Origin of the sequence: Sporomusa sphaeroides DSM 2875 (genome assembly GCF_001941975.2) — a bacterium.
Classification (GTDB): Bacteria; Bacillota; Negativicutes; order Sporomusales; family Sporomusaceae; genus Sporomusa; species Sporomusa sphaeroides.
Genome location: NZ_CP146991.1, coordinates 4803530 through 4915239, shown reverse-complemented (window position 1 = coordinate 4915239; position 111710 = coordinate 4803530). Strand labels below are relative to the sequence as shown.

Annotated in this window: 134 protein-coding genes, 6 tRNA genes, 1 pseudogene and 1 riboswitch (2 of these 142 running past the window's edge); of the genes and pseudogenes, 124 read left to right on the top strand and 17 right to left on the bottom strand. The window is 45.9% G+C overall.

The window, feature by feature from the left end; all coding sequences use genetic code 11:
* From SPSPH_RS22880 to dnaB, 20 genes are all read left to right on the top strand, one after another.
* Positions 1-112 carry the 3' portion of an ABC transporter ATP-binding protein gene (locus tag SPSPH_RS22880; RefSeq protein WP_075756470.1) on the top strand. The gene continues 653 nt to the left of window position 1, outside the view, so the window shows 112 of its 765 coding nt (coding positions 654-765); its start codon lies beyond the left edge, outside the window; it ends in the stop codon at positions 110-112.
* 9 nt (positions 113-121) lie between these two features.
* Complete coding sequence (locus tag SPSPH_RS22875; protein ID WP_075756562.1) at positions 122-826, top strand: ABC transporter ATP-binding protein; 705 nt, start codon at positions 122-124, stop codon at positions 824-826.
* A 52-nt stretch (positions 827-878) separates the two neighbouring features.
* A complete protein-coding gene (locus SPSPH_RS22870; protein ID WP_075756469.1) occupies positions 879-1523 on the top strand; it encodes a CBS and ACT domain-containing protein in 645 nt (214 codons plus the stop codon).
* Positions 1524-1576: 53 nt separating this feature from the next.
* Positions 1577-1654, top strand: a riboswitch (NiCo riboswitch).
* A gap of 46 nt (positions 1655-1700) precedes the next feature.
* Positions 1701-2627, top strand: a complete 927-nt coding sequence (locus tag SPSPH_RS22865) for a cation diffusion facilitator family transporter (protein ID WP_075756468.1) — start codon at positions 1701-1703, stop codon at positions 2625-2627.
* Positions 2628-2759: 132 nt separating this feature from the next.
* A complete protein-coding gene (gene selD / locus SPSPH_RS22860; RefSeq protein ID WP_269147944.1) occupies positions 2760-3791 on the top strand; it encodes a selenide, water dikinase SelD in 1032 nt (343 codons plus the stop codon).
* On the top strand, positions 3781-4380 hold the full coding sequence (gene yedF / locus SPSPH_RS22855) for a sulfurtransferase-like selenium metabolism protein YedF (protein ID WP_075756466.1): 600 nt from the start codon (positions 3781-3783) through the stop codon (positions 4378-4380). Before selD ends, yedF begins: the two co-directional genes overlap by 11 nt.
* A gap of 36 nt (positions 4381-4416) precedes the next feature.
* A complete protein-coding gene (locus tag SPSPH_RS22850) occupies positions 4417-4674 on the top strand; it encodes a DUF3343 domain-containing protein (protein ID WP_075756465.1) in 258 nt (85 codons plus the stop codon).
* A 1-nt stretch (position 4675) separates the two neighbouring features.
* Positions 4676-5488: a mechanosensitive ion channel family protein gene (locus SPSPH_RS22845; protein ID WP_233139048.1), complete on the top strand. Its 813-nt coding sequence runs from the start codon at positions 4676-4678 to the stop codon at positions 5486-5488.
* A gap of 26 nt (positions 5489-5514) precedes the next feature.
* Entirely contained in the window at positions 5515-5718 is a 204-nt protein-coding gene (locus SPSPH_RS22840) for a DUF951 domain-containing protein (RefSeq protein ID WP_075756463.1), read from the top strand.
* A 109-nt stretch (positions 5719-5827) separates the two neighbouring features.
* Positions 5828-6937, top strand: a complete 1110-nt coding sequence (gene ychF, locus SPSPH_RS22835; RefSeq protein ID WP_075756462.1) for a redox-regulated ATPase YchF — start codon at positions 5828-5830, stop codon at positions 6935-6937.
* Positions 6938-6999: 62 nt separating this feature from the next.
* The gene (locus SPSPH_RS22830) at positions 7000-8214 is read left to right on the top strand and encodes an MFS transporter (protein WP_075756461.1); all 1215 of its coding nucleotides are present in this window, start codon (positions 7000-7002) and stop codon (positions 8212-8214) included.
* Positions 8215-8500: 286 nt separating this feature from the next.
* Entirely contained in the window at positions 8501-8785 is a 285-nt protein-coding gene (gene rpsF, locus SPSPH_RS22825; RefSeq protein ID WP_075756460.1) for a 30S ribosomal protein S6, read from the top strand.
* Positions 8786-8811: 26 nt separating this feature from the next.
* Positions 8812-9201, top strand: coding sequence for a single-stranded DNA-binding protein (locus tag SPSPH_RS22820; RefSeq protein WP_075756459.1), 390 nt, complete (start codon positions 8812-8814; stop codon positions 9199-9201).
* A gap of 15 nt (positions 9202-9216) precedes the next feature.
* Positions 9217-9453, top strand: a complete 237-nt coding sequence (rpsR, locus tag SPSPH_RS22815) for a 30S ribosomal protein S18 (RefSeq protein ID WP_075756458.1) — start codon at positions 9217-9219, stop codon at positions 9451-9453.
* Between the two features lie 345 nt (positions 9454-9798).
* Positions 9799-10107 carry a MazG-like family protein gene (locus tag SPSPH_RS22810; RefSeq protein WP_075756457.1) on the top strand — a complete coding sequence of 103 codons (309 nt, stop codon included), beginning with the start codon at positions 9799-9801 and terminating at the stop codon, positions 10105-10107.
* A gap of 3 nt (positions 10108-10110) precedes the next feature.
* Positions 10111-11070, top strand: coding sequence for a YybS family protein (locus SPSPH_RS22805; protein WP_075756456.1), 960 nt, complete (start codon positions 10111-10113; stop codon positions 11068-11070).
* 14 nt (positions 11071-11084) lie between these two features.
* Positions 11085-13088, top strand: a complete 2004-nt coding sequence (locus tag SPSPH_RS22800; protein ID WP_075756455.1) for a DHH family phosphoesterase — start codon at positions 11085-11087, stop codon at positions 13086-13088.
* Complete coding sequence (gene rplI / locus SPSPH_RS22795) at positions 13048-13494, top strand: 50S ribosomal protein L9 (protein ID WP_075756454.1); 447 nt, start codon at positions 13048-13050, stop codon at positions 13492-13494. Before SPSPH_RS22800 ends, rplI begins: the two co-directional genes overlap by 41 nt.
* A 150-nt stretch (positions 13495-13644) precedes the next feature.
* A complete protein-coding gene (gene lonC, locus SPSPH_RS22790; protein ID WP_075756453.1) occupies positions 13645-15600 on the top strand; it encodes a Lon family ATP-dependent protease in 1956 nt (651 codons plus the stop codon).
* A 79-nt stretch (positions 15601-15679) separates the two neighbouring features.
* On the top strand, positions 15680-17014 hold the full coding sequence (gene dnaB, locus SPSPH_RS22785) for a replicative DNA helicase (protein ID WP_075756452.1): 1335 nt from the start codon (positions 15680-15682) through the stop codon (positions 17012-17014).
* Between the two features lie 183 nt (positions 17015-17197).
* On the opposite strand, the gene SPSPH_RS22780 is transcribed toward dnaB, so the two are convergent.
* Both SPSPH_RS22780 and SPSPH_RS22775 read right to left on the bottom strand, forming a co-directional pair.
* Complete coding sequence (locus SPSPH_RS22780) at positions 17198-18358, bottom strand: YibE/F family protein (RefSeq protein ID WP_075756450.1); 1161 nt, start codon at positions 18356-18358, stop codon at positions 17198-17200.
* A gap of 74 nt (positions 18359-18432) precedes the next feature.
* The gene (locus SPSPH_RS22775; RefSeq protein WP_075756449.1) at positions 18433-20031 is read right to left on the bottom strand and encodes an alkaline phosphatase; all 1599 of its coding nucleotides are present in this window, start codon (positions 20029-20031) and stop codon (positions 18433-18435) included.
* A 526-nt stretch (positions 20032-20557) separates the two neighbouring features.
* Here SPSPH_RS22775 and SPSPH_RS22770 point away from each other — a divergent pair.
* The 13 genes from SPSPH_RS22770 (at position 20558) to SPSPH_RS22710 (ending at position 33005) form a co-directional block, all read left to right on the top strand.
* On the top strand, positions 20558-21271 hold the full coding sequence (locus SPSPH_RS22770) for a sigma-70 family RNA polymerase sigma factor (RefSeq protein ID WP_158027092.1): 714 nt from the start codon (positions 20558-20560) through the stop codon (positions 21269-21271).
* A 159-nt stretch (positions 21272-21430) separates the two neighbouring features.
* Entirely contained in the window at positions 21431-23542 is a 2112-nt protein-coding gene (locus SPSPH_RS22765) for a sigma 54-interacting transcriptional regulator (protein ID WP_075756447.1), read from the top strand.
* 185 nt (positions 23543-23727) lie between these two features.
* The gene (dhaK, locus tag SPSPH_RS22760; RefSeq protein WP_075756446.1) at positions 23728-24726 is read left to right on the top strand and encodes a dihydroxyacetone kinase subunit DhaK; all 999 of its coding nucleotides are present in this window, start codon (positions 23728-23730) and stop codon (positions 24724-24726) included.
* 20 nt (positions 24727-24746) lie between these two features.
* Entirely contained in the window at positions 24747-25382 is a 636-nt protein-coding gene (dhaL, locus tag SPSPH_RS22755) for a dihydroxyacetone kinase subunit DhaL (RefSeq protein ID WP_075756445.1), read from the top strand.
* Positions 25383-25386: 4 nt separating this feature from the next.
* Positions 25387-25779: a dihydroxyacetone kinase phosphoryl donor subunit DhaM gene (gene dhaM, locus SPSPH_RS22750; protein WP_075756444.1), complete on the top strand. Its 393-nt coding sequence runs from the start codon at positions 25387-25389 to the stop codon at positions 25777-25779.
* Positions 25780-25841: 62 nt separating this feature from the next.
* Positions 25842-26108 (top strand): HPr family phosphocarrier protein, encoded by a 267-nt coding sequence (locus tag SPSPH_RS22745; RefSeq protein ID WP_075756443.1) that lies wholly within the window; start codon positions 25842-25844, stop codon positions 26106-26108.
* Positions 26109-26111: 3 nt separating this feature from the next.
* Positions 26112-27830: a phosphoenolpyruvate--protein phosphotransferase gene (ptsP, locus tag SPSPH_RS22740; RefSeq protein WP_075756442.1), complete on the top strand. Its 1719-nt coding sequence runs from the start codon at positions 26112-26114 to the stop codon at positions 27828-27830.
* A gap of 233 nt (positions 27831-28063) precedes the next feature.
* The gene (gene purB, locus SPSPH_RS22735) at positions 28064-29356 is read left to right on the top strand and encodes an adenylosuccinate lyase (RefSeq protein ID WP_075756441.1); all 1293 of its coding nucleotides are present in this window, start codon (positions 28064-28066) and stop codon (positions 29354-29356) included.
* Positions 29357-29416: 60 nt separating this feature from the next.
* Entirely contained in the window at positions 29417-30700 is a 1284-nt protein-coding gene (locus tag SPSPH_RS22730; protein ID WP_075756440.1) for an adenylosuccinate synthase, read from the top strand.
* 120 nt (positions 30701-30820) lie between these two features.
* A tRNA-Lys gene (locus tag SPSPH_RS22725) sits at positions 30821-30896 on the top strand.
* A 109-nt stretch (positions 30897-31005) separates the two neighbouring features.
* Positions 31006-31080: transfer RNA gene (locus SPSPH_RS22720), tRNA-Glu, on the top strand.
* 153 nt (positions 31081-31233) lie between these two features.
* Positions 31234-31309: transfer RNA gene (locus SPSPH_RS22715), tRNA-Val, on the top strand.
* A 358-nt stretch (positions 31310-31667) separates the two neighbouring features.
* Positions 31668-33005: an L-lactate MFS transporter gene (locus SPSPH_RS22710; RefSeq protein WP_075756439.1), complete on the top strand. Its 1338-nt coding sequence runs from the start codon at positions 31668-31670 to the stop codon at positions 33003-33005.
* Positions 33006-33040: 35 nt separating this feature from the next.
* Here SPSPH_RS22710 and SPSPH_RS22705 read toward each other — a convergent pair whose 3' ends face one another.
* From SPSPH_RS22705 to SPSPH_RS22695, 3 genes are read right to left on the bottom strand one after another with little or no spacing between them, the layout of a single operon-like run.
* Positions 33041-33733 carry a cache domain-containing protein gene (locus tag SPSPH_RS22705; RefSeq protein ID WP_075756438.1) on the bottom strand — a complete coding sequence of 231 codons (693 nt, stop codon included), beginning with the start codon at positions 33731-33733 and terminating at the stop codon, positions 33041-33043.
* 22 nt (positions 33734-33755) lie between these two features.
* Positions 33756-34484 (bottom strand): LytR/AlgR family response regulator transcription factor, encoded by a 729-nt coding sequence (locus tag SPSPH_RS22700; RefSeq protein WP_075756437.1) that lies wholly within the window; start codon positions 34482-34484, stop codon positions 33756-33758.
* Positions 34459-36186: a histidine kinase gene (locus SPSPH_RS22695; RefSeq protein ID WP_075756436.1), complete on the bottom strand. Its 1728-nt coding sequence runs from the start codon at positions 36184-36186 to the stop codon at positions 34459-34461. The genes SPSPH_RS22700 and SPSPH_RS22695 overlap by 26 nt, the downstream gene beginning before the upstream one ends.
* Before the next feature lie 185 nt (positions 36187-36371).
* Between SPSPH_RS22695 and SPSPH_RS22690 the strand changes: the two genes are divergently transcribed.
* The 5 genes from SPSPH_RS22690 (at position 36372) to SPSPH_RS22670 (ending at position 38733) form a co-directional block, all read left to right on the top strand.
* Positions 36372-36447 (top strand) — tRNA-Asp (locus SPSPH_RS22690).
* A gap of 11 nt (positions 36448-36458) precedes the next feature.
* Positions 36459-36534: transfer RNA gene (locus SPSPH_RS22685), tRNA-Phe, on the top strand.
* A gap of 173 nt (positions 36535-36707) precedes the next feature.
* On the top strand, positions 36708-37358 hold the full coding sequence (locus SPSPH_RS22680; RefSeq protein WP_075756435.1) for a phosphoribosyltransferase: 651 nt from the start codon (positions 36708-36710) through the stop codon (positions 37356-37358).
* Positions 37359-37711: 353 nt separating this feature from the next.
* On the top strand, positions 37712-38338 hold the full coding sequence (locus SPSPH_RS22675) for a CBO0543 family protein (protein WP_075756434.1): 627 nt from the start codon (positions 37712-37714) through the stop codon (positions 38336-38338).
* A 320-nt stretch (positions 38339-38658) separates the two neighbouring features.
* A tRNA-Gly gene (locus tag SPSPH_RS22670) sits at positions 38659-38733 on the top strand.
* A gap of 129 nt (positions 38734-38862) precedes the next feature.
* Here SPSPH_RS22670 and SPSPH_RS22665 read toward each other — a convergent pair.
* Genes SPSPH_RS22665 through SPSPH_RS22655 form a run of 3 tightly spaced genes read right to left on the bottom strand, consistent with a single transcriptional unit; the run spans position 38863 to position 41653 of the window.
* Positions 38863-40182: a tyrosine-type recombinase/integrase gene (locus tag SPSPH_RS22665; RefSeq protein WP_075756433.1), complete on the bottom strand. Its 1320-nt coding sequence runs from the start codon at positions 40180-40182 to the stop codon at positions 38863-38865.
* Between the two features lie 25 nt (positions 40183-40207).
* On the bottom strand, positions 40208-41281 hold the full coding sequence (locus SPSPH_RS22660) for an ImmA/IrrE family metallo-endopeptidase (RefSeq protein WP_075756432.1): 1074 nt from the start codon (positions 41279-41281) through the stop codon (positions 40208-40210).
* A gap of 6 nt (positions 41282-41287) precedes the next feature.
* Positions 41288-41653 (bottom strand): helix-turn-helix domain-containing protein, encoded by a 366-nt coding sequence (locus tag SPSPH_RS22655; protein WP_075756431.1) that lies wholly within the window; start codon positions 41651-41653, stop codon positions 41288-41290.
* A gap of 207 nt (positions 41654-41860) precedes the next feature.
* On the opposite strand from SPSPH_RS22655, the gene SPSPH_RS22650 reads away from it, so the two are divergent.
* From SPSPH_RS22650 to SPSPH_RS22425, 46 genes are all read left to right on the top strand, one after another.
* Positions 41861-42067, top strand: a complete 207-nt coding sequence (locus SPSPH_RS22650) for a hypothetical protein (protein WP_075756430.1) — start codon at positions 41861-41863, stop codon at positions 42065-42067.
* Between the two features lie 15 nt (positions 42068-42082).
* Complete coding sequence (locus tag SPSPH_RS22645; RefSeq protein WP_075756429.1) at positions 42083-42385, top strand: helix-turn-helix domain-containing protein; 303 nt, start codon at positions 42083-42085, stop codon at positions 42383-42385.
* Between the two features lie 21 nt (positions 42386-42406).
* Positions 42407-43393: a ParB/RepB/Spo0J family partition protein gene (locus SPSPH_RS22640; RefSeq protein ID WP_075756428.1), complete on the top strand. Its 987-nt coding sequence runs from the start codon at positions 42407-42409 to the stop codon at positions 43391-43393.
* Positions 43394-43789 (top strand): hypothetical protein, encoded by a 396-nt coding sequence (locus SPSPH_RS22635; protein ID WP_075756427.1) that lies wholly within the window; start codon positions 43394-43396, stop codon positions 43787-43789.
* Between the two features lie 86 nt (positions 43790-43875).
* Entirely contained in the window at positions 43876-44028 is a 153-nt protein-coding gene (locus SPSPH_RS22630) for a hypothetical protein (protein ID WP_158027091.1), read from the top strand.
* Between the two features lie 348 nt (positions 44029-44376).
* A complete protein-coding gene (locus tag SPSPH_RS22625; RefSeq protein ID WP_146196575.1) occupies positions 44377-44556 on the top strand; it encodes a hypothetical protein in 180 nt (59 codons plus the stop codon).
* Positions 44553-44837: a LysM peptidoglycan-binding domain-containing protein gene (locus tag SPSPH_RS22620; protein ID WP_075756425.1), complete on the top strand. Its 285-nt coding sequence runs from the start codon at positions 44553-44555 to the stop codon at positions 44835-44837. Before SPSPH_RS22625 ends, SPSPH_RS22620 begins: the two co-directional genes overlap by 4 nt.
* Positions 44838-44841: 4 nt before the next feature.
* Positions 44842-45045, top strand: a complete 204-nt coding sequence (locus SPSPH_RS22615; protein WP_075756424.1) for a hypothetical protein — start codon at positions 44842-44844, stop codon at positions 45043-45045.
* 88 nt (positions 45046-45133) lie between these two features.
* Complete coding sequence (locus SPSPH_RS22610; protein ID WP_075756423.1) at positions 45134-45388, top strand: AbrB/MazE/SpoVT family DNA-binding domain-containing protein; 255 nt, start codon at positions 45134-45136, stop codon at positions 45386-45388.
* Positions 45385-45774 carry a hypothetical protein gene (locus SPSPH_RS22605; RefSeq protein WP_075756422.1) on the top strand — a complete coding sequence of 130 codons (390 nt, stop codon included), beginning with the start codon at positions 45385-45387 and terminating at the stop codon, positions 45772-45774. The genes SPSPH_RS22610 and SPSPH_RS22605 overlap by 4 nt, the downstream gene beginning before the upstream one ends.
* Before the next feature lie 475 nt (positions 45775-46249).
* Entirely contained in the window at positions 46250-46483 is a 234-nt protein-coding gene (acpP, locus tag SPSPH_RS22600; RefSeq protein ID WP_075756419.1) for an acyl carrier protein, read from the top strand.
* Positions 46484-46560: 77 nt separating this feature from the next.
* Entirely contained in the window at positions 46561-47901 is a 1341-nt protein-coding gene (locus tag SPSPH_RS22595) for an AAA family ATPase (protein ID WP_075756418.1), read from the top strand.
* Entirely contained in the window at positions 47901-48164 is a 264-nt protein-coding gene (locus SPSPH_RS22590) for a hypothetical protein (RefSeq protein WP_075756417.1), read from the top strand. Before SPSPH_RS22595 ends, SPSPH_RS22590 begins: the two co-directional genes overlap by 1 nt.
* Positions 48151-48279 carry a hypothetical protein gene (locus tag SPSPH_RS22585; RefSeq protein ID WP_269147942.1) on the top strand — a complete coding sequence of 43 codons (129 nt, stop codon included), beginning with the start codon at positions 48151-48153 and terminating at the stop codon, positions 48277-48279. The genes SPSPH_RS22590 and SPSPH_RS22585 overlap by 14 nt, the downstream gene beginning before the upstream one ends.
* Positions 48272-48946 (top strand): hypothetical protein, encoded by a 675-nt coding sequence (locus SPSPH_RS22580; RefSeq protein ID WP_083945588.1) that lies wholly within the window; start codon positions 48272-48274, stop codon positions 48944-48946. The genes SPSPH_RS22585 and SPSPH_RS22580 overlap by 8 nt, the downstream gene beginning before the upstream one ends.
* Positions 48943-49512 carry an HD domain-containing protein gene (locus SPSPH_RS22575; protein ID WP_075756416.1) on the top strand — a complete coding sequence of 190 codons (570 nt, stop codon included), beginning with the start codon at positions 48943-48945 and terminating at the stop codon, positions 49510-49512. The genes SPSPH_RS22580 and SPSPH_RS22575 overlap by 4 nt, the downstream gene beginning before the upstream one ends.
* Positions 49513-49521: 9 nt before the next feature.
* Positions 49522-49689, top strand: a complete 168-nt coding sequence (locus tag SPSPH_RS22570) for a hypothetical protein (protein WP_158027090.1) — start codon at positions 49522-49524, stop codon at positions 49687-49689.
* A complete protein-coding gene (locus tag SPSPH_RS22565; RefSeq protein ID WP_075756415.1) occupies positions 49680-50489 on the top strand; it encodes a PD-(D/E)XK nuclease-like domain-containing protein in 810 nt (269 codons plus the stop codon). The genes SPSPH_RS22570 and SPSPH_RS22565 overlap by 10 nt, the downstream gene beginning before the upstream one ends.
* On the top strand, positions 50486-51115 hold the full coding sequence (locus SPSPH_RS22560) for a DUF669 domain-containing protein (RefSeq protein ID WP_083945587.1): 630 nt from the start codon (positions 50486-50488) through the stop codon (positions 51113-51115). The genes SPSPH_RS22565 and SPSPH_RS22560 overlap by 4 nt, the downstream gene beginning before the upstream one ends.
* 79 nt (positions 51116-51194) lie before the next feature.
* A complete protein-coding gene (locus SPSPH_RS22555; protein ID WP_083945586.1) occupies positions 51195-52565 on the top strand; it encodes a DEAD/DEAH box helicase in 1371 nt (456 codons plus the stop codon).
* A gap of 4 nt (positions 52566-52569) precedes the next feature.
* A complete protein-coding gene (locus SPSPH_RS22550; RefSeq protein ID WP_075756412.1) occupies positions 52570-52974 on the top strand; it encodes a VRR-NUC domain-containing protein in 405 nt (134 codons plus the stop codon).
* Positions 52974-53549 (top strand): putative metallopeptidase, encoded by a 576-nt coding sequence (locus SPSPH_RS22545; protein ID WP_075756411.1) that lies wholly within the window; start codon positions 52974-52976, stop codon positions 53547-53549. The genes SPSPH_RS22550 and SPSPH_RS22545 overlap by 1 nt, the downstream gene beginning before the upstream one ends.
* Before the next feature lie 54 nt (positions 53550-53603).
* Positions 53604-55370 carry a DNA cytosine methyltransferase gene (locus tag SPSPH_RS22540; protein WP_075756410.1) on the top strand — a complete coding sequence of 589 codons (1767 nt, stop codon included), beginning with the start codon at positions 53604-53606 and terminating at the stop codon, positions 55368-55370.
* Between the two features lie 146 nt (positions 55371-55516).
* Entirely contained in the window at positions 55517-58393 is a 2877-nt protein-coding gene (locus tag SPSPH_RS22535; protein WP_083945585.1) for a DUF927 domain-containing protein, read from the top strand.
* Positions 58394-58736: 343 nt separating this feature from the next.
* Positions 58737-59108, top strand: coding sequence for a hypothetical protein (locus tag SPSPH_RS22530; protein WP_075756408.1), 372 nt, complete (start codon positions 58737-58739; stop codon positions 59106-59108).
* A 103-nt stretch (positions 59109-59211) separates the two neighbouring features.
* Positions 59212-59412, top strand: a complete 201-nt coding sequence (locus SPSPH_RS22525) for a hypothetical protein (protein ID WP_075756407.1) — start codon at positions 59212-59214, stop codon at positions 59410-59412.
* Positions 59405-59971 carry an MmcB family DNA repair protein gene (locus tag SPSPH_RS22520; RefSeq protein ID WP_075756406.1) on the top strand — a complete coding sequence of 189 codons (567 nt, stop codon included), beginning with the start codon at positions 59405-59407 and terminating at the stop codon, positions 59969-59971. The genes SPSPH_RS22525 and SPSPH_RS22520 overlap by 8 nt, the downstream gene beginning before the upstream one ends.
* Complete coding sequence (locus SPSPH_RS22515; RefSeq protein ID WP_075756405.1) at positions 59961-60227, top strand: hypothetical protein; 267 nt, start codon at positions 59961-59963, stop codon at positions 60225-60227. Before SPSPH_RS22520 ends, SPSPH_RS22515 begins: the two co-directional genes overlap by 11 nt.
* 134 nt (positions 60228-60361) lie before the next feature.
* Positions 60362-60640: a Lar family restriction alleviation protein gene (locus tag SPSPH_RS23645; RefSeq protein WP_109298151.1), complete on the top strand. Its 279-nt coding sequence runs from the start codon at positions 60362-60364 to the stop codon at positions 60638-60640.
* Positions 60637-61254: a hypothetical protein gene (locus SPSPH_RS22505; protein ID WP_075756402.1), complete on the top strand. Its 618-nt coding sequence runs from the start codon at positions 60637-60639 to the stop codon at positions 61252-61254. The genes SPSPH_RS23645 and SPSPH_RS22505 overlap by 4 nt, the downstream gene beginning before the upstream one ends.
* Positions 61247-61510 carry a hypothetical protein gene (locus tag SPSPH_RS22500; RefSeq protein WP_075756401.1) on the top strand — a complete coding sequence of 88 codons (264 nt, stop codon included), beginning with the start codon at positions 61247-61249 and terminating at the stop codon, positions 61508-61510. The genes SPSPH_RS22505 and SPSPH_RS22500 overlap by 8 nt, the downstream gene beginning before the upstream one ends.
* A 203-nt stretch (positions 61511-61713) precedes the next feature.
* Positions 61714-62022 (top strand): DUF4406 domain-containing protein, encoded by a 309-nt coding sequence (locus tag SPSPH_RS22495; protein WP_075756400.1) that lies wholly within the window; start codon positions 61714-61716, stop codon positions 62020-62022.
* A gap of 165 nt (positions 62023-62187) precedes the next feature.
* Complete coding sequence (locus SPSPH_RS22490; RefSeq protein WP_233139047.1) at positions 62188-62910, top strand: hypothetical protein; 723 nt, start codon at positions 62188-62190, stop codon at positions 62908-62910.
* Positions 62911-63062: 152 nt separating this feature from the next.
* Entirely contained in the window at positions 63063-63740 is a 678-nt protein-coding gene (locus SPSPH_RS22485; RefSeq protein WP_075756399.1) for a hypothetical protein, read from the top strand.
* Between the two features lie 539 nt (positions 63741-64279).
* Positions 64280-64813 carry a hypothetical protein gene (locus tag SPSPH_RS22480; RefSeq protein ID WP_075756398.1) on the top strand — a complete coding sequence of 178 codons (534 nt, stop codon included), beginning with the start codon at positions 64280-64282 and terminating at the stop codon, positions 64811-64813.
* An 85-nt stretch (positions 64814-64898) separates the two neighbouring features.
* Positions 64899-66605, top strand: coding sequence for a terminase gpA endonuclease subunit (locus tag SPSPH_RS22475; RefSeq protein ID WP_158027089.1), 1707 nt, complete (start codon positions 64899-64901; stop codon positions 66603-66605).
* A gap of 8 nt (positions 66606-66613) precedes the next feature.
* On the top strand, positions 66614-66820 hold the full coding sequence (locus SPSPH_RS22470) for a hypothetical protein (RefSeq protein WP_075756558.1): 207 nt from the start codon (positions 66614-66616) through the stop codon (positions 66818-66820).
* Positions 66821-66830: 10 nt separating this feature from the next.
* On the top strand, positions 66831-68339 hold the full coding sequence (locus SPSPH_RS22465) for a phage portal protein (RefSeq protein ID WP_075756397.1): 1509 nt from the start codon (positions 66831-66833) through the stop codon (positions 68337-68339).
* The gene (locus tag SPSPH_RS22460; protein WP_075756396.1) at positions 68290-70326 is read left to right on the top strand and encodes a prohead protease/major capsid protein fusion protein; all 2037 of its coding nucleotides are present in this window, start codon (positions 68290-68292) and stop codon (positions 70324-70326) included. Before SPSPH_RS22465 ends, SPSPH_RS22460 begins: the two co-directional genes overlap by 50 nt.
* Before the next feature lie 38 nt (positions 70327-70364).
* Complete coding sequence (locus SPSPH_RS22455; RefSeq protein WP_075756395.1) at positions 70365-70709, top strand: DUF2190 family protein; 345 nt, start codon at positions 70365-70367, stop codon at positions 70707-70709.
* Between the two features lies 1 nt (position 70710).
* Entirely contained in the window at positions 70711-71034 is a 324-nt protein-coding gene (locus SPSPH_RS22450; protein WP_075756394.1) for a hypothetical protein, read from the top strand.
* The gene (locus SPSPH_RS22445; RefSeq protein ID WP_075756393.1) at positions 71031-71594 is read left to right on the top strand and encodes a phage tail protein; all 564 of its coding nucleotides are present in this window, start codon (positions 71031-71033) and stop codon (positions 71592-71594) included. Before SPSPH_RS22450 ends, SPSPH_RS22445 begins: the two co-directional genes overlap by 4 nt.
* The gene (locus SPSPH_RS22440; protein ID WP_075756392.1) at positions 71591-72082 is read left to right on the top strand and encodes a hypothetical protein; all 492 of its coding nucleotides are present in this window, start codon (positions 71591-71593) and stop codon (positions 72080-72082) included. Before SPSPH_RS22445 ends, SPSPH_RS22440 begins: the two co-directional genes overlap by 4 nt.
* Entirely contained in the window at positions 72075-72362 is a 288-nt protein-coding gene (locus SPSPH_RS22435) for a hypothetical protein (RefSeq protein ID WP_075756391.1), read from the top strand. Before SPSPH_RS22440 ends, SPSPH_RS22435 begins: the two co-directional genes overlap by 8 nt.
* A complete protein-coding gene (locus tag SPSPH_RS22430) occupies positions 72352-73812 on the top strand; it encodes a phage tail sheath family protein (RefSeq protein WP_075756390.1) in 1461 nt (486 codons plus the stop codon). The genes SPSPH_RS22435 and SPSPH_RS22430 overlap by 11 nt, the downstream gene beginning before the upstream one ends.
* 20 nt (positions 73813-73832) lie before the next feature.
* Positions 73833-74351 carry a phage major tail tube protein gene (locus tag SPSPH_RS22425; RefSeq protein WP_075756389.1) on the top strand — a complete coding sequence of 173 codons (519 nt, stop codon included), beginning with the start codon at positions 73833-73835 and terminating at the stop codon, positions 74349-74351.
* 43 nt (positions 74352-74394) lie between these two features.
* Here the strand turns inward: SPSPH_RS22425 and SPSPH_RS22420 are convergent, their stop codons facing one another.
* On the bottom strand, positions 74395-74610 hold the full coding sequence (locus tag SPSPH_RS22420; protein WP_075756388.1) for a hypothetical protein: 216 nt from the start codon (positions 74608-74610) through the stop codon (positions 74395-74397).
* 60 nt (positions 74611-74670) lie between these two features.
* On the opposite strand from SPSPH_RS22420, the gene SPSPH_RS22415 reads away from it, so the two are divergent.
* The 16 genes from SPSPH_RS22415 (at position 74671) to SPSPH_RS22340 (ending at position 87157) form a co-directional block, all read left to right on the top strand.
* Positions 74671-75000 (top strand): phage tail assembly protein, encoded by a 330-nt coding sequence (locus SPSPH_RS22415; RefSeq protein WP_083945582.1) that lies wholly within the window; start codon positions 74671-74673, stop codon positions 74998-75000.
* A 154-nt stretch (positions 75001-75154) separates the two neighbouring features.
* Positions 75155-77446, top strand: coding sequence for a phage tail tape measure protein (locus SPSPH_RS22410; protein WP_075756387.1), 2292 nt, complete (start codon positions 75155-75157; stop codon positions 77444-77446).
* Positions 77439-77639, top strand: a complete 201-nt coding sequence (locus SPSPH_RS22405; RefSeq protein WP_075756386.1) for a tail protein X — start codon at positions 77439-77441, stop codon at positions 77637-77639. Before SPSPH_RS22410 ends, SPSPH_RS22405 begins: the two co-directional genes overlap by 8 nt.
* A gap of 4 nt (positions 77640-77643) precedes the next feature.
* On the top strand, positions 77644-78657 hold the full coding sequence (locus SPSPH_RS22400) for a phage late control D family protein (RefSeq protein WP_075756385.1): 1014 nt from the start codon (positions 77644-77646) through the stop codon (positions 78655-78657).
* The gene (locus SPSPH_RS22395) at positions 78657-79136 is read left to right on the top strand and encodes a phage baseplate assembly protein V (protein WP_075756384.1); all 480 of its coding nucleotides are present in this window, start codon (positions 78657-78659) and stop codon (positions 79134-79136) included. The genes SPSPH_RS22400 and SPSPH_RS22395 overlap by 1 nt, the downstream gene beginning before the upstream one ends.
* A 12-nt stretch (positions 79137-79148) precedes the next feature.
* Positions 79149-79463 (top strand): GPW/gp25 family protein, encoded by a 315-nt coding sequence (locus tag SPSPH_RS22390; RefSeq protein WP_075756383.1) that lies wholly within the window; start codon positions 79149-79151, stop codon positions 79461-79463.
* A 5-nt stretch (positions 79464-79468) separates the two neighbouring features.
* Positions 79469-80302 carry a phage tail protein gene (locus tag SPSPH_RS22385; protein ID WP_075756382.1) on the top strand — a complete coding sequence of 278 codons (834 nt, stop codon included), beginning with the start codon at positions 79469-79471 and terminating at the stop codon, positions 80300-80302.
* Between the two features lie 2 nt (positions 80303-80304).
* Positions 80305-81420, top strand: a complete 1116-nt coding sequence (locus SPSPH_RS22380) for a baseplate assembly protein (RefSeq protein ID WP_233139045.1) — start codon at positions 80305-80307, stop codon at positions 81418-81420.
* Positions 81413-82060: a phage tail protein I gene (locus tag SPSPH_RS22375; protein WP_075756381.1), complete on the top strand. Its 648-nt coding sequence runs from the start codon at positions 81413-81415 to the stop codon at positions 82058-82060. Before SPSPH_RS22380 ends, SPSPH_RS22375 begins: the two co-directional genes overlap by 8 nt.
* A complete protein-coding gene (locus tag SPSPH_RS22370; protein ID WP_075756380.1) occupies positions 82053-83831 on the top strand; it encodes a phage tail protein in 1779 nt (592 codons plus the stop codon). The genes SPSPH_RS22375 and SPSPH_RS22370 overlap by 8 nt, the downstream gene beginning before the upstream one ends.
* Before the next feature lie 12 nt (positions 83832-83843).
* Complete coding sequence (locus tag SPSPH_RS22365; RefSeq protein ID WP_075756379.1) at positions 83844-84101, top strand: hypothetical protein; 258 nt, start codon at positions 83844-83846, stop codon at positions 84099-84101.
* 1 nt (position 84102) lies between these two features.
* Entirely contained in the window at positions 84103-84225 is a 123-nt protein-coding gene (locus SPSPH_RS22360) for a CD1375 family protein (protein ID WP_269147941.1), read from the top strand.
* Positions 84226-84262: 37 nt separating this feature from the next.
* Positions 84263-84709, top strand: a complete 447-nt coding sequence (locus tag SPSPH_RS22355) for a phage holin family protein (RefSeq protein ID WP_158027088.1) — start codon at positions 84263-84265, stop codon at positions 84707-84709.
* Positions 84709-85287, top strand: coding sequence for an N-acetylmuramoyl-L-alanine amidase family protein (locus tag SPSPH_RS22350; protein WP_075756378.1), 579 nt, complete (start codon positions 84709-84711; stop codon positions 85285-85287). Before SPSPH_RS22355 ends, SPSPH_RS22350 begins: the two co-directional genes overlap by 1 nt.
* A gap of 83 nt (positions 85288-85370) precedes the next feature.
* Positions 85371-85799 (top strand): hypothetical protein, encoded by a 429-nt coding sequence (locus SPSPH_RS22345; protein ID WP_233139042.1) that lies wholly within the window; start codon positions 85371-85373, stop codon positions 85797-85799.
* Between the two features lie 329 nt (positions 85800-86128).
* Positions 86129-87157, top strand: coding sequence for a S8 family peptidase (locus tag SPSPH_RS22340; RefSeq protein WP_075756377.1), 1029 nt, complete (start codon positions 86129-86131; stop codon positions 87155-87157).
* A 323-nt stretch (positions 87158-87480) separates the two neighbouring features.
* On the opposite strand, the gene SPSPH_RS22335 is transcribed toward SPSPH_RS22340, so the two are convergent.
* From SPSPH_RS22335 to SPSPH_RS22320, 4 genes are all read right to left on the bottom strand, one after another.
* Positions 87481-87675 (bottom strand): hypothetical protein, encoded by a 195-nt coding sequence (locus SPSPH_RS22335; RefSeq protein ID WP_075756376.1) that lies wholly within the window; start codon positions 87673-87675, stop codon positions 87481-87483.
* 75 nt (positions 87676-87750) lie between these two features.
* On the bottom strand, positions 87751-87888 hold the full coding sequence (locus SPSPH_RS22330) for a hypothetical protein (RefSeq protein ID WP_158027087.1): 138 nt from the start codon (positions 87886-87888) through the stop codon (positions 87751-87753).
* A gap of 172 nt (positions 87889-88060) precedes the next feature.
* Positions 88061-88249, bottom strand: a complete 189-nt coding sequence (locus SPSPH_RS22325; RefSeq protein WP_075756375.1) for a hypothetical protein — start codon at positions 88247-88249, stop codon at positions 88061-88063.
* A 31-nt stretch (positions 88250-88280) separates the two neighbouring features.
* Positions 88281-88481: a hypothetical protein gene (locus SPSPH_RS22320; RefSeq protein ID WP_075756374.1), complete on the bottom strand. Its 201-nt coding sequence runs from the start codon at positions 88479-88481 to the stop codon at positions 88281-88283.
* Between the two features lie 139 nt (positions 88482-88620).
* On the opposite strand from SPSPH_RS22320, the gene SPSPH_RS22315 reads away from it, so the two are divergent.
* Together SPSPH_RS22315 and SPSPH_RS22310 are read left to right on the top strand one after the other, a co-directional pair.
* Positions 88621-88875: a hypothetical protein gene (locus SPSPH_RS22315; RefSeq protein ID WP_075756373.1), complete on the top strand. Its 255-nt coding sequence runs from the start codon at positions 88621-88623 to the stop codon at positions 88873-88875.
* Positions 88876-88899: 24 nt separating this feature from the next.
* Positions 88900-89199, top strand: coding sequence for a hypothetical protein (locus SPSPH_RS22310; RefSeq protein ID WP_075756372.1), 300 nt, complete (start codon positions 88900-88902; stop codon positions 89197-89199).
* Here SPSPH_RS22310 and SPSPH_RS22305 read toward each other — a convergent pair.
* On the bottom strand, positions 89192-89452 hold the full coding sequence (locus SPSPH_RS22305) for a hypothetical protein (RefSeq protein WP_075756371.1): 261 nt from the start codon (positions 89450-89452) through the stop codon (positions 89192-89194). The genes SPSPH_RS22310 and SPSPH_RS22305 overlap by 8 nt on opposite strands.
* A gap of 308 nt (positions 89453-89760) precedes the next feature.
* Here SPSPH_RS22305 and SPSPH_RS22300 point away from each other — a divergent pair, with 308 nt between their 5' ends.
* From SPSPH_RS22300 to SPSPH_RS22285, 4 genes are all read left to right on the top strand, one after another.
* A complete protein-coding gene (locus SPSPH_RS22300; RefSeq protein ID WP_075756370.1) occupies positions 89761-90219 on the top strand; it encodes a hypothetical protein in 459 nt (152 codons plus the stop codon).
* Positions 90220-90221: 2 nt separating this feature from the next.
* The gene (locus SPSPH_RS22295; RefSeq protein WP_075756369.1) at positions 90222-90587 is read left to right on the top strand and encodes a hypothetical protein; all 366 of its coding nucleotides are present in this window, start codon (positions 90222-90224) and stop codon (positions 90585-90587) included.
* 93 nt (positions 90588-90680) lie between these two features.
* Positions 90681-90911 (top strand): hypothetical protein, encoded by a 231-nt coding sequence (locus tag SPSPH_RS22290; protein WP_075756368.1) that lies wholly within the window; start codon positions 90681-90683, stop codon positions 90909-90911.
* A gap of 97 nt (positions 90912-91008) precedes the next feature.
* Positions 91009-91809, top strand: coding sequence for a Ku protein (locus SPSPH_RS22285; protein ID WP_075756367.1), 801 nt, complete (start codon positions 91009-91011; stop codon positions 91807-91809).
* A gap of 221 nt (positions 91810-92030) precedes the next feature.
* Here the strand turns inward: SPSPH_RS22285 and SPSPH_RS22280 are convergent, their stop codons facing one another.
* Positions 92031-92591 (bottom strand): hypothetical protein, encoded by a 561-nt coding sequence (locus SPSPH_RS22280; protein WP_075756365.1) that lies wholly within the window; start codon positions 92589-92591, stop codon positions 92031-92033.
* 80 nt (positions 92592-92671) lie between these two features.
* On the opposite strand from SPSPH_RS22280, the gene SPSPH_RS23640 reads away from it, so the two are divergent.
* From SPSPH_RS23640 to SPSPH_RS22265, 4 genes are all read left to right on the top strand, one after another.
* Positions 92672-92878: a helix-turn-helix transcriptional regulator gene (locus SPSPH_RS23640; RefSeq protein ID WP_075756364.1), complete on the top strand. Its 207-nt coding sequence runs from the start codon at positions 92672-92674 to the stop codon at positions 92876-92878.
* 97 nt (positions 92879-92975) lie between these two features.
* Positions 92976-94199 carry an FtsK/SpoIIIE domain-containing protein gene (locus SPSPH_RS22275; protein WP_075756363.1) on the top strand — a complete coding sequence of 408 codons (1224 nt, stop codon included), beginning with the start codon at positions 92976-92978 and terminating at the stop codon, positions 94197-94199.
* Positions 94200-94472: 273 nt separating this feature from the next.
* A complete protein-coding gene (locus tag SPSPH_RS22270; RefSeq protein WP_075756362.1) occupies positions 94473-94766 on the top strand; it encodes a hypothetical protein in 294 nt (97 codons plus the stop codon).
* Between the two features lie 314 nt (positions 94767-95080).
* Positions 95081-95284, top strand: a complete 204-nt coding sequence (locus SPSPH_RS22265) for a helix-turn-helix transcriptional regulator (protein ID WP_075756361.1) — start codon at positions 95081-95083, stop codon at positions 95282-95284.
* 5 nt (positions 95285-95289) lie between these two features.
* Here SPSPH_RS22265 and SPSPH_RS22260 read toward each other — a convergent pair whose 3' ends face one another.
* Complete coding sequence (locus SPSPH_RS22260; RefSeq protein ID WP_075756360.1) at positions 95290-95559, bottom strand: helix-turn-helix domain-containing protein; 270 nt, start codon at positions 95557-95559, stop codon at positions 95290-95292.
* A 267-nt stretch (positions 95560-95826) separates the two neighbouring features.
* Here SPSPH_RS22260 and SPSPH_RS22255 point away from each other — a divergent pair, with 267 nt between their 5' ends.
* The 3 genes from SPSPH_RS22255 to SPSPH_RS22245 all read left to right on the top strand — a co-directional run bounded on the left by SPSPH_RS22255 (position 95827) and on the right by SPSPH_RS22245 (position 101499).
* Positions 95827-96048, top strand: coding sequence for a hypothetical protein (locus SPSPH_RS22255; RefSeq protein ID WP_075756359.1), 222 nt, complete (start codon positions 95827-95829; stop codon positions 96046-96048).
* Between the two features lie 455 nt (positions 96049-96503).
* The gene (locus SPSPH_RS22250) at positions 96504-98018 is read left to right on the top strand and encodes a hypothetical protein (RefSeq protein WP_075756358.1); all 1515 of its coding nucleotides are present in this window, start codon (positions 96504-96506) and stop codon (positions 98016-98018) included.
* Between the two features lie 352 nt (positions 98019-98370).
* A complete protein-coding gene (locus SPSPH_RS22245) occupies positions 98371-101499 on the top strand; it encodes a metallophosphoesterase (RefSeq protein ID WP_083945577.1) in 3129 nt (1042 codons plus the stop codon).
* A gap of 213 nt (positions 101500-101712) precedes the next feature.
* On the opposite strand, the gene SPSPH_RS22240 is transcribed toward SPSPH_RS22245, so the two are convergent.
* Entirely contained in the window at positions 101713-102039 is a 327-nt protein-coding gene (locus SPSPH_RS22240; protein ID WP_075756356.1) for a helix-turn-helix domain-containing protein, read from the bottom strand.
* 181 nt (positions 102040-102220) lie between these two features.
* Here SPSPH_RS22240 and SPSPH_RS22235 point away from each other — a divergent pair, with 181 nt between their 5' ends.
* From SPSPH_RS22235 to radC, 11 genes and pseudogenes are all read left to right on the top strand, one after another.
* Positions 102221-102742 (top strand): hypothetical protein, encoded by a 522-nt coding sequence (locus tag SPSPH_RS22235; RefSeq protein WP_075756355.1) that lies wholly within the window; start codon positions 102221-102223, stop codon positions 102740-102742.
* 272 nt (positions 102743-103014) lie between these two features.
* Positions 103015-104046, top strand: a complete 1032-nt coding sequence (locus tag SPSPH_RS22230; RefSeq protein WP_075756354.1) for an ankyrin repeat domain-containing protein — start codon at positions 103015-103017, stop codon at positions 104044-104046.
* A 31-nt stretch (positions 104047-104077) separates the two neighbouring features.
* The gene (locus tag SPSPH_RS22225) at positions 104078-104815 is read left to right on the top strand and encodes a zinc ribbon domain-containing protein (protein WP_075756353.1); all 738 of its coding nucleotides are present in this window, start codon (positions 104078-104080) and stop codon (positions 104813-104815) included.
* A gap of 208 nt (positions 104816-105023) precedes the next feature.
* Positions 105024-105167, top strand: a pseudogene (locus SPSPH_RS23635) (WG repeat-containing protein); the annotation flags it as partial.
* A gap of 259 nt (positions 105168-105426) precedes the next feature.
* On the top strand, positions 105427-106428 hold the full coding sequence (locus SPSPH_RS22220) for an ATP-binding protein (protein WP_075756352.1): 1002 nt from the start codon (positions 105427-105429) through the stop codon (positions 106426-106428).
* A complete protein-coding gene (locus tag SPSPH_RS22215) occupies positions 106425-107510 on the top strand; it encodes a PD-(D/E)XK nuclease family protein (protein WP_075756351.1) in 1086 nt (361 codons plus the stop codon). The genes SPSPH_RS22220 and SPSPH_RS22215 overlap by 4 nt, the downstream gene beginning before the upstream one ends.
* A gap of 58 nt (positions 107511-107568) precedes the next feature.
* Positions 107569-108702 carry an AAA family ATPase gene (locus SPSPH_RS22210; RefSeq protein ID WP_075756350.1) on the top strand — a complete coding sequence of 378 codons (1134 nt, stop codon included), beginning with the start codon at positions 107569-107571 and terminating at the stop codon, positions 108700-108702.
* A gap of 12 nt (positions 108703-108714) precedes the next feature.
* Positions 108715-110151 carry a VWA domain-containing protein gene (locus SPSPH_RS22205; protein ID WP_075756349.1) on the top strand — a complete coding sequence of 479 codons (1437 nt, stop codon included), beginning with the start codon at positions 108715-108717 and terminating at the stop codon, positions 110149-110151.
* A gap of 14 nt (positions 110152-110165) precedes the next feature.
* On the top strand, positions 110166-111158 hold the full coding sequence (locus SPSPH_RS22200; RefSeq protein ID WP_075756348.1) for a DUF6744 family protein: 993 nt from the start codon (positions 110166-110168) through the stop codon (positions 111156-111158).
* Positions 111155-111385 carry a hypothetical protein gene (locus tag SPSPH_RS22195; RefSeq protein WP_075756347.1) on the top strand — a complete coding sequence of 77 codons (231 nt, stop codon included), beginning with the start codon at positions 111155-111157 and terminating at the stop codon, positions 111383-111385. Before SPSPH_RS22200 ends, SPSPH_RS22195 begins: the two co-directional genes overlap by 4 nt.
* Before the next feature lie 108 nt (positions 111386-111493).
* Positions 111494-111710, top strand: partial view of a RadC family protein gene (gene radC / locus SPSPH_RS22190; protein ID WP_075756346.1) — the start only. 383 nt of this gene lie beyond the right edge of the window; the window shows 217 of its 600 coding nt (coding positions 1-217); the start codon lies at positions 111494-111496; its stop codon lies off the right edge, out of view.

The following is a 111710-nucleotide window of genomic DNA, read 5'->3' as shown; positions in this document are numbered from 1 at the left end:
ATGTGAGCGCATTTACGTGCTTGATTATGGCAGTATTATCGCTTCGGGAACGCCGGAGGAAATCAAAAATAATCCGCGGGTTATCGAGGCTTACCTCGGCGAGGAGGTATAGACCATGACAATGTTAAAAATTGATAATATAAATGTATACTATGGCGCTATTCACGCCTTAAAGGGCATTAGTGTTGATGTTAACCAAGGGGAAATCGTAACCTTAATCGGCGCTAATGGCGCCGGTAAGAGCACGACACTGCGTACCATTTCCGGTCTGCTGAAGCCTAAAATCGGTCAGATCATTTTTGAGGGCCAGGACATTGCCGGTATGGCGGCTCAAAATATCGTTAAACTGGGAATTTCACAGGTTCCGGAAGGCCGCCGGGTATTTGCCCATATGTCGGTGCTGGAGAATCTGGAACTGGGCGCCTATCTTCGTTCTGATACCAAAGAAATTAAAGCCGATATGGATATCGTATTCGGACGTTTTCCCCGACTGGCAGAACGGCGCAGTCAGTTGGCCGGGACGCTTTCCGGCGGTGAGCAGCAAATGCTGGCCATGGGCCGGGCGCTGATGAGCCGTCCCCGGATTTTACTCCTGGACGAACCCTCGATGGGTTTGGCACCGCTCCTGATAAAAGAGATATTCTCCATCATTAAAGATATTAATGAAACAGGTACTACCATCCTGTTGGTGGAGCAAAACGCCAATATGGCATTGTCTATTGCGCATAAGGCTTATGTACTGGAAACCGGCCGGATAATTCTGTCAGGCAGTGGCCAGGAATTGGCGGAAAGCGAAGAAATACGTAAAGCTTATTTGGGCGGCTAACAGCCGCCCAAATACCCATAGCTAAAATACATATGCAGGGAAGTGTTATGTTATGATCGTATCCAAACGAATGACACCCAATCCCACTACCATAACGTCTGCCATGACTATTGTGGATGCGCTGCAAATCATGCGCAGCAACAAGTTCCGCCGTTTACCGGTGGTGGATAACGGCAAGCTGGTGGGTATTGTCACCGATAGGGACCTTAGGGAAGTATCGGCTTCACCGGCCACCTCGCTGTCTGTATTTGAACTAAACTATCTTTTGTCTAAAATGCAGGTTAAAGACATTATGGCCAAAAAGGTGCTGACCGTGAGTGCGGAAGCTACTGTGGAAGAAGCCGCGCTGATTATGTATAATCATAAGATCGGCGGCCTGGTTGTTATGGATCAGAACCAGCAAGTTGTCGGAATCTTAACCGAAACCGACATTTTTAAAACCTTTGTGGACATCATGGGATTACCGCAGGGGAAAACCCGCTTAAGTATTGTAGTGCCTGACCGGTTAGGCGTTGTTCATGATATTTCCGGCGTGTTCAAAGAGTTCGGGATCAGCATCGGCAGCTTTGCCAGCTACCCAACCGACGAGGGGCAGTATGAAGTGGTTATCCGGGCCGATATTAAAGATGTGAAAGCTTTTACCGAACGCCTGGCGGCAGTGGGCTACCCGGTGCAGCATGTTGTGCAGATCGGTTAGCAAATAACAGTTTCCTCACAAAATTTTACACATTTTGTTTGCTGTGTTAATATAATATAAAGTAGGAACAGGCGGCCTTTACCATAAGGCGCAGCCGGGCAGCAAGCAGCAGGAAAGCCTGCGGGACCTATATCCCGCAGGCTTATTTTTATTTTCCACTTATTGGGAGGGAACGGTTTGGATAAAGATTACAATCAACTAAAGCAGAAAACCGCACGGCTGTCGGTAGTATCGAACACCCTGCTTGTGGCGTTAAAATTATTTGTGGGGATAATGACCGGTGCTGTAAGTATTATCTCTGAGGCAGCCCATTCCGGCGTGGACTTGATTGCTGCCTTGGTTGCCTATTTTGCTGTAAAGAAGTCTGCTCAGCCACCTGATGACCAGCATGCGTACGGTCATGGCAAAATTGAAAACCTGTCGGCAGCCTTTGAAGCGGTGCTGATTGTGCTGGCAGCACTATGGATTGTGTATGAGGCTGTAGATAAAATAAATAATCCGCATGTGCCGGAATACCTGGAATATGGACTTATTGTCATGGCCCTGTCGGTAGCTGTGAACTATTGGGTATCCAGCAAACTGTATGCTGTGGCCCGCCTGACCGGTTCACAAGCGCTGGAAGCCGATGCGCTTCACCTCAGAGCCGATATCTGGACAAGTATGGGGGTCTTTATCGGGCTGGTTATTATCAAACTGACCAATCTGTATTGGCTGGACCCGGTTATTGCCATTGTCGTGGCGGTCATTGTCTTTAAGGCCGGTTTTTCAATGACTATGAAAAGCATCTATGAACTGACCGATGTCAGTTTGCCGCCGGCAGAAGAAGAAATCATCAGAGGCATTGTTTACGCTCATCCGGCTGTTATTGCCTTTCACCAGCTGCGTACCCGGCGGTCAGGCAGTTGGCGGCTTATTGACATGCATATTGTTCTGCAAAAGAATATGCATCTCGATAAGGCTCATGCCGTATGCGACGAGCTTGAAGCGTTAATCAAGCAACAATTCGTACCCTGTGATGTTACTATCCATTTAGAGCCTTGTGATTATACCGAGGGCTTTAGTACCTGTCCGGTCGAATGTAGTGAAAATTGCAAGCGTGATTAGGGTAATAGGACACTATCGGCTTGCGCCGTTGCCACAGGCACGGCACAAGCCGTAGTTTTTTATTTATTGGTTTTTTCTATAGCAGCTTAGAATAGTTTAAGGGTATAATATAGGATAGGAAAGGGGGACTTTATTGTGGTGAAACTTACACAGTATACAACACGGGGCGGCTGAGCGGCTAAAGTGGGGCCAGGGGACCTGGCCGGAATATTAAATCAGCTGCCGGTAATGACTAACCCCAACGTGCTTGTTGGCATTACTACGTCAGATGACGCCGGTGTTTATAAATTAAATGAAACAACCGCCTTGGTGCAAACAGTGGATTTTTTTACGCCGATTGTGGACGACCCGTATCTGTTTGGCCAAATTGCGGCAGCCAATAGTTTGAGCGATATTTATGCCATGGGGGCGACACCGTTGACAGCACTGAACCTGGTGGCATTTCCTAACTGCAAACTTCCTGGTGAAGCCTTGCTGGCTATTTTACAAGGCGGCCAGGATAAAGTTGCCGAGGCCGGGGCAGTGATTATCGGGGGCCATACCATTGATGATACTGAGCCCAAATATGGCCTGGCGGTTACGGGGATTACCCATCCTGACAGGATATGGACCAATGCCGGTGCGCAGCCGGGCGATTGTCTGATATTAACGAAAGCGCTGGGAACAGGAATTTTAGCTTCGGCAGCAAGAGCTGATTTGTTTTTACAGGGTGTGGCGGCAGCTACCGCCAGCATGGCTGCACTGAATGCAACGGCAGCCAAAATAGCAGCCGGTTTTAGTGTCCATGCCTGCACCGATATTACCGGGTTTGGACTTATTGGGCATGTGTACGAAATGGCGGCAGGCAGCAAAGTGACAATCCGCCTTGACAGTACGGCATTGCCGTTATTGCCGGAGGCGGCAGAGGCTGCTGCCATGGGATTTGTGCCCGGAGGGGCTTATCAGAACCGGAACTATCTTACGGCCGCAACTTTTGCCGAGAATGTACCGGAACCTATCCGGGACATTTGTTTTGATCCGCAGACCTCTGGCGGACTTTTACTGGCCGTGCCGGCCAGCGAGGCCGGGCCTTTGGTTGCGGCACTTAAGGCCGCAGGCCTGGTGCCGGCTAGTATTATTGGAGAAGTAACTGGAATTGGAGAGGGAGAAGTGCATGTCAGATAGAATTGTTGATTGCCGGGGGCTGGTTTGTCCGCAGCCGGTCATTCATACCAAAAAAGCGGTGGAAGAAACGGTTTCAGGCAAAATTACCATTATTGTAGACAATGAAGTGGCTAAAGCTAATGTTGTTAAATTTGCGTCTGCCCATGCACTGGGGGTCGCGGTCGAAGCCAAAGACGGAAACTACTATATCAGCATGATCAAGGGGACAGGCCAGCAGCCGCAAGCAGTCGCAAGCCTGCTTGCGGCCGCTGAGGCCGGCGGCCAGGTGTACCTGATTACCCAAAATACCTTAGGTCAGGGTTCGCCGGAACTGGGGGCCGTATTGATGAAGGCCTTCATGACGACACTGCTGGAGATCAAACCGCAGCCGGCTGCACTTTTGTTCATCAATAGCGGTATCAAGCTGACCATACAGGATTCGCCGGTGCTTGAACAACTCCGGACTTTGGCCGGGCGGGGCGTAAGCCTTCTGTCCTGCGGTACCTGCCTGGATTATTATCAGCACAAATCCGACCTGGCAATCGGTGAAATTACGAATATGTATACCATACTTGAGACCATTTCCACTAATAAAACGGTGACTTTATAAGCAGGTGATTTTATTACAAGCCAGCACTATGACCGGTTGATTTCCTTTGATTCGGTACATCAGGCCATTAAGGCGGAGACGCTTTTAAGCCGGCAAGGCATTCCTGTTTATGCCTTGCCCACGCCGCGCGAGATTGATATTAGCTGCGGTCAGTGCCTGCTGTTTATGGCAGGATGGCAAGAAGAGCTTATCCGCCTCTTTGCTCAGACCAATGTGCGTTGGTCAAAATTATTTAGCCGGACAGCGGCAGGCAGTGCCGTTATTTATGAACAAATAACCGAATATGGAGGTTAGCGTGGAACAGCTGTTGACACCTGATTTTTGGCTAAACGCGACGGTAAGCCTTATCCGCGCGGTGATTATTCTCTGCGGGGGATACCTGCTGCTGCGGATTACCAATATGCTGGTTGACCAGTTTTTTGTACCCAGACCGGGAGCGACAATGTATATAGATGAAAAACGGGCCAGGACACTCAGCAGTCTCCTGCGCAGCGTAGTTCGCTATATTATTTATTTTATTGTGGGCATGATGGTTTTACGGGAGTTTAAGGTCGATACCACTTCGGTATTAGCCGGTGCCAGTATTATCGGCTTAGCGGTGGGCTTTGGCGCGCAAAGCCTTGTTAAAGATTTTATGACCGGATTTTTTATTATTTTGGAAGACCAGTATGGGGTAGGCGACTATGTGGTACTGGGTGATATGGCCGGAACAGTTGAGGAAATGGGCTTTCGCGTTACCAAGCTGCGGGACGGCAACGGCATTCTGCATATTATTCCCAATGGTTCGGTGCTCAGAGTCAGCAACCATACCAGAGGACAAATGCTGGCAACGGTGAATGTGCCGGTTTCCTACGAGGCCGACCTTGACCAGGTATTTGCTCTCCTGGAGGAGGTCTGCACTACTATCGGTGATACTGTACCAGAGGTGCTGGACGGCCCCAGGGTAGTCGGGGTGGTTGACTTTAAACCCGGTGAAGTGGTTATCCGGATAACGGCCAAATCGATGCCCTTGCAGCAGACGAAAGTGGAAACGGCGTTGCGCCGCCTGGTAAGGGAGAAGTTTGCCGCCGCCAGAATTCCGCCGCCGCAGCTTAAGATCAGCGTATAGGTCGCTAGGGGATACGGGAGGTTACTATGAGTCAGGAAAGATATAATTATAAAGTTGGCGAAATTGTAAAAATGAAGAAAGCTCATCCCTGTGGCGGTGACCGCTGGGAGATCACCCGCACCGGCATTGATTTCGGGCTTAAATGCCTGCAGTGCGGCCGGCAGGTTATGATTCCCCGGCCCAAGTTTGAAAAAGGGGTAAAAACGGTTATTTCCGGCCCGCAGGCGTAATAGTATTTCTCTACTTGAAATTACACCGTCAGTATCTTACAATAGGGTAATAGCAAAGTAAACATTCAGGCTGTACCCTGTAACCAGCCTTAAAGGTGGAGTAGCATTTATGAGTACTAACTTAGAAGTAGGTATCGTGGGCCTGCCGAATGTCGGCAAAAGCACACTGTTTAACGCCATTACCAAGGCCGGAGCCGAGGCGGCCAATTATCCCTTTTGTACGATCGAACCCAATGTTGGTGTTGTTGATGTACCTGATGACCGTCTGTGGAAACTGACGGAGATGTATAAGCCGAAACAACGGACAATACCTGCTGCCATGCGGTTTGTTGATATTGCCGGCTTGGTGGCCGGGGCGGCCCAGGGGGAGGGACTTGGCAATAAGTTTTTGTCCCATATCCGTCAGGTAGATGCGGTCGCACAGGTGGTGCGCTGTTTTACTGATGAAAACATTACCCATGTGGCCGGTGGTCTTGATCCCATCAGAGATATTGAAATCATCAATACCGAACTGTGTCTTGCCGATTTGGAAACGGTGGAAAAGCGCATAGAACGGCTGCAGAAACTGTTGAAAAGCGGCGATAAAAAGGCGCCGGCCGAGCTGGAAGTCCTTAAGCAGGTGCAGCAGGCACTTTCAGACGGGCAGCCTGCCCGCCGTGTTGTTCAAAATGAAGAAACCGCAGCCTTACTGCGCGATTTATTCTTATTGACCTTAAAGCCTACATTGTTTGTTGCCAATGTCAGCGAGCAGGAGGCGGCAGATGCCAGTGCCAATCCGCATGTCGCCAAAGTGTGCGAATACGCTGCACGTGAGGGTGCGGAAGTGATTGTTGTATCAGCCAAAGTAGAATCCGAGATTGCCGAACTGGACGCTGAGGAGTCCCGCGAGTTCCTGGCAGATTTAGGGCTGGAGGAATCCGGACTGGATAAGCTCATTCGTGCCAGCTTTACCCTGCTGGGACTGATGACCTTTTTTACCGCAGGTGAGCAGGAAGTACGGGCCTGGACCATTGTGCGGGGTACCAAAGCGCCACAGGCTGCCGGCAAGATCCACAGCGATATTGAACGTGGCTTTATCCGGGCCGAAATTGTTTCCTATAATGACTTAATGGCTGCCGGGTCGCATGGTGCCGCCAAGGAAAAAGGGCTGGTGCGCCTGGAAGGCAAAGAGTACATTATGCAGGATGGCGATGTAACCTATTTTAGATTTAATGTGTAATTAGGCTGCTGGAGGGTGAACGGTTTTTGGGCCGTTCTTTTCCTTTTAAGGAGGGAATTGTAATGGAAAAGGAGTTCAGAAAATCTACGGTTTTTCAGGTATCCTTATTAGGAACAGGGCACTTTTTCAGTGACTTTTATGCCAACTTCTTACCGGCGTTACTGCCTGTTGTTATGATTAAGCTGGGCTTGTCACTCACGCTGAGCGGCATGCTGGTCATGGCTTATTCGGTATTATCCAGTGTGCTTCAGCCGGTTTCCGGCTATATTATTGACAAGTATGGCTATTCCTGGCTAATTCTGGTTACAACCCCGGTAAGCGCGATATTTATCTGTCTGGCCGGGTTGGCTGACAGTAAGCTTGTGCTTTTTCTCTTAGTCGGTTTGGCCGGCTTGGGTTCTTCGATTTTTCATCCCCTGGCTGCCAGCCTGATGGGCAAGGTAGTTACTGCGGAAACCAAGGGCACGGCAATGTCGGTCTTTGTCTTTGGTGGCAATGCCGGTTTTGCCATAGCGCCTGCTATTATTATGTATTGCCTTACTGTATGGGGGACGGCCAGTCTGTTATGGTTAATTATTCCCGGCATTATCTTTACGGCAGCGTCTTATTTCGCCGGCTTGCACAAGGTGGATATCAGTCCGGCAGTCCGCCGGGAGCAAAATACTGCCGTTGCTGTGGCGGCAGCACCCTGGCATAAGTCGCGCGACCTGCTGCTGTTAAATGTTGTTACAGCCCTTAGATCGTGGATGCAAGTGGCCTTGCTCACGTTTCTGCCGCTGCTCTTAGTTCGGGCCGGGCAACCATCGGCAGTTGCCGCCACTATGGTCACCGTGCTGCTGCTGGGGGCTGCGGGCGGCTCGCTGGTCGGCGGCTGGGTGGGTGACAGGATTGGCCGTAAGGCCGGCGTTATTGGTTCTATGGCCCTGTGTCTGCCTGTTACTTATCTATTTTTAATTGATATCAGTCCGTCGCCGATGAGTTATTTGTTACTGGCAGTCAGCGGCGCTTTATTGCAAAGCACGGCACCGACTTCGGTTGTCTGGGCACAGGAGCTTATTCCCGGCAATGCAGCCATGGCATCAGGCATGATGCTGGGGCTGGCATTCGGCCTGGGCGGCGTGGGCGCGGCCATAACCGGCGCTCTGGGAGACAGGATCGGTTTGGAGGCCGCGTTGATGTGGTCACTGCTTTCGCTGGCAGCTGCCGCCGTATTGGCTGTCGCCATTTCAGAGCCGGGCCGGAAACAGGCCGAGAGAGTTGCCGAGCAATCGTTATAATAAGTATACCTAGGACTGGCGCGGGCGCCAGTCATGCAACGCTGCGCGCTGGCGCTTAACCTCCGCTTATGCACAACGGCCGCCCACGCCTCAATAGTATAAGAACTGTTTCTAAAAGATTTTCATGGGTTGCCATGAAAATCTTTGCTTTTTCCTTGCATTTGGCGGACAACTAATGCTATAATAGTTTAGTCGCAAAAGTACATATTGTGACATGGTTTTGTTATTCAAAACCTTCCCTGCTCCCGTCTGTGGGGGCCAATAGTCCAAAGGAGGAGGTGATTTCGTGAGAAAATACGAAGTCGTGATTATTAGTAAAGTTGGTGACGAAGAGGTTCTTAACGCCACCATCGCTAAGTTCGAAAACATCATTAAGAACACTGGCGGCAATGTCGACAAAGTGGATCGCTGGGGCAAAAAGCGCCTGGCTTATGAAGTAAAAGACGTCATGGAAGGGTACTATACCCTGATTAACTTCACTGCTGAGCCAGCTACCGTATTTGAGCTGGAGCGTGTACTCAAAATTACTGACGATGTTCTTAAGCACATGGTTATTAAGTTGGAAGACTAATGTTTTAGCCGGGGGTATGAGGAATTATGAATAAAGTCATCCTTCTCGGTCGTTTGACGCGAGATCCTGAGGTGAGATATACACAGAGCGGTAAAGCAGTGGCATCTTTTTCTATTGCAGTTAACCGTTTTGCCGGTGGCCAAGAGCAAGCGGATTTCATTCCGATTGTAGCTTGGGAGAAGCTGGCCGAGACTTGTGGCAATAACCTTACCAAAGGTCGGCGGGTTCTGGTGGAGGGCAGGCTCTCAGTTCGCTCATATGAAGCTAATGATGGCCAAAAACGCCGTGTTACCGAAGTGGTAGCACAGAATGTTGAATATCTGGACAGCAGACAGACATCCGGCACTGAGGCCGGGAATATAGATATAAATTCGTTCGGCAAAGATGTCTTCCCTGAAGAGGAAATACCGTTTTAAAAGGGGGGTAAATGAATGGCTATAAAACGCGAAAGAGGTCGCAAACCTAAGAAAAAAGTTTGTAGCTTCTGTGTTGATAAAGTAACCGATATTGATTATAAGGATGTTCCGAAATTGCGCCGGTACACCACCGAGCGTGGCAAAATTCTGCCGCGCCGCATTTCCGGTAACTGCGCCAAACATCAACGCCAACTGACCTTGGCTGTTAAGCGGGCGCGTAATATCGCTCTGCTGCCGTTTACAGCAGAATAAGATTGATAAAGGGCAAGAATGTCTGCCATGGCAGACTTCTTGCCCTTTTTATGTCTAACAGCTGGTATAGTTTTGTGTGCCGGCACAAAACCCGGCTGCTGAGTTTAGCCGGGCTTGCACAATTATATAGCCAGGCAGTAATAATTTGTTAATTGCTTGCATAAAATGTTACTAATATAAATGGATAAGACTGTCTGGCAGGGAGTTTTAATTTGCCAACACGGAACTTTACCAGCGAACCGCCCTGGCCAGTGCCAGGGTTTCATACTATTTTCCTAAATAGAAAAGCAGGAAATAGGCCGGCCTCTTTCGAATATAAACAGGATGGAGTAAGGAGGCGGTTTAGTGTTTTCACAGGAATCGGATATCTTGCGTAAACTTAGGCTGATCGAAGGCCTTAAAGCCGATCTTCTGACCGAAGTGGGTAAACTATACCAGGCAATGGCCCGCAATAAGCGGGAAGCCATTGGTGAAGCGCTGGCCCAGATTATTATTTCAGCCTTTGTTTTAGGACGGCGGCTGGGTATTGATTACCCGCAAATGGATGAGCTTATAAATAACAGGCTTGGAACCAATATAAACCAGGAGCCTGAAATCGAACGTTGGTTTGGAGATATGAGCGAATATCGCCGACATCTTCGCCAGAAGAGGTGAAATATGCAAAAAAGTCCGGTTAGGCCGGTGGTTGAAGGCGGCATACTTACCGCAGTGGCTATAATTTTTGCTCTTATCAGTACGTATGTGCCGATACTGGGTGCTTTTGTCAATTTAATTTGGCCGGTCCCGATTGTATTACTGGGAGTGCGGCATGGCTATAGGCGGAGTATTATGGCTGTCGTCGCGGCAGGGATCATTATTTCCATGCTTATGCACCCGCTTAGTGCCATCTCGGTGGTGGTAGGTTTTGGACTGATTGGTATTGCCTTGGGTTATGCAATTAAAGAAGGGTTTTCCCCGGCAAAAACCGTTTTGCTTGGTGCGGTTGCTTCCTTGGTTTCTAAAGCTGCCGTTTTGGCGCTTACCGCTGTTATTATGGGCTTTAATCCCCTTAACTTTCAGACCGAGGCTATGGCTCACGGTCTGGAGCAGGCGATAGCGTTTTACCGGGAGATGGGGATGAAAGCGGAAGATTTGGCGCAAATGGAAGCCGCTATGGGCCCCATGCTGGAGCTTGTGAAGGTTATTCTGCCTGCCGGCTTTGTCCTCGCAGCCTTTCTTGACACCTTCCTGAATTATCAGGTGGCTAAAGCCGTACTTGCCAAGCTGGGGCAAAGGATTGAGCCCTTTCCCCTGTTTCGTCACTGGACAATGCCGCGTATTACGGTATATGCGCTGGCGGTGGCGCTGGTATCCATTTACTGGGGTCAGACCCGGGAAATTGAGCTTTTGTATCAGGTGGGCATGAATCTTCAGGTTATTACCACTATGGTGCTTTTTGTTCAGGGAATGGCTTTGTTTTACTTCCTTGCCGATAAATACAATTTGTCAAGAATCGTCAAGGGGCTTATAATATTCTTGATATTTTCTAACGGGTTTATCATGCAGGGACTGATTCTCGCCGGTGCCTTTGATCTCATTTTCGACTATCGTCAACTGCGTGCTCCGCATATGGAGTAACAGGAGGAAAGCATATGCCTCAAGGACCATCGTTTTGGTTTGACACCCGTATTTATTTAGCAGTGATGGCAGCCTTTTTAGTGATTATCAGTTATTATAACCATTATGCGGCCATTCTTGGCGCTATTTTGCTCTATGCTCTCTATTTATATGGGCGGGAACGCTATACTATGCGGCAAAAAGAAGTGAATAATTATCTGGAAACTGTAGGGCGCAGTGTGGATAATGCGGCAGTCCAGGCGTTTACCAATTTACCGCTGGCAATAGTAATTGTTGACCAGCAGGGTATTATTTACTGGCGCAATGAACTGCTGAGCGAATGGGTTACCGAGTCGGTTGAACCGGGGGAATCGTTAGCAGCCATTTGGCCTGCCCTGCCGTTAGAAAAAATGACAGGCAAAGACGGACAGCTTAAATTTGAAGCCGGGCAGCAGCATTACGACATTGTCCACAGGGCTGTTGACCATGAGCTTACGGTTTTTTATATATCGGATGTTACCGGTTTGGAGTCTTACCGGGCATCCTGCTGCCAGATTCAGACCGTACTTGCCTATATTCAAATTGATAATTATGATGATGCCTTAACCGGCTTGAATGAAAGCCAGCGTACGACTATCCTGGGTGAGGTCAACCGCATGCTGGCAGAGTGGATGACAGAGCTGGACGGACATATAAAAAAATACAGTGAAGACACCTATATTGCTGTTTTAAATCGTTTAGCCCTTGATCGTCTGATGACTGATGATAAATTTGAGATTTTGGACCGCATTCGCGCCATTCAGGCAGGCAATAAAATCCCGGTAACGCTAAGCATTGGTGCCGCCACCGGCGAAATCTCAATTGCGGAACTGGGACAGCGGGCTCAGGCCGGGCTGGATCTGGCGTTAAGCCGCGGCGGTGATCAAGCAGCGGTGAATATTAGCAGCAAAGTTCAGTTTTTTGGCGGTAAAGCCAAGGCGGTTGAGAAAAATACCAGGGTGAAAGCCCGGATTGTGGCGCAAGCTATCAGAGAGCTCATCGACCAGGCGGACAGTATTGTGATTATGGGGCATGCCGGTGAAGATTTTGACAGCCTGGGAGCAGCCTTTGGGGTAGCCAAAATGGTGCGCCATATGGGCAAGCAAGTCCATATTGTTGTCAGTCAGCCGGGGATGGCTATGGATAAGCTGTCAGAGCTGCTGCTGGACTATGAAGAATTCCGGGACCTCTTTATATCGCCGATGCAGGCGGCCTTCCTGGGCAATTCCAAAACACTGGTGTTTGTTGTTGACACCCACCGGCCGGAGCTGGTGGCGGCACCGGATGTACTGGCCAGGGCCGAACGGACGGTTATTATTGACCATCATCGCCGGGCTGAGACCATTATTCCCAATACGCTGCTGGTGTATCTTGAACCTTCGGCTTCGTCCACCAGTGAACTGGTAACAGAGCTATTAGGTTACTTTGACGAAAAAATTGAACTAAACCGCCTGGAAGCTTCGGCACTCTATGCGGGGATTGTGGTGGATACCAAGAATTTTGCGGTTCAGACAGGGGTGCGTACCTTCGAAGCGGCTTCTTATCTGCGCCGGGCAGGTGCTGATCCTACACTGGTGCGCCACTTATTCCGCGTCGATTTCCAGACAATGAAAAACCGGGCGGCAATCATTGATAATACCGAGATGCCGTACGAGGGTGTAGTTATCGCCGTCTGTCCGGCTGATGTCAAAAATCCTCAGGTGGCGGCGGCGCAGACGGCAGATATGCTGCTGAATATTGAAGGTGTGCGGGTGAGCTTTGTTCTGTTTGAGGTTGAAGAGGGTGTTGCTATCAGCGCCAGATCGCATGGCGATATTAACGTCCAGGTGATCATGGAGCAATTAGATGGCGGCGGTCATCAATCGGTAGCCGGTGCTAAAGTAAAAGATGCCAGCATTGATGAAGTGAAAGCAAGAATTATTGATATAGTAGATAGTTACATAAAGGAGAGTGCAATACATGAAAGTAATTCTGCAGCAAGAAGTGAAAAAACTCGGTAAGAAGGGCGACATCATTGAAGTTTCTGAGGGTTATGCCCGCAACTATCTTTTACCGCAAAAACTGGCCATTGCGGCCACTGCCAATAATGTGAATAATGCTAATCTGCAAAAGGCAGCCGAGGAGCGCAAAAAAGAGCGCGCTCTGGATGAAGCCAAGCTGCTGGCCGCACAGATGGCCAAAATTGTTGTCACCATCCCGGTCAAAATGGGAGAGGGCGGCCGCCTGTTTGGCTCGGTAACGGCCAAGGACATTGCCGAGGCTGTGGCCCAGGAGCACAAACTTGATCTGGATAAGCGTAAAATTGAGCTTAAAGATGCCATCAAGTCTCTGGGGACATTTACCGTACCCATAAAGCTTCATCCTGAGGTAAGCACCGAAATCCAGGTAATCATTAAAGCCGATTAAATCCAGAGCGAATGGATAGGCAGTGACGGTTTCGCGCTGCCCGCACTCGCAATGTATACGTGGTTTACCCCAAACGGTCATTGCGAAAGCTGTGCGCCAATTGCGTTTTTGCTTTTTGTTTCTAACCCTTACTATTAGAAAGGTATAATTATGAAAGATTTTTTTAACAAACTAGTACGTAGTGGCAACGTCGACCGCGCTGTCAGCAGCGGTCATGGCAACCAGGAAGATCAGCTCAAACGCCAGGTAGCCGCCTTGTACGGTTTGTACACCGGTGTTCTGGGCGCAGAAAAGGTGGTGCTCAAAGCAGGCAAACTGGGAGCGCTGGAACTTATGCGATCAAACAGCCTGCCGGAACGGGTGCTGGCGCTGCAGAAGCTGGTGTTTGAAGATCCGACAATTGATAAATTACCGTCTGTGGGTGAAATTCCGGAGCTGCTTAGTGAAATCGAAGATGAGCTGGCAGACCTGTGTGCCCGCCGTACAGTAGAAGACCGTATTGAAAAGAAAATTGCCGAAAAGATGGAAGAACGCCATCAGGAATATGTCCAGGAAATCCGTACCCAGGTTATCAAGGAAGAAGCCCCGGCCAATGCCGAGAACCCGCAGACTCTCAAGAAATATGCCCTTTTGGAAAAACTGGAGACCCGCAAATTAACCCGTTCGGCGATGGAGCTGTTGCGTCCGGCCACGCTTGACGAAATCATTGGGCAGGAGCGGGCGGTGGAGGCGCTTAAGGCCAAACTTGCCTCTCCCTATCCCCAGCATCTGATTCTTTACGGACCGCCTGGAGTGGGTAAAACCACAGCCGCCCGGCTGGTACTGGAAGCAGCCAAGCAAATTAAAAAGACACCTTTTACCCCGGATGCTCCGTTTATTGAAGTCGATGGGACTACTTTGCGCTGGGACCCCCGCGATGTCACCAATCCGCTCTTAGGCTCGGTGCATGACCCCATTTATCAGGGAGCACGCCGGGATTTAGCCGACAGTGGTGTGCCGGAGCCGAAACCGGGTTTGGCTACAGATGCCCATGGCGGCATTCTGTTTATTGATGAAATTGGCGAGATGGACCCGATGCTGCAAAATAAGCTGTTGAAGGTTCTGGAAGATAAACGGGTGTTTTTTGATTCGGCGTACTATGATCCTTCTGATAATAATGTACCTAAGTATATTAAAAAGCTGTTTGAAGAAGGGGCGCCGGCCGACTTTATCCTCATTGGCGCTACCACCCGTGATGCCGGCGATGTCATGCCTGCCGTACGGTCGCGTTGTGCTGAGATATATTTTGAACCGTTGACACCCAAGCATATTGAGGAAATTGTCTATAATGCGGCAGTCAAGCTGGAGGTTGTCATTGAGCCGGAAGTGCCGCAGCTGATTAGCGATTATACCATCGAAGGCCGGAAAGCTGTCAACATCTTGTCAGATGCCTACAGCATGGCGCTTATGCGGGTGGGTGAGACCCAAGAGCCGGTTACCATTACCCGGGAGGATGTGTACCGGGTGGCTCAGGTCAGCCGGTTGTCGCCGTATGTTAACCGTAAGGCAGCAGCTACCCTGGAAGTGGGGAAAGTGTTTGGCTTGGGGGTAAGCGGCTACCTTGGTTCTGTCCTGGAAATTGAAGCAGTAGCTTTTCCGTCAGAAAAGGGTAAAGGCAGTATTCGCTTTAATGACACTGCCGGCAGCATGGCCAAGGACTCGGTATTTAACGCCGCGGCTGTTGTCAGGAAAATTACCGGCCAGGATTTAGCCAGCTTTGATTTGCATATAAACATTATCGGCGGTGGCCGGATTGACGGCCCGTCAGCCGGTACGGCGATTCTTTCAGCCATTATTTCCGCCATAAACGGTAAACCTATCCGTCAGGATGTAGCCATTACCGGTGAAATTTCTATCCAAGGCCGGGTGAAAGCCGTTGGCGGTGTTTTTGAAAAGGCTTATGGTGCCAAACAAGCCGGTATTACCACAATGGTTATTCCTGAGGAAAATAAGTCAGACATTCCGGAAAGTCATCTGGGCCTGGATATTCGTCCTGTTGCCACCGTCGAGGAAGCGTTGGCAATTCTGTTTGCGGAAAGTCAGGAAGCCAGTGCTGAGTTAGCTTAGAGATGAAATTGCCGCGCTTACCCGGGTTTTCTGTGCGATAATCCCGGCAGGCGCGGCATTTTAAGCGAGGAGAGTTTACATGATTGACCGCGTTCCCCCCCAAAACGTTGAAGCTGAGCAAGCGGTACTGGGCGCTATGATGATTGAACGCGAGGCTATTTCCAAGGTATCGGAAGTTATCCGGCCGGAGGATTTTTATCGTGAGGCCCACCGGTTGATCTTTAATGCCATGATGGAATTATTCAATAAGAATGAAGCTGTCGATCTGGTAACCGTAGTTGAAGTATTGCGCCGGGACGAAAAGCTTGAGGGTGCCGGTGGGATTGCTTATGTATCGGCACTGGCCAACAGTGTGCCGACAGCCGCCAATGTGATGTACCATGCCCGGATTGTGGAGGAAAAAGCCTTATTGCGTCAACTGATCAATACCGCGACCCATGTGGCCGGTATGGGCTATGAAGCCAATGAAGAAGTAGCCGTAATTATGGACAAAGCCGAGAAATTGATTCTTGAAGTATCCAACCGCAAGGCCGGCCAGGAATTTGCTTCGATTAAAAATATCATTTTTGACGTATTTGACAAAGTATCGGAGCTATATTCCTCCAAGGGCGGGATTACGGGGCTGCCAACCGGGTTTAAAGACCTCGACAAGCTGACATCAGGCCTCCAGCCCTCTGATCTTATCCTGATTGCAGCCCGTCCCAGTATGGGTAAAACAGCGTTTGTCCTTAATATTGCCCAGAATATTGCCGTCAAGGAAAAGAAAGCGGTGGCTTTTTTCAGTCTGGAGATGTCCAAAGAGCAGCTGGTGCAGCGGATGCTGTGCGCCGAGGCTCCGATTGACGCGCAACGCCTTAGAATCGGCGAATTGGAAAACAATGACTGGGACAAGCTGGTACGGGCTGCCGACCGGCTGGCGGCGGCACCGATTTTTATTGATGATACCGCCGGTATTACGGTGATGGAGATGCGTTCCAAGGCCCGCCGCCTCAAAATTGAACATGATTTACAGCTGATTATCATTGACTATCTTCAGCTCATGCAGGGCGGCACCGGCAGCTCCCGCAGCGAAAACCGCCAGCAGGAGATTTCCGAAATTTCCCGTTCCTTGAAAGCCCTGGCCCGTGAGCTTAAAGTGCCTGTTATCGCTTTATCCCAGCTCAGCCGGGGTGTCGAATCCCGTCAGGTCAAAAAACCCATGCTTAGTGACCTTAGAGAATCAGGTTCACTTGAGCAGGATGCCGACATTGTTGCCTTTATTTACCGGGAAGATTATTATGAGCCGGAAACCGAACGGAAGAATATTACCGATATTATTGTTGCCAAACACCGTAACGGACCTGTTGACAGCGTCCAGCTGTTCTTTCATAAACAATTTACAAAGTTTAGCGATTTATCGAGAATATCAGGGTGAGGTTAGAGAATTTTGCCGCAAGCAATACAAAAATAGAGAAGGCTATCGCCTTCTCTATTTTTTTGTCCTAACAGAAAGTATAACTTTCTTAAAAGCAGGATAAGGGCAACATCGGTTTGCGCTGTCGCCAAAGGCTTGGCGCAAGCCGTGTTTTCTTTACGTGCTACTGCCAAATATATATACTTATACAGCGGCTTCAGCCGCATTGCTCTTTTTCCTGGTAAGCAAGGTCGCGCTGGTGACAGCCGTAAAAGGCGCAACGGTAATTAAACCGAAACTGCCAATCATCGTATTTAATATTTCCGCTGAAATATAATTTAAGTTCAATATATTTATCACCGGCGTACCCTGAGCGACAAACACCATCAGGAGGCCGATGTATCCGCCGGAGTAGGCCAACAGCAAAGTAGTGCTCATTGTCCCAATAACCGTGCGGCCAACGTTCAGTCCGGCCTTAATAGCTGCCGCTTTGCTAATTGCCGGATTTGCTTCAATCACTTCATGAACGGCAGAGGTGATATCTACGGCAATGTCCATTACCGCTCCCGCTGAAGCAATAAAAATGCTGGCAATAAATATTTCTGTCAGGTTAAGCTGAAAACCGGTATATAAGAGACTTTCGGAATAGTCCATAACGGCACCATGAATTTTTGACATGTTAACAAAAATAATAGCCAATAGCGCCGTCAGACCGGTGCCTAACAGCGACCCCATTGTCGCAGCAATAAATCGCCTGTCAAAACCATATACCAAGATGATAATGACTGTTGTCAGCATAGCTGTAATCAAAAGACCGCACAAGATCGGCTGGTATCCTGCCAGCAAAAGCGGAATCAGCATTTTCCAGATACAAAGAATGGTAAATGCAAAAGCCAAAATAGCCCGCACGCCAATCCAACCGGCCAAGACAATCAGCAGCAGCATAAAGGCGCCGACAAACAACAGCTGATAATTAAGCCGGTAATGATCTACCATTGATATTTTATAGACTCCCTGGCTTTGGCTTCCGCCCACTGTAACCAGCGCAATATCTCCTGCCTGATACTGCTTATCGGTTCCCAGAGAACCGGACAGCATATTCATGGCTTCGGCAACCGTTCCCTGGTAGCTGCCGTCCAGCAGTTCAACCATGCACTGCTGCTGACCATACGCCACAATACCGGCTCTTTGGATATCGCTATTGTTTACGGATATTACCCGGGCTTTTGCAGTTTCGAATTGCTTGTATACGGGATTTACGAATCGATCAGGCAGCATGAGGAGTACAAGCACTGACAGCAAAACCACTACTGACGGTATAAAGGATTTTGAAGTAACGCATTTGTTGTAATATTGTTTTATCATGGTTAACCTCGCAATAGTAGTTATAAGTTACACCTGCCGCCTTCCCATGCGAAAGGCGGCAGGTGCATCAGCAATTAGTGCAATCCTACAAGGGTTTTGATTTTCTTGCTAATGTCGGTATTATCATAGAACCCGTTAAATACATCCTGTCCTGTTCCCAAGGCATACACGGCAACCGGGAGGCCTGTATGGGCAGTTGATGTCCAGCCAAGTCCTGAACGGCTATTTAAGATACGGGTAATGACAATTTGGAACGGCTCTTGATCATACATGCTGTAAGTAGTTTGGTATTCCTTATCGCGCTGGCGCTGTTTGTAGGGAATCATACTTACGGCATAAGCTTCCCGAAGCTGCGCAACTTCCTTAGCCGTCAAGACCAAAGGCTGATCCTTCATGCCGGCAACAGCAGGGTCGTTGGGCAGCATCAGGCCAAACAGCTGCTTAACATCAGCCATTGCAGTTTCGAACGGAACTTTATTGTCGCGATATTGCTGTACATATTCATCGGCAAATCGTTTAAATGACAGCTTTTGATTTTGGAGCAAATGGAGATATGTGTCATATTGGGTGCCGTTATAGCCCAGGGTGAAGCCGCCTGTTTCATGATCACCTGTCACAATAATGAGCGTTTCTTTGGGATGCTTTTTGGCAAAAGCCACTGCTACATTAACGGCATTTTCCAGGTCTTTCACTTCCTGAATGGTTGTATAAGCATCATTGGCATGGCTTGACCAGTCAATTTTGCCGCCCTCAGCCATAATAAAGAAACTGTTCTTTTCGCCTAGAACATCAATGGCTTTTTGCACATAATCTGCAAGCGCCAAATCGCCGGCATCACGGTCAATATTATAATGGATGGCCACATCGCCAGGGTTATCCAAAACGGGATTAATGGCAATGGTTTTGCCTGAGCGGGAATTCAAGGCTTTTATGTCTTCATAAGTATTGGCTACATTATAGCCGGCTTGTTTAGCCAACTCGAACAGGTGAGTTTGATTTTTATCTTTACCGGTAGGTTGTTTAAAACCGCCGCCGCCAAAGAAATCAAAATTGCTGGCAATCAAGTCCAGTCCAATTTCATAAAAACTGTTCCGGTTGGGAAGATGCGCATAAAAACCTGCCGGTGTTGCATGATCAAGGGAAACATTTGTCACAATACCAATCTTATAGCCTGCTTGTGCTTTTAACTGTTCTGCAATCGATATAACGCGCTTGTTGTAAGGGTCAACGCCAAGCGCGCCGTCTAAGGTCTTTACGCTACAGGCGATGGCTGTAGCCGCGGAAGCTGAGTCGGTAATAAACTTGGAAGCATCATAGGTTGTGGCAGCGCCAACAGCAGGAAAATTGACAAAGGAGGGCATTTCTGCTTTAGGAATATTTTCGCGTGTCGGCTTATTCAGGGTTCCGACAAAATTGTGGTCAACAGTTCCATTATAATGACCCAATGCTGTGGCTTGAGGGAAACTCATGCCATCACCAATAAATAAGAAAATATATTTAGGCTTTACACCTGTTTGATCGACATTGGTTTTAGCAATACTGGATATCTCCTGAGCAGTCCTTTTGTCGGCTTGGGCAGTTATTGGCGAGTATCCTGTGATAAAGGTAATACAGAAAAAAAATACTAAACAGATAGCCACTAACTGTAAAGGTAATCGTTTCTTTTTAAACATAAACTCTCTCCTCCTTCTTATATACACCTTAGACTTTCTGACAAACATCTGCCAATACTATCTACCGCCTGAGCCTCCTTCTTGTCTGGGCAAAAAAATAAAAGCCAAAATTAACACCAGAGCAGTCAGTGCTGCCCAGATGGAAATTCGGACTTTTCTTTATCTCTGTCCCATATTCTTCTAGATTATACATATTCTACTTTCTTTTTATAATTCCTGCTTATTCAGAAGAGTGTGAAAAATTATTATTTTCACGCTCCTTCAAACTATCTTCTAAATGAAAGACGAAAATACCATTCTAAAAAAGGTGGCAGCTTACTTCGTAAAAAAACGGAATTTAAAATATGGACTCTGTTGTACAAAAATTGACAGCAGAGTGTACAATTTTGTACAATATGACAAAATTTGCCGGACCGTTATCCTTTACAAATGTTGATACAATAAGCTTTGCAGACGTTGGCACGATTTTTGCTATTAAATATAACAGACGAAAAACAAGTAAATAGCAGTCAATGGACAAAGGTACTTGTATAAAATAACGAAAATTGGACAACAAGGGGTAGGTAAAGTGCTGGCAGAGTGTTTTTACAATGACGGAAGAATTAATAATGAAGAGTTTGAAAGAATAGTATCCAAATATAACAAAATAATTCTGCGCTATGTCAAGATCTATTATTTGCCTGGCGGTGATTACCGCGATATGTACCAATGGGGATTAATCGGCCTGTATAAAGCAGTTTGTCATTATGATGAAGCCCGCGGCAGTTCTTTTCGTCTGATTGCCGAGCTTAATATCAAGAACACAATTAAATCGGCAGTTACCATGCACAATCGTAAAAAACACTATATTCTTAATGAAGCAATTTCACTTAATACCATAGTTGAATCATCAAACACAAAAAGCCAACTCGAATCACAGGGAGTATTTAATAAGAATTCTTCCGATGACCCTGCCGATATGATTATTGAAAAGGAAACCATCACTAAGATTAATGGCGAGCTGGCAAATGTTTTGTCACGCCTGGAGAAAAGAGTTATTGACTTATATATTGAAGGCTACAAACAGCGGGAAATTGCACAAAAGCTGAATTTGCAGGAAAAGGTGGTAGACAATGCCGTCCAAAGAGCACGCAAAAAGATGGCATTACATATGAAAGAATGGAAAAGTTTTTGCAAGAAGCATAAACAACCAGGAACCTCCGGCCGGGTACAAACAGGACTGCTTTGCGCAACCGTATAAGCTAGAGCAGCTCATTTTTCGAGTCAGCCACTCTAAACTCCCAGCTTGATACAGACAGGGAGCTTAGAGTGGTTTACTTTATTGGGGCTGTTTCTTTACGAAGCTCCGGTCATACAGTAAAATAATAGTAGAATTACTGTGGCACTGGAGTGAGCGGTCATGGATAGTAGACAACAGGCGGTTATCACTCATAATAAAGGCTTGCATGCCCGGGTGGCAGCTATGATCGTACAAAAGGCGTATGAAATTGAAGACCGCAGAAAAGTCCAGCTATATTTCCGGCCCCCGGGTGGTGCGGCTATTTTGGCAACCAGCATGATGCCGTTGGTGGCATTGCGGGTCAAGCAGGGGGATCGGTTATGGGTAGAGGCGGAAGGGTTATCCGCGGCTGCCGCGGCTGCTGAAATGGCAGCCTTTCTGGAAAGTGATTTTTTGCCGGCCGATGCTGCCATCATGAATCAGGTGGATAATGTGCTGCAGGATAATGCGTTAACTGCCGGGCAGATATTTGCCAGCATGGCTAATGGTTTGCTGGTTACTGATGAAAATGATGTGATTACCATCTTTAATCCGGCGGCAGAGCGTATCTTGGGTATCCCGGTCTGCCAGGCCATAGGCAATAAAGCGCAATGCGTTATTCCCGGGTCACGGCTGCACAGCATTGTTGAGACAAAAGCAGCCGAAATAGGCTGCCGCCAGTCCATTGGTTTGCGGACCATCCTGACTAACCGGACGCCTATTATTGCCGATGGGCAAGTGCGTGGGGCGATGGCTATTTTTGAGGACATATCGGTGCTGGAAGCGGTGACCGGTGAACTGAAGGCAGTAAAAGAACTCAAAGAACGCTTGCAATTGGTATTGGCCTCAGTGCAAGACGGAATCTGTGTAGTCGACCGGGAGGGGTATATAACTTACGTTAATCCGGCCTATGTTGAACTGGTACAACAATCGCGCCAGAGCCTGATTGGGCAAAATGTCCGCAACCTGTCGCCCGACGGCATACGCAGCCGGGTCCTGACCACAGGCCGGCCGGCTATTGGCAATATTGTGGTAAAGCCTGATGGCGTGACGCTGGTGGCGAATGTCAGCCCGATCCTGGTGGATGGGGAGCTCACCGGAGCGGTGTCTGTTGTTAAAAGTGTCAATGAGGTACATAAATTAGTAGATAAACTCAATCATGTTTCTGCCAAAGCCGAATATCTGGAACAGGAACTGCGGCGAACCCGAAAACCCGGACCGTCCTTTGAAAAGTTTATTGGACACAGTGGCAAACTACGGGAGGCTTTAGCTGTTGCCGCCAAGGCGGCTGCCAGCAGGACAACTGTTTTGATCTCCGGTGAAAGCGGTACCGGCAAGGAATTGGTAGCCGAAGGCATCCATTATGCCAGCAGCCGTAATGCCGGTCCGCTCATCAAAGTCAACTGTGCCGCTATTCCTGACAGCTTGTTGGAAAGCGAGCTGTTCGGCCATGAAAAAGGCGCGTTTACCGGCGCCGTTCGCCAGAAGCCGGGTAAATTCAGTCTGGCAGATAAGGGAACGATTTTCCTTGATGAGATTGGTGAACTTAGTAAAAGTATGCAGGCAAAACTGTTGAGAGTGCTGCAGCAAAAAGAATTTACCCGGGTAGGCGGTGAAGCTGTTATCAGGGTGGATGTCCGGATTATCGCCGCTACCAATCGCAACCTGGTGCAGATGGTGGAAGACGGCGAGTTCCGGGAAGATCTGTATTACCGGCTCAACGTCATTCCCATTCTCTTGCCGCCGCTGCGGGAACGGGTGGAGGATATACCGCTGCTGGTTGATTATTTTTTACATAAAATTATTACCGAACAAGGTAAAATTATTTCCGGAATAACCGGGGAAGCGCTTACCGGCTTGATGGCTTACCGCTGGCCGGGCAATGTGCGGGAGCTGGAGAATGTCATTGAACGGATGGTCACACTTGCTGACAGCAAAGTATTGACTGCCGCGGACTTACCGTTATATCTCCGGGAAAGCGAGAACCAACCTTCCGGCTTATTTTCCGGCAGCAATATCACTCTGCCTGCTTCCCTGGGACAGGAGGCCGTTTTGCCCTGGGCGGAGTATGAGAAAGAAATTATCAGCAGAGCTTTGGCTGTATATGGCAGCTTTAACGCCGCAGGCAAGGCGCTGGGGTTAACCCACAAAACCGTGGCAGCCAAAGCGCAAAAGTACGGAATTGCCAAAACGGTATCCTGGGAAAATTGTAGCAGTATGGTAAAAAGTATCAAGAAAAATATAGAAAGCTGATATTTTTGTACAAGAGCGCCAGCAAAAAAATGGGTGCTCTTTTTGGCGTGCAGGTCTGCGATTCTCGCTAATCCTGGTGATATGCCGGCAAGATGGCAGGCGGCTTTGCCTGGCATAGTTCTTGCTCTGACTATGAGCAGCTACTGACATATATACAATCAGTAATTTGTGAGGAGGGGTAAGTAATGAAAAAGATAATTAATGATGCCGAGCAGGTTGTTGAGGAAATGCTGCAGGGGGCCGTATTGGCACATCCCCAGTATGTTAAGCGGGTAGAAGGCTTTAATGTATTGGTACGGGCCAACTCGCCGGTGCAGGGAAAGGTTGCACTGGTATCGGGGGGCGGCAGCGGTCATGAACCGTCTCATGCCGGCTATGTCGGACGCGGTATGCTTGACGGGGCCGTTGCCGGCGCGGTGTTTACTTCACCCACACCTGATCAGGTATATGAAGCTGTTAAGGTTGTTGATGGCGGTAAAGGAGTGCTGCTGATCATCAAAAATTATACCGGCGACATTATGAATTTTGAAATGGCGGCAGAGATGGCTGAGGCTGATGGGGTTGCTGTAGCCAAAGTGGTTGTCAATGATGACGTAGCGGTGGAAAACAGTACCTGGACCACAGGCCGGCGCGGCATTGCCGGTACCGTGTTTGTCCATAAGATTGCAGGGGCTAAGGCCGAAACCGGCGCTGACCTGGCGGAAGTCCAAAGGGTTGCCGAAAAGGTAATTGCCAATGTCCGTTCCATGGGTATGGCGCTGTCGCCTTGTATTGTTCCCGCAGCCGGTAAGCCCAGCTTCACCCTGGCTGATAACGAAGTGGAAATCGGTATGGGCATTCATGGAGAACCGGGAACCCATCGCGAGAGTCTCCGCACGGCTGATGCAACCGCAGAGCACCTTGTTGGCAAGATTCTGGACGATCTTTTGGTGAATGCCGGTGAGGAAGTGGCGGTAATGATCAACGGGCTGGGCGGAACGCCGCTGATGGAGCTGTATGTAGTTAACCGCAAGGTAGCAGCCCTGCTTGCCGGGAAAAATATCAACATTGCCAAGACCTATATCGGCAACTACATGACCTCTCTGGAAATGGCCGGTTTTTCGGTTACGGTATTAAAGCTGGACGGCGAGCTCAAAGAACTGCTGCTGGCGCCGGCAGATACACCGGCTCTGGTTCAATTCTAAAGGGAGAGAAGGAGTTTATTATGGCAACTGCAATTGCGGCAATCGCAGCACTGGCTGAGATCATAATTGCCAATAAGGAGAAATTAACCGAGCTGGACGCTGCCATTGGTGATGCCGACCATGGACTTAACATGGCGCGGGGGTTTGAAGCTGTACGCGGTAAGCTGGCAGGTGCTCAGGCAGAAGATGCCGCCAGTGTTCTTAAGCTGACCGGCATGACGCTCATATCGACAGTAGGCGGTGCCGCCGGGCCGCTATATGGTACTGCCTTCCTGAGAGCCGGTGCTGTTTTGCAGGGACAGGCGGAACTGGATACTGACACCGCGGCAGCCATGCTGAAGGCTGCGATTGGCGGGATTAAGGAACGCGGGAAGGCGGTTCGCGGTGAAAAAACCATGCTGGATGCCCTTGAGCCGGCATATGAGGCATTTACGCAGGCTATGAACGAAGGCGAGACCTTGCTGCAGTGTCTGGAACTGGCCACAGAAGCCGCCGCCAACGGTGTGGAATATACCAAAACAATTATTGCAACCAAAGGGCGGGCCAGTTATCTGGGGGAACGCAGCCTCGGCCATCAGGATGCCGGTGCCACTTCGTCCTATCTCATGCTGAAGGCACTTACGGGTTTTGCCAGGCAGCATAGTCCGGGGGTATAAGCAGATGGTCGGAATTGTTGTAGTTTCGCACAGCGCCAAGATTGCGGAAGGCATCTGCGAGCTGGCCGGTCAAATGGCGGCTGCCGGACAGAGGCTGATTGCTGCCGGCGGCATGGCGGACGGCAGTATCGGCACAGATGCCGTCAGAATTCGGGCAGCTATTGAAGCCGCCGATACCGGTGACGGAGTGCTGGTCATGGTTGATTTGGGCAGTGCTGTTATCAGTGCCGAACTGGCCATAGATATGCTGGGCGCGACAGACAAAGCCCGGGTAGCTATTGCCGATGCACCCATTCTGGAAGGAACGATTGCTGCTGCCGTAGATGCTTCTATTGGCCAGTCACTGGCCGGTGTGCTGGTTACAGCCGAAGCTGCCAGAAACCTGCAAAAGCTCTAACAGTTTTTGCCGGACAGATTTGGCAAAGTAGAAATATACCTTGACTTAATTGGAGGAAACATATGACCAAAATTGAGTTGGTGCTAAACAATTCAGCCGGGCTACATGCCAGGCCGGCTGCGCAATTTATCCAGAAGGCCTCAGGTTTTGCGAGCACAGTAACCATCCAGGCAGGGGAAAGAGCGGCAGATGCTAAAAGCATCCTGGCTGTGATGGGTTTGGGGCTGCGGCAGGGGGCAAAGTTTACGCTGCTGGCCGATGGTCCGGACGAGGTGGCGTGTGTGACCGCTTTGCAGGCACTGGTTGAGAACAATTTTGGTGAGGGCTAAACAATGGAAGAAATATTACGTGGCACCGGGGTAGTTCCAGGCATTGCTATTGGCCGCGTCAAGGTGCTGTCAGAAGATTTGGCGCCCCGTTTGGCCGCCTATAGTGCCGGCACACCTGAGGCAGAGTCTGGCAAAATTGCTGCGGCCATTAAAGCCGCCAGCACCGAACTGGCGCAGTTAATTGCGGCGGCGAAAGCAAGCGGACGGACAAGTCAGGCAGCTATTATAGAAGCGCATCATGCCATGGTGAATGATCCGGGACTGGCTGCTAACATGCATGACAAGGCCGGACAGGGCATAGCGGCACCAAAGGCGGCGCTGGCGGCAACCGAAGAGTTTGCCGCTTTGTTTGACACAATGCCTGACGCCTATTTGCGGGAACGGGCCGCCGACGTGCGGGACATAGGCCGGAGGCTGGCCCGGCTGCTGGCAGGGGGCGCCCAGATAGAAGATGAAGATCCTGAACCGGTGGTCATATGCGCCCAGGAGCTTGCGCCTTCTGCCGCTGCCGGTATGTCTGAGAAGGTATGCGGCATTGTACTGGGGCAGGGCAGCACTACCTCGCATGCTGTAATTATTGCCAAGGCACGGGGGATACCGGCTGTCACCGGCCTGGGAGGAGCAATAGACCGTCTGCTGCCTGGTACTATGGTTATTGTTGACGGCAGCACCGGTCAGGTCATTCTCCAGCCGGCGGCAGCGCGGTTGGCGGAGTATCGAAGTCAAGTTGAAACTGAGGCGGCCAGGAAGCGTCAGGATGGAGAAATGGCTGCTTTAGCTGCGGTTACCCTTGGCGGCAGAAAGCTGCAGCTGGCAGCCAACATTGGCTCTCCGACCGATATGGCGGCTGCGCTTATGCAGGGAGCCGAAGGGGTTGGCTTATTTAGAAGTGAGTTTTTGTTTTTGGGGCGGGATAACCCGCCTGGTGAAGAAGAACAATTTGCTGCCTACAAAGCGGTGGCAGCCCAGTGTGGCAAGCATTTGTGCATTGTTCGGACCATGGATGCCGGTGGTGATAAGCCGCTGCAGTATTTGCATATAGCTAAAGAAGAAAATCCATTTTTAGGCTGGCGGGCCATTCGTATCAGTCTGGAACAGCCGGACTTGTTCATTACTCAGCTCAAAGCCATTCTGCGGGCAGGTGTTTTTGGTAATGTGGCCATCATGCTGCCAATGATTATCAGCGTCGCCGAAATTACCGCAGCCAAGGCATGCCTTGAGCAGGCGGCTGCCCAGCTGATAGATGAAGGAAAACCCTTTGCTGCCAAGGTACCGCTGGGTATCATGATCGAAACCCCGGCGGCTGCTGTTACTGCCAGGGAACTTGCCGCAGAGTGTGACTTTTTTAGTATTGGGACCAATGACCTAGTGCAGTATACGTTGGCGGTGGACCGCGGTAATCCGGCGGTCAGCCCGCTTTACAGTCATTTTCATCCGGCTGTCCTCAGGCTGATTGACGGGATTGTCAAAGCCGGGCACGAGCGGGGCATCTGGGTCGGCATGTGCGGCGAAATGGCCGGAGACCCACTGGCGGCGCCGCTCTTAGCGGCCATGGGGCTGGATGAACTTAGTATGAGTGCTCCCGCCATACCCAGAGTAAAGGCAGTAATCCGTAAACTCCATGACCGGGAAATCGAGGAACTGCTGCCTAAAGCCCTTAGTCTCCAAAATGCCGGTGATATCCGTGCTCTGATGGAGCGTTTTATTACTGCTAACTCTTAAACAAACTAAGACAGCCTGCAGCTATGCAGGCTGTCTTAGTTTCCGAACGATATTTATATTATTAATATAATCATTCGAATTTTATTGACAGTGATTGGCGGCAAATGCTATGATAAACAAGGGAAAAAAGGGAAAAACTAGGCTGAGTTGTTTTTGCGTATGGTCTTAATGATTTAAAATAAATTGGACTGGCTGCTAAAACGGGAGAACAGTTCGGAAAGCGAAGTGTTATCATGATTGAACGCTATACTTATCCTGAAATGGGACATATCTGGACCGACCAAAATGAGTTTCAGACGATGCTGGAGATTGAGATTGCTGCTTGCGAAGCTATGGCTAAGCTGGGGCAAATACCCGCAGAGGCTGTACCTGTTATTAAGGAAAAGGCTAAGTTTTCGGTTGAACGTATCCGCGAAATCGAAAAGGAAACCCGTCATGATATTTTGGCATTTTTGCAGGCGGTTGCCGAGAATGTGGGCGATCCTGCCAAGTACATTCATATGGGCTTAACCTCAAGTGATGTTAAAGACACTGCTTTAGGTGTCATGATGAAACAAGCGGCAGATATTATTATTGACGACCTTGTTAAACTTCGCGATGTCTTAAAACGCCGCGCGGCTGAACATAAATATACGGTCATGATTGGCCGTACTCACGGGATTCATGCCGAACCCCTTACTTTGGGTTTAAAATTTGCTTTATGGTTTGATGAAACAGAACGCAATATTGAGCGCGTCAAACGGGCCAAAGAGACAGTGGCTATTGGCAAGCTGTCAGGTGCTGTCGGTACCTATGCCAATATTGATCCATATATCGAAACCCATGTATGCCAGCAAATGGGCATTAAAGCGGCTAAATTAGCCACTCAGGTTATTCAGCGTGACCGCCATGCAGAGTTTTTGACCACTCTGGCTATTGTGGCCGGTTCACTTGATAAATTTGCCACTGAAATTAGAAATCTGCAGCGGACTGATATCCGGGAAGCGGAAGAATATTTCCATCCCGGCCAAAAAGGCTCCTCAGCCATGCCGCATAAACGCAATCCAATTACCTGTGAACGTGTCAGTGGCCTGGCACGGGTGGTACGCGGCAATGCGCTGGCTGCCCTGGAAGATATGCCGTTATGGCATGAACGGGATATTTCCCATTCTTCGGTGGAGCGCGTCATTTTGCCTGACAGCACTATTTTAGTGGATTACATGCTGAGAATTCTTACCGATGTTGTAGACCGTCTGCTGGTGTATCCTGATGCCATGCAAGCCAATATTGAAAAAACCGGCGGTTTGATTTTCAGTCAACGGGTGCTTTTAAAGCTTGTTGACAAAGGTGCCGTCAGGGAAGAGGCCTATCGCTGGGTGCAGCGGAATGCTATGGCCAGATGGCTGGAAGGCGCCGACTTTAAAAGCAATGTAATTGCCGACCCGGATATTAAACAATATTTATCCCCGGCAGAGATTGAAGAGTGCTTCGAATATTCTCATTATCTCAGACATGTAGATACCATCATGGCCCGGTTTGGCTTATAAAGCAAACCGGTAATTTTAGTTTACCTTATATTTTAACAAGAAAGAGAAAGGATTGATCCTATGTCTTCTGTAGTGGTTATCGGCACCCAATGGGGCGACGAAGGTAAAGGTAAAATTGTTGATTTCCTGGCCGAAAAGGCCGATGTGGTTGTTCGTTACCAGGGAGGTAACAATGCCGGTCATACCGTTGTTGTTAATGGCAATGAGTTTAAGCTGCATTTATTGCCGTCAGGCATATTATATTCAGGTAAAACCTGCGTAGTGGGCAACGGCGTGGTGGTTGACCCGGCGGTTATGCTTAAAGAACTGAAAGGGATGCAGGATAAAGGCATCGATACTTCGGCCCTTAAAGTGTCCAACCGCGCCCATGTAATCATGCCCTATCACCGTCTGCTTGACGAAGTGGAGGAAGAGTCCCGCGGCGACCGCAAAATCGGCACCACTAAGCGGGGAATCGGCCCTTGCTATATGGATAAGAATTCCCGTTCCGGCATCCGCATGGTTGATTTGATGGATGAGGAAGAATTCTGCTCTAAGTTAGAATATAACCTGGAAGCCAAAAACCATCTGCTGAAAGCGGTTTATGGGGTAGAAGGCTTTGATTATGAAGAAGTAAAAGCAGAGTATCTGGAATATGCCCGTCAGCTTAAACCCTATGTGACAGACACTGCTGCTGTGCTGCATCAGGCTATCAAAAACGATAAAAAAGTGCTGTTTGAAGGCGCGCAGGCCACCCTTCTGGATTTAGACCATGGAACTTACCCCTATGTAACCTCTTCACACCCGATTGCCGGCGGTGCCTGCATCGGTGCCGGAGTAGGGCCAACCCAAATTCATAAGGTTATTGGCGTAGTAAAAGCATATACCACCCGTGTTGGTGAAGGTCCCTTCCCGACCGAGCTTACTGATGAGGTTGGTGACACTATCCGGGAACGGGGGCATGAATATGGCACCACTACCGGACGTCCGCGCCGCTGCGGCTGGATGGATGCCTGCGTAGTGCGTTATGCCGGTTATGTGAGCGGAATCGACTATATGGCAATTACCCGTCTGGATATTCTTGATGGGTTAAAGACGCTCAAGATTTGCACCGGTTACAAATATAAAGGCGAACTCCTGAATGAATTCCCTGCCAGCCTTAAAGTGCTTGCCCAGGTTGAGCCGATCTATGAGGAACTGCCAGGCTGGGAGGAGCCGACAAGCCATGTACGAAGCTATGATGAGCTGCCGCTTAATGCCCGCCGTTATATTGAACGCCTGAGCGAGGTTGCCGATATTAAAATCGGGATCGTTTCTGTTGGCCCTGGCCGCGAACAGACAATTATCCTTGCCGATATGTTTTAAACTATTAACAAAAAGAGATAACCTGCATTGGCGGGTTATCTCTTTTTGACTTTGCGATTTTTCCGGAAAATATTATTGACAAGCCTATATGTATCTTGTATAATTCTATCTTGTGAAGACGACCCACTAGCTCAGTCGGTAGAGCACCTGACTTTTAATCAGGGTGTCGATGGTTCGAGTCCATCGTGGGTCACCATAAGCAGCGAACCGGGTTCTCACGAGCCGATAGGCGAAATGAGAACCCGAGTGAGTCGCTTACTTCTGAGCGGTAGTGAAGAAGAGTATTCCTTGTTAGAATTGTTCATGGCCCGTTGGTCAAGCGGTTAAGACACCGCCCTTTCACGGCGGTATCAAGGGTTCGATTCCCTTACGGGTCACCATAAGCAGCGAACCAGGTTCTCACGAGCCGATAGGCGAAATGAGAACCTGAGTGATAAGCAGAGAGCCAGGTTTTGGAGAGCGAAAGCGATACCAGAACCTGTGCGAATCGCTTAGTTCTGAGCGAAAGCGAAGAACCTCCTTTTGCAAATTATGGGCGATTAGCTCAGCCGGGAGAGCGCCTGCCTTACAAGCAGGATGTCGGCAGTTCGATCCTGTCATCGCCCACCACAAAATAAGCTTTGAGTAGTCTCGAAGCTTATTTTTTTGTTTGGTAAAATATTCGAGGCTGAGAAACAATGACACATCGGTTGGTAAATGGGTCATTTCGGCGCGAAGTTTATACCGTTCAGCAGGATAGTGTGGCGGGATTGTTTTGATGGTGGCTATAATAGTAATGTAAAAGAGGTCTCATTTGATAGGGTGGCAGCTTTCACGGCGCCGGAAGCATGTCGCTTAAGTAATGCGAATATTTCGTATATACTCAATTGCCACAAAACCATTTTATTGTAATACCGTCTTTGCTCCGATGTCAGCTGACAACAAAAGTTACTATTACCAATGGAACTATGTAAAGGAGAGAAGAACTATGGGAACAGAAAAACAAAATATTCCAAACCGATGGGTGATAGCCATCATGGGTACCTTGCTGCAGGTTGCCCTGGGAACTGTGTATGCCTGGAGCTTTTTCCAAAAGCCAGTTATGGATGCCAACAATTGGACTAACTCCGAAGCAGCTTGGGCATTTAGCCTGGCCATTTTCTCTCTCGGGCTGGCTGCAGCCTGGGGCGGCATTAATCTTCCTAAATTCGGACCGCGCAAGCTTGCCATGACAGGCGGTTTCTTATTCAGTCTCGGCTATCTGATTGCTGCCTATGCGCTTTCCATCAAAAGCCTAGGACTCCTCTATGTCGGGTATGGTGTTATTGGTGGGATTGGTTTGGGTCTTGGTTATGTAACTCCGGTAGCAACTGCTGCCAAGTGGTTTCCTGACAAAAAGGGATTTATTACCGGTATGGTAGTTATGGGCTTTGGTTTTGGCGCCCTCATTATGGCAAAAATTCTGGCTCCCATCTTTATGAGCATGACAGGTGGCAATCTTGTTCTGGTATTTTCTTATGTAGGTACGGTCATGTTCTTCATTACCTTACCGGCAGGTTACTACATGATTAATCCGCCTGCTGGTTTCGTGCCGCCAGGCTATACCCCTCCGGCCACTTCAGCGTCAGCGCAAGCTTCGCAGGATGCAATTACAGCGAGAGAATGTATTATGTCCGGTAAATTTCTGATGATGTGGACTGTTTTCTTCTTTAATATTATTGCAGGTATTATGTTTATCAGTTTCCAATCTCCTTTATTACAGGATCTTTTGAAAAAGACTATGGATCCAGCCACCCTGTCAGACCCGCAGGTGATTGCCGGGTTGGCCGCTGCCGGTGCTACCTTAATTGCCGTTAGTTCCATCTTTAACGGTGTAGGCCGTTTCTTCTGGGGCGGTTTATCCGATAAAATCGGCCGGGTTCAGACATTCCGTCTCATTCTCGGTACACAACTGCTGGTATTTATTGCTTTGCTGTTTGTTAGCAATCCTATTGTCTTTGGTGTACTTGTCTGCTATGTCCTGCTCTGCTATGGCGGCGGATTTGGTTCTATGCCTTCCTTTGTCCTTGATGTATTCGGTCAGAAGCTGATGCCGATTGTTTATGGCACCATTCTTACCGCATGGGGCTGTGGCGGTATCGTTGGTCCGCAAATCGTAGCTTTTCTGAAAGATAATTTTGCTAATCAGGCTGCCCAGTATACCTTCGTGGCGGCAGCGGTACTCTTGTTCCTTGGCTTGCTCATTACCTTGGCTCTTAGCAATAAAAAGTTTGAATCAAGCGGAGCTGCCAAAATTGCAGCTACAGAAGAAATAACAGTGAAGTAAGATATAGGATTATAAGATTAAAAAACGCCACGCAATCAGCGTGGCGTTTTTCCATGTGTAGAGTTTTTCTTCCAACAGAGCACAGGACGATTGTCAAAGCCGATTGACCAGGTATCCAACGGGATAAAGCAGGTGCCAGCCAATGCGAACAGCAAGGCAATTCGAGCAGATAATACTGCAATCGATGTAAAGCTGTGTCTAAGCTGGTCTGCCAATTTTTTCGAGACGCCGATGTAGAACATGCCAATAATGTTGCCGGAATCATCTTTAAGCGGGGCGTAGCAAGTCTGGTAGTTTTCGCCGACAACTTCCGCTTCTCCAATATAGAGATTGCCATTGGTAAGCACTGTCTCGGTAACATAGTCGGCAGCAACTGTACCGGTTGCTCTGGTGCCGTCCCGCATGATATTGGTAGCCACACGGGTATTATTTAAAAATATCGTAACCGTATCATCTGTTAAGCGGGCAATCTTGTCTACCAGCTCGGTATTGTCATTAATGCGATACTGCCCTTTGTATAATTCGCCATTTTTCACCTGCCAGGAGCCGGGAAGCATATAATCGGTAATTTCCAGTGCGGTGGCAAGATCTGATTTGGATTTTTCGGCCATCGCTGTTTCAATCTGAATTTGCATATCCCTGATAATGAGAATGCTTGCCACTAAACAGACCAATAAAGCTATTCCTACAGCAAACACTGTAAGTTTAGCTTTCAGACCTAATCCCACGGCTAAACCTCCTTGCCACTATCTATTTAAGCCCAAGCGCTGTCCTAAAGGCTTTTACCCGGTTGCGGCTGACAGGCACTTCCTGTTTAGAGAAATCATTCATACGTAATAGATAGGAACCGTGAAACCAAGGGGTAATTTCCAGTATTTCATCTAAGTTAATTACATATTGACGGTGGATGCGGAAAAAGTTAGTTTCAGTCAAGAGGTTATCAAATTCCTGTAATGTTAACATTGTTGAGAACTCGTTAGTATGGGTGCGTACGTAAACGTTTTTGTCTTTGACATAAATAAAAACAATATCCTTTTTATTTAGCGGCACAATTTTATCACCAGATACGACACAGACTTTTGCTGTCAGTGTCCCTTTTTCCGGAGGAGCTTTTGCAGACAGATTGCGGATTTTGGCTAATGCCTTGGCAAGTTTTTCTTGTGTAACAGGTTTGGTAATATAGGCGACAGCCGGGGTATTAAAGGCTTCGACAGCATGTTCAGGATAGGCGGTAATGAAGACTATATAGGGGGGATTCTGGAGGATGCTTAGCTTTTGCGCCATTTCCATACCAGACATACCGGGCATATTGATATCCAAAAACACCAATTGGGGCTTTCTGTCCAAAATATAAACAAGCGCATCTATGCAACTGGTAAACTTTTTACATACTTCAACATCATTCTGCTGGCTTAGCAGAAATTCAATTTCATCGCAAATAGGCAGTTCATCATCAACAATCACAGCTTTTGTTTTCATGATACACTCCTTTCTCCTGAACGGTTGATATTTGAGGCACGAAAGGAATACACAGTCTGGCTTCGGTACCAAACGGCGGCTGGGAAGTTATTGTCAGGCCATATTTTGACCCGTAGAGACTGGTTAAACGTTTATTGACATTGTTTATACCGACGCCTTCAGAATGACCGTCCTGGATTTGCTCTAACTTTTGTGCTGGAATACCAATGCCATTATCTGTAACAGAAACAATTAGCGTATCTTCTTCAATATAGGCTTCCATTGCCAGCAGGCAATGGCCTAGTTTGGGAAAGAGTCCGTGGTTTAAAGCGTTTTCTACTAACGGTTGCAGTGATAAGGCCGGTATCAAGGCTAGTGCAGCGGTGTCATCAATATTTACGGCAATATCGAGCCTGTCGCCGAAACGGGATCTGGCAATTTCGAGATAAGCCGTAATGGACGCAAGCTCATCTTCCAGTGTTATCAGCTCGTCCTGGTTGGAATAGCCCCGCAGCATCAGTGTGGCCAAACTCCCCAGCAGATTACGGGCCTTATCCGGGTCGGTGCGGCAAAAGGACATAATAATATTAATCGTATTAAAGAGAAAGTGAGGGTTAATTTGTGCCCTAAGTGCTTTGAGTTCGGCCTTTTCCCTCATTTTCCGCTGCTCATCAATTTCCGCCAGTTGAATTTGTACGGACAGCAATTTAGCAAGACCATCCGCAATGTGGATATCTAGTTCTGACACCGATTCACCACTAGTCCGAGCCAGCTCGATGGTTCCAACTATGTTATTTCCGGTAAACAACGGCACCACAACCCCGGCTTTTAACGGGCAAGCAGGATAAGGACATCCCCGGTCTGCCGGTGTATTAATAATTTTTATTGTTTTATCGGCAATGGCATCCTTTACTGCGGTAGAGAGAATGGGTTCACCCGGCCTATGGTGTTCCGCTCCTTGTCCGACAAAGGCTAACCGCTTATACCTGCCGGTAACGGATACTGCATCTGCCTCGGTCAGTTCGTAGATGATTTGCGCCGTTACGGTGGCTGAGTGGGTATTGAAACCCAGTCTAAGATAGGGGAGCGTGCGACTGGCAATTTCTAATGATAATTGCGCTGCCCGTGCTCCGTAAATATCCTGTTCTGCTGCAATCCAATTGATAATGAACAGAAACAGCCATACGCCAAGAATACTGACAAGCATAGTAAACACGGCGGCCTTAACATTAAATAACAGCATCGCGGCTGTGGTATTGGTAAGCATTGTATTAAATATAAGTTGAAGTAATTCAACAAATAGCGCAATTCCGGCTCCGGTCAGGGGCTTAATCTGGTGAAAGCTAAAGCGAAACCGCAGCAATCCGGATAATGTCCCGGCAAATATCATATAAAGGGCGGGAATTAAAGCTGCGTTTTCTACCAGAATCAGATATGTGGTGCTAATGAGACCGACACAAACTCCCGCAATCGGACCACCGGCCAGACCGGCCAATAATATACCGATCATGCGTGTCGTGACTACCGGATCGCCCCAGGGCAGGGTGCTGTAATTGCCTATAATCGACAGAAAGGAAAATAGCACAATCAAGGAGAATTGACTGGCCGGGTGGTAGGGATAATGGGTGCAACGCATAATAAAGCGGCTACGACCGGTAAGATAGGCTGTCATAGCGATAAAGGATAAAGCGCTTACTATTTCTAATAGCGTTAAAACGTCCATATTAGCCTCCGTGGCATTCTATCAAAGATATTCGTCATCATAAACTTTTTCCCTTTATCTGCTTGTTAGAATTTTACATCAAGAGCAAATGTTTTAAAAATAGAAGGGAAACCGGTAGCCAAAAGAGGGTATACAGAAGCTTGACTAATAATAGCCCATAAGATATAATGATATCTGTCAATCAAGGCCCGGTGGTGTAGTGGTTAACATGCCGCCCTGTCACGGCGGAGATCGAGGGTTCAAGTCCCTTCCGGGTCGCCACTTGTTTAAATGCCTCGGTAGCTCAGTCGGTAGAGCAGAGGACTGAAAATCCTCGTGTCGGCAGTTCGATTCTGCCCTGAGGCACCACAAAGAGACCTTGCGATTGCAAGGTCTCTTTTAATATATTTTGACGTTTTTCACTATGCGAAAGTTGTTTACAGGCATTTTGACTAAAAAAACATTTTAGTCAGATGCTTTTTTTGTATTAAAATTACGGCAGCCACAAATCCTATAATTACGAATAAGAAGGAGGGGAAGCTATGTTTGATGACCGTATTCATGCCGGGAAAATGCTGGCAGAACAATTAGCCGCACATAGTTTGAAGAAACCATATATAGTGGCAGTTCCCCGTGGTGGGATAGCGGTGGCATCACCCATTGCGGCAAAATTACAAGCTAAAATGGGTATTCTTGTTGCTAAAAAGATTGGGCATCCGCTTAACCCCAAAATAGCCATCGGTGCCATTATGCCTGATGGCAGCTTGATTCATGACAATCAATATGTTACCGGCATTGGTGTTAAGCAGGAGAATTTTGACCAACTCGTTGCCGAAGCCCGCAAGGTGTTTGAAGAACGGAGTAAAAATTACGAAGCTATGCTTATAAAAAATCATGAGGTAAAGGATCGCGATATTGTCCTTGTTGATGATGGCATTGCTACCGGCTATACTATGCTGGCTTCCGTCAAATGGCTTAAAAAGTGGAACCCCACCAGCATAACGGTGGCTGTACCGGTGGCTCCCACTGATACTATCAATGGGCTGCTAAAGGAACACGTTGAGGTTGTGTGTATTGGCAAGCGGGATGTATATGCCGCAGTAGGCAGCTATTATAAAGACTTCAAAGACATGACAGACCGGGAAGCGCTGGAATATCATCGTCTTGCCCCCGGTAGTATTGTCCGGGTTTAAATGAGAATGGGTAAGCAATAGAGAGTGTAGATAAAAAACCTTTTGATTTAAAATGTCCCCAATTTGTAGACCGTATATCATACTGTCCAACAAATTGGGGACATTTCCTGTTAAAAGCGATATTGCAATACAAATGTAAATCCTATGTCCCAAATAGCCAAAATGGTAGAATTAAAACTTATTTATATGAATAGTTCAGTCCTAGTATTTAGATACTAAATATTGTTTATGTACAATGAGGGCATGAAGAAGTGTATCGAGCGGGTTCAGGTGTAGGACATATGCTATATGGCGTTTTTGTGAAGTTCATAAAATAGTGAATTTTGGATGCTGAATAAAAGCGAGGGGTTAAAGTGGCCGACTACACAAATGTAATTCATAACTTACGATTAGAACAATACAGTATCGTTTATGCGGCTTGGTTAGAAAATGTGTTTACGACTCGTTGGTGGTTGCTTGTTGGCTTGGTAATCACCATGTATACTCTTTGGTGGATATTGGTTGATAAGGCAAGACTTAAGACTTTATTGTTATATGGTTCGCTGGTAGCCGTCTCAAGAGTAATTCTGGACGTAGTTATGGCTATCAATTTAGGGCGTTGGGTTTATGCCGTTAGCTTATTTCCAATAGCACCTGACATATTTGTTCATGACTTGACTGTCACCCCTCTTACCTTTATGATGGTTTACCAATACTCGAATAGTTGGAAACAGTTTTGGGTCGCTAATTTAATTGGTTCGAGTTTAATTTTTTATGGCATATTACCGCTATTTGAATATCTCGGCATATTTAAAGGCTTTCCGGGTTGGACGCTTACTAGTAGCTTCTTAGTCATATTTATTGCTGCAGGAGTAATGAGGGCAATTATGGTACTAATTGAGAATGTCGAAGATAAAGCCAAAGCAAAGGTAAAACAAGCTTCAGAACAGACTTCATTTATTGCTAAACCTGCTATGAAGCCAGACAACAATAAGGAATAGAGGCAAACGAGGCTTCCTTTACGACATGTGTATCAGAGCTTCATTGCACCTAAGACAAAAATGTTACCTCATTTTCAAAACCTATCTATAACCAGCCTTCAATGTTGTCGACGCTCTTTCATAGTGATATTTATCGCGATAATCCGCGAGGTAACATTATCACGAGCTAAACACATACCGACATGGTTTGCCTTGCGTCAAGACTTTATGTATGCTATAATTCTTCATGAGAACGAGAGCATCGGCTTCCTGAACCGTAACTGTTTACGACCTAAAGGAATAAAATGCTCATAACCTTATATTTTCTATGTATTACATGTGCGGGCGTAGCTCAGTGGTAGAGTACCGGCTTCCCAAGCCGTGGGTCGCGAGTTCGAATCTCGTTGCCCGCTCCAGTAAAATCGCGGGTTCTCGGGTGATTCCGGAAGCCCGTTTTATATTTAGGTGTGCAATCGGTGTGCAGATTTAATAAATGGTGTGCAAATAGACGAAAAGACAGCCCCTTTTACGGGGGCTGTCTTTCTTTATTTTAGAAACGCATTTGCAATTTTATCAGCAATTACTTTTGAGTTTTCCGGTATAGCATGGCCGTATATATCCAGGGTAGTAGATACCTTGGCATGTCCCAAAACACGGGATACATCGACAATTGGAACGCCGGAGGTCAGCAGGGTGGTGGCGTAGGTGTGCCGCAAAGCATGGAAATTTCTTAGATTAAATTGTTGCCAATCTGCTTGCATGCGGCAATTTTCTAATGTTACTTTATATTTTTCTTTAGTTCGTAATGGCTCAGGCTTAAATTCATTCATATGAAATTCAGCATCAGTTTGGAGTTTATGCCAAAAGCGAACGGTGAAGTTTTTCGGGTGAAGAGGGGTATGGGTATTTGATACAAATACCAAATCATTTGCATATAACCATGCGTGGTCGCAACTTGGACACTCATAAGAAATTATATTTTTGTTGCCATCGTCTACGAGCTTACCAGTCGTATTGCATTTACTGCAGGTATTATGCGCGTGCTTAATTTTACTTTCAGACCATAATTTGCGATATTCTTTAAGCGCTAATACCATTTGTTGCGGTAGCGGGATTTTCCGTTTGCCTTTTTCTGTTTTAGGAGGTTCAAAGATGATCCCAATACCAGTCATTTGTAAACTTTGGCGTACCTGCAATGTACTATTGGTTAGATCGATATCTTGCCATCTGATACCAAGAACCTCACCCAGCCGCATACCGGTCGTAACTGCTAGAAGTAAAGCCGGATAAAGGCGGGGATTATTTTGCTGTGCTAATTGCAAAAGTAATTCAATTTCTGCAACTGTAAATATTTCGATTTCATCACGCACTATGCGAGGTGGTTTAACCCCTTGCTGGAGAGGGTTAATCATTATATATCGATTGGCTACGGCTTGTTTTAATATACCATTCAGTAGCTTATGGACATGTTTTATAGTCCCGCTAGCATAACCTTCATCTGCCATATCATTATACAAGCTTTGAATCTGTGTTGGTGTTAATTTTTGCAAAGTTGTTCCGGCAATGGGCTCCAAGTGGTTTAGTAATGACAAATTGCGTTCATGTGTGCGTTGCCTTACATTGGGACGCGAATATGTGTCTACCCAGGATGTTGCCCATTCCAAAAGGGTTATACCAATAGGATCAACATGTTGATTTCGGCCAACTAATAATCGCTGCTCATTGAGCCAGTCTTTCACGATTTCTTCGTTTTTAGATGCCTTAGTTAAACGTTTACCAGACGGAGAAACAAGCATTGCACGATACAACTGTTTTGCTTCATCAAAATAAAACGTTCCTTCGCCATACGGGCGTTTAGTTGCCATCAAAATATCCTCCGCAAAGGTTTAATTAAAAAGGGATATAATCGTCATCTTCTCGATAATTCCAATCCCGTAACAGTTTTAAGTTGTAAAAAGATGAGGGTTTACCGCAAAAGGGACAATTACGTGATTTACCGTCTAGAATGGCACTACATCCAGATATCCATTCCTCGTGGTAACCATCTCCTACTAAGTAACCAGCACACTTGTTAACAAGGTCAATCCCACATATCTTGCAATAGTTTCCCTCAGGTTCAATTTCTTCATTATTGCACCTGGGGCAGATGATCGCCTTATATTTTTGATCGATTTGAATACCGTCATATTTCATATAGCCTACTCCTTTCCACACTCTAAAATCATAGAAATTATTAATCGGTTCTTTTAAGTTAGTACCGCAAATAGAGCAATAATTATTGATATCTGAGACAACAGAAAGACATTTTGTGCAATAACTAAATATAGCGGTGCTTTTTTTGTGTAAACCTCGTTTGGTAATTTGGTTTTTAGAAAGTAGTGTAATTTTCTCAATTGGTATTCCATCAAGGTATTGTTTAATTTCGTATTCGAGATTATTAATACGATTACGAATAACTTGAGGCGAAACATAAAAATTGTGAGCTAATTCGATAGTAATGCCGGCCATGTCCCAAGCAGAACGTGCATAATTTCTAGAAAGCTTAACAAATTCAGGAATGAAAATTTGATATGGAACTAATGCCTGTGCAGCGCCTTCATTTGCTTGCCATTCAATAAAGTTATTCTGTTTTACCTGTGATTTATCAGGGCATATACATCTAAATTCTGTATCATCGTGTAAAAAATAATGAACCAACTCATGCATACAATCAAAATTTCGCATAGCGTCTTCCCGGTTTTTATTAAGAGCAATGGCAGTACGTGACTCGTCTTTGCATAAGACTCCACATATTGCAGTGGAAGGAAAAGGAAGGGTTACTAGTTCCAAATTATTGCAAAAAGTATGGGCCAAATTAATTGAGTCTAACGGATAAGAGGTATCATTTATTGTGATATTCATCAAATCAATAATATGGTCAACTGAATGATATAAATCAGATTTGGTTACATACCGGTTATCCATAGGTTATTATCCTTTGTTCTTAAATCTTTTTACAAAGTCAAGTGCCATAGCAAAGTCTTCAGGAGGTATGCCATTTTTCTTTGCGTCTTGTGTAATACGAAAATAAGGATCACTATTATCTTGCTCTAGAGATTTTTGTCTCTGGAGCTTTTCGTTTGTTTCACTGTTTTCTTCAGGTTCATAATTTACAATTTCATCGGTTGTTATTTGGAGAAATTTTGCAAGCTTAACAAGTTGCTGAGATGATAATTGTCGATCGCCACGCTCAAGGGCGTAATAATGCTGAAATGTTACTTCAAGTAAATCAGCAAGGTCAGTAGCTTTTACGGTTTTGTCTTTACGAATTTCCCTTAAGTTATTGGGATATTTCATATTTACTCACTCCAAATCTAATCTATGTATTTAGTATAACTAATCTAATAGGATAATGCAATAATCCCAAAAGTTAATAAATGGAGAAAAACTAAGCAAATTGGAGAATTTAAGAGGATTAGGTACATAATACTAATCTTTGCGCTTAATATCGCGATTGCTAATACTAATCATATAAGTTAGTATTAGCAACAGGGAGGTGAATTTATGAATGATTTTTGTGAAGTAGTAAAAAACGAGCTTAAGTCACAAGGCATGAATGTTTCAACGTTTGCAGATAAAATGGGCTTTTCGCTTCAATATACATATAACCTAATTAACCGCAAAGGGGATAAGCGTTGGAACGAGGACTCTATTCAAAGAGCTTGTGAGATTTTAGAAATTAAAATCCAGTTTATTGGTAAATCGGCATAAAGTAGGTGAATCTAAATGACTCCAATCACGGAAACGATCTCGGATTTTGCAAAACGTACAAATCTGCCAGAAAAAGTTATTCGTGCAATGGTTAAGCAAGGACAATTACCGCACTTAAAAACGGCAGGTAACTGCCATGTAAGAATTCATGTTGACGCTGCTTTGGAAGTATTAAGGCAAATCGCAATACATAGCGCAGCAGAAATCGCGGCTACAATGCCTGTGCCAATTAGAGCAAACCGCTTCATAAAGACTGCAAGCAATGAGCGTAAATACAAAGGGAGGCCGCCAGATAAGGTTCGGAAGGCAGCACGGTAATCATAAAAGGAGGGCAAGCATTTGAGCAATACATACCAGGTTATGCCGGATTTATCACCCGATGACTACACTGAACTTAAAGTAGACATTCAAAAGCGTGGCATGATGGTGCCGGTTGAGTATGACGAAGATGGCAATATTCTTGATGGACATCATCGCATAAAAATTTGCACTGAACTCGGCTTAAAAGATTGGCCGCGAGTTGTGCGAGTAGGTATGACGGAAGAACAAAAACGCGAACATGCCCGCAAACTTAATATGGCCCGAAGGCATCTGACTAGGGAGCAGCGGCAAGAGTTGATTCGCCAGCAGTTGCTGGAGACGCCGGAAAAGAGCGACAGGCAGATTGCAGTAAGTTTGGGTGTCGATAATTCGACCGTCAGTCGAACACGACAACGAATGGAAGATCAAGGACAGTTGTTGCAATGCAACACCTCAACCGGCGCAGACGGAAAAACATATCCCCGCCAAGCCGTTCAAAAACCTATCACTATCTTCGAACCAACAGACTCTAAAATTGAATGTGCCAAAGAATTGGTGCAAAAAGCTGCACCAGAATTAATCGACGCAGTAGCAGCAGGAAAGGTCCCGCTGATGCAGGGTTTTGCTGTAGCATGCAGTGCCACCCCTAAACAGCAGGCCGAAGCTGTCAGCCGCTTAGAAAACGGACAAGCCGAGTATCTCATGGATGGATATAATCAGCAAAAGCTTGAAGAGTATTGTAGTATGACACCTCAGCAACGTAAAGAAATGGAATCCCGTATTTCAGAAAGCGACAAAAAAATCGACAGAGAGTATGCCCTATCGACTATGATTCCCAAAATGATTACCGCAGTTCTTAAATTACGATCAGAAGATGTTGAAGAAGCTGCACGGTATTTTGTTAACCATGAAAATGGTCCATCCGAAATTGACTTTACCGTCAGCGAATTAGGGGAATGTATTGAGCGCTTACAAACAATCAAAGCAGCCCTGTCCAAAACGAAACGCTTAAAGGTGGTGAAGTGATTGCGATCTAAGAAATTGTCCACGCTTATGATTTATGAAATTTTACAGGATCATGGCGCGGTAACGATTGAGCAGGGAATACCAATTTTAATGAAGTATGAGCCAAAGCCTGATCCAGTGGAACTTGAAAGAAAGTATTGGGCAGACAAATTTCGACGGGTAATGAGAAAGAAGCGAGACTCGGCTGGTATTCGTGATGCATTTAGCGATGAGCATGGTACATATCATAATGTACCAACCACGAAAGACCGGATTGCGTTACGCGAAATCAATCTACAAATTGATGTAAAACGTGATGGTTTAATAAAAGCTAGTAAAAAAATCCAGCTGCGACAAGCTGAGTTAGCCGGGCAAATAGCTTTGCAGTTTGAAAGTACTGCTGTTAACAAAGAATAGTTTTTCGCCCACATAAAACCCCAGACTCCCCCAGTATATGTATTTCCAATACCGGTCAGAATTATGCAAGGGAGGTGAAAAAATTCATGAATTGTCCAGGTTGTGGAACTAAAGTTTCAACAGGCCAGAAAGTCGTTAATATCCCTTTGAATGATGGTTCGGGAGTAGATATTTTGGTTACTGTTGATTACTGCTCCGGATGCGACGATTACTGCGAAGTTGATACCGAATTGGCGTAGCGGGAGGTGAGAAAATGCAATGCATAAACTGCGGCCGTGAGCTGCGCGAGGATTGCTGCCAGCAACTAACAAATGAATGTATCCAGGACAAGCCCGTTTGCAGCGACCAGTTTACCTGTTACCCTCGGCTGGTAGTTAATTTAAAAAGCAAGCATATGCCAACGGTATATAAAAATGCCACGCGGTACGTGGCGAGAGGAGTTGGGTAGTGATTGAGTGGTGGTGGTTAATCCCTGCAGTGCTGGTTGCTGGAATACTCGGACACGCGATCGGCTGGCGACGATACAGCAAGAAATGTGAAGCAGATTGGAATCAGGTTTATGACTCTATACAAGGGAGGGACAAGCAGTGAAAACTCAGTACGTACCGGATAACTGGCCGACTGACTGTCAGTGCACAGAATGTGTCAATCACTGTAACCGCCAAAAATGCGACGGTGACTGCCGGCCGGATTGCCAGCCTGAGTATGATTGTCAGGCGCGTGTGCTATTTGAGTTAAAACCATGCGGGAGGGTTGGTAGTAAGTGAAACGGATTGTAATTGCTGGCCTAATCGCCCTAGCTGTGGCCAGTTGCGGTAATGCAGGGCCGAAGGGCCACCTGGTGACAGAAACCTATACGGTAAAATCCGGTGACACTCTGGACGCAATATCCTTGCGTTATATGGCCAAATCAGCCGTCAGGCGCGACGTTCGTGAGTTCCGTGAGGGAATCATCCAGGAGAACTGGGACGCCGTGTTTAAGGACAGGCAGCCGTATGGGCTGATTCATCCGGGGGACCGGTTAACCATAAATTACTGGAAGGAGTGAAAATATGCCAGAAAATATGCCAAGCCCCTTTACGCCGTTTTCTCAGAAGTTAGCCATGGCCCGTTACGACAAAAAGAAATTCGGTATCGGGTTCAAGGGCGGGCCAGCGTTTTGGTTTGTCCGGGAGCGTAACGGCCAGCCGCTGGATAATGCAGATGAAATCCTGCTGGCGAACATCGTTGCGGCGTATAACGAAAAATGCAAATAAAAAAAGACGCTCTTTAGAAGCGCCTAACAAAAAATACTTACGGATATTTTAGCACATTGAAAATCAAATAACAATGGGAGGTTTACGTATGAAGTCTACTGGCATTACCCGTAAAGTGGACGAACTCGGCCGCGTAGTTATTCCCCGCGAGTTGCGCCGGACACTGGATATAGAAGAAAAGGACCCGCTCGAAATCTTCGTCGATGGTGACCGAATCATTCTCAGAAAATATAACCCTGGCTGCGTCGTGTGCGGGAGCGCTGATGGCTTGGTTAGTCTGGATGCTGTAAGACTCTGCCCGGATTGCGTAAAGAAAGCGGCGCACAAGGTCGGCCTTCAATGACCCCATCAGAGATTCGAAAACTAACTGATGATTTTGCCTCTGTTGTCCGGACACTGCCGGCTGCATTAAAAAGTCTTGAAGAAGAATACAGCCTAAGCGATAAAGCAATTTGCGATATCCGGCATTATGCGGAATTTAACAAAACCACCCGCACTGAAGACAGGAAACTAATAAGGCTACTAAGAGAATGGTCACGACGCCGGAGAAACGCGGATGATGCGATTCGGATTATAAAACCACTGTCTGAATTGGTGGCAAAAAACAATCCGTTCTTCAATGAATTAGACCGAGTTCGCGGTGAGATGAAAAAGCGGTCTAACTATGTGGAAAGTGAGCGGCATTATAACCCCAGGGTGTTACATGATCTGTTTGGAGGTGCGAAGTAGTGCCATGAAACATATTCGTTGCCGTTGTTGTGGAGTTAGTTTAACATCAGGCCTGAAATTTTACCCGCAAGGAGACAGTAAATTTGTTTGCCAGAATTGCAAGCCGCCTATTTTAAGATGCCAGGAGCCGCCTAAGGTATATGTATCAACTGATGTGTTTACCGGCGAGGTGCCGGTCAGATACGCCGAATTGGTGGATATCACATGAGAGCGGCCGCGGTATTAAATGACGTGAATTGGTGTGCATTTGCGCTTGCGTTAATATCACCGAAGTACACCGTTGAACGGGCACTGGATTATGTGTGCGGGGTGACGACACAGCATAATAACCGATGTGATTTAACAGATTCCGACACTGAGGACATGATTAAACTGCGTAAACAGAAAATCCCTTACAGCGAAATTGGTGAGATATATGGTATGGACCAATCAGCAGTACATCGGAGAGTAAAAAAGTATAAGGAGAGACGATCATATGACCACATTCGAAAAAGTTAAAGAGTTAATTGTTGGGCAGTTAGGCTGCGACCCTGCGGAAGTAACCAAAAAAGCTAAATTGGACGACCTTGGCGCAGATTCGTTGGATTTAGTTGAATTGGTTATGGAGATTGAAGAAGAGTATAGCATTGAAATTCCGGATAACGAGGCGCTGGACCTGATTGGCAAGCCTATTGGCGATATCGTTAAGTATATCGACCAGAACAAATAATTTTGGCTTCGCCAATGGGCCGGACTTCCCCAGTTTAGTATATGTATATTCCTGGTAAATTATGCGTGGAGGTACAAATGAAAATTGTTAAGTTAGTAGCCGAAAACTTTAAGAAGTTAAAGGCCATTGAGATTATTCCACAGGGTAACATGATCGAAATTACCGGCAAATGCGAACAAGGTAAAACCACAGTACTGGACGCTATCGGTACGGCGTTGTGTGGCACAAAATGGGACGAAGCTCTCCGAGAAGGCGCCGACAAAGGGAAAATAGTTGTCGATCTTGGTGATATCATCGTCACCCGAACAATAACTAAAGCTGGCGGCACTCTAAAGGTCGAAACCCGGGACGGTGCGAAATACCCTTCGCCCCAGACACTGCTGGATAAACTGGTCGGCAAGATCGCATTTAATCCGATGGAGTTTTCTAAAGAGAAGGATCCCAAAAAACAGGTTGACATGTTGCTGAAGGTTGTTGAATTGAAGGTTGACGCGGCGAAACTAACGGACATATCCGGTGTAGTCATTGAGGAAAGCCCGAATCCGCTGGACATGCTGAATGCGGCTTATAAGTCGGTTTATGAGAGCCGGACGGCAGTTAACCGAGACTTGGACAAGGCCAAAAAAGCGCTGGAGAGTATCCCGGAGGTTGCCGAGGTTGAGCCGGTTTTACTGACAGAATTGGTGGCGGAGAAGGAGAAGCTAGAAAAAGTTAACAGGGATAATGCGAATCGTTTAGCTGAGTATCAAGACCAAGAAAGACATTTAGCTGCATTGCGGTCCAACAAAACAGCAACATCGGAAATCATCAGCGATCTTGAAAGCAGACTAATAGCCGCCAAGAAAAGCCTGGTAGAGCAAGAAAATCAAATATCTGCTCAGGAGCAAGCATTGAAGGTGGCAAAGGCTGTTATTGATTCCAAGCAAGACGAGGACTTGACTGATATTAATGAGCGGATTGCCAAGGCCGACGAAACCAATAAACAAGCCCAGCAGTACAAGGACCGCCAGGCTAAAGCGGCCGAAGTCGCCAAGCACCAAACCGAGTCGGACGATCTGTCTGCGAAACTCAAGAAAATTGTTGACTATAAAGCCGAGATTATCAAGAACACCAAATTCCCAGTGCCGGGCCTGGACTTCGCGGGCGGCGGCGTAACCTTCGAAGGCAAGCCATTCAGCCAGGCCAGCAGCGCCCAGAAAATTCGTGTCGGCATGGGCGTAGGCATGGCAGCGAATCCAGAGCTCAGAGTGGTTATGATTGATGGTTACGAATCACTGGATCCAGACCAAAGAAAGATTGTGGAAGAAATGGCAACGGTGAATGACTTCCAGGTTTGGACAACAAGCGTCAGTACTGATTCTACGGTCGGCATTTACATTGAGGATGGCGAGATTAAGGCGTCGGAGGCTGCTGGATAATGGACCATCAATATAGAGAACCAAAGGACTGTAATTGTAATGGCGAGCCAGGATGCATGGTATGCGATGGCGGCTTATCAATTTGCAAGGTTTGCGGTCTAATGGAAGGCAGTTTAACTACAGATTGCCCCGGCGAATGGTCAGGCAAGAAAAGCGAGGAAATATATGCTGGCAATCTTGATTACCGCGAAGGCCAAGGCTGGGTTGAGGAAAAGAACCCCACAAATCAGATGTGGGAAAGGGCCCGTAATGGCACGTTGTAAAAACTGCGGCCGGCCGGTGCAATATTACCAGGAGTTCTGCTGCCGTGACTGCCAGGATGAGTATTTTGCACCGGATGAGCCGGAGCCCATAGAAAAGGAGGAAAACGATGAGTGATATATTTGACACCGAGTCAGAATCCGAACAATCGCTGCCGGCAGAAATACCTGAAGCATCGTCATCTATCGCCTTAACCGGCGGCAATTACGGACAATTAAAACAAGTAGCTGAGTTAATGTCCAAATCTACTATTATTCCAGCAGTTTACCAAAACAAACCGGAAAACTGCTTTATAGCCCTTGAATATGCCCAGCGCTTTGGGATAAACGCCATGATGGTTATGCAGAACCTGGATGTTATTCAAGGCAAGCCAAACTGGTCCAGTAAGTTCCTGATTGCCATTGCTAACGAGTGCGGCCGGTATTCAAAAATCCGTTATGAGTGGGTTGGTACCGAAGGCCAGGACGATTGGGGCTGCCGGGCGCATATGACCGAATTATCCACTGGTGAAAAACTGGTCGGCCCCAGGGTCACCATTGAAATGGCCAAGGGTGAAGGCTGGCATGGCAAAAACGGCAGTAAGTGGAAAACCATGCCCGAGGTTATGCTTCAGTACCGAGCAGCGGCATTCCTGATCCGGACACATGCACCGGAACTCACAATGGGTTTGTATTCGCGGGATGAGCGCGAAGACATGATTAATGTCACGCCTGACCGCGCCGAATCGGCTGCCGAGCGGGCATGGCGGGAGTCTCAAGTTAAAGAAGTGGAGGTAATGGATTGAAGGACAGATTTGTAAATTTACTCCGCGAAACACAGCGGCCAGGGATTGAGAACGTTATTACTTACCTGTCAGAGAAAACGGACTTCTTTACGGCACCGGCCAGCACTCAATACCACGGCGCGAAGGAAGGCGGATTACTGGAACATTCTCTTGCTGTGTTTGACAACCTGACAAAGCTTGCACCGTTATATCTAGCGGACAAACAGGACTCTATTGCAATCACAGCTTTACTGCATGATCTTTGTAAAGCCAATTTCTATAAGGTCGAAATGCGAAACAAAAAAGACCCTATCGTGGACGGCAAACAGCTTACCGGCTGGCACTCACTTCCGTTTTATGCCATTGATGACCAGATTCCATTAGGGCACGGCGAAAAGTCCGTGATTATACTCCAGCAGATGATTCGCCTCACTTTGGAAGAGGTCATGGCGATTCGCTGGCATATGGGCTTATCTGATACGGATTATGCGACCAGGCAGGTAATGAGTAAGGCTTTTAATGGACATCCGTTGGCGGTGGCTCTGCACCTGGCAGATTTGGCGGCATGTTACTTCGATAAGAAATGAGGTGTATTTATGAACTTAACTAAAGAGCAAATGGCGGCAGTTTTCACTGAATGGATGAGGCGATATGAAGAAAATCCGGAGTCTTTTGCTGCCGAGTATGGCGAGCCAGCAGAATATGGTCCTGCAGCTGCCGAGTATTTCTGCAAATTGCTGAAGGAAATGCGAATATGCAGTTAACCGCTGGAAATTACCATAGCCAAGCCGCGAACTTGCATTATATGTCTGTCAGCCAATATAAAAATTGGATCTCCTGCGAAGCCGCCACGCTAGCGAATCTGAAAGGCGAATATGAGCCCGAAGATAAAACAGCCCTGCTTGTAGGCCAATATGTGCACTGCTGGGCAGAGGGTCCGGATGCATTAGAAAAATTCATCTGTGACCATCCGGAGATTATTTCGTCAAAGGGCCCTACCAAGGGAGAATTAAAGTCCGAGTACCGGCATGCTGATGAAATGATTGCCTGCCTGGCTAATGATCCCAAAGTTATGTTTTACCTGCAGGGGCGCAAAGAAATTATCTTAACCGCCGAAATGTTCGGCATCCCATGGAAAGTAAAAATTGACGTTGATAATCCAGGATTAAATTACCTGCTGGACCTAAAAACAACTAAGTCAATCACCGAGCATGTCTGGTCCGATGAGATCAGAAAATATGTATCTTTTATTGAGGAATGGCAGTATATGATTCAGGTTGCTGTTTACTCCGAAGTTGAGAGAATTGCCCGAGGCCGGGACAATTGGCGAGACTTTTACTGCATCGCCGTGTCAAAGGAAAAGGTTCCTGACCATGCAATCATCGACCTGACGGATCATGACCGAGTGCAGGAGGAGTTAAATAAAATCCGGGAAAACATGCCGCGGATTATTGCGGTAAAGGCAGGCAAGGAACCGCCTGTCAGGTGCGAGCGGTGCGAGTACTGCCGGGCAACTAAGAAAGTCGATAAAATTATTCATTATACTGAGTTAATGCCTGCATGATCAGCGATGAAAGATGGGTATGTCCAACAAACTGCCCAGGATTACTGAACTATGGGGGAGAATGTCCCGATGATTTAGGGCCAGGAGAACCCTGCCCAAACGGAATATTTATCGGCCAAGAGCCGAAGAAAGAAGGTACAAACATGAGTTTTAAAGATATTTGGGATGAAGCAGCAGGACAAGAGGTAAAGCAATTTGCCGATGATTTACCGGATGGTAAATATCAGGCTGAAGTAATAAAGTGCGAGTTTGGTAAAACCAAAGACCAAACGAAAGACAAGGTTCATTGGGAACTTAAGGTTATTGATGGTGAACAAAAAGGAAGTCATATCTGGATTGACCGAGCGTTTTATAAAAACGACAACAGCGAGGACAATAAAAAAGCTGTGCGTCGAGCTACTGATGACTTCAAATACTTAGGCTTTACTCCGACATCCGCCAATCTTGAAAACATTATGAAAGGGCTTGTTGGTCAAACCGTTGAGATCGAATTAAAGTCAGGCAATAACGGCCAATTTAAAAACCTGAGACGGATTGTTGAAAAGCCGGTAGCCCAGACACAGGCCGCAACTAATCAATCTGCGTTCGGCAACGACAAATTCCCCGAGGAAGAGATGCCGTTTTAGCCTATGCAGCTAAGAGACTACCAGGAGCGCGGGGTATCCGCGCTCTCCCGTAAGGGAGGTATAAATAACGGCATTTAAATTGCGAGATTACCAGCAACAAATAATCAATAAAGTCCGCGAACAAATCAAAGATGGCCAGCGCCGTATATTAATACAACTTGCCTGTGGGGGCGGCAAAACAGCAATTGCATCTTTTATCCTTAAAGGCACTATAAGCAACGGTTACAGAGCCTGTATGATGGCCCACCGGACGGAATTAGTAAAACAAGCAAGTAATACACTGGACCGGATATCTGTCCCGCACGGCATTATAAAAGCAGGGATAGCGCAAGACACATCACTGCTAATGCAAGTAGCCAGTGTGGGAACCCTGAGACGGCGACTAGCCAAAATTCCAATTCCTAAAATATTGATAGTCGACGAAGCTCAGCACCAAAAAAGCCGCACATGGAGTGAAATTGCTGATTATTATTATGAAAATGACTCCATTATAATCGGCCTTAGCGCTACCCCGAAAAGACTTTCCGGCGAGCCCATGTCAGATTGTTATGACGTAATGGTACAGGGACCGTCTATCCGGCAATTGATGGAATGGGGATTCTTATGCAGATACAAATACCTGGCCCCGCCTCAAGTAATGAATCTGGACAGTGTACCTACACTTGCTGGTGATTATGCCAAGGGAGAACTATTCCAGGCTGTCGCTAAAAGCCATATTACCGGTGATGCAATCCAGCACTACGAAAGGTTTCTTCCAGGCAAGCGGGCCATTGCTTTCTGTGTATCCGTTGAACACACTAAACAGGTTGCCAAGCAGTTTTGCGATGCTGGTGTACCAGCCGAGGCCGTAGATGGCAACACCCCAGATGAAGAACGCGAAGCGGCTATGGAACGGTTTAGACGCGGAGAAACGCTTGTACTTGTGAATGTGGAGCTTTATACCGAAGGGGCCGACATTCCAAATTGTGAAGGTGTTATAATGCTCCGGCCGACTCAATCACTGAGCTTATACATACAAATGGTCGGCCGGGCGTTAAGGCCTGACCCAGATAATCCATTTAAGATAGCAACAATTCTCGATCACTGCGGCAACGTATTTCACCATGATTTGCCTGACGCTGATAGGGTTTGGACGTTAGAATCAGAGGTTAAATCCCGGCGTAAAGGTGAGGCCGCAAAGGTATTTATAAGGCAGTGTCCCTGCTGCTACTATGCACATAAGCCAGCACCTGTATGTCCTGAATGCGGATATCAATACCAAATCTCTGAACGGCAGCTGGCCGAAGAGGCGGGAGAACTTGAAGAGTTTATCGCCAGGGAGAAAAAGCAGTTACGCCAGGAGGTTGGACGGGCGCGGACGATTGATGAATTAAAGCGGATTGCAAAGGAAAGGAATTATGAGCCGTCGTGGGTGTTTATTCAGGCAAAATTAAAAAATATTAGGCGGTGATTTATTGCGCGAAACAGACATTCAGAATTTAATTCGATTGGAATTATCAAAACATGGCACCTTCTTCCGTGCCAATGTTGGCCAAACCTGGACCGGAGACGATGTTATCCGGCTGGAAGGCGGCAACATAATTTTAAAAAACGCCCGACCTTTTAACACCGGCCTACCGCCAGGCTTCAGTGATTTATTCGGAATAATCCCAATCACGATAACCCACGACATGATAAATAAAAAAATCGGCTTGTTCGCCGCCATCGAGGTCAAAACCCCAGCCGGACGAATCCGGCCCGAACAAGAAAATTTTATCGGTATCATGAAAGCTCGCGGTGCCCGTGCCGGTATCGCCCGGAGTGTCGAAGACGCCGTGGCCATTGTTACCGGCCAAAAACAACAGAGAGGTGATATTTAATGGCAAGAAAAAGTTTTAAACCACCTAAGGAAAAGACCGGCTACGAATATGCGCCGGAAGCAATAACGGTTATGGCAGCCCGCCTGATTGATGACCATCACGGACACCTGGCGGAAGCAAAAATTGCATATCTGATGCGTACCGGCTCATGGCAGAAGAAAGGCAGTCCAGTCGATGCCGATGTGCAGGTAATATCGGGTGCAAATCGGTTTATGATGGACGAAACCGTGTTCCGAGTGATTATAAACGCCAAGGTTTGGGAAAAGGTCGATGAAAAAACCCGTATGTATATTCTGGACAAGCAACTCAGCCGATGCGAGAAAAACTCTACAGCGGCCGGGGATGTGCGCTGGTCGCTCAGAGATTACCAGATCAAGGAATTCGCCAGTTTGATTAAGCGACATGGCCTGGTAACGGACGATTTGAAGCGGTTAGATCAGGCTTTGAAGCAGACGGAACTGGAGTTTAACAAGGAGCAGGAGGCCGAAAATACGACTGACACGGCCCCGGCCGACGAACAGCCAGCATCTCAGGACGGCGCCGCACCGGCGGAGGAATCGGATACAGTATTTTAATTAAATTATGGGGCGGCGATGGTCGCCCCATTTCTATAAAGGGAGGAGAGAGCCCTGCAACAACAGTTATTTCAAGAAATCATAGTCGATAACTTCGCCGGTGGGGGCGGGGCCAGCACCGGAATTGCTTTAGCAATAGGCCGTAGCGTAGATATAGCAATTAATCATGACCCTGATGCAATCGCAATGCATACAGTTAACCATCCCGATACAGAGCATTACTGCGAATCAGTTTGGAATGTTGACCCTAGGGAAGCAACCAAAGGCAGGCCTGTAGCATTGTGTTGGTTTAGCCCGGATTGTAAGCATTTTTCAAAAGCCAAAGGTGGTAAGCCTGTTGAAAAGAAAATTCGCGGCCTTGCATGGGTAACGTTACGATGGGGCGCAACTGTACAGCCAAGGGTTATCATGTTGGAGAATGTAGAGGAGTTTCAGACCTGGGGGCCGCTGCTTAAAGACGGTAAGCCAGACCCTAAGAAAAAAGGGATTACATTCAAGGCTTTCGTGAACGCATTGAAAAGACATGGTTATAAAGTTGAATGGCGTGAGCTCCGGGCCTGTGACTATGGGGCTCCGACTATACGGAAACGCTTATTCCTCATAGCCAGGTGTGACGGGCGGAAGATTGTTTGGCCGAAACCTACTCACGGTCATCCTGACAGCCCGGAAGTAAAGAAAGGGAAGCTCAAACCATGGCGAACGGCAGCCGAAATAATTGATTGGTCACTACCGTGTCAGAGTATCTTTGAACGTAAGAAACCACTGGCCGAAAACACAATGCGCCGTATAGCCCGGGGGATTCAGAAGTTTGTTATAAATAACCCTAAACCCTTTGTCATCAAGGTTAATCATCACGGCGTTGACTTTCGCGGCCAGGAGATTGACGAACCATTGCAGACTATCACGGCAAAGAATGGCTGGGGTATAGTTACTCCCTTTGTAGCTCAGATCGGACATACAGGATTTAGCGGTGACCGGAAGCAGTACCCGATTAATGATCCGCTAACTACTATTGTCAGCAAGGCAGAACATCTGCTTATTGCACCAACGCTGATCCAAATGGGATATGGAGAACGGGAGGGGCAGGAACCCCGTGTTCTCAATATACATAAGCCATTAGGGACTATAACCGCCGGAGGTAATAAATTCGCCATTGCTACCGCCTTCATTTCTCGCCAGTTTGGTAATTCGGTAGGCCATATCATGGATGAACCTCTAGGAACAGTGACGGCCGGCGGTGGTGGTAAGTCCCAATTGGTAGCTGCTTTCCTCGCTAAGCATTACGGCGGTAATTATAATGGTCCTGGCGCCGGAATGGATGAACCAGTGCCGACAGTAACCACGGTTGATCACAACGCCTTAGTTACCAGTCATTTGGTTAAAATGAAAGGCACTAACATAGGGCAGGAAGTGGCTGAACCGATACAAACAATTACTGCCGGCGGTTTGCACTTTGGCGAAGTAAGGGCCTTTCTACTGAAATACTATGGGACAGCCATTGGTCAGAGTATAGAGGAACCGGTACACACTATCACAACTAAGGACCGGCTTGGATTAGTCACTATTCACGGTCAGGATTATCAAATAGTAGATATCGGCATGCGGATGCTAGAGCCACATGAATTGTTCGCTGCTCAGGGTTTCCCAGCCGATTACATTATTGATCAGGATTGTAATGGTAAGCGGTATTCAAAGGCTAAACAGGTGGCAAGATGCGGAAATGCGGTGCCGCCACAATTTGCAGAAGCATTGGTAAGTGCAAATTTGCCGGAGCTATGTGACGCTGTGCAGCAACCATACAGGCAATACTCTCACCTTTAAGGAGGTATTCCATAAATGCTAAAACTCACCGCGCGAAGGAGGGAAGCAATCTCCGACGCATGTTTTAAGATTGGTATTTTTATTGTAAACGCGGCATTAATTGCCTGGGCCGTGTTTTTATTGGCAATGATTAGGGAGTGTTACGGGTGAATTTTTTTGAAGAACTATACGGCAATGCTGAGTCCGGATATCTATCGATCTGGACGCTCCCAGACAAACGGACATATTGGTTCCCTATAGATAATACCGACAATGCCATAAAAACGGCTTTGCGGCTCTCTAATGCACAGAAAAACGTATACTTTGGCGTCGGCATCACAGATAAACCTAAAGGCGACTACGAACGCATAACCGCCGAAGAAATAACCGCTATTCCGGGCCTATGGTTCGATATGGATATTGCTAGCGGTGATGCACACGCCGAAACGAAACTGCCATCTGATATCGGTGCAGCCATGCAAGTTATCAATGCGATACCGTTAGAGCCGAGCGTAATCATATATTCAGGGCATGGCCTTCATGCTTATTGGCTATTTCGCGAAATTTGGACACTTGATACGCCAGAAGAGTGGAAACAAGCATCTGAATTACTGCACGGATTTCAAACTGCATTAAGGCAGCATGCCGCAACCTTAGGTTATAAATTTGATTCAACGCATGACCTGTCTCGCGTCCTAAGGGTACCTGGTACTAAAAACTATAAATCGGATCCGGTCGAAGTAAAAATCATTCATGAATCATCCGAACGTTACAACCCATCTGATTTGGAACCATACACAGCCGAGCCCCAACAGGCCACCGGCGACAGAACCAGGAAAACAAAATTCGAACGCCGAGACGGTGACGGATCGGCGGAACTGGCAATCTCTCAATGTGCATTTTTGGCGCGTTTCCGGTCCAGCATTGGGAAAATACCTGAACCTGAATGGTTTGCTGCCTGTGCGAATCTGTCCCGCTGTAAAGGTGGTCCAGAGCTAATCCATGAATTAATCCGGCCAGTGCTGGGAGTCAAATATGATCCAAAGAAAACGGAAGAAAAAATTCGGCATTCGCTGGAAGATAATCATCCCCACAGTTGCGAGTATATAACCGGTACATTAGGTTTCACCGGTTGTCCACCTGGCGGCTGCCAGGATATTAAGGCTCCTTGCGGGTGGGCACTCAAAAAAATTCCCCGCGCTCGCGCCATAGCCCGAACGGTACCGGTCGAAACTCAAACAGTTTTTAACGACGAAATTATCGGCGCATTGGCACTGTTGCAAGAGCAGGATCCGGCCGAGTTTGAGATATTCAAAACCCGGGCGAAAGGTAAAATCAGCGTCAATACATTAAAGGCCGCGCTTAAAAAACACACCGCAAAACTAAAGCTTGCCAGCCGAGCGCCAGCACAGGGCGTAAAAACAATTATCCCTGACTCACCAGTTGACATGATGATTCCGGCGGACTGGATATGCACACGAAACGGAATTTTATATCAGGATTGGTCCCGGGATAACGTCAAAACTTACCGGGCGTCACATGTGCCAGTATTACTCACAAGCCGGCTTAGAAATATCGACAGCGATATTGAAAAAATCGAAGTGACGTTTCTTCGTGGCCGTAAATGGGAGTCGGTTTTATTAGCCCGTTCAGAAGTGTTTGATGCCAAAAAAGTTATTAAACTGGCTGACAAAGGCCTTACCGTATCCAGTGAATCAGCCAGGTGGCTGGTGAAATGGTTTGATGAACTTGAGGGCGCGAACTTAAACAGTATACCTGAAGGTAAAGCCGTATCCCGCATGGGCTGGCGCGGCGATGAGATATTTATCCCGGGCGCCGAAGGAGGTTACCGGCTAGACCTTGACGACACGGCCGCAAACTCTGCGGTGTGTGGATACCGAATATCTGGCAGTTTTGATGAATGGAAGCAATTCGCCGCCGAAGTCAGGCAGCGGCCGGTAGCTCGATTTATATTATCTGCATCGTTTGCAGCGCCGCTTTTACGGATATTGTCACAGCGAATATTTTTCATACATAACTGGGGGAATTCTCAGGACGGCAAAACGGCCGCACTTTATGTGGCGCTGTCGGCCTGGGGTGATCCGGACGAATTGCGCACTAGTTTTGATTCCACGAAAACCGGTATTGAGAAGAAACTTTCCCTGTGTAATGACTTGCCAATGGGCCTCAATGAACGCGAAACCATGCGAGACAAAACCGAGGCAACAAATAAAATTTACGAAATTGCTGAAGGAAAAGGTCGCAACCGCGGCAATAAGTCCGGTGGTATGCAACAAACGGCGACATGGCGGACAATCGTATTATCCACCGGCGAGGGGATGCTGTCAGGGGATTCGTCCACGGCCGGAGCCGTTACCCGAACGCTTGAAATTTACGGCGGACCGTTTGCCGACAACAAACCCTTCGCGTCGGATCTGTATCGCCTGACAGCCGATCACCACGGACATGCCGGGACAGAGTTTATCCGGCGATTAATAAAATACGACCGCAATACATTAAAACAAACGTTCAACGATATGCGTGCCGGAATACGGAAGCAATTCCCGGAAAAACTTGACTCTCATATCGACTCAGTCTCTGTGGTGGCTCTCGCCGATTTCCTGGTTAGCCAGTGGATTTTTGGCGCCGATGAGGCCGGGGCGGCGGGCGAGGCCGCAGAACTTGCGAAGCATATCATTGCTGGCATGGTCACAAAAACGGAGGCCAGTGACGTAACTAAAGCCTGGGACTATATTGTGGATTGGGCCCAGGCAAACGAAGGTAAATTTCGGGTAAATATGCCGATGTCTTACGGTTTTAAAGATGAATTGTATTTATGTATAAACCCAACTGTATTTAATGACGTGCTTAGGGAACGTGGATTTTCTCCTCAAAAAGTTCTTCGCGAATTGGCAAATGACGAGAAAATAGTTACGACAATTGAATCTGGTAAAAGAGTTTTTAAAATCAAACGAACTAAACCCGGTGAAACACGAACACAGGTCAGAATGATATGTATTAAGCTTTCAGAACTCGAAAAATAGTGTCTAGTTAACAATAATTTTAAAGAGTAGGATACGAGTAGGATACGAGTAGGATACAAAAAAACACCTATAAACCCTTATATTATCTATATTCTTATATATAAATATCCTACTATCCTACTATCCTACTACAAAAACACGCTACACGCGCGAGCAAAAAAAATATTGTTACACAATTTACCCTGCCTATAAAAAATATTTTTTTTATATCTCTTATAGGTATGTTTTTCGAGTAGGATAGTAGGATTTGTAGGATACATCCAGCAATGGCGCGGGTTTCAAGGTTTTTTTAGTAGGATACCGAGTAGGATACAGTAGGATATTTTGAGGTGGTGCGTATAAAATGGGCGTTTTTGACAAATTTTTCGATGCGCCTGAACAGGTCATACCGGAACCGACTGATTTATTAAAAGAAATGACTGCCTATCAATGGGAGGATAAATATTCGGAGCACTCGCCAGGCGATCATGAGTTATGGATGCGGTTATTTGAAATGGCCGAGTTTAATTCAGGGCGCGAATTGGTTTCGATGTTAGCATATATTCGGAATATTGGGGCCGTATTAAAACCGGACCAGAAATATGGGTATGTGATACAGCCGGTAATCGGCGAATTTGGGTTTAAAGACCGAGAGGAATATGAGCGGGAGCGACGGCCGTTGATGCAATACAGGGGGAATCTGATTCATTTGCTGAAGTTACTGGCTAAAGGCTAACCCCGCCTAACCAAACAATAAGGAGTGGAGAGAATGAGCGTGATTGATTATATAGAGTGTTGGTATAAATCGCCTGGCCGGGGTAACTATGTGACTTTAGGGCATGAAAGAGCAGTTAGAGGCGGCCCAGCAGTGGGTGCCGGTGTCGCCGGAGACTATGCCGGGAAATGGACAGCGTATAATCGTTAATGATGTGAAGCTTGGTTTTGGTGTTGGTACATATCGGAAGGATATGACATTACACGATAAAACTCACTGGATGATTATACCGCCGCTGCCGGGGACGGAGGGGACAAGTGACTGAGAGTGATGTAATTCGAATTCTGCACCGCCACTGCACCGAGCAAAAGCTAAAATTCTTCGCTCATGTATACCGAGGCACAAAAGGTTATATCCTTGATGGCTTTGCAATGTCTCAGGCATACCGAAACATGCGGACAATCGGCTATGAAGTAAAAGTCAGCCGGAACGACTTCCTGCAAGATAAGAAATGGCAAAACTATTTGCCGGTTTGTAACACATTTTACTTTGTCAGTCCGCCGGAAGTAATTCGAAAGGACGATTTGCCAGCCGGAATCGGTTTATACCATGTGGTTGATAATCGCTTAGTCTGTGTTAAAAAGGCCAAGCGGAATGAATTTGATAAAGATGCTGTATTTGAAGTCTTGCAGTATATTGTCTTAAGTCGCGGTCTGTCTGAACGGATGAAAGTTAAAAGCGCTGTATCCCATATGCATTTTGCGCAGAATCGGGCTAATGATCTTGAACGGAGATTGAGAAATACACAGCGTAGATGCAATGAAGTGGAAAACGAACTTTGGGAGATAAAACGTAAGGTGAAGGAGGCCACCAATGGACGCTAAGATTACGCCGGAGCAGGCGATAGATGTTATAGAATATGCAATTGCTATTTTGGTACATGCAGATTGTACCGCCAGAGACATTATGAATTTGCAGCACACTATTGAATTAATCAAAGCGCTGGCCCCGGAGGCAGAGCTTGGGAGGGCGGCGGTAAAAGCCAAGCAGGATAAGGTTTTGTGCGCAGGGTGCGACTGCAAAGAGTTTTGCCGGGTGTTGAATGAACATGACCGACTACAGCGAAAGGGAGCGGAGTAGGGTGAGCATGGCGTTAACAGTCGATGAGCATAGGTGTAGAGTCTTAGATAAAATTGATACTATTGGAGTCGAGAAAGTACAAATGCCAGGAAACAAACCAGCAAAGTGGTATTTGCGTTTTTATACGGTACTGAATGAAGTTATATACTGCCCGTACTGCGGGGCTAAATTGGAGAAGGAGGCTGGCGCTGGTGAGTGAGTTAAAACCTTGTCCGTTTTGCGGAGGAAGTGAAATTGATTTTAGCGACTGCAAGAGATTGGAAGACTGTAAGGAATTTGAGTGTTGCGACAATGAAGAATATGTTTTGGTGGTTTGTAATTTTAGCAAAGGTGGGTGCGGAGCTTCAAGCGGATATTTTGACACCAAAGAACAGGCTGTTGCGGCTTGGAATAAAAGGAGTGAGCGCGGGTGAGTGAGTGTATAAAATATGACTCTGCTTATGTTGAAAAGGCAAGAGCGGAAGGAAAAACGTTTTTTGGTAGTGCTGTTATCGACGGATTATTGCAAGAAAACGCCGACCTCCGCGCCCGGTTGGAGGCGGCTGAAAAAGAAATAGCTGAAACTGACCAAAAGATTGCCGATGCATACAAAGCTTGTTGCTTAAAAATGCTTGACATGAGCGCAATATTTGATAACCAGCAACACAAAATTAACAACCTCCAGGCCGCTTATGAGGTGGTGCGGGGGGCGCTGGATTGTATAGCTGGACTAACAACGCATGAATGGGAGAACAAAATAGCTCGAAAAGCGCTGAAAGATTGCTCTTATATAAAATGTCACGTATGCAAATACGAGCCGTCTTGTGATTATGAGCCACATACAGAAAGGTGTTTAGCGAAATATAGCAAGGTTGACCAAGCCCTCTCCACCACCCCAGAGCAGGCCGGGGAGCGGGTACAGTATCTGGTTACTGTCGCCACTGATACCCTTGCATGGTTAAAGCAAAACAAACTAGGAGACACGGGACACGGCAGATGTTTAGCGGAGGCGTTAGCCAAGTACCGGGGAGGTGCGGACGGTGAGTGAATCAATTCATTCTCGTTATGCAAGTTTATTAATCGAAAATGAAAATTTAATTAATCAGGTCGCCGAACTGACCACCAGAGCCGAGCAGGCCAACCAGATTGCTGAAACGCCTGTAGATAGTAAATATGACAAGGTGCACAGGCCGGATTTGCTGAGAATTGTCCTGCTGGCTAGAAAAGCAACTGGAGCAATTGAAGTTTTTAATAATGCGAGTAGGCGGGCGATCAATGCCGGGGATGGGGAGGCCAAACCATGACCCGCAAAGGCTACACAGCAACGTGCATACCGGACAAGCGGGAGTTACAGAGGATGCGCCGGTGGGATAGGCAGTCCGGTAAGGCGCATATAGACCATGGTAAGGAGTCGCTAAGGCGGGCGGTTATGCGAGAGTTGAGGGAATTCCCGAGGTAATTAACTAACCTGCCATTAAAATCAACTCAAAATTGGGAGTGAGAAAATTTGAAAACCGTATACATAGCCCATCCGCTAAGGGGCGATATCGATAATAATTTAACCCGTGTCAATAAAATATGCCAGCAACTCCTTGCTGCTGGCGAAATCGTCCCGTTGTCACCATTACATGCATTCGATTTTGTAGACCCGCGCGGCCCGCAGGAACTGGTACTCAAATACTGTCTGGTGTTACTCGCCCGCTCAGATGAGCTCCACGTTTATGGCGACTGGCGACAGTCCGAAGGATGCCAGATGGAAATACAATTTGCCCGGGAAAATAATATCCCGGTCCGGTTTATGGAGGTGCCTGAATGATTAAATATCCCCACACCACAGAAGCCAACTCCATGCCAACACCGCTCTGCCATGGCTGCCAGCATTTCGAAGCGGATCCGCACAATAAACCCTGCGCCGAGTGTCGCGGGTTGTATCCTAAATCCAGCAAGAATTTTTACTCCAAGAAAAACGGGTGGTGATATTTTGACTACATGCAGTTTATGCATCACTGAAAAACCGGACTGTAAACAATTCTACGGTGTTGATGTTTGCAAGGAATGCCGCGAAATTCATGAACGGGCGCAGGAAACAATAAGAACAGCCGCTAAAGCAAAATTGCTCAAGCGACTGTCTGACAGCCATTCAGAAACCGAAAAAATGATTGTCGAGATTATATCCGAAACTGCTGCTAAGGCTGCATTAAATCACTCTGAACAGCAGAAGCGCCGGCAGTTTAAATCACGTCATGATAAACGGCTCCGGAATACAAAGCTGCTGCTAAAAAAATATGAGTTACTAAAAGACCATTGCGAAAATGCTATCTACGAAAAGGAGCAACGAGTTGAAAACGAATATGGATATGTCATTGACATACTGGATTCATTAGACGATACTGACGCAACAACTTATATTCATTCTATCAAGCAGTCGGTTGCTCGTACCAAACTGATCCTGGCACACATTGACCAGATGGTTATGCATTACGGCATTTATTGCGAGCGCACCGGGAAGCCTGAGGATATGCGACGATACCGGATTCTTAAAGCGGTTTATTTCCCTCAAGATGATAACGCCAAGCCTAGCCGAGAAGCTATCTGCAAGCAGGAAGATATTGAAGAAAGAACTTTTTTTCGTGACATGGAAGCCAACTATAACAGGCTAAGTGCTTTAATATTCGGCATTGACGGGCTATCACAGAAGGCATAAAGATGTCATTGAAATGGCAGTATAAATAAAGTAAAATATAAATTGAAAGTATTATATTTAAATTGCAAGCCGTCCATTTGGGCGGCTTTTCTGTTAGCAGGAATTTATTGCCTTTTGTCGAATGGTGTAAGTTGGTGAAAGGATGTGTGTTTATGGAGTGGTCTGAACTCTACCTTAAATGGGCTGATATAGTTATACGATTATTTCAAGTGATAGCATCATGGCCAATAGCTATATCTGTTATAGCTATTATATTTATGAGAAATCATAAGGACGCTATAAAGGATTTACTTGATCGATTACTCGAAGGAAATGGGCTTGGCTTAAGCTTTAGATTTAAAGATACAACACCTGACATTATTGAGGAAGTTGCTAAAACCGAAGAAAAGGCAGATTCTAAGCAAGCCGAAGTTGATAAACTAATACAGGAATTAATCACAAAGTCTAAATTAAACGAGCAAGATGCTGAAAAATATCGAATAGCTTTATCAACTGCAAATAAGGAATTAACTAATCTAAAAGTAAAATATTCTGAGTTGCAAAATCAATTAGAGACAGCAGTTTTACACCAACAATTGTCTGTAATGTCGAATCAACATCTTAATATATTTAAGATGCTAGTTAGAAGCTTTGGTAGAGAAAACTTGAATTTATCGATTAATTCAGCTAGAAACTGTAAAAAGATTGAAGAACAATTGTCTAAAATGCTTACAAGTCCTTCTTTGCGTACAAAGTTAATTGAGATGGGTATTGTAAATAAAGAAGGATTGTTAACCGAGAATGGATTAAAACAGTTAAAAATTATTGCTCAACAATATCCAACAATATGAGCCCTAACCGGGGCTCTTTTTTTACCCATAACGGAGGTGACCCACTTGCCGGAAAAACTTTATTGCAACTCAATCTGCCAGCACAACGATAATCCAGAGCAGCTTTGTACAGTTAACCGAGTGTATAACGTTGACCGGCAGTGTGTCACCTATCGTAAGCGGCCGCGTGGTGATAACTATCGTGAGTTGATGCGAACGAATGCGGGGATATGTCAGCGTGATAAAGGCAGGATGAAACGAAAGAGAGGCTGATAACGTGACTGACTATATTGTGTTAAATAAAACTCGAAACGTTGGCAAGTCAGAACAAGTGACAAGGTTTATTTGTGTAACTCCTCCATCATTAGCATCAGACAGACTGCAACGGCTATGGGAGAGTGGTCTGGATGGCCCCGGCCATTCGAGAACGGCTGATGATAAATGGGTCCTTCCGGAGGGGTAGACGGCTTGAGGGTCTTGCGAGCCCCGACTTTTGTCTCTGTGAAAACTGAAAAATCCACTTCCGATTTTCCGAATTAAGTGAGGTAATCGAAAATATTATGGCAACTATAAAATCTAGTATTACTGTGCCTTCATGGATAAAATTTGAAGGTGATTTTTTTTACCTAAATTCGGAAATGACAGCCAAGTTTTTTAACGTTACACCACGGACCTTGATTGATTGGAAAAAGCGTGGAGCTCCCAATGAGGCCCGTGGCTGGTGGAATATTCAAAAGCTGAATGAATGGCTAGGTGGCCTTGGTGCTGGCAGTAATGCGCCTTTGAGCAATGAAGCTCGCAAGCTTAAATCTGATGCCGATTATCGCGAAATGAAAGCTGAAAAAGAAAAACTACAGCTTGGAGTACTGAAGGGCGAATATATCCCTAAAGAGGAGGTGGACAGGCAATGGATGGTTATTGGAAATCAATTAAAAACAAACTTGCTTTTATGGTCAAGGACAATTGCCCCAGAACTTGCACACTTGGATATGCGCTCTGTAGAGAAAGTGATGACTGATGCCGTCCATGACCTCCTTGAACAACTCTCCAGCACCAGCCAGTATCGAAAAGCCAAAAAGACGAAGAAAAGATAATGTAATTGAGTTTCCGTTAGCATTAAGGCAAGCATTAAAACCGCCGGAGCGAATGACTGTTTCGCAGTGGGCGGACAAGAATCGTGTGCTGGATTTGATCAGCTCCAAGCCTGGTCCATGGCGCACCGATTTCACTCCTTACACGCGGGGGCCGATGGATGCCTTTACCGACAAAGAAATTGAACGCATTATTTTAGTTTGGGGATCGCAATCAGCTAAAACCGAGTGCATCAATAACATGATTGGCTATTTGATCGATCAGGACCCCGGGCCAACGGCGTTAGTATATCCGGAAGAAAGTACCGGCAAGTTTTCAAGCAATAGGCGTTTACAGCCCATGATTACATCAACAATATCTATTGCTGATAAGTTTAATGTTCGCAGTAAAGAGCTTGAACTGGACTTTACCGACATGTTCATAGCTATACTAAGCGCTAATTCTCCAAGTCAAACTGCATCCCGACCGGTTCGCTATTTGTTTCGAGATGAAATTGACAAATACGAAAAATGGTCTGGTGATGAAGCAAGTCCTATGAAACTAACGGAGGAACGGACCAAGGCTTTTCCCCATAATAAAAAAATTGTTGATGCATCAACCCCTGTAACAAAAAATAAAAATATTTGGCCTGCCTATATGGCGGCTGATGTCCGGTATAAATACCATGTGCCCTGCCCTCATTGCAAAGCTATGCAGCCGTTTGTTTTTCGACCGGCAAAGAAAGGGGACCGCGGCGGAGTTAAATGGCCGGAGGAAATAAAGGATAATCCTAAGTTAGTAGAAGATGTAGCTTGGTATGAATGCGCTCATTGTGGTGGTAAAATTAGCGATAGCCATAAGCAAACCATGCTTAGGCTTGGCGAGTGGGTATCTGAAAACAAACCGATTGGGCGAATTCGAACCGTTGCTTATCATCTCAATTCGATTTATAGCCCGTTTGTATCGTTTGGCCGTATCGCTAGAGAGTTTCTAGAGTCCAAGGATACACCGTCCAATCTCATGAATTTTGTGAATTCATGGCTAGCAGAGCCGTGGGAAAACAAAGCAAGCAGGTTAAAATCAGATATAGTGCTAGAAAAGCAATTGGATTATGAACAAGGCCGTGTCTTTGACAAAGCACAGTTGCTTACTTTAGGCGTTGATGTGCAGTTAAATCATTTTTGGTGGGGAGTTAGAGCGTGGGGGCCGAAGTTGACATCGTGGCTGGTGGATTATGGCCGCGTAGAAACGTGGGCAGAAATTGAAAATATTATCTATAGGCCTTACCCAACAACATTGGGTGAGGCCTATTATATTAACCTAGCTTGCATTGACTCTGGTTACAATACCGATGAAGTATACCAGTTCTGCGCGGAGCACCAGGGTATATGCCTGCCCACTAAAGGCTCATCAAAACCGCTAAAAGCACGATATACTGTTACCAAGCTGGATAAGTTTTTCGGGTTATTACTGTATAATTTTGATCCCAATCAATTCAAAGATTTTATAGCTGGCAGACTAACTGTCCCTGCTGGTGCTCCAGGCTCATGGAATGTATATCAAGGCTGTGACCGGCGCTATGCCGATATGATTTGTTCTGAGCAAAAGATTGAGCAAAAAGATAAAAAAGGCCGAGTAACATATGAATGGCAGCCGATCAGCAGTCATGCGCAAAACCATATGCTGGACGTTGAGGTTAACTGTGCTCTGGCAGCTGAAATAGCCGGAGTGAGGTATTTGGTTGAGCCTGAGATAGTGATTCCGGTACCGCCTATTGAGAGGGAAGCAAGGAAGAGCAATTGGCTGAGGAGGTGATGAAAAATATGGAAACGCTTCAAGAACAGCTTGCCCGGGTACAGGCGAAGATTGCTGCAATTGAAACCGGTGCCCAAGAATATGGAATAGGAAGTAAAAATGTTGTTCACGCAAATCTAAAAACCTTATACGAGCGCGAAGCAGCTTTAAAACAGCAAATTTCTTACGAATCTTTGGGAACAACCCGGGCATACGCTCGATGGCCGACGCGGTAGGAGGTAGTTTATGAATTTCATTGATAAAGTCATTTCCATGATTTCGCCACGCTGGGCCTATGAAAGGGAAGCCTACCGGCAAGCCGGTGAAACACTTCGAAATTATGACGCCGCTCGTATGGACAGACTAGGATCAGGATGGGCCGCAGCCGGCGGGACAGCAGAACAGATTGATCGGCCATATCGTGAGCGTTTACTACGGCGGGCAAGGGATTTAGAACGCAATAATGACATCGCAAAAAGTGTTATTTTGTCATTTGAACGTAATGTCGTTGGACGGGGTTTTAATTTCCAGGCGCGGGTAAAAAAGAAAAACGGCGAAGATGACGAAAAAATTAACAAAGCTATTGAAAAAGCCTGGAAAAAGTGGTGCCGTCATGAAAACTGCGATGTTACCGGTCAGTCATCCTTCAACGAAATAATGAGAATGCTTATTCGCCGGCGTATTGTAGACGGTGAAATTTTTATTATTAAGACCTTTGATGCTACAGCCAAAATACCTTTTAAAATTCAGTTAATAGAGCCGGATCAGCTAGATACATCTCGCCAGTATGGAGAAAACGGAAATCTTGTAAAATCTGGTGTGGAAGTCAACAAGGTGAATAAACCGGTAGCATATTGGCTTTATGAAACCCTGCCAGACGGCTATTTTGCAGTTAATTCAATTCGGGTGTCTGCTGACCGAGTAATTCATCTCTTTAGTAAAACCAGACCGACTCAGGTTCGTGGTATTTCTGAATTAGCAAGTTCCATGGATTCAATTCGTGATTCCGGAGAATACCTCGAAGCTGAGCGAGTGAAAGCAAGAATTGCCGCTTGTTTTTCTATGTTTATTAAAGCTGCACCTGGTAATTCGAACCCATACGCAAGAATCCAAAAAATGCCGGTCGATGGACAAAAAAGCCCTAAACGGGTAGATACTATTGAACCAGGTATGATTGAATACTTGCAGCCAGGCGAAGACATTGAGGTTGCTAATCCCGGGAATATCCCAACAAACACAAAGGATTTTGTAGAGCAACAGCAGCGCTTGGTTGGTGCTGGTCAAGGCCTCAGTTATGAAATGGTTAGTAGGGATGTGTCTAAGGTAACCTACTCTTCGGCTCGACAAGGATTGTTGGAAGATCGAAAAACATTCGAACCAATACAGGATTATCTTATTGAGCATGCCTGTATTGAAATTTTCAATGAATTCATTATGAGCGCCGTTTTAACTGGCGAGGTCAACATTAAGGATTTTTGGCAGGAAAAAGAACGGTATTTGGAGCATGTATGGATTCCGCCAGGTTGGACATGGATTGATCCGCTGAAAGATGTAAAGGCCAGCGGCGAGGAGGTTGATGCAAACTTTGCTACTTTGGAAGAAAAATGCGCTGAACAGGGCAAGGATTGGAAGGAGGTTGTTGATCAAAGAGCCAGGGAGAAAAAGTACATACAAGATAAAGGATTAGGGAGTGATGATATTGCCGATGAAGGCGGAGGAAACAAAAAAACGCCGGCAACAGGAGCAGGGGACTAAACAATATCGCTATTTAGAGCTCGCTGATATGAGAGCTGTTGATGGCGAAGATGGTGTGTATGAATTTAGTTTTTCCAGTGAAACTCCAGTCCCGCGTTGGTGGGGGACTGAAATTCTAGGTCATGACCCAGGCGAACCAAAATTAGAGCGACTAAAAACAGTTGGCTCTTTTTTATTTGCCCATGGACGAGATCCAAATCACGGATTAGTACCTCTAGGCCCAATTGTTGATGCCTGGCAAGATGAACAGGCAAGAACATGTCGCATCAAAGTGCGATTTGATAGTGATACTAAAGCGCAAGAAATCAAAGGGAAGGTCGATAGCGAATCCTTGCGTGGGGTTTCTATGGGCTATGTTACTAATGCTTATACAGTTGTTGAACCAGGAAAAGTAGTTCGTGGTTTTGCTGGCCCCTGTGAAATTGTAATTGACTGGGAACCATTTGAAGTTAGTCTAGAACCAACGGCAGCTGATCCCAATGTAGGAATTGGCAGGTCGTTGGAACAAGAGGAAACAGATATTGCTGGGATTATAGCAGATGTTTTAAAGAACGATGAAAGTGTTCGGTCATTGCTTAAACCAGAAGCAGTAACGGTAAAGTTTGAACCAGTATTGACACAACCGCAAATTCAAAATAATCAAGAAGAACAAAGGAGTGAACAACCTATGCCTGAAACCAATACTCAAAGTAAAACAACTAATCAAACCCCTGAAGAAATTAGAGCACAGGAAACGCAGAGAGCACTGGAAATTACTGAACTTTGCAGGAATTTTCCCCAATTAGAATTAGACACTACGGAATTCATACGTTCTGGTGTTACCGTTGCTGATGTTAATAAAGAAATTGTCCAGCGATTAGCTAAACAACGAACACCAATTGAAACCCCTGCAATTGAATTCGGCCAGGAGGATGTGGATAAATTTCGCGCAGCTGCTTCCGATGCAATGTCTTTCAGAGCTGGTCTAAAAGTTGAGAAACCGGCGGCCGGGTTTGAAAGCCTGCGGGGAATGACGATGATTGACCTGGCGCGTGAAATATATCAACGTACGCATGGCAAAGCATTTCGTGGGTATGATCGCAGGGAACTGGTCAGAGCCGTTATTTCCACATCGGACTTCCCCAGTGTCCTGGCCAACGTTGCAAATAAATCTCTTATGACGGCATATCAAACTGCACCAACAACTTACCAACGTTGGACCAAGCGAGGGAATCTGAATGATTATAAGCCAGCACTCAGGGTGCAGGTGAGCGAGGCACCGTTACTGCGTAAAGTCACCAAAGGAAATGAGTATAAATATGTGGCTATGTCTGATACCGGCGAGTATATCCAGTTGGAAAAATACGGCGAACTATTCAGCTTAACCCGTGAAGACATCATTAACGATGATCTGCAAGCGTTGACGGATATCCCGACTAAGTTTGGTGCCGCTGCTCGGCTAACCATCAATTATTCGGTTTATTCCATTTTAACCGGCAACCCCAAAATGGCAGACGGCAATGCATTATTCAGCACTCCTCATGCCAATATTGAAGCCACAGTCAAAGCAGCGCCAAGCAAGGAAACTTTTAAGGCAGGGTTCACAGCCATGGCAAAACAAAAAGGGCTGCAGAAGAAGGATGCCGTTCCGCTTAACATTACGCCGGCGTTTTGGATTGGCCCTGTAGCCTTACAGTTTGATGCGATGCAGCTTGTAAAATCTGCCGTGGATGTAGGGGCTAACAATGCAGCAACTAATGTATTTCAAAACCTGTTAGAGGTAGTAGCCGATGCACAGTTGGATGCCGTAGATCCGGACGCCTATTATTTTGCAACGGCTCCTGGTTTCATTGATACGATAGAGGTTGCATTCTTGAACGGGGAAGATACTCCATACATTGAAACGCAGCCTGGCTTTGAAGTAGACGGAATTACCTATAAGGTTCGTTCCGAGTTCGGCGTAAAAGCGTTGGACTTCCGTGGTCTATACAAAAACCCTGGTAAATAAATGTTAGAGTTAAAACATTATAAAATGGAGGAATAAGAATGGCAAGACAAGGTGTATATCAACAAAACGGTGATATTATTGATTACTATAATGCCGGAACGGAAACCATTACTGCCGGTCAGGTTGTGTCACTTACTACAAGAATTGGCTTTGCAGTGGCCGATATTGCACCAGGGAGTGTTGGTGGCGTAGCAGTTAAAGGTGTCTTTGCAGATGTACCGGCTGTTACAACAGTGGCTTTTGGTGCAGGTGACGTTCTTTATTGGGATGGAACAGCAAGTAAATTGACTAAAACTGCCACTGATAATATACCAATAGGTGGCTGGTGTTTGTCTGCTAAACTGCAGGCCGCGACAACTGCTACTGTCAAATTGGTAGGATAATATGAGTCTCAAAGATATGATGGCCGCCGATTTGGTGGCCGTTTTTCTTAATCCTGATGAATTCGCCGAGATGCACGAGATTGACGGCCAGCAAATCCTCTGTGTTGTGGATGATGATATCTCCAAACAGCGCAGTAACCGGCAAAGCGATAGCTATGATGGAATCTACCAGCGGGAATTAACCCTGTTTGTCAGTGAGTCGGATTTGGGATACCGACCGGAACGTGATCAGAAAATGACGGTAGACGGGGAATGGTACAAGGTGCTTAATTGTGCTGCCAGTGCGGGGATGCTGGAAATTGATCTGGGGGCGAATCGCTCATGATTGATATTACGGCTGAGCAGATTAACATGGCAAAGCTGATGCTGGGGCATATCCCAGGAGCTATACCGAAAGTGCTTGCCAATGCTATAAACCGGGCAGCCGAAGGGGCGCGGACTGATGCGGTGACCAAGGCAAAAGAAGACTATACCATCACTGCCGGTCGTGTGCGCGAAACTATCAGTATTAGCAAGGCTAGTACATCCAATCTAAGCGCGGCAGTAACCTCCCGGGGACGGCCGCGGGCGCTGTCGTACTATAAAATTCGCCCGGGCAAAGTAACTAAGCGCCGGCCGGCTGATGGTGTATATGCTCAGGTAAAACGATCAGGCGGTGGTACCATTGCAAAATCATTTGTGGCAAAAATGTCCAGCGGCCATGTCGGTGTATTTAATCGTACTAGCGCTGGCCGCTTCCCTATTGTCCAGCGACACGGCCCATCCGTTGCCCAGATGCTAGAAAGTAAATCAGTTAGCCAATATGTCGAAGCCGGCGCAAACCGGCGGCTAAGCGACCGACTAAATCACGAAATTAACCGTATGTTAGCGAGGTATGGCAAATGAGTACACCGCTTATCTTAGTCGACGAATTATGTAAGTTAATTACCGACGCCACTGCCGAATTAGTCCTGGAGGCCAAAACTGGACCGCCGCGTCCGCCGTCCGTAGTTGCTGGTTTTTTGGATGATGACGAACCGCGACCAGGGAAACCGCCGGACGATGAATTTGCAAGAGCAGTACCATTTGTTCTGGTCCGCTTCCGCTCAGGAGAAGATACCCAGGATGTCGGTACGGCCACTGTTCGACTGATTGCAACGACCTACTCAAAACATGGCCAGGGCTGGCGGGACCCACTGAATGTATTGGAACGGATCCGGCAGGCTATCATCACGCGCCGGCCGCTGGCTAGACATTTCGATTTGCAATTACCCATTAAGTGGGAGCAACCGGACGAACAGCCTTGGCCGTATTGGATTGCCTGGATGACTACTACATGGGCCATCGGTCGGCCGATTCTAACGGAAATGGAGGAAGATGCATATTATGGCTAATAAGAAAGAACAAGCGCCCGTGAAAACGGAGCGCTTTATTTATTGCGGCCCCAGCCTGCCTGGCGGACTGCTGCAGCGGCATACCATCTATAAAGGCGGGATTCCGGAGCATCTGAAAGATGTGGTTGAAAAGTGTCCAGGGATAAAATCGCTATTTGTGCCACCGGCCAAGCTGCAAGCCGTCACCACAGCTATTCAATCATCAGGTTCACTGGAAAACCTGCGGTATAAGGAAATCCAGAAATTCATCCAGGAAGGAGGCTTGAAACGTGACGTATAAACATGGCGTATTTCCTTCAGAAGTACCAACATCTATTATTCCACCGGTGAAAACATCAGCGGGGCTACCAGTTGTATTCGGTACAGCGCCGCTTCACCTTGCCAGTGAACCAGCAGGGGCGAATAATCCGGTACTTTGTTATTCCTACGCCGAGGCAGTCAAGGCTTTCGGGTATTCAAATGACTGGGATAAATACACTCTCTGCGAGTTTATTTACAGTCATTTTTCCCTATTTAATGTGGCTCCGGTGGTATTGATTAACGTACTTGACCCGGCGGTGCATAAAGAAGCTGTAACCAATAAATCCGTAAACATTGCTGACGGTACGGCCATTATCTCTGGCGAGCCAGTCCTTTTGGGTACACTGGTAGTTAAACTGGTCGAAGCCGGACAACCGTTAGTAAAAGGCACAGACTATGTTGCTGGTTACAATGACGAGCTCAATGTTGTTATTACCCCCGTCGAGGGTGGCGAAATTACGGCCGAGAAAACGTCTTTAGTTTTGAGTTACACCAAACTGAAGCCGGATATGGTCGATAGTGACGACATTGTTGGCGGTATCGACATCACCACTGGTGAGCCAGAGGGTTTAGAACTGGTTGCCCGGGTGTATCCGATGTTTCAACTTGTCCCTGGACAAGTTTTAGCCCCCGGCTGGTCTACGGATCCGCTGGTAGCTGCAGTACTGCATGCCAAGTCTGGCAGCATTAACGGCGTATTTCAGGCGACGGCGATTGCCGATATACCCACAACCGGTGAAGATGCGGCTACGCAATATACTCAGGTGCCAGCTTGGAAAACCAATAACAATTATATTGACCCACAGCTCATAGTCTGTTGGCCGAAAGTTGCTTTAAGCGGCAAACAGTTTCATCTCAGTACGCAACTGGCCGGGATTTGTTGCCAGACGGATGCGGCCAATGACGATATTCCATATAAGTCGCCGTCTAATAAATCCCTGCAAGCTAACATGGCGCTGACAGCAGACGGTAAAAAAGTGTATCTTGACTTGATTCAGGCTAACTACCTAAACGGCCAGGGAATTGTTACCGCACTAAACTTTATTGGTGGCTGGAAACTTTGGGGGAACCGTACCGGCGCATACCCGAGTAACACTGACATTAAAGACGCCTTTATTCCGGTACGGCGCATGTTTAACTGGATTGCAAACACCTTAGTACTGACCCATTGGCAAAAAGTTGATGATCCGACCAATCGCCGATTGGTGGATACGCTCGTGGATAGCGCCAATATCTGGTTTAACGGCCTTGCGGCCACGGAGAAAATTCTTGGCGGGCGGGTTGAGTTTTTAGAATCAGAAAACCCCGTAACAGACTTGCTGAACGGGGTTTTTCGCTTGCACTATTATGTTGCACCACCTCCTCCGGCCGAGGATATCGAGGAAGTAATCGAATATGATGTGTCCTATTTCAGCACACTGTTTGATTAACTAAGAAAGGAGGCTTATGTATGAATCGAATCCCTGAAAAACTAATCAATTTCCGGGCATATGAAAATGGAACAAACTTTGTCGGCCTCGTTGATGCAGAATTGCCGAAATTAGAAGCAATGACGGAAACTGTCAAAGGCGCCGGCATTGCTGGCGAATACGACAGCCCGGTTATCGGTCATTATAGCAGCATGGAACTTTCATTGTCATGGCGCACACCGACACCGAAATCACTTTCTCTTGCAGCTCCGAAAGTTCACCAGCTCGATTTGCGGGGTGCAATTCAGGTGCATGACGCAGCCAACGGCACCTACCGGGCAGTGCCGCTGCGAGTGACGGTCAACGGCATACCGAAAAGCACGGAGCCCGGCAAGCTAGAAGTCGGTTCCCCAACAGACAGTTCTAATACGCTGGAAGTAACCTATTATAAGGTTTGGTATGACGGCAAAGAATACATCGAAATCGACAAGCTGAATTTTATCTGCAAGATTGATGGGGTGGATTATCTCGCCGCCGTTCGCCTGGCGCTTGGTGGATAATAAAAGGCCGTACCTTAACCGGGTACGGCCTGAATAATTTCGTTTATGCGTTTTTCGGTGGCGTGATCCGGTCCTGGAAGTAGGCACAAAACACTACCAGCACCAGTCCGCCCACCAGATAGTAACCAATTTCAGCCGGTAGGCCGATCATCGCTACGATCTGTCCGGCGGCGTAGCCAGGTATCAAAGCGGCCAGCAGGCCGAAAGGTATGGATATTGCTAAGACTATTATGCGCAAGAGCATATGTAGAATGTCCATGTCTTTCACCTCACTTCCAGTATATGTGAAATACAGGTAAATAGCAAGGAGGAATATGAAATGAAAAACCAGGAAGGTACTGCTAGTGAAAACCAAGACACTACCACGGGAAATATCACGATTCCGTTTAGAAAGCCGTTTGTATTTGAAGGCAATAAATATACCGAAATCAAGTTAGATTTGGACAAATTAACCGGCAAGGATGTAATTGACGCTGAAGCCGAAGCGCGGGCTATGGGAGTACGCGCCATAATGCTAGAGTCAGCGAAGGCTTACCAGGCCATCATTGCAGCTAAAGCGGCTGGTGTTTCAGTCGACTTGATACAAGCGCTACCGGCCAAAGAATTTAGCAGTGTTACTGGAGAAGTGCAAAGTTTTTTGCTCGAATAGGATTGGGCGCTAAACCGGCCAAGACAATCAGAGCAGTGGCACTGCGATTGTCCAGAGAAGCGCGGACTTCGGTTACATATTGGCTAAGCATGCCTTTCCCAGAACTTGAAGCCTGGATTGAAACCATTAATGATGCGCAAAGGAGGCAGAAGTAATGGCTGGTCGCATGCATGAAATTGCATTTAATATTATGGCTCGTATGGGCTCTAACTTCAACCGCAGCTTTTCTTCTGCCTCTGACCGCATGACACAGCTTAATACCCGGGTGTCATCGTTAAAAGGCCAGATGAGAGAGCTTGATGCCCAGCAAAAAAAGAACGTGCTGACAGCGGGAGAATACAGTAACGCCTATAGAAAACTGACGGCACAAACGGCAAAAGCGGAGCAAGCACAAAAGAGTTATGCCAAGGCTTTTGCTTTGCAGAACAAAGTAAGTCAGTCCCGTAGTGATGCCCGAGCGAATATGGCTGGGGCTGTTGAAACTGCTGTGGCAGTTGGCGGTCCAGTGTATTCAGCTATAAATTTCGAATCCGCCATGTCCGGCGTAGCCAAGCAGGTTGACGGTGCCCGGGATGACGCAGGGCAACTTACTGATGTTTACTACCAGGCGCAAAGCCAGGTTATGCAGGCCAGTAAAGACATGATGATTATGCCGGATGACATGGCTAAGGCGTTTGCCATGTCTGCTAAGTCTGGCGTGCAAGGGATGCAAAATATTGATAAGTTCGCGCGGATGGGCATTATGATGGGGACGGCTTTTGAGGCACCAGCGGAACAGGTTACTGAGGATTTTGCCAAAATAGGCAGCGCCATGGGTATTAGCTTGCAAACTACAGAAGGTATTGCCCAGCTGGAAGCATTGGCCGATACTGTCAATTATCTGGATGACCGGTCGAATGCGGCTGGTGCCGATATTATACAGGTATTGAAGCGAACAGCTGGCACAGCGACATCCCTGATACCTACAATGTCTCGGACCACGCTAGCCGGAATGGCTACTGCTATGCTGCAAATGGGTGAAACAGGTGAGACTGCTGGTACTGCGCTTAATGCATTATTTACAAAAGTTGCGGCAGCACCTACGCAATCGAAAAAATTCAAGGGTGCACTTGCTGAAGTTGGGTTGACAGCAGAGGAATTGCAATCTGGCGCACTCAAAGACGCCGAAGGCACTATTATGAATCTGTTTGAACGCATTGGCGGTCTTGATGCGGCGACCCGAAACAATGTTTTGGCTGAGTTGTTTGGAGCTGAGCATGTTGATAATCTCTCCAAAATTTCTGGTAACTATGAAGAATTTTTGCGAGTTATCAAGATGGGCAATTCCGATGAAGCCAAAGGCAGTATGTCCAAAGAATTTGCTATTCAACTGCAAAACACGGAAAGCCAACTAAGAGGTCTTAAAGCTTCAGCTGTCCGCACAGCTATTACTTTCGGCTCAGTACTATTGCCAGAAATAAATAAATTAGCTGGTGCAGTAAGCAATGGAACGGAATGGCTAGTTAAAATGAGCCAAGAATATCCGACTCTAAGCAGTTGGGTAGTTAAGCTGACAGCAGCGGTCCTGGGCGGCACGGTCGCTTTGAGCGCCATGACCTGGGCTGGTTGGGCGGTAATCTCTCCATTCGTAAGCATGTACGGATGGATGACCAAAATAGGTGCAGCGCAGAAAGCATGGACAGTAGCACAGTGGGCTTGGAATGTTGCAAGAGGAGCCGGCGCCGGCTTGCTATATGTAGGGCGCATGGCAACTTTTCTTAGTATTGCGGGTTCAGCGGCAGGAGTAACTAGGGTATGGACTGGTGCGCAGTGGGCATGGAACTTGGCTATGACGGCAAATCCTATTGGTATGTTAATCGTTGGCATTGGCGGATTAGTGGCAGCCGGATATTATCTTATTAAGAACTGGGACACTGTAAAAGGATGGTGGACAAGGTTCTGGGATGATCCGGCAGCAGCACTGCAGGCGTTTGTCGACGGGATTTATAACCGGTTTGGCCGGGCCTTTGACTGGCTCGGAGAAAAAGCAGCCTGGGTAAAAAACCTGTTTACCGGTGGTGGCAGTGTCGCGGCCGCCGATGTATCCATGCAAATACCAGCTTATGCTAATGGTACGATTGCCACAAGCCCACACATTGGATTGTTTGCAGAGAAAGGTCCGGAAGCGGTTATTCCGCTTGATGGTAGCTCACGGGCGCTGTCCCTCTGGGCGACAGCAGGACAGATGATGGGGCTTGGTGGTGGATCACTGTTTCAGGATTTTGTTGATAGTCCGGCGAGTAATGGTTCCGGTCCGACCTTCGTCTATTCTCCGAATGTAACCGTAGATGGCGGCGATCCTAATGTGGCTTCAAAGGTGCGCCAAGTTATTCGAAATGAAGCTGAGGATTTTAAAACCAAAATGGATGCCTGGGCGGCACAACAAAGGAGACTAGGCTATGCGTAAATATGTAACCGCTTTGGGCGATACATGGGACATTATTGCTTATAAGATGTACGGGGACGAGCGTAAAATGTCGGTGCTAATTGAAGCTAATCCGCAGCACCGAGAGACGGTGTTTTTCTCGGCCGACGTGGCCCTGCAAGTTCCCGATGTTGCTACTGCCACATCTACGGTATTGCCGCCATGGAAGAGGTGAGCTTATGCAGGCACGCAGGGCGAAACTAAAACTACTTTACAACAACAAAGACATATCGGCAGACTTGGCTGTTTATTTACTTAGTTGGTCTTACACTGACCATGCCAGCGGCAAGGCTGATGACTTACAGATAAGCCTGGAGGACCGTGCAGGGCTTTGGATGGGTGACTGGCTGCCGGATAAGGGCGCCACGTTGACCGCCAGCGTGGTTACCGAGCACTGGACAGAGCAGGAGAAAACGGAAGAATTGCCGCTGGGCGTATTTGAAATTGATGCCATTGACGGCAAAGCCTCACCCGCTACTGTGACCATAAAGGCGTTATCCGTGCCGGAATCGGCCAGCCTGCGCGGTGAGGAAAAAACGCGGAGCTGGGAAAAGGTAAAACTGTCAACCATTGCTCGGGACATTGCCACCAAAGCTGGACTAACCCTGTTTTACGACACGGACGACGATCCGGAAGAGGATCGAGTAGAGCAAACCGAACAGTCTGACCTGGCATTTTTACAGCAGCGCTGCGAAGATGCCGGTTTGTCTTTAAAGGTGTCTGACCAGCAGATTGTCATTTTTGATGAAGAAAAATATGAAGCCATGGAGCCGGTACTGACCATCAAGCGCGGACAGTCGCATATCCTGGATCATAGTTTTTCGACCACTACCCGGGACGTGTATTCAGCCTGTCGAGTAGAATATCACGACCCTAAAGGTAAGAAAAGCATATCCCATACCTACCGGGCGCCCAATAAGCCAGCTACCGGTAAAACTCTGGTGATAAACCAACGAGTAAAGAGTATTGCCAAGGCCGAAAAGCTGGCTCGGAAAAAACTTCGTAAGCAAAATAAAGGCGAAACTAAAATGTCGTTTTCGCTTCTAGGCGATATTCGGCTGTTGGCGGCCCGGACAGTGATGGTTGAAGGTTACGGCAAATTCGATGGCAAATATTTTATTGAAGAAGCAACCCACGCCGGCGCCGGTTACACCGTAAAAATTGACTTGCGCCGGGTACTGGAGGGATACTGATGGATCCTGTATTGAAAAATCTGGTTCGAGTTGGGCGGGTATCGTCACGGGGCAAAGCAACTGTCAAAGTGGTGTTTGGTGATCGACAGAACATGGTATCCTATGACCTGTCTGTACTTGTACAACAGAGTCAGGAAAATAAAGACTGGTGGATGCCAGATATCGGCGAACAGGTTGTCTGTCTGTTTTTACCGAGTGGCAATGCCCAAGGATTTGTCCTTGGGTCTTTTTATTCGGATGTAGATGAGCCGCCGGTAGATGATATGGAGAAACGCCATATCAGTTTTAAGGACGGCACCGTCCTGGAATATGACATTGGAACTCACACGCTCATGATAAGCGCGCAGGGGCCGGTTAACATCGTAGCGGCCGGCAACGTGAATGTGACCGGAGACGTAATTGCTGATGGCGTATCATTAAAAACGCATGTCCACGGCGGTGTAGAGCCCGGCGGCGGCACTACCGGGCAGCCGGCATAAGGAGGATAAAGGATGGAAATCGAAATTACGGCGGCTGCCAGTATAGCCGTTAACTTTGCGCCGGCAACTACTGCCGAAGAAATATTTCAGAACGTCCGGACCATCCTGGCAACGCCGGTGTATTCCGTTCCATTAGACCGGTCTTTTGGCGTCAATGCCAAACTGCTGGACTTGCCTATGCCGGTATCACGGGCGAAGCTGGCGGCGGAGATCGTGCAAGCCGTTCAGAAGTTTGAGCCCCGAGTAGAAGTTACACGGGTTAGCTTCAACGGTGAGCCCATCAACGGCAGGCTACAGCCGACGGTTCGCCTACGGTTAAAGGAGTGATCTGATTGGCAATAGGAACATTTGGGCCGGTCACGTTTGAAGTGTCTGTCGAGAAAACCCGGACATTTGATGAGTTTAGCCGTAAGACTGCAGCGAAATTTGAGGAACATGCCATTATTGGGCAAAAAGCAAAATTAGAATTTATCTCTCCCGGCCTGGATGAAATTTCTTTCCAGGTTATTTTTTCGGCCTTCCACGGCTTGAATCCGTTGAATGAAGTTAAGCAACTGCGAGAAATCGTGCAAAAAGGGGAATATCATCCGCTCGTTATTGGCAATGAAACGCTGAGTAATTTCGTTATTGAGAGTATTAGCGAAGCCTGGAAATATGTCGATAACCAGGGATTTGTTCTATATATTGCTGTAGACGTTAACCTGAAAGAATACTATCTCGAACCAGATCCAAACGCTGTGAAGGAAACAACGGACACAGCGGCTGTGCAGAAGGAGAAAGCCGAAAAGGTTGCCGCTGCTGTTCAAGAGCCGGCAAGGAAAACGGGACTGTCTGTTAGTCAAATTGCTGAAATGGCAACCATTGCAGTTAGTTGTGTGCGTGATCCGTCGCTGGCCATTACCGGAATGGAATCCATTCTGGCGGCGACTACAGATTTGCAGACCGGCAATGCCTCAGCGGCAGCGACAGCCAGTTATATCCGTATGGGGTTAGATGTGGCTAATTTGTCTGTAAGCGCTAAAAGCGACCCGATGGGCACGGCAATTAGTGTGCTGGATACGTTGGGAAGTACGTCGGCTGACAAACCGACTGCGGCGAAATCTATCTATGGTTCAAAGGCAGCCGGTACAGTGCTACAAGTGGTGCAGAAGCTAAGGGAGGGATAAGAGTGCTGGCAAATCTACCATCTATCAGTTTTACTGACACTGACGCCGCGCACATAGAAGCTTCAGTGATAACCATGTATGAAGCCATAGCCGGCCGGACACTCGCCCAGGGTGATCCGGTCCGGCTATTTTTGCAATCTGTTGCCGCTATTATAATTCAACAGCGGGTGTTAATAGATTACTCTGCTAAACAAAATCTACTGGCCTATGCCGTGGGCGACAACTTGGACCATCTCGGCGTCCTGGTCGGCGTTACCCGCCTAGCGGCATCGCCGGCGGAAACAACTATCCGGTTTAATTTGTCAGCTGCTCAGCCACAAGCAGTGACTATCCCGGCTGGCATCAGAGGTACGACGGCGAACGGCATAGTATTTCAGGTTTCAAGTCCGGTTACTATCCCGATCGGTGCTTTATATGGCGATACGGCGGCTGCCTGCCTGACTGCGGGAGACGCCGGCAATGGTTATGTCCCTGGACAGGTTAACCAATTGGTCGACCCGCTTCCATGGGTGCAGTCTATCGCGAATACCACGGAGAGCGAAGGCGGCGCCGATGAAGAAACTGACGACGCCTACCGCGAACGGATCCGCCTGGCGCCGGAATCCTTTAGCACTGCCGGACCGGATGGAGCATACCGTTTCTGGGCTATGTCGGCATCGCAAACCATTGTTGACGTGTCGGTGCGCAGTCCAGAACCAGGAAAAGTTGAATTACGGCCACTGCTAGCTGGTGGAGAAGTACCAGGAGCAGAAATATTGGATTTGGTTTATTCTGCGGTAACCAATAAGGCAGTTCGGCCGCTTACGGATCAGGTGGAAGCGCTGGCTCCAGAAGTAGTGGGGTTTGATATTAACATGGTCTACTATATTAACAAGGATGACACAACAATCAGTACCGATATCCAAGTGACGGTAAATCAGGCTGTTGCAGATTACGTGGCGTGGCAGAAATCCAGGCTGGGCCGGGATGAAAACCCGTCTGAATTGATTTGGCGGGCAAGAGCAGCAGGCGCTGGGCGAGTGGAAGTAACATCACCAGTTTTTACGGCTCTGGAAAAATATCAGGTCGCCATAGCTGATAATATCACTGTGACCTATGGAGGGCTTACCGATGGTTGATATGTCCGCGATTAGGTTAATTGACCTGGTACCTCCGAGCATTAAGGATGATCCCGAAGTGCAGGCGGCAGCCGCGGCCCTGGAGGGTGAATTACAGGCGGTTACGGCAGCCATTCCAACGGTGCTGCTAATATCTCGCATTGACGAACTGGCCGAGGACGTGATTGACCTGCTTGCCTGGCAATGGCATGTGGATTTTTACGAACCAGGAATTAGCTTAGCGCAGAAACGGACGTTAGTAAAAACGTCGATCGCGCAACATCGCCGAAAAGGGACGCCCTGGGCAGTAGAGCAAGTAGTTAAAGCCATCCTGAATGAGGGCATTGTCCAGGAATGGTTTGAATACGGCGGAGAGCCGTATTTTTTTAGGGTTATAAAAATTGACGGACAGATGCCGGATGCTGCCATATATGCCAGGCTGAAAAAAGCCATTGATACTGTGAAGAATACGCGGAGCTGGCTTGAAGGCGTGGCGCTGTACAGAGAAACGTCGGGCACGGTTTATGCTGGTGGTGCTGTTGGCAGCTGCCGCAGGGTTGAGATTATGCCAGCTACGTTCCGGGGAGCGAGTATCGCTGGCAGGGCGTATGCCGGCGGGGTAACATATCAGTTCAAAGGAGTTGAAATACAGCATGCCTAATTGGAGCGGAACAGTATTGACAGCCAAAGGCCTGGCGCTACAGGCCAAGGTGGAAGCCGGCACTGTCATGAATATCACAAAATTAAAAATTGGTGACGGTGTATTGGGTACTGGCCAGACAGTTGCAGCGCTCAGCGATTTAGTACATCCGATAAAAATTATTGATATATCGGCACTGACACCTCTGGCAAATGGTACCTGCAAAATCCATGGGATAGCGACCAACGCAGGAATCGAAGATGGGTTTTATGTTCGGGAGTTGGGTGTTTTTGCACAGGACCCGGATGTGGGAGAAATATTGTACGCCTATACGGCAGATGGCAGTCCGGATTTTTTGCCACCAGAAGGCGGGCCGGTGGCGGTGTCGGAGGAACTTGTAATAAACCTGGCGTTTTCGAATACCGCGAATATAACAGCTAGCATTGCTATGGACGGGCTGGTAACGGTGGCGGTCATGCAGAATGCCGTAAACGTCCACGATAACGACCCTGACGCCCACGAGCCTGCAATTACCAAGCATAATACCAGCACATCAGCACACGCCGACTTATTGCATCTACGAAAGAACAGCACAAGCTATGTTGTCGGTGATGTAAAATATTCGCCTACCCTCCCCAGTTACGCCTACCTAGAGTGCATCCAAGACGGTACAACAGCAGCGACAGAGCCTGTATGGCCTGCCGTGGGAGAGGAAGTAACAGACGGCACAGTCAGGTGGCGGGTAAGGGACATTAAGAGTGGCAGCGGCGAATCCATTGGCAGTATCAAAGCCTGTCTGTCCAACACTCCGCCACCAGGCTGGCTTGCCCTGGACACCGGCGCAATGATCAGCCGCGCCACATACCCGCAATTATGGGCATGGGTACAGGAAAACGCGCCGCTAATTACCGAGGCTGAATGGCAGGCACAGGCGGCGGTGCAGTCGTCTGTAGGCGCGTATAGTAGCGGGGATGGAAGTACCACTTTTAGACTTCCACGATTACTAGACTACGGACGCGGCGGCTTGGCGGCAGAAGCAGGTACATGGCAAGAACCTACACAAGTACCGGATTGGGTAGGAAATCTCTCTAACCCTACGCGGCTCGCAATTGGTGAGTTACCTAATAACGACGGAAAAATAGCGCAGACCCTAACACAATATCAGGTACCGACGACGCAGGCTTCTAGCGCGTTTACTGGGTATTTCAGTAGTGTTCGACCGAGAACCATAAAAATGCTGTATTGTGTTAAAGCCTTTGATGCGGAAACAAATCAGGGTTTAATTGATATAACAGCGCTTGCTAACGAGGTAGCGGGTAAGCAAACAACTCTTGGTTATGTTAAAGCCTGCGATCAAAAAGCAAGTGGGACAAGCGGCGGTACATTTACATCTGGAGCCTGGAGAACACGGGAATTGAATCAGTTAAAAACTTACGGGAACATAAGCGGGGTGTCGTTGTCAGGTAACCAGTTAACTATCCCTGCAGGCACATACGCCGTAAAAGCTTCAGCGCCTGGGAATAATGTTGATGGGCATAAAATACGATTACGGAACATTACAGCGGCGACGACTTTATCTGTAGGGAGTACGGAACAAGCAGCCGCCCCAGACACAGGGGACTGGGTTCAGACTAATTCAATATTGGGCGACGTGTTTACAGTAGCTGTTACTACGGTTTTAGAACTACAGCATTATAGTCAATCGACATTCGCCACGTATGGTTTTGGCAGCGCAATGTCTAGCGGCGAGGTTGAAACCTACGCTATGCTAGAATTACTAAAAATAGGGTAAGGGGTGAATTAAATGGATATTGCATTAGTTCTGGATAGAATACGTCCTGGTGCTGCTTGGCGCATGTCAGACACATACGAGAATTTAAAAAATACCTGGGAAGATACAAAGCAGACTCTGCCAACACTAGCGGAAATAGAAGCGGCTTGGACAGAGATGCAGGCAGAAGCTGGTGCACCAGTAACTCCGCCTGTAGACCAGGACACGGCAGACATGTGGGAAGCAATCCTTGCATTGTCTGCAAAAATTGAAGTATTGGAGGGAAAGTAATATGTTGATTTCTTGGAAAATCACGGCCTACACCTATTTAGTCAAGGCTGGACGAATGGCACTTGAAACAGATGTGCCGGAAGAGTACAGGGAAGCGGTGGCAGAGAGACTGATTGCAGAGTAAGAGCCGAAAGGCTCTATTTTTGTTGGGGGTGGGGAATTTGATTAACGATGTATTTATTTGGCTCAAAACCTTTTACACGATCAGCGAGATAAAAATCCTAGCGGCGGGCTCTGTTTTAGGAGCCTGCTTTTCCTTTGCTATCGGCGGCGTTGATAATCAAGTATGGGCATTGCTTGGTTTTGCCCTAGCCGACTATATAACCGGATGGGCGGCGGCCAGCAGGCGGGACGAAATTAGCTCGCGTAAGGGCTATAAGGGTATGCAAAAAAAGATAGCCATGTTTGCCGCTGTTGCTGTAGCATATTGGGCAGACGTGGCTATGGGGACAAATACACTGCGCTCCATGGCGTTGTTCGGTTTTGCGATAGTTGAGGTAACAAGTCTGTTGGAAAACATAGACCGGCTGGGATATGGTCACTACATACCCGTTTTTTTGCGGAATAAACTGATCCAGATTAGAGAGGAAAAGGGGGTAAAACTGTAATGGCTAAAAGCGTAATTGACCCCGGCCACGCCGGCGGGAGAACTGACCCAGGGGCATGCAACCCCATAACCGGTTTGCAGGAAGCGGATGTAAATTTAGCGGTATCCAAATTAGTAACGCACTATTTAGATGCGGCAGGGTGCCTGGTCCGAATGACCAGAACCGAGAGGGAACAGCCGGAAACCGATAGCCTGCAATTCCGCTGTGATGTTGCAAATGCCTGGGGAGCCGATTTATTTGTCAGTTTGCATTGTAATTCTGCGACTAATCCGGCGGCCAAAGGTTTTGAAATCTACACAACTAAAGGCAACACTGGCGCTGATCGGCTTGCAACTTGCATTACTAATCAGGTGGCAGTCACATTTCCGGACTTGCCAATTCGTGCCGACTGGTCTGACGGTGACGTTGATAAAGAGGAAAATTTTTATGTGCTTAGGTACACTAATGCGCCGGCAGTGCTTGTCGAAATGGCTTTTATCAGCAATCCGGAAGAAGCCGCACTGCTGGCAAATCCGACCTGGCGGGATAGGATGGCAAGAGCCATAGCCCGTGGCGTAACTGATTATCTTAGTCAATAAAAATAGCGCCGTGGAGGCGGCGCTTATTGGGAGAGGAGTGGGATACATGTTTAGTTTAACCAAGATAAAGGAGATGATTCTCAGTGATAAAAAGACTATTGCTATCGGTACTGGTTGCCTGCTTGCTGGCCTCGCTGCCTGGTACCTGTTCGGCTCAGTACAGCATGACAGATCAGGAGTTGACCAGGTTGGAGCAGATATTTCAGCAGCTCAGCGAGAACAACGGGCGGCTGCTGAGCGACTTGGAGCAATCGAAAACGGACTTGACGCAAGCGCGGCTGAAGCTGGAAGAATATCAGGCGGACTTGGCGGCGTTGCAGAATCAATTGCTGGTGCTGAAAGCCGAATCGACAGTAGCCAAGGAAAACTTATTGACAGCGCAGGGCTTATTGCAGAAGGCCAACGAATCCTTGCAGGCATACGAGCAAGAGGTCAAGTCGGAACGGAATAGGCTCACTTGGCAGCGGAATTTATTTGCCGGGGCCGCGCTGTATTTTGCTTTGCGGAAATGATATAATATAACCAACAGAGCCCACCACGCCTCTAAGCTATGCGGACCAGGGTGGGACATTTTATTGCCGTCCGGGGAGACCTGGGCGGCTTTTTTTGTTTTGGAAATAAGTAGCAGCAATTATCTTTATTATTATTTTTCTGAGATTTTTAACGATATAAAGTATAAATAGACAAGAAAATGTTAATTATATTTAAAAACATGCAGGAATTTCCAGTGCCAGTGTAGAATTTGACTTGGCAAAAACATTTTGACAAGTCAAAAACGGCTGGACATGCTATTGATCGCCTTATAAATATGTAAAGGCTGTCCATTATGGAGGTCCTGACATTGGATTACATAGTTAGCTTGCATGACAGGTTAACAAAATCTTGCCGCAAGGCTCTTGATAAAATCGGTGCTTTAATAACATATGAATCGAAGTATGTGCCAGTTATTGGAATAAAAACGGATACCCCTTGGGATGGCGATAATTATGATTTTATCCGAGAGATTAGGGTACCTTATGAAGGAGTATTTGAAAACTTAACAACATCTTCAATAACCTTCCAACCTACGATATCTGAAAAACTGTTAACGAACAACAATCTAATTGGATGGGGGTCTAAAATAGCATTTTTAGATTCTGGAGCAAACGATATAAATAAAAGTATTGCTGATCACATCGATTTAACTGGTACAGGTATAATTGATACTAAAGGACACGGAACAGTTGTCGCAAAAATCATTAAGAACTTTGCAAAAGGGTCATTGTTATATTCAGTTAAGATTGGGAAAGATCGTCCTGACGAAATTAATATGATGAAGGGTATTGAATGGGCTATAGAAAATGAAGTTAATGTAGTTAATATATCTTCATCTATATATCGTGATCCTCGATGTAAAAGCGAATGTGATTTATGTCAATTAATTAATGTGGCTAGTGACTTTGGAATAGCAATCGTAGTTGCCGCAGGCAATAGAAATTCTGTTACATATAATATTCAATGTCCTGGTATTGCCACAAAAAGCATTACTGTTGGAGCAATTGACCAATTCAAGAGAGTGGCTGAGTTTTCTTGTATAGATAGCGTTAATGGCTCTAAGCCCGATATTGTGGCACCGGGATATTGCGTTGCTAATGGCAGCCTGATTACTGGAACATCATTGGCTGCTCCAATAGTTGCTGGAGTGATTGGAGCAATTCGGACGTCTGACAGGCATATTAATGATACAGTGCAATATATATATAGTACAGCAGACGACACAGGGTATCCTCGATATTACCAAGGCAATGGCGCCTTAAATATAGATAAACTTGTTGGGGTGGTGAAAGATGAAAAGGTTAATTGTAAAGTTGAAGGACAGGAAATTGGTTAGCAGATTAGAAGAGTATTGCGACATCATTTACGTTTCTAAATTCATCAATACTGTAGGTATTGAAATTAGGCCAGACTTAATTTCGCGTTTAAATCATGATGATAATGTGATTAGTTTTAGAGAAAGTGAGGAAGGAAATTATCAACCAACAGCAAGTTGTGTATAATGTCAATATTTTTAAAATAACCACTTTGGGAGTAGCTGTTGTTATTCCATAAAGGGGTTATTTTTTATATTTAGCCGCACCCTCCAGGTTCGTTTAAAGCCCACTCTCAGCCAATGGCCGGGGGTGGGCTTTTTATTTTTGGGCAGAAAAATACCGCCTATTCGGCGGTCAAATCGGCTGCATGTCGTTCCAGGTCTTCCCTGGCTTGCTGCAAGGCCCCAATACGCAGGTAATCCTCAATTGTCCAAATGGTATTCCTGCCTCGACGTGCATTCCATGCCGTCATATTGTCGGCAGCCTTTTGCAGTAGTTCGGCGTCATCGTTACTAAGGGTAATCGTTACTTTAAGCATAATATTTATTCACTCCTTTCTATTAGGTTCCCGCGACTCCCCGGAGGGAGTTTTGGCCTGTACCAAAGGCCATCATCAGGCGGGGTAGGGGATAGCATCGAGCCATTGCCAGTAGATTTTAGATTCTTCCGGCGTTGCCGGTCTTTCCTCGGATTCAAGCCGATAATCTGCTGCCATATTGGCCATGCTGCCGTCGCTAAAAACGATTACCATATTGTACTCCTTTCCGGGCGTTAGCCCTGGCACTCTTCTTCCCAATCTAATTGCATTTGTCTGGCTTCCTCTGGGGTGCATTCGCAAATTCTTATAAATGTTTCTCTGTCAACCCATTCACCGTCTAATAAATAAAGTTCCAATTTATTCACTCCTTTCCGCATGACCCCGGCTAAGCCGGGTTAATTTGTCTTTGATTAAACCACTCTAATTCAACGTGGCTTATTTCGCCAGTTGATACTTCCTGAACTATATGATTGCAAAACTGGTCAAACAAGTCGCTGTCTTGTCCAAGATACTGAAACAGTCGGGGATTTGGAGTTATCTTACTAGACATGTAAAACTTTTGACCTATATCCATTCTTATTACCTCCCACGCGCGTGCTGGCCGCTTAGTTTGCAAGAATATTTGCGCTGTTGTATCCGGCTATCCAGCTTTTGATAATTGGAAGCCCTTCGCCAACCTTATTGCCCTGAAGCAGTCCTAACAGGTCTTTATCCAGCGCGGGAATTGCTTTCTTGCCATTGCCGAATGCTATTAATCCAAGGTTGAAAGCCTGACATTCTTTGGATTGTTGTTCTACCTTTGTCATCCTTACCGCCTCCGTTTGTTTATCTTTAATTAAATTATAATCGAAGTTAATAATAAAGTCAATACAAATTTAAATAACTTTAATAAAAATATTTACAAAGTTAATGATGTTTGATACACTAATGCCAGGAGGGATGCAAATGCCTAAAATGGATGCAGTACCAGAGTATGAAGCGCAGGAAATTGAGCGAGAAATAAAAAAAGAACTGGCAGGAGCCGGTTCGAATGTTTCTGATGCCGTAAGACGAATAAATGAAATGTTTGGTACTAATGATACCCCGCAAACAGTAACCAGACAACTAAAGCAAGGGATTTTGCCGCATTGGAAGCTTAGACGTATCGCGGCCGCGTTGGACTATGAATTAGTTTGGAAAAAGAAAGAACCCCAGCAGTAGCCGGGGAGAAGGAGGGATAACAACATGCAAGGCATATCTGATTTGGCGTTAGAAATCAATCCACAATGCGGACGGTTTAGCGGTGAACAGATTGACCGCCTTATTGCGGCTTTCCGGCGTGCAGGCGGTAGTGACGAAAATATAAAAGAAGTTATTATCAGATATCACACTGAGTATATGCCATTCGGACCAGAAGAATTTTGCCGGTCCATCGAAGCCCTGTTTCCTAACGAGTCATGGCGTGATGGGATTGCTACTTTAATGGGATGCGCTACTAGCCGCATTCTCAGGGGCGGATTACATACAAAAAAACCGCCTATTTGACGGCAGTTTTTGCGGCGTAATATTCAACGCCGCTCTTTTTATTTTGCTCGATGTGTTTTTCACAGCGAACATTATCAGGAGCGGCGGGAGCACCACACCTTACGCATAGGCCGTTTGCCTTGCGGTAATCATATCGCTTTTTCTGCTGCAAACGGTGATATTCGGTCTGGTGATCTTTACAGGCGCGGCAGTATTTCCATTTTAACTTTATTCCACATATCGCACAAGTTGAATATGTAATATTATCGTGCATAAAAAACACTCCTTTATTGATTGACAAAATTTACATTTAATAGTAATATTATATCATACATTGGATGTATTGAAACTATTATTTACTGCTAGTTCGAAAACATTAATGATTACATCTTTGGTGTTTTCAAGGCAACCCTATACACAAGGTGTAATCAAAGTAGACCGTTGGTTCAGCGGTCTACTTTGTCTATTATCGCTTGCCATGTTTTTAATAAAATTTTCATCAAAGTTAATTAAAATCTTATTGACTTTATTATTAACTTCGATTATAATTTAATTAAAGATAAACAAACGGAGGCGGTAAGGATGTTAAAAGACGGAATCTTAAAAAACGGTATGGTTGAGTATAACGGCAAGCAATACACCATAGAAGAATCCTTCAATATCGTTGACCGGATTACTGGCAAAACCTTTGAGGCGAAAGAACAAATCAATCAAGCTGGTTTCAAGTGGGATAGTCAATTTAAGGTATGGATTAACCCTGAAAAGTACGAATGGCTCAAAAAAAATTGCCTAATATTAAACAGCGATTGGGTGCTAATCGTAAGCGGCGAAGCCAAGGAAATTGTCGAAGGAATCATCAATATTGATAGAAACAGAAACGAATCCCGCATTAGTCGATTTGAACTCGACGGGGACAAATACGAGGTATGGCAACATATCGAAAAGGGAAACCAGTATTACTTCGCAATTTACAAAAATGGGGAAGTTATAAATAAGAGCATTCGGTTTTTCGAAAAAATGTTAGCTAAATTGGAGGGGTGAAAATGGTTAACTGGAAAAAAATAATTGAAGACAATCGGGAAGAAATAGAAGCGGCCCTAATACGCCAATGGGTAAACTCCCTCGATGAAACACCAGGGGATGACTTGCGGCAGCATGCAGTAGAACTTCGCCAAGACGGAACTGTCCTTGAGTACATAACTGAAGCGCACCATACAAGCGTTGATATCCTGAACGGTAAGTCAATTTTAGTATATCAATTTCCTGGCGCGCGGAGAGAAGGTTACATTGATGAACACTATGACGGTGATACTCAAGCATGGATAATTGACATGCAAGAATTCCACCCATTAGATACGGATACGATTATTGACGATATAATTACAGAAGTTGCCGATAGGGCAAAGTAGTTTTCTTGGCCGCTCAACCGGGCGGCTTTTCCTTTTATTCCCACTTGCCAACTACAAACATATGTTCTATTATAAAACCAGGGGTGATAAGACATGGCTATAACATATGTAACGATCACAGCCAAACACGACCTAAACGGCAACATTAAGCCGCTAATCATGCATTGGGCAGATGGCAGGGACTTTGAAGTTGACAAATTGCTGGACGTTAGAACGTCTGCCACTGTCGGTAATGGCCTGGGCAAACGGTATATATGCCAGATATGCAATAAGCAGGTTAACTTGTTTTGCGACAGTAGCGGTAAATGGTATATAAAACATTAATTTCCACCTGACCGGGATAACCCAATATGATATAATTATAACTAAAATAGCTGCCAGCAACGGCAGCTTTATTTCTATATCTAGATTGGGTGAGACTATGCGCCCCATATGGAAAGGTATGCTTAGTTTCGGGCTTGTTAATGTTCCGGTGGCTTTATACCCGGCCACCAAAAAGAAAACTATCAGCTTTAATCAACTGCGCAAAAGTGACTATAGCCGAATCAGTTATAAAAAGGTCGGTTCTGACGGTGCCGAAGTCCGTCAAGACGAAATAGTTAAAGGCTATCAAATCTCCCCTGACCGCTATGTTGTAATTGCCAAACAAGAGCTAGATGCCATTGCACCCCAGGCCAGCAGGGTAATCTCCATAGAGGACTTTGTTAAATTGGATCAGATCGACCCGCGCCACTATGACGCGTCTTACTATTTAGTGCCGGAGACCGGCGCCCAAAAAGCTTATGCGCTATTGCTGCAGGCTATGGGCGAGGCTAATGTAGTCGGTATTGCAAAATTCGTTTTGCGGAGCAAGGAATACCTGGCAGCGATCCGGCCGGCTGAAGGAGCGCTGACGCTTTCAACTATGCTTTTTGTCGACGAGATTGTACCGGTAGCAGCGCTAGAAACGTATCTGCCTGGAAGTATTAAGCTGTCAGACAAAGAACTTAATATGGCCCGGCAATTAATTACATCGCTAATAACTGACTTTGAACCCGGTAAATATGAAAACGAGTATCATAAAGCCGTTATGAACCTGATTGATAGTAAAGCCAAAACCGTAATTGGGACAAAACAAGCTGAGCCGCCTGGCAAGGTTATCGATATTATGGCCGCGCTGGAAGCGAGTATTGCGGCAATCAAGGCGCAGGAGAAGCCGAAACGGAAAAAGAAGACAGGATAGTAATAAGCCCCGGCACATGCCGGGGCTTAGCTTATTTAATGATCATAGTTCCTGGGTTCGCATGTTGCTTAATTTCTTCTAATATAATACTACGAACCTGTATGTATTTTTGAGCGACTTCGGCAGCCATCTGTTCAGGAGAAGTGCTGGCGAAACTTGCACGGCTAAGCACCAGCATAACAATATCGTGGATATTTACGTCAGAGTGGATTTGGGGCATTTTACTGTGCTCTCGCTATAATTTGAAAAAAGGGAGCTCCCTTCTCTGTATATTGGGACATATAATAGATACCATTTTTTATGACAGGGTTATCATTTAACAGCTTTCCGCGAATCTCAAGAACATTATCATTGGATACTCCTGGAGCAGTGGCGCTTATAACCGCGGTCGCCCAGGCCTGCATTGTATTGCTTTCGAATTTCTTACCACTTTCCCCCTGAACTGTAAAGGTCACTGTTGTTAGTTTCTTATCTGCTGGATTGTAATTCAATATAAGATGAGAACCTTTTCCGTCCGGAATGTCATACATTACCACACCGTCACGCACTGGTTTTTCTGTACCTAGTACTGATTTATCACTAAGGCGTTGTTTAATTTCCTTGTTATATATTTCAATAAATTGAGATGTAGTAGCCTTCATGGTAGTAATTGACTGGTGTTGGTTTTGTGGTGGAGGAGAAGCAGCAGGTTTGTTCTCAGGTTTATTGCTGCTACCGCACCCTAGGGTAATAATCGCGAGCAATACGAGCATTAGCATACTAATTTTTATCCGTGTTCGCATATTTTGTGCCTCCTTAAAAGGTTTTTGTTGATATACACAGAATACCATAAATAACAATATATTCCTAGAGGGATAAATATATGCTTAAAAACAAACTAAAAACATGGCGACATAAGTACGAAATGAATCAAATCGAATTTGCCTCCTTTCTAGGTGTCAACCAAAGCCATTACAACAGGTGGGAGAATCAAAAATTACAACCTACTTTGGAAATGGCATTGCGAATTAGCGAGAAATTAAAATGCACAGTCAACGACCTTTTTTATATCACTTCTGAAGAGGAGTGATATTTTTTATTTAATTATATTCATGGACTTGCAATTTTTATTCCTAATCAGAATATTGTTATAGCATAAAGCAAAGCGAATATACGGAGGTGATACAGTGGATATACTCACCGAGATTAAAAACGATGTACGGTCAATCTTATTACCGATGTTCGGCCAAGAAATTCCGCTGGCCGTCATCGAAACGCTGGAAGCCCTTTGGACTGACACGCGCAGACCACAAATCCATGTCAAAAATAAAACAGCGACCGGCTACACATTTACAATAGCTCTGCCGGCCGGAATATCATTTAAGGATTTTTACAGCAAAATTGATTATTTCAAGGACGCAACCGGCGGGGATAAGGTCAATGCAGAAATCCGACAGTCGGGGAAAATGGCTATCTTAAAAATCAGTAATAACTTATTGGAAAATTACTTTGATTACCCGGCAGACTATCCGCGTGCCGGCGTACTGCCAGTACCATTAGGTTATAGTACAGCAGGATTGCAAGTAATCGATTTAGCAAAACTTCCTCATATGCTCATTGGTGGGACTACGGGGGCGGGGAAGTCAAACGCGGTGCATGTAATTATTAATTCGTTATTGTCGTTGCCAGAGCCGCCTATTGTCGTCATGCTTGACTTAAAAATGAGCGAATATAACTACCTTGAAAACAGAATACTGCTGGTTACGGAAATAGAAACAGCCTGCCAGGCGCTTAACCGATTAGTACAGGAAATGCGCCGTCGGCAACTATTATTAAAAGAGTCGCGGTTTGTTAACGTCCAGAAGTATAATGCCAAAACGAAAGCAAAAATCCCATACATAGTGCTGATTATTGATGAACTTGCCGAACTTAAAGACAAGGACGCGCAGGAAGATTTAGAAACATTACTCAGATTGTGTCGGGCCGCCGGCATATGCATTGTAGCTGCCACTCAGCGGCCGTCCAGTAAGATTTTTACCAGCAAGAGTTTCGGAGATGCCAAAGCCAACTTCACCGGTCGATTGTGTTTTCAGACCATATCCGGTGTCGACAGCAGGATCATACTGGATTCATCCGAGGGCGCAAATTTACCGGCAATTCCTGGCCGGGCGTACTGGCGACTGGGGCGGGAACTTACGGAGATTCAAACACCGTACTTAGATCCGGAGGAGGTTATGTGTGTTGATCAATTTCAGGCGTCAATGTTACCAAAGGGATTCACGACTGCAGGAGATACTTTCGGAATGGGGCGTACTGGATACGGAGCAGCTACAGATATTGCTGTACCCGTCAACCCGGGTAGCACAGCGAAGGCTGGCCGCGCTCGCCGATCAGGGCGTGATAAACCGTAGTACACAGACGGCGCCGTATTTTTATTACCTGAAAGAGTGCCGGGAGCCGTTAAAACGGATCGGCGTTAATTGGTGCCGGCTGTGGTTGGATAATCGGCGTAAATCATGGGAACGTACAATTATGGATTATGCGGCAGGTATTTATACGGTGGTTAATACAGTTACTGGTACCAGTAGAGAATACAGGATAACGGACAGGGTGTTTAAACTGCCAGGCGACCACGTAATTACCATTACTGATGAATTAATAAATAACATCAGGGAGGAATTAAGATGTGCAAAATAGTGTTTCTGGTGCTGTTGGTAATTCCCAAGGTGTGTTCAGCTGCTGGGCTTAGAGATTTAATCGTCGGTGCCAGCCCGGATGCAAAAACATATCTATATGGGGTTGTGGCGATATTTGCGGTCGGTATTGTGGGGCTTGCCGGCAGCATGATATTGTCCGCGTTCGGAAACGGGAAAGTTGCCCGGCTGGTTACGAATGGCAGTTACCTTGCTGCTGTCGGGATATTTATCTCATTAGCAATGATGTTATTTAAACAATTTTGCGAGATGGTTGCAGGCTAGTCCGCACGCGTTAGATATAACGCCGTAGCCCTGTTTTCGGGGGATTGGACAGTGTGATTGCTGGATTTAAAGCTTGTCTTTGTACGTGGGCGCGAATATCGAGCGTACAGGCAAACAAATAATTAACGAATAAAAAAATAGCCGTTGTCGGCTATTTTTATTACACATGCAGTTTTTGTATTATTTTAGAAGAATTTGCGATATTTTACAGGCAGGATTTTTCATTTTCCCCAAGAATTAATTATATTTTTATCTAGGAAATTTTTAATTTTATGTTAACATTGATATGGTAACCATATCGCTCTTGGCATTGCATGGAGCGCAACTATATCAAAGAATACAGAAAAAAACGAGGCATAAAAACCCAGGCAGCTCTGGCTCGTTTAGCAGGCGTACCAGAGTCTACGCTGGGCGAAATTGAACGGCATAAAATGTTAGGTAACAAAGAAACATTGCAAAAAATTGCAGCAGCATTACAGGTAGCGATCGAGGAGTTGTATGTACCGCCGAAGCAGTGATATGGTTACTTGAGATTGTATTTTTTTATAAGATAATTCTCGAATTCCTTTAGTTCAGCGGTAGCCTCTGGTGTAAACTTAGGCCGCCTGGTTGGCTCAAAAAAATCAAACAAGGTAATGCCAAGACCTTTGCAAATCGTTTCAATAGTGCTGACTTTTACAGATTTGTTTCTACCGGAAGTGATGTTGTTAATTGTAGATTGTGTTAAAAGTGATGACAAGGCCAGTTCATTAAGCGATATATTCCGCTCAGCGCATAATTGCAAAATTCGCATCTTGATATCCATGCATTTAATATAAAGCTATTTCAATTTAATATAAAACTCAATTGAGTTATTTGTAAGGAGGTATTTTATGATATATATTGATACTTCGTAAACAGAAAAATCCAGTCCCGGCCAGGGGACTGGATTACAAGTTTATAAGAGTGTTTTCGACAAAAAATGCGAAAACGCTACTTAAAATTACATGATAATCATATATAAAATATCATGACTTTGCAAGCAATAGATATAAAAATTATTAGCATGAGGAGTGGCGTGATGAATAGCAATTCAAATACAAATGTTATAGTTGAGGGAATAAATTATTGCTTTTCCCGTCGTGTAGATAGTCAGTCTTTAAAGATTGCTCATGACTTACTTAAAAGTATGAACTTATCAGAGTCAGATATTAATACTGTGATATTTATGTTTGCAGCTACGTGCGCAAAGCATTATAAGCATGGATATTTGGAAGCACGTGACACCACAAAACAGCTTTGACATGCATAGCTTTTGGTGTGCAATCGGTGTGCAGAAGTGTGCAATTTGTGACCGTTTTTAGTATCTGGGCGCCATTTGTAGAATTTAACAAACATAGATTATTCGCGGCTCTTGGGAATGATGACACGTTCAGGAATCGCATTCCCAAGCCGTGGGTCGCGAGTTCGAATCTCGTTGCCCGCTCCAGTAAAATCAGGCCTTCCAGGCATCTGCTTGGAGGGCTTTTTTGTGCTTGCGGGACAATCAGCGGGACAAAAGACGAAATAATACGCTGTAGACAATGGGATAGTGTATGAATTTTAGTTAGAAGCTACTGATTTATAAATTTAGTGAAAGCTATTTTAAAAAATGTCGATGGCTTTTTCGGTAATCGAATTATAATCGTAGAATGCTGACAAAAAATGTGAGTTAAGCGGTAAAATGAAAGAACAAATCTAACAGGAGGATTTTAAAATATGGTCTACAACATTATTGATATCGAACGTCTTATCCAAGATAAGAGTCTAACCCTACTAAAATCATCTGAAGGAGAAATCTACGTAGCTAATGGGCAAAAAGTCTACCCACCTAATGACCAATCCATTGAGGATATGCTCTACTGGGAGCACAAAAACCAACTTGGCAAGATGCCCAAGAGACAGCAGCTTAAGGACTATATCCATCATATTGAGGTATTAGCTAGGCAGAATACCAGTGAGCGTCGGTTACACTTAAGAGTTGCAAAAGAAGACCAAGACTTCTATTATGACCTTGGCGAGTCTGCCGTAAAAGTTGGAAGAGATAGCTGGGAGGTAATCAGCAGCCCGCCAGTTTATTTTAAATGTCACAAAAATAAGAGAGAACAAATAGCTCCGCAGCGAAATGATGGTGTGAAGCTGAAAGATGTATTAGAGTTTATTAACTTGATGAATGATAAGGATAAAATACTGTTTATGGTATACTTAGTCACCTGTTTTGTACCGGATATAGCGCACCCTATCCCTAATTTTTATGGTGAAAAAGGGGCAGCAAAAAGCACAGCACTAAGGCTATTGCGAAAACTGGTTGACCCGGCGAAGCACGAACTTATGGTGTTGCCGCGAAGTCAGAATGAACTGGCTCAATTAATAGCGCACAATTATATGCCTGCATTCGATAACCTTAGTACGTTATCCCCTAGTGTGTCAGATTTGCTATGTTGCGCTGTAACAGGCGGGGCGGTACATAAACGGAAGCTATATACTGACACGGAGGATATCATCATTTCGGTTAAGTCGTGTATTACCCTTAACGGCGTTAATCTAGCGGCTAGGCGGTCAGACTTACTGGACAGGATGTTGCTGTTTGAAGTAATGCGGATAGGAGAAGAACAACGCCAGACAGAGGAAACTTTCTGGAAATCTTTTAAAGAAAAGCAGCCTTTCATATTAGGCGCTATATTTGATGTGTTAGTGGAAGCCAAATGTTTGATGACAACTGACCTTCAAATAGAAAAACTGCCTCGAATGGCTGATTTTGCTAAATGGGGTTATGCTATCGCAGAGGCGGCAGGTATTGGCGGTAAAACCTTTCTAGACGCATATAGCAGCAATATCTCTATGGTAAATGATGAAGTTGTAGCTAGCGACCCAGTTGCTGACGCTATTGTTAGACTTGTTGAACAGGAGGGTAGCTGGAACGGCTATACTACGGAGTTATTAACTAAACTTAGGGAACAAAACCCTACTTATAGTTTTCCTAAGATGCCGAATGCAGTGTCAAGGCATATTAGAGAAATAACCAGCAATCTTCGCGCCAAGAATGTCGAATGTACATTTGGCACCAATACAAATAAGAACAAAACTGTCATAGAATTAAAACGCATTAACACTAGCGATGTTATCACCGCTATCCCCGGAGAAGCACAATCTGAGGGTGGGCAGATTGTTGAAGATAGTCGTACAACCAAGGATACCGGCGATGCCGGGGATGAATCACCCGATGCTGCGTAATTTTTGGGCCTAGTGTAAACTGGGCCCTAATTTGTTTATAAAAATATATATCAGCATTAGACTGACATAATAAAGTTTACAAAATAGGCAAAGAAAATATGAAAATGTAATTGCTGGTGTATGAAAGATTGCGTTTTGGTCTCGGATAATGTAGATATTTCAAGAAAAATGTGCTAAAATATGGAATATTACAATTAGTAATCTATGTTTTGTAGGGCGTAATATTTTTTTCCATGTTTGCTCTATGTACTCGGAGGGCATTGATTATATCTTTTTTAGATTTTTGTTTTAAAAGAATGCTCAGTATTTTTTTATTTTTCATTGCTGAACCTCCAAATATTACCTAGGGGGAATTTATACGGAACAAATAAACATATTACATCTGTCTGACCTACATATATGCAAGAAACGCGAATTTGATGTGCAAAAAGTAGTTAATGCCTTAAAAGACGATATTGCAACTTTTATTAAAGATAAGGGAAAAGTTAATTTTGTGTGCTTTACGGGAGACCTCATTGCCCAGGGACAACACGCTTGGCAAGGTGAAAACCAATTGGAAATGGCAATGGATAGTTTTATTACCCCAATTTTAAAGATAACCGATTTAGACGCGTCACATTTTTTAATTGTACCTGGTAATCATGATGTTGATACAACTGCTATTGATGCTGTTATAGAGGCCGGTTTACTTACGAAACTGAAATCAAAGGACGCAATAAATACTTTTATTGATAGTGAATTAAAAGACACACACAATGCGAGAATACTTCCTTTTTACAAATTTCTTCAAGATTTTCAAAGTGAGGCTGTCTGGAAGCATCCAAAAGGATTAGGTGCTGCATTTATAAAGCAAGTAAGCGATACTTCTATTGGTTTTGCATGTTTGGATTCAGCATGGCGGGCAGCTGGTAAGGGAGCAGAGGACAAACGAAAGTTAGTTATAGGGCAGAGGCAAGTGGAGCGTGCATATGCGAGTATTTCTTCATGCAACATTAAGATAGCCCTGATGCATCACCCTTTAGACTGGTTAATCGATGAGGACCAAGATTCAGTAGAAGTTGCACTAAGGAAATTTGATATTGTCTTAAGTGGTCATTTACATAATTCATGGGACAAGCAGGTCATCGGCCCTAAACAATCGACCCTTTTTTCTAGTGGTGGTTCGATATTTCAAGGGCGTTCGTATTTTAATGGCTATTCTTTGCTTTCCATTAATCCATTCATAAAGGAGGTAAATGTATATTTTCGCGAATATTACGATGAGCGAGACTCCTTTGATGAAGCCCTCAGAATATGCTCTAATGGTCATTATAATTGGCAACTTAACTGTAGCAACCCGGCAATGCAAAACGCATATAAGGTAGCTAAACCGCTGAAGGATGGTTTCACAGAAAAAATAAATAAGGACTTATTGACTCATATTATTGATAAAAGTGCACCGCAAAAGTTTGAAGAACTTTTTGTTTCGCAACCGTTAAGTAAGCAATCCGAATATCAGAAGGAGGAAGAAGACCAACAAGAGCACGTAGATATAGACGACCTTATAAGGGGCAATGAGAACCTTGTACTACTCGGAAAAAAGGAACTCGGTAAAAGCACCATTCTTAACTATATTACACTGAAATACCTATCCGAATTTGGCGAGAGAAAAAAAATACCGTTTATTATAGACTTGAAGAAGCGACTTCAAGGCATTGAACCAATTGAAAAAAGTATGCAATCGTTCGTTTCTAAGCATACGTTGCCTGAAGAGTATCTGACGGTAGAGCAGATAAAGCAACTCCTAAATGCCGGTCAATGCGTAGTACAATTTGATAATTATGATTATTACCAACCAAAGCAACATGAATATTTACGGGCATTCACATTAACATATCCCACAAACCGATTTATTTTTACTATGAACGAAGACATTTTTCATACAGTAAAGGCTGATGAGTTACATGATTTTGGATGTGCATATGAAAAAATATATATGCATACTTTTTCACGACATGCTATTAGAAAAATTGCTTCAAAATGGTTTGATGGTAGAACCGTGGATTTGGACCAACTGCTAGACCGAGTAATGCTGTACCTGAGATGTGTTGGTATGCCCAGAACGCCCTTTAATGTATCACTAATTCTTGCTATTTGTAGTAATTACCAAGAAGACTTTATTCCTGTCAACGAAGCATCAGTCATGGAGCGCTTCATGGAAATAATTTTAGAAAAGTTATCCCCTAATGATACATATCGAAGTACTTATGATTTTTCATTTAAAGAAGATTTTCTTGCTTACATTGCATGGAAAATTGTAAGCGCGCCTAACTCCCAAATAACTAAAGAAGATTTTTTAAAGTTAGCAACCCAATACTTTGATGATATGGATTTGAGTTTAGTAGAAAGCAAATTCGGCAAGCTTTTCTTTGATAAACAAATTCTAACTGAGAATGAGGGAATGGTCTACTTTCGGTATCACTGTTTGTTTGAATATTATTTAGCTAAAAGGGCAATTGTAGATAATGAGGCTCTTGAATGGATGCTTCGGGATGAAAACTACTTGCAATGTAGCAATGAATTATGTTTTATTGCGGGAATTCAAAGGAACCGCAAAGACATCTTAACTAGAATAGAAGGTAAGTTAGAACCTTTTGTTGAAAAGTATTTACATCTACTTGCTAATCTCGAAAGCTTTAGTCTTAGACTAGAGATGGAAGCTGATGCAGAAGGGCTAAAACAGGAATTAAGAGAGAACAAACTTTCCGAGGAAGAACATGATTCTTTGGTAGACGTACCTGATAATGGTAGGGAAGCGGTAAGACCCAAGGTTATAAAGGCAGAAACATCCCCATTTGAAGGGCGAGTTTTCTTTAAAACATTGCACCTGTATGGGCGTATTATTAAGAATAATGAAAGAGCTGACAAAAATACTAAACTAAACTCATTAAAAAAATGCATACAAGGTTATAGAGTGTTTCTGGCTACCATGATAGAAATGATTAACCATCATCATAGTAGGGGGGCTAATACTGAAGTTCGAGATGAACGTAATGAAGATATAGAATTCCTTTATGACCTTCTTAGCATAACTGCCCCGATAGTAGTACAAAACATTGCTGCTGAAAGTATTGGTACTGCGAAACTTGCCAAGACAGTTAAGCAGGTTATGGATGCCGAAGCAAATGAGTTTTCAAAATTTATGTATGTGTTTTTATATGCGGATTTAAAAATGCCTAATTTTCTGCAAGAACTTGCTAAGTTTGCAGAAGAAGTAAAAAATCGAGATTTATTAAAACTTGTCTTATTTAAACTTATGTTTTATTATCACACTAGATATGTTCGAGGCAGTAACGAAACTACTTTAGAAAATATTATCGGTGATTGCGTGTTGGCTTTGCAACGGTTGCCAAAAAATAAAAAAACCGATGTTCTTGCAGAGCTTCGCAAGAAGGATGTTCGTGTTCCAAAGTTACTTCAGGAAGTTGGTAGTCTAGATTAAAAAGGACAATATAGTAATTCCCGCTTTTCAATTATGATAAACATACTTTCAATAACAAGGTAAGCTCAGTCCAGATGATGAGTGGCTGAGAAAACTAGAGCGGGAAAACCGTGAACTGCTGGAGGAAAACGAGATATAGAATTCGAGCCATATGAGTACTGGGTTACTAAGGAAGAGGCGGCAAATTAAAAAAGCCGTCTCTTTTTTATGCCATTATTTCAAGGCTAGAGCGGCTTTGATTAGTTGTTCGATTTTAACGGGTTTTACATTATGGCTTAAGGCAAGCTCTTGGACTTCAGACCATTTGGGGTCATTGTAGGCTTGGGCGCGCTCGATAGAAGGATTGCTATGGCGACCTGCCAACCAGTCAAGACTAACGCGGCCAAACTGGGCAATAATTAATAGCGTTTTCAAATCAGGCTCTCTCCTGCCGCGTTCGTAGGCTGATAAAGTAGTACGGTCAACTCCAATAGAGGAGGCAAAATCATCTTGTGTCCTTTCGCCACGCACCAATCTTATTCTGCTTCCTAAATGTTCCATTATTTCACCTCTATATATAAACATAATTTGTTTATATATAGAGTTCAACATAGGTGACAAAAAGTCGCACGAAAGCAGGAATGAAGCAATAAATGTAGAATTTACCAGAATAAAAGATACGAAATGACACTAAAAGAATTGCTGGAATTTAAGATTAATTTAAAAGATGGGAAAAATGCAAATGAATTTCAAACAAAAAGTATGGCAGCAGATAGTGGGAATGATTAAAATATGGGCGGTAGAAAAATTTTGGCCTTGGTTTGTTGAATCCATATGGCCAAGAATTAGAGAATATATAGTTGAAGTAGTAATAGTAGCCATTGTTGCCTTTGAAAATAAAATAAAGGATTATTTTACTTCAAGCAATGTACGCCAACAGGAAGAGAATATGCGCAAACAGGAAGAGGTAAAGAAAAAGGCAGAAGAAGCAGCTGAAATGGCTAAACAGGCCACTAGTTCGGAAGAGGCAGAAAAGTATACGATGGTCATGAAAATTTGGGAAGAAGTGCTTGAAGATTTAAAAATCCAGAATAACAAAATGCGTAGTGAATTGGAGGAGCTAAAAGAAATATTACAAACTGGTGTTAAAAGTGCCAAGGCCGATGTAGAAGCGCAAATACCGTCAGAACCACCTGCACATTTACATATACAAGCAACAATTAGTGAGCAGATAATTTTATTAGGGGAGTCAAAGCAGGAGTAATTATCATGGAGGTAGGTTATGTTCTGTATAAATTGCGGACAACAAGTTCCAGGGAATGCAAGGTTTCTTAAAGAGAGTGTTATTTTGTTATAAGAATAGTGTAGGCAGAGCGCTTGTCTACGCTATTTTTCAAGAGGGGGAGTAATTGTAATGGAAGGGTTTCAGTTCTGCTCGTATTGTGGTTCTAATTTATAGTATTATGTTTGTCATCTGTATGGAGGATAGGCAAGGTTTCTTGTTTGCGATATGTTTCTAAAAGGAGATGAGATTTGGTGTCCTATTGCAATTATTGCGGGAGTCAGGCTGCAGATGAAGCACAATACTGTCGAAATTGTGGCAAAAAAATTTACCGTGGTATATTTACTGCAAGTGACGACAATGAAGTTAATACTACTACGGTTGCAGATGTTTCAGGTGAGTTGAAATATACGGCAGAAAAAAGTCAGCTATTAAAAAATAAAAACGTATATTTAATAATTGGGAGTATTGTTGTGATTATCGGAATAGGGATAGCTTTTTTCGGAAAAAGCGAACCTGTTTCGGTGCAAAGTTCTTATCAGGAGAGTACCAAGCAGGCTATGGAAGTAAACAGTACAAAAAACGTTACTGTTAGTGAGTTTGTTGAGTGTTTATTTAATAAAGATGTAAATGGTGCAAAAGCATTGATAGAATCTGGGCTCAATCCAAACTTGAAGGATAATGACGGAGCAACTTTATTGGAATTAGCTTGTGCGGGTGATAATGCGCAAATTGTAAAATTATTAATAGATAAAGGTGCCAATGTTAATGTAAGAGACACAAAAGGAGGTACCCCATTAATGCTTGCAGCTTCAGCAGGATATATAGAAACTGTTCAGGTGCTCTTAAGCGCGAAAGACATAGAAATAAATGCAAAAGATTCGGCAGGGTTAACAGCTCTGCAATGCGCAGAAAAGACAAAGAACGGTTGGCAAAAGCTAGGGCTGAATACATCAGGGCAAGAGGCTGTTATTCAATTACTTCAAAGTGGTCAGCCAAAACTAGCGTCCAACAAGGTGAGTAAAGGTAGTACTTTAGGAGATATACGGAAGAATTATAAAGTTAGCAAACTGTGGTATGGTGGTGAGGGAATGTACTATGCACATGTTAAAGATATTGATACTACCTTTCAACTGTATATACCAATCGAATTGGGCGTTTCAGGTAAAATGGTTCAGACAAATCCTAATTTATTGCCCGATGCAGCTAAAGTTAGTAACGTAATAAAAGGAGATATCTACCCGGGGGATGATAACATACAAAAAATAATTCAACATGGTCATTAATATTTTGTAAAAAGAAAGAGGGACTTAATTTATGCGATTTTGTATTCATTGCGGTCAAGAAGTACCAGATAGTGCTCGTTTTTGCCAGAAATGTGGTAAGGCTACGGCGCAGGATGGAATAGATACTACCAGTGCGATAGGAGAAATATCAAGCACTATAAGTATGTCGAAAGCCGTAGGAAATGACTCAATTGGAAATAATAATATGGCTGTGTTAGCTGAATTGGCAGTAGGGTTAGGAATATTAATATTTATGTTTATGCTTGGCGCTACTTCAAAGTACCCTAACAATTATGTTAGATTCGAGTTAGAACAAAATACGACGGTTTTACTTTGGTATGGAATTCTGTATGGTTTTGCTATTCGTGCCATTTCAACTATACGTCAAAAAGCAGGACGAGTTGATTGGGAGTATGGAATAGGTGGTGCTATAATTGGTTTAGCAGTAACTATTCCGGGATATATGTTATATTTTTCATTTCCGCAAAACCCATTTCTTCATCTTGTATGGTTATTTACGGCTGGAATGGTTATGCCAGTTGCAAAAAGTGTCCTATTAGTAGTAGGCTCTGGTATTAGGTTTAATGGCGTACATGGCATTAAGAGAAACTTATTAATTAGTTTTATTTCATCAATTATTGGATGGATGCTAATACTTGTAATAGATTATATGTTTCGTGAAGCTACTCTGTATGTGGCATTTGGTCTATTTGGTTTTATAAATTATATAGCATTATTGAGGTTTGCAAAAAATAAAAAACCAGCATAAGCTTTTGTAAAGCTTAGCATATGCAAAGTGTACGCCCTGTCGGAATTACGGTAGGTTTTACATGTAGGGTGGTTATTATAATGCAGCATATATACAGGTGTTATGCATGAGTTTCAGAAGGTTGAACTCTTGTTAAATTGCTGACAAAGTAGGCTGCGTTGACAAAAACGAAAAAGAAGTAATTAGGTTACAGTATAAATGAGGAACGGAATTTTCTGAGGGGCTTGCAGGAGTGGAGGTCAATGGTAAATATGGTTTTATTGACCATAGCGGAAATATGATAATTTGTAGCAGCAAGCCATTTTTCAGAAGGGATGGCTGTTGTTGCAAATGGAGATGGAGAAGGATTTAGCTACATTGATAAAACTGGTAAACTTCTTGGAAATCATCCATAAAAAAACACCTTTTGAATAGCAACAACGAAACTGCATATTTTGGTATAAGTAATATGTAATCAACTAGGACCTAGCTGGAAATAGCTGGGTCTTTTTCATTTTCTGCAACTATTGAAAAGGAGGCGTTGCCTATGAGAAAAGCTTTACTACATCTACTGGCCGAATTTATCGACTTTCTTATCCAGCGTAACAAATAAAGTGAAGGGACTGATAATCGTGGAATTCAAAACTGCGGAACGTAAACGGGCTAAATTACGTCTGGGTATTACCGGGCCGAGCGGAGCAGGAAAGACCTACAGTGCTTTACTGGTCGCCAACGGCATGGCTCCCTGGTCCAGCATAGCGGTCATTGATAGCGAGAATGGTTCTGCCGAACTGTACGCCCAATTGGGAGACTATTCCGTATTGACCTTAACGCCGCCATATGACCCGGACAAATACATTGCCGCCATAAAGCTGGCAGAACAAAAGGGCTTTGAAGTCATTATCGTTGACAGCCTTTCGCATTGCTGGTCCGGCGAAGGCGGCATACTTGACCAGCAGGGGAAAGCAACGGACAGTAAGTTTAAGGGTAATAGCTGGGCTGCTTGGCGCGAGTACACGCCCAAACACAATGCTCTGGTAGAAACCATGCTTAAATCTTCTTGCCATATAATCGCTACACTGCGGTCAAAAGTAGAATACGCCCAGGTTGTGGAGAATGGCAAAACTACAATTAAGAAGTTGGGGACGTCCGCTATTCAGCGTGAAGGCATTGAATATGAATTCACTACTGTGTTTGACCTAAGCATCGAACATATAGCCACTCCATCTAAAGACCGTACAGGCATTTTTGACGGTCAATATTTCAAGCCAGATATTTCTACAGGAAATAAGCTACTCTCATGGCTTAACTGCGATAATAACAGCATATCTAAAGCTGAAGTAACGCCATTACCGCCACCAGAAGCGGAAGAAGTTCCAGACATATTCACTTCAAATACTATAGAGCTTTTAAATGCATACCAAATCGTCAGTGCTGAGGCCAAAATTAAAGGCAAGCAAACCTTTGTTAAGCTGGTACTGCTTCAAAAGGATACCCACATATTGGCTTGGTCAGCCTGTGCAGACATCTTGGAGGTTCCAGTTGGAACATTCATAACGGCTAGCATTGTGCAAAAGAACGGAACGAATATCATCGAAGCCTACAGCATTGTAAAAGGTGGCGAGGCGGCATGATATATAGCTATTCACGTCTAAAGCGCTATGAAGAATGTCCTGCTTCTTTCCAATATAAGTACCTATATGAAATGACGGAATCGCCGACAGAAACGTTAGTATTAGGCAAAACGGTACATGCGGCCATACAAATGTATTTAAACGGGATGGATATACAAGCGGCGGTCAATGCTGCCATCGTGCAAGAAGCCCAAATCCCGGTAAATGCAGACGAGGTTACTTATTTGACGCAGCATAGCATGGTAATGGGCGTTACTGGCGGTCAGGCAGAGCAACACTTTGTAATTCCCCTGGATAGCACCGGGTTGCTTTACTTTCAGGGGTACATCGACTGGTATCAGACATTACCGGACGGCACAATTCAGCTTATCGACTGGAAAACGAATAGGCAAAAATATTTACCTGTGGATAATCACCAGTTGGGCTTATACGCCTGGTACTTATCACAAGTAACGGGAGTTCAGGAAATTCATGCGGAACTGGTATTTCTGCGTTACCCTGACGCACAGAGCCGTCAAGCCCATACCTATACACTGGAAGAAATGGAAAAAGCGCGAATTTGGGCATTCCGTCTTGCGGAAGATATTGAAGATAAAGTAGCCGAATGGAATATGTCCGGCGGGATTGACGGGATGAGTGACAGCCTGTTTCCTGCTGCGCCGGGCAAGCACTGCCAGTATTGCCGTCATGCCGGCTTATGCATAAAAAGTGTAAGCTTTGACCCGGTGCCTGTGACTGACCGTGCCGATGCCGAGCGTGTTGCCGCAGAAGTGATTCGCTTGGAAGCGGCATTGGATGATATGAAAGATAGGTTAAAAGTATGGGCCAAGGAAAACGGCGACATTCCTGTCGGTGATGCCGCCTTCTCCTTTGTTCCCAGTGTAAGCTGGCATATGGAGGCCGATAAGCTGTATGAACTATGCACTGAGCTTCACGACGCCGGGGTGGACGTGTTTCAGTATTTGACGCTGACGGCAGCGAACCTTAAGAAAATGGGCGTAGACGAGACTAAATTAGCTGCGTTCGGTAAGAAAAAGGTTTCCAATACTTTTCGTCTGATTAAGGCCAAAGAAGCCTGTTGAATGCCTGGCACCGGGGATGCCGGGGATATAATTTCAATAATGTTTGGAGGATGTATGTATGATAAACAAAACATTCGCCGCGTTGGAGCAAGAGCTAAATAGCTGCTTTCTGGAGCGGGCAGAAGTCATTCGCGGCCTACTGGTGGCGGCTATTGCCAGGGGGAATATATTAATCCTGGGTGCACCCGGCGGTGCCAAGACTGCCATTGCAGAATGTCTGGCTCAACAGCTCGGCGGAGTCTTCTTCAGTCGGCTGCTAACCAAAGTCAGTACGCCGGAGGAACTGTTTGGGCCATTATCCTTGAAGGCTTTGGAAAATGACCAATATAAACGGGTTACAGCCAGAAAGTTACCGGAAGCCGATATTGCTGTCATTGATGAAGTATTCAAGTGCAATTCCGCTGTTTTGAACACCTTATTGCCGATAATGAATGAGCGGGTATATTTTGATGATGGCAGTACTCCACGGCAAATTCCGCTGCAAGTACTGGTGGGGCTGTCCAACGAACTGCCGGATGGCGGCACAGACGGAGAACTTGCAGCTCTTTGGGATAGGTTTGACCTGCGGTATACCGTTGAGTACATTAAAGACGAGCGTAATTTTGCCGGTATGCTGCAGCTTAGCAGTGCTAAGCCAAGGACGACAATAAGCTTGCAGGAACTAACTACGGTACAGAAGCAAGCGGAACAAGTCAAAATAACAGGTGACATCATTCAAGCCTTGGTGCGGCTCTGGAAAGAGCTTCGTGCGCAGGGCTTTATTATTTCTGACCGCCGTTTCAGGAACTGCTTACGATTCTTGCAGGCTCATGCCTGGCTTGAAGGGAGGCTGGAGGTTGCAGATGACGATATTGTAATCCTGTCACATATGCTTTGGACCGAACCGGAGCAAATAAAAGCCATTAGGAAAATGGTGCTGGGCTTCGCTAACCCCTTAGTTGTTAAGGCCAACGAAATATTTGATGGTGCGCTTGAATGGAAAGCCAAGCTAACGGCTACACCTGACGGGGCAGAGCGTACAGCATTGGCAACAGAAGCCAATCATAAATTGAAGGCTGCCCAGAGAATGCTGACAGAACTGATTAAGCAGGCCAAAGCAGAAGGTAAGTCGTCTGTTACCATTACCGAGCGGTTGGCAGCGATTCAAGCTATGAATGAGGCGGTAGTCAACACCTATCTGTTGGGGCTATAAGGGGAGTTTACAATGAAGCAAACTAATAAAAAGCTGTCTCGCCATACCGTCCGGCACGATGTATTCGACCGTGCCGCCTATGATAATGTATTTGTCCAGTCAAAGGAGTTGCAGGCGATGGTAACTAATGGGGGAATCCTGCTGGCGACAGTGGGGGAGCTGTCTGCCGATATATTCTTTTCTCTGTATAAGACCATGCCGGAATTAATCCCGGTGAGGGAGGTAATGCCGGAATACCTGTTCAATCAGGCGCAAATGGCTAAAATGCTGGAATCGCCTGCTTATCAAGAATTACGGCAATATACGCAGTGTGATGAGTTTGGGGCTGGCCTGGGCAGTAAAGCCCTGCTGGAAGCCCTTGTGAATCAGCTTCAGGAGGATGTCCAGCTGCGGCAGGCGGTTCAAAAAGTTAACTATGCAGTAGAGCGAAAGAGGGAAGCTGAGCTATTGGATAATCACACAGAGGAAGCTCAGCGGGCGCTGGCCGCGGTTAAGGCGGCTATGGATGACGTAAAAGCAGTTCTTGCCAGTAACCAGTCGGTAGTGCGGAAAGCCGGAGATAGTGCGATTAGTGCAGCAACTTTGGAACTAGAAGCAACCGAAAGCGTTATCATGGCATGGGGGCTGCAGCAAGGCGAATTTAACCGTTTGCCTTATGATAAAAAGGCAAACCTCATAACAATCTTGCGCGGACAGCAAAAATTCCGGGATATGACCAAGCTGGTAGGACGGATGCGCAATATCGCAGCCGCCTCCCGCAAGGTAAAGTTGGAGCAGCGGCTTGAACTGCATAGTATTACCCAGGGTAGCGACATCAACCATATGTTGCACCAGGAACTGTTATCATTGCGAAAGCCTTCTCTAAAGCTGGATTTCTATAGAAAAATGACAGAAAGACAGCTGATGCAATATGACTTGCGGCAGACAGACTATCGGGGGCAGGGGCCGGTTCTGGCACTTGTGGATACCTCGGGGTCTATGCGGGGGGAAAGAGAGGTCTGGTCAAAGGCGGTAGCGGTTGGCTTAGCCGAAATTGCAGAAAGGGAACGCCGGGCATTCGGGTACGCTTTGTTTGCCAGTAAGCACCGTGAGCTCATTACAGATATATTCCCGGCAGGTAAACGCCCGCCGGATAAGCTGCTAAAGCTGGCGACAGAGTTTCTGGGAGGCGGTACGGACTATGAACAGCCATTGCGCTGGGCAATGCAGCAATTGCAAACAGGCGGCTTTGCCAAGGCTGACGTTGTATTGATTACCGATGGGGAGTGCCGGCTAAGCGATGTGTTTTTGCAAGAGCTGCATAAACTTAAGGCCGAAAAGCAATTCCGGATATATAGCCTTTTGATTGGCAGCAGTGCTTGTGAGCTTAAGCTCTGGTCAGATGCTGTGTGGCATATAGCGGATTTGCTAGATGAAAGCATTGTTAAAGAATTATTTCAAAAAATATAGGGGAGCGATGGAATATGAACAATATGAATAACTTATATGCTGTCAGAGGCGGCGAGGCAGATACTATCCTGGGAAACCTTGTGTGGTTCAGTGTCAGCGATATGGAAATACTTCGCGACGATTTGGTAAATTTGGCAGCTAATGTCGGCTTGCCGGAAAAGTATGTACCCGCGCCGATACGCCCGTCCGATGCCTTTCGCCGAGCCACCTCAGAAGTAGGCGGCGTATTAAGGGCTGGCGAGGAAATCACGGAAGTTCTGATGGTTCGGGAAGTCCTATCTTCAGAAGAACGAGTGGTACGCCATATGATTAAAGAGGTCAGGGATAAAAAGAATGTCCGGCTTAACTATGAGCAAATTGGTGAAATTGAGTTTGAAAGGCAGTGGGGCAGTATTAAGACCACCGCTCTGTCGGACGAAGCCATGCCGGCTCTGCGCAAAGCGGAAATGCAGTACAATAAGTACCGTGACTATTTTGTGGGCGACCATTTGCGCAAGATGATAAAAACTGTTTTGGGAGAATGTCAGGCTATTGGAGTTCGACCTGCGGGGGCCGTTTATTTCACGCCTGCTGTTCATGCCGGCACGGTTAAGGCCATGAATTCTCTGGTGAAACTGCTGCCGGGGAATAATGCGGAAATGCACTGTTTGCCTGTTATCAACGCTATTGAGCAGAAACAGATGCTGGAAGAAAAGCTGCGTGGACATGTGCTGTCCCAGGTATCGCAAATTGGCAATATGCTTGGTGGTAACGCGGAAGTGCTGGGCGTTAAGAAAACTTTGGCTTCTCTTGCGGCAGAATTTGCGGCAACGCTGCGCGACCAGAAGGTAGTATCAAAGTCTGCTGCCAGCAACGCTATTCAGCAGCTTCAAGGGTTAAAACAGCAGGTTGGTGAATATGAAAGCTTACTGGAAGCAAATCTTGGAGAGGTCCGTTCTACCATTGAGGTACTTCGTAAACAAGTCCGTATTATGCTTGAGCGGGTCAGTGTAGAGGGTGCGGCATGAGCAGCTTTAAAAAAGATTTGCTGGACTTTATTGGCCGCAGGGTTGTAGCCGGGATGAGTGAGATAAAACCTAATTTGATGGGCAATGTGCACAGCAAAGAGGAAGAGACATGTGCTGAACAGGAAGCCGCTTATCTGGTTGGGTTATCTGACGGGGTGGTATTGGCGAAATGGCTGTTTGGTTGTAGGGCAGGTGGAGAGCCCTGTTTTAAGGTGGATGATTTGTAAGGCTGATGAGCGTGTTGGGGTTAGTGATTTTGCAAAAATCCAGCTCTTGTTACGGGTGCTATAACAACCGTGCAAGGGCTGGTTATTTTATTTGTGGAGGAATGCATAATGAATACAATGAGACATTTGCTGGCAGGTTGCTTGCGTGAAGAGCCTAATGGATATATGGTAACTGAATTAGTGAATTCTTTTCCTACAGTACAAGATTTAATGAATGCCAGTGAGGATGAACTTAAATTAATTAGAGGCATTGGCGCGGTGAAAGCCCGGCAGCTTACTGCTATTTTGGAATTTGTAAAGAAAGTCAATGCACCTGTGGCGGATA

What these genes read in the sequence shown, in the direction of transcription:
- SPSPH_RS22875 (WP_075756562.1), top strand. Translation starts at nt 122, where the DNA reads ATGTTAAAAATTGATAATATAAATGTATACTATGGCGCTATTCACGCC.
- SPSPH_RS22870 (WP_075756469.1), top strand. Translation starts at nt 879, where the DNA reads ATGATCGTATCCAAACGAATGACACCCAATCCCACTACCATAACGTCT.
- yedF (WP_075756466.1), top strand. Translation starts at nt 3,781, where the DNA reads ATGTCAGATAGAATTGTTGATTGCCGGGGGCTGGTTTGTCCGCAGCCG.
- SPSPH_RS22840 (WP_075756463.1), top strand. Translation starts at nt 5,515, where the DNA reads ATGAGTCAGGAAAGATATAATTATAAAGTTGGCGAAATTGTAAAAATG.
- ychF (WP_075756462.1), top strand. Translation starts at nt 5,828, where the DNA reads ATGAGTACTAACTTAGAAGTAGGTATCGTGGGCCTGCCGAATGTCGGC.
- SPSPH_RS22830 (WP_075756461.1), top strand. Translation starts at nt 7,000, where the DNA reads ATGGAAAAGGAGTTCAGAAAATCTACGGTTTTTCAGGTATCCTTATTA.
- SPSPH_RS22820 (WP_075756459.1), top strand. Translation starts at nt 8,812, where the DNA reads ATGAATAAAGTCATCCTTCTCGGTCGTTTGACGCGAGATCCTGAGGTG.
- rpsR (WP_075756458.1), top strand. Translation starts at nt 9,217, where the DNA reads ATGGCTATAAAACGCGAAAGAGGTCGCAAACCTAAGAAAAAAGTTTGT.
- SPSPH_RS22805 (WP_075756456.1), top strand. Translation starts at nt 10,111, where the DNA reads ATGCAAAAAAGTCCGGTTAGGCCGGTGGTTGAAGGCGGCATACTTACC.
- SPSPH_RS22800 (WP_075756455.1), top strand. Translation starts at nt 11,085, where the DNA reads ATGCCTCAAGGACCATCGTTTTGGTTTGACACCCGTATTTATTTAGCA.
- rplI (WP_075756454.1), top strand. Translation starts at nt 13,048, where the DNA reads ATGAAAGTAATTCTGCAGCAAGAAGTGAAAAAACTCGGTAAGAAGGGC.
- lonC (WP_075756453.1), top strand. Translation starts at nt 13,645, where the DNA reads ATGAAAGATTTTTTTAACAAACTAGTACGTAGTGGCAACGTCGACCGC.
- dnaB (WP_075756452.1), top strand. Translation starts at nt 15,680, where the DNA reads ATGATTGACCGCGTTCCCCCCCAAAACGTTGAAGCTGAGCAAGCGGTA.
- SPSPH_RS22780 (WP_075756450.1), bottom strand. Translation starts at nt 18,358, where the DNA reads ATGATAAAACAATATTACAACAAATGCGTTACTTCAAAATCCTTTATA.
- SPSPH_RS22775 (WP_075756449.1), bottom strand. Translation starts at nt 20,031, where the DNA reads ATGTTTAAAAAGAAACGATTACCTTTACAGTTAGTGGCTATCTGTTTA.
- SPSPH_RS22765 (WP_075756447.1), top strand. Translation starts at nt 21,431, where the DNA reads ATGGATAGTAGACAACAGGCGGTTATCACTCATAATAAAGGCTTGCAT.
- dhaK (WP_075756446.1), top strand. Translation starts at nt 23,728, where the DNA reads ATGAAAAAGATAATTAATGATGCCGAGCAGGTTGTTGAGGAAATGCTG.
- dhaL (WP_075756445.1), top strand. Translation starts at nt 24,747, where the DNA reads ATGGCAACTGCAATTGCGGCAATCGCAGCACTGGCTGAGATCATAATT.
- dhaM (WP_075756444.1), top strand. Translation starts at nt 25,387, where the DNA reads ATGGTCGGAATTGTTGTAGTTTCGCACAGCGCCAAGATTGCGGAAGGC.
- SPSPH_RS22745 (WP_075756443.1), top strand. Translation starts at nt 25,842, where the DNA reads ATGACCAAAATTGAGTTGGTGCTAAACAATTCAGCCGGGCTACATGCC.
- ptsP (WP_075756442.1), top strand. Translation starts at nt 26,112, where the DNA reads ATGGAAGAAATATTACGTGGCACCGGGGTAGTTCCAGGCATTGCTATT.
- purB (WP_075756441.1), top strand. Translation starts at nt 28,064, where the DNA reads ATGATTGAACGCTATACTTATCCTGAAATGGGACATATCTGGACCGAC.
- SPSPH_RS22730 (WP_075756440.1), top strand. Translation starts at nt 29,417, where the DNA reads ATGTCTTCTGTAGTGGTTATCGGCACCCAATGGGGCGACGAAGGTAAA.
- SPSPH_RS22710 (WP_075756439.1), top strand. Translation starts at nt 31,668, where the DNA reads ATGGGAACAGAAAAACAAAATATTCCAAACCGATGGGTGATAGCCATC.
- SPSPH_RS22700 (WP_075756437.1), bottom strand. Translation starts at nt 34,484, where the DNA reads ATGAAAACAAAAGCTGTGATTGTTGATGATGAACTGCCTATTTGCGAT.
- SPSPH_RS22695 (WP_075756436.1), bottom strand. Translation starts at nt 36,186, where the DNA reads ATGGACGTTTTAACGCTATTAGAAATAGTAAGCGCTTTATCCTTTATC.
- SPSPH_RS22680 (WP_075756435.1), top strand. Translation starts at nt 36,708, where the DNA reads ATGTTTGATGACCGTATTCATGCCGGGAAAATGCTGGCAGAACAATTA.
- SPSPH_RS22665 (WP_075756433.1), bottom strand. Translation starts at nt 40,182, where the DNA reads ATGGCAACTAAACGCCCGTATGGCGAAGGAACGTTTTATTTTGATGAA.
- SPSPH_RS22660 (WP_075756432.1), bottom strand. Translation starts at nt 41,281, where the DNA reads ATGGATAACCGGTATGTAACCAAATCTGATTTATATCATTCAGTTGAC.
- SPSPH_RS22655 (WP_075756431.1), bottom strand. Translation starts at nt 41,653, where the DNA reads ATGAAATATCCCAATAACTTAAGGGAAATTCGTAAAGACAAAACCGTA.
- SPSPH_RS22650 (WP_075756430.1), top strand. Translation starts at nt 41,861, where the DNA reads ATGAATGATTTTTGTGAAGTAGTAAAAAACGAGCTTAAGTCACAAGGC.
- SPSPH_RS22645 (WP_075756429.1), top strand. Translation starts at nt 42,083, where the DNA reads ATGACTCCAATCACGGAAACGATCTCGGATTTTGCAAAACGTACAAAT.
- SPSPH_RS22630 (WP_158027091.1), top strand. Translation starts at nt 43,876, where the DNA reads ATGAATTGTCCAGGTTGTGGAACTAAAGTTTCAACAGGCCAGAAAGTC.
- SPSPH_RS22615 (WP_075756424.1), top strand. Translation starts at nt 44,842, where the DNA reads ATGCCAGAAAATATGCCAAGCCCCTTTACGCCGTTTTCTCAGAAGTTA.
- SPSPH_RS22610 (WP_075756423.1), top strand. Translation starts at nt 45,134, where the DNA reads ATGAAGTCTACTGGCATTACCCGTAAAGTGGACGAACTCGGCCGCGTA.
- SPSPH_RS22605 (WP_075756422.1), top strand. Translation starts at nt 45,385, where the DNA reads ATGACCCCATCAGAGATTCGAAAACTAACTGATGATTTTGCCTCTGTT.
- acpP (WP_075756419.1), top strand. Translation starts at nt 46,250, where the DNA reads ATGACCACATTCGAAAAAGTTAAAGAGTTAATTGTTGGGCAGTTAGGC.
- SPSPH_RS22595 (WP_075756418.1), top strand. Translation starts at nt 46,561, where the DNA reads ATGAAAATTGTTAAGTTAGTAGCCGAAAACTTTAAGAAGTTAAAGGCC.
- SPSPH_RS22590 (WP_075756417.1), top strand. Translation starts at nt 47,901, where the DNA reads ATGGACCATCAATATAGAGAACCAAAGGACTGTAATTGTAATGGCGAG.
- SPSPH_RS22585 (WP_269147942.1), top strand. Translation starts at nt 48,151, where the DNA reads ATGGCACGTTGTAAAAACTGCGGCCGGCCGGTGCAATATTACCAGGAG.
- SPSPH_RS22580 (WP_083945588.1), top strand. Translation starts at nt 48,272, where the DNA reads ATGAGTGATATATTTGACACCGAGTCAGAATCCGAACAATCGCTGCCG.
- SPSPH_RS22570 (WP_158027090.1), top strand. Translation starts at nt 49,522, where the DNA reads ATGAACTTAACTAAAGAGCAAATGGCGGCAGTTTTCACTGAATGGATG.
- SPSPH_RS22565 (WP_075756415.1), top strand. Translation starts at nt 49,680, where the DNA reads ATGCAGTTAACCGCTGGAAATTACCATAGCCAAGCCGCGAACTTGCAT.
- SPSPH_RS22560 (WP_083945587.1), top strand. Translation starts at nt 50,486, where the DNA reads ATGATCAGCGATGAAAGATGGGTATGTCCAACAAACTGCCCAGGATTA.
- SPSPH_RS22545 (WP_075756411.1), top strand. Translation starts at nt 52,974, where the DNA reads ATGGCAAGAAAAAGTTTTAAACCACCTAAGGAAAAGACCGGCTACGAA.
- SPSPH_RS22530 (WP_075756408.1), top strand. Translation starts at nt 58,737, where the DNA reads ATGGGCGTTTTTGACAAATTTTTCGATGCGCCTGAACAGGTCATACCG.
- SPSPH_RS22525 (WP_075756407.1), top strand. Translation starts at nt 59,212, where the DNA reads ATGAAAGAGCAGTTAGAGGCGGCCCAGCAGTGGGTGCCGGTGTCGCCG.
- SPSPH_RS22515 (WP_075756405.1), top strand. Translation starts at nt 59,961, where the DNA reads ATGGACGCTAAGATTACGCCGGAGCAGGCGATAGATGTTATAGAATAT.
- SPSPH_RS23645 (WP_109298151.1), top strand. Translation starts at nt 60,362, where the DNA reads ATGAAGTTATATACTGCCCGTACTGCGGGGCTAAATTGGAGAAGGAGG.
- SPSPH_RS22485 (WP_075756399.1), top strand. Translation starts at nt 63,063, where the DNA reads ATGGAGTGGTCTGAACTCTACCTTAAATGGGCTGATATAGTTATACGA.
- SPSPH_RS22480 (WP_075756398.1), top strand. Translation starts at nt 64,280, where the DNA reads ATGGCAACTATAAAATCTAGTATTACTGTGCCTTCATGGATAAAATTT.
- SPSPH_RS22470 (WP_075756558.1), top strand. Translation starts at nt 66,614, where the DNA reads ATGGAAACGCTTCAAGAACAGCTTGCCCGGGTACAGGCGAAGATTGCT.
- SPSPH_RS22465 (WP_075756397.1), top strand. Translation starts at nt 66,831, where the DNA reads ATGAATTTCATTGATAAAGTCATTTCCATGATTTCGCCACGCTGGGCC.
- SPSPH_RS22460 (WP_075756396.1), top strand. Translation starts at nt 68,290, where the DNA reads ATGAAGGCGGAGGAAACAAAAAAACGCCGGCAACAGGAGCAGGGGACT.
- SPSPH_RS22455 (WP_075756395.1), top strand. Translation starts at nt 70,365, where the DNA reads ATGGCAAGACAAGGTGTATATCAACAAAACGGTGATATTATTGATTAC.
- SPSPH_RS22450 (WP_075756394.1), top strand. Translation starts at nt 70,711, where the DNA reads ATGAGTCTCAAAGATATGATGGCCGCCGATTTGGTGGCCGTTTTTCTT.
- SPSPH_RS22445 (WP_075756393.1), top strand. Translation starts at nt 71,031, where the DNA reads ATGATTGATATTACGGCTGAGCAGATTAACATGGCAAAGCTGATGCTG.
- SPSPH_RS22440 (WP_075756392.1), top strand. Translation starts at nt 71,591, where the DNA reads ATGAGTACACCGCTTATCTTAGTCGACGAATTATGTAAGTTAATTACC.
- SPSPH_RS22435 (WP_075756391.1), top strand. Translation starts at nt 72,075, where the DNA reads ATGGCTAATAAGAAAGAACAAGCGCCCGTGAAAACGGAGCGCTTTATT.
- SPSPH_RS22425 (WP_075756389.1), top strand. Translation starts at nt 73,833, where the DNA reads ATGAATCGAATCCCTGAAAAACTAATCAATTTCCGGGCATATGAAAAT.
- SPSPH_RS22420 (WP_075756388.1), bottom strand. Translation starts at nt 74,610, where the DNA reads ATGGACATTCTACATATGCTCTTGCGCATAATAGTCTTAGCAATATCC.
- SPSPH_RS22415 (WP_083945582.1), top strand. Translation starts at nt 74,671, where the DNA reads ATGAAAAACCAGGAAGGTACTGCTAGTGAAAACCAAGACACTACCACG.
- SPSPH_RS22410 (WP_075756387.1), top strand. Translation starts at nt 75,155, where the DNA reads ATGGCTGGTCGCATGCATGAAATTGCATTTAATATTATGGCTCGTATG.
- SPSPH_RS22405 (WP_075756386.1), top strand. Translation starts at nt 77,439, where the DNA reads ATGCGTAAATATGTAACCGCTTTGGGCGATACATGGGACATTATTGCT.
- SPSPH_RS22400 (WP_075756385.1), top strand. Translation starts at nt 77,644, where the DNA reads ATGCAGGCACGCAGGGCGAAACTAAAACTACTTTACAACAACAAAGAC.
- SPSPH_RS22395 (WP_075756384.1), top strand. Translation starts at nt 78,657, where the DNA reads ATGGATCCTGTATTGAAAAATCTGGTTCGAGTTGGGCGGGTATCGTCA.
- SPSPH_RS22390 (WP_075756383.1), top strand. Translation starts at nt 79,149, where the DNA reads ATGGAAATCGAAATTACGGCGGCTGCCAGTATAGCCGTTAACTTTGCG.
- SPSPH_RS22375 (WP_075756381.1), top strand. Translation starts at nt 81,413, where the DNA reads ATGGTTGATATGTCCGCGATTAGGTTAATTGACCTGGTACCTCCGAGC.
- SPSPH_RS22370 (WP_075756380.1), top strand. Translation starts at nt 82,053, where the DNA reads ATGCCTAATTGGAGCGGAACAGTATTGACAGCCAAAGGCCTGGCGCTA.
- SPSPH_RS22365 (WP_075756379.1), top strand. Translation starts at nt 83,844, where the DNA reads ATGGATATTGCATTAGTTCTGGATAGAATACGTCCTGGTGCTGCTTGG.
- SPSPH_RS22360 (WP_269147941.1), top strand. Translation starts at nt 84,103, where the DNA reads ATGTTGATTTCTTGGAAAATCACGGCCTACACCTATTTAGTCAAGGCT.
- SPSPH_RS22350 (WP_075756378.1), top strand. Translation starts at nt 84,709, where the DNA reads ATGGCTAAAAGCGTAATTGACCCCGGCCACGCCGGCGGGAGAACTGAC.
- SPSPH_RS22335 (WP_075756376.1), bottom strand. Translation starts at nt 87,675, where the DNA reads ATGCTTAAAGTAACGATTACCCTTAGTAACGATGACGCCGAACTACTG.
- SPSPH_RS22330 (WP_158027087.1), bottom strand. Translation starts at nt 87,888, where the DNA reads ATGGTAATCGTTTTTAGCGACGGCAGCATGGCCAATATGGCAGCAGAT.
- SPSPH_RS22325 (WP_075756375.1), bottom strand. Translation starts at nt 88,249, where the DNA reads ATGGATATAGGTCAAAAGTTTTACATGTCTAGTAAGATAACTCCAAAT.
- SPSPH_RS22320 (WP_075756374.1), bottom strand. Translation starts at nt 88,481, where the DNA reads ATGACAAAGGTAGAACAACAATCCAAAGAATGTCAGGCTTTCAACCTT.
- SPSPH_RS22315 (WP_075756373.1), top strand. Translation starts at nt 88,621, where the DNA reads ATGCCTAAAATGGATGCAGTACCAGAGTATGAAGCGCAGGAAATTGAG.
- SPSPH_RS22310 (WP_075756372.1), top strand. Translation starts at nt 88,900, where the DNA reads ATGCAAGGCATATCTGATTTGGCGTTAGAAATCAATCCACAATGCGGA.
- SPSPH_RS22305 (WP_075756371.1), bottom strand. Translation starts at nt 89,452, where the DNA reads ATGCACGATAATATTACATATTCAACTTGTGCGATATGTGGAATAAAG.
- SPSPH_RS22300 (WP_075756370.1), top strand. Translation starts at nt 89,761, where the DNA reads ATGTTAAAAGACGGAATCTTAAAAAACGGTATGGTTGAGTATAACGGC.
- SPSPH_RS22295 (WP_075756369.1), top strand. Translation starts at nt 90,222, where the DNA reads ATGGTTAACTGGAAAAAAATAATTGAAGACAATCGGGAAGAAATAGAA.
- SPSPH_RS22290 (WP_075756368.1), top strand. Translation starts at nt 90,681, where the DNA reads ATGGCTATAACATATGTAACGATCACAGCCAAACACGACCTAAACGGC.
- SPSPH_RS22285 (WP_075756367.1), top strand. Translation starts at nt 91,009, where the DNA reads ATGCGCCCCATATGGAAAGGTATGCTTAGTTTCGGGCTTGTTAATGTT.
- SPSPH_RS22280 (WP_075756365.1), bottom strand. Translation starts at nt 92,591, where the DNA reads ATGCGAACACGGATAAAAATTAGTATGCTAATGCTCGTATTGCTCGCG.
- SPSPH_RS23640 (WP_075756364.1), top strand. Translation starts at nt 92,672, where the DNA reads ATGCTTAAAAACAAACTAAAAACATGGCGACATAAGTACGAAATGAAT.
- SPSPH_RS22270 (WP_075756362.1), top strand. Translation starts at nt 94,473, where the DNA reads ATGTGCAAAATAGTGTTTCTGGTGCTGTTGGTAATTCCCAAGGTGTGT.
- SPSPH_RS22265 (WP_075756361.1), top strand. Translation starts at nt 95,081, where the DNA reads ATGGAGCGCAACTATATCAAAGAATACAGAAAAAAACGAGGCATAAAA.
- SPSPH_RS22260 (WP_075756360.1), bottom strand. Translation starts at nt 95,559, where the DNA reads ATGCGAATTTTGCAATTATGCGCTGAGCGGAATATATCGCTTAATGAA.
- SPSPH_RS22255 (WP_075756359.1), top strand. Translation starts at nt 95,827, where the DNA reads ATGAATAGCAATTCAAATACAAATGTTATAGTTGAGGGAATAAATTAT.
- SPSPH_RS22250 (WP_075756358.1), top strand. Translation starts at nt 96,504, where the DNA reads ATGGTCTACAACATTATTGATATCGAACGTCTTATCCAAGATAAGAGT.
- SPSPH_RS22240 (WP_075756356.1), bottom strand. Translation starts at nt 102,039, where the DNA reads ATGGAACATTTAGGAAGCAGAATAAGATTGGTGCGTGGCGAAAGGACA.
- SPSPH_RS22235 (WP_075756355.1), top strand. Translation starts at nt 102,221, where the DNA reads ATGAATTTCAAACAAAAAGTATGGCAGCAGATAGTGGGAATGATTAAA.
- SPSPH_RS22225 (WP_075756353.1), top strand. Translation starts at nt 104,078, where the DNA reads ATGCGATTTTGTATTCATTGCGGTCAAGAAGTACCAGATAGTGCTCGT.
- SPSPH_RS22215 (WP_075756351.1), top strand. Translation starts at nt 106,425, where the DNA reads ATGATATATAGCTATTCACGTCTAAAGCGCTATGAAGAATGTCCTGCT.
- SPSPH_RS22210 (WP_075756350.1), top strand. Translation starts at nt 107,569, where the DNA reads ATGATAAACAAAACATTCGCCGCGTTGGAGCAAGAGCTAAATAGCTGC.
- SPSPH_RS22205 (WP_075756349.1), top strand. Translation starts at nt 108,715, where the DNA reads ATGAAGCAAACTAATAAAAAGCTGTCTCGCCATACCGTCCGGCACGAT.
- SPSPH_RS22200 (WP_075756348.1), top strand. Translation starts at nt 110,166, where the DNA reads ATGAACAATATGAATAACTTATATGCTGTCAGAGGCGGCGAGGCAGAT.
- SPSPH_RS22195 (WP_075756347.1), top strand. Translation starts at nt 111,155, where the DNA reads ATGAGCAGCTTTAAAAAAGATTTGCTGGACTTTATTGGCCGCAGGGTT.